The organism is Streptomyces sp. NPDC050211 (assembly GCF_040656035.1).
In the GTDB taxonomy this organism is placed as follows: domain Bacteria; phylum Actinomycetota; class Actinomycetes; order Streptomycetales; family Streptomycetaceae; genus Streptomyces.
On the sequence record NZ_JBFALC010000016.1, the window covers coordinates 1 to 114,380 of the forward strand.

The 114,380-nt window shown below is 70.0% G+C and carries 95 protein-coding genes, 1 tRNA gene and 5 pseudogenes (1 of these 101 running past the window's edge); 38 read left to right on the forward strand and 63 right to left on the reverse strand.

Annotation, left to right across the window (positions count from 1 at the left end; translation table 11 throughout):
- Positions 1–124: 124 nt before the first annotated feature.
- The 3 genes from AB0I98_RS18550 to AB0I98_RS18560 all read right to left on the reverse strand — a co-directional run bounded on the left by AB0I98_RS18550 (position 125) and on the right by AB0I98_RS18560 (position 3,045).
- The gene (locus tag AB0I98_RS18550) at positions 125–1,528 is read right to left on the reverse strand and encodes an ABC transporter ATP-binding protein (protein WP_362942610.1); all 1,404 of its coding nucleotides are present in this window, start codon (positions 1,526–1,528) and stop codon (positions 125–127) included.
- Positions 1,501–1,989 carry a hypothetical protein gene (locus AB0I98_RS18555; RefSeq protein ID WP_362942613.1) on the reverse strand — a complete coding sequence of 163 codons (489 nt, stop codon included), beginning with the start codon at positions 1,987–1,989 and terminating at the stop codon, positions 1,501–1,503. Before AB0I98_RS18555 ends, AB0I98_RS18550 begins: the two co-directional genes overlap by 28 nt.
- A gap of 303 nt (positions 1,990–2,292) precedes the next feature.
- Positions 2,293–3,045: a DUF1775 domain-containing protein gene (locus tag AB0I98_RS18560; protein ID WP_362942615.1), complete on the reverse strand. Its 753-nt coding sequence runs from the start codon at positions 3,043–3,045 to the stop codon at positions 2,293–2,295.
- Between the two features lie 116 nt (positions 3,046–3,161).
- Here AB0I98_RS18560 and AB0I98_RS18565 point away from each other — a divergent pair.
- Together AB0I98_RS18565 and AB0I98_RS18570 are read left to right on the forward strand one after the other, a co-directional pair.
- Positions 3,162–3,417 (forward strand): annotated as a pseudogene (locus tag AB0I98_RS18565) (heavy metal translocating P-type ATPase); the annotation flags it as partial.
- A 9-nt stretch (positions 3,418–3,426) separates the two neighbouring features.
- Positions 3,427–3,846, forward strand: coding sequence for a (2Fe-2S) ferredoxin domain-containing protein (locus tag AB0I98_RS18570; RefSeq protein WP_362942959.1), 420 nt, complete (start codon positions 3,427–3,429; stop codon positions 3,844–3,846).
- A 398-nt stretch (positions 3,847–4,244) separates the two neighbouring features.
- Here AB0I98_RS18570 and AB0I98_RS18575 read toward each other — a convergent pair whose 3' ends face one another.
- The 6 genes from AB0I98_RS18575 to aztB form a co-directional block, all read right to left on the reverse strand.
- A complete protein-coding gene (locus AB0I98_RS18575) occupies positions 4,245–4,367 on the reverse strand; it encodes a hypothetical protein (protein WP_362942618.1) in 123 nt (40 codons plus the stop codon).
- Positions 4,368–4,425: 58 nt separating this feature from the next.
- Positions 4,426–4,644 carry an ATP-binding cassette domain-containing protein gene (locus AB0I98_RS18580; RefSeq protein WP_362942620.1) on the reverse strand — a complete coding sequence of 73 codons (219 nt, stop codon included), beginning with the start codon at positions 4,642–4,644 and terminating at the stop codon, positions 4,426–4,428.
- A gap of 229 nt (positions 4,645–4,873) precedes the next feature.
- Entirely contained in the window at positions 4,874–6,073 is a 1,200-nt protein-coding gene (aztD, locus tag AB0I98_RS18585; RefSeq protein WP_362942624.1) for a zinc metallochaperone AztD, read from the reverse strand.
- Positions 6,074–6,166: 93 nt separating this feature from the next.
- The gene (aztC, locus tag AB0I98_RS18590) at positions 6,167–7,126 is read right to left on the reverse strand and encodes a zinc ABC transporter substrate-binding protein AztC (protein WP_362942627.1); all 960 of its coding nucleotides are present in this window, start codon (positions 7,124–7,126) and stop codon (positions 6,167–6,169) included.
- Entirely contained in the window at positions 7,123–8,352 is a 1,230-nt protein-coding gene (locus AB0I98_RS18595) for a hypothetical protein (protein ID WP_362942630.1), read from the reverse strand. The genes aztC and AB0I98_RS18595 overlap by 4 nt, the downstream gene beginning before the upstream one ends.
- Before the next feature lie 17 nt (positions 8,353–8,369).
- Positions 8,370–9,227 (reverse strand): zinc ABC transporter permease AztB, encoded by an 858-nt coding sequence (gene aztB / locus AB0I98_RS18600; protein ID WP_362942633.1) that lies wholly within the window; start codon positions 9,225–9,227, stop codon positions 8,370–8,372.
- Between the two features lie 16 nt (positions 9,228–9,243).
- On the opposite strand from aztB, the gene aztA reads away from it, so the two are divergent.
- Positions 9,244–9,987: a zinc ABC transporter ATP-binding protein AztA gene (gene aztA, locus AB0I98_RS18605; protein WP_362942636.1), complete on the forward strand. Its 744-nt coding sequence runs from the start codon at positions 9,244–9,246 to the stop codon at positions 9,985–9,987.
- On the opposite strand, the gene AB0I98_RS18610 is transcribed toward aztA, so the two are convergent.
- On the reverse strand, positions 9,880–10,587 hold the full coding sequence (locus tag AB0I98_RS18610) for a cytochrome P450 (protein WP_362942639.1): 708 nt from the start codon (positions 10,585–10,587) through the stop codon (positions 9,880–9,882). The two genes, aztA and AB0I98_RS18610, sit on opposite strands and share 108 nt — an antisense overlap.
- A gap of 79 nt (positions 10,588–10,666) precedes the next feature.
- Here AB0I98_RS18610 and AB0I98_RS18615 point away from each other — a divergent pair, with 79 nt between their 5' ends.
- Entirely contained in the window at positions 10,667–11,425 is a 759-nt protein-coding gene (locus AB0I98_RS18615; RefSeq protein ID WP_362942642.1) for a class I SAM-dependent methyltransferase, read from the forward strand.
- A gap of 452 nt (positions 11,426–11,877) precedes the next feature.
- On the opposite strand, the gene AB0I98_RS18620 is transcribed toward AB0I98_RS18615, so the two are convergent.
- The 11 genes from AB0I98_RS18620 to AB0I98_RS18670 form a co-directional block, all read right to left on the reverse strand.
- On the reverse strand, positions 11,878–13,083 hold the full coding sequence (locus AB0I98_RS18620; protein ID WP_362942645.1) for a vanadium-dependent haloperoxidase: 1,206 nt from the start codon (positions 13,081–13,083) through the stop codon (positions 11,878–11,880).
- A gap of 883 nt (positions 13,084–13,966) precedes the next feature.
- Positions 13,967–17,095, reverse strand: coding sequence for an alpha-N-acetylglucosaminidase TIM-barrel domain-containing protein (locus AB0I98_RS18625; RefSeq protein ID WP_362942648.1), 3,129 nt, complete (start codon positions 17,093–17,095; stop codon positions 13,967–13,969).
- A 27-nt stretch (positions 17,096–17,122) separates the two neighbouring features.
- Positions 17,123–18,031 (reverse strand): beta-glucosidase, encoded by a 909-nt coding sequence (locus AB0I98_RS18630; RefSeq protein ID WP_362942651.1) that lies wholly within the window; start codon positions 18,029–18,031, stop codon positions 17,123–17,125.
- Positions 18,028–18,990: a hypothetical protein gene (locus AB0I98_RS18635; RefSeq protein ID WP_362942654.1), complete on the reverse strand. Its 963-nt coding sequence runs from the start codon at positions 18,988–18,990 to the stop codon at positions 18,028–18,030. Before AB0I98_RS18635 ends, AB0I98_RS18630 begins: the two co-directional genes overlap by 4 nt.
- 5 nt (positions 18,991–18,995) lie before the next feature.
- Entirely contained in the window at positions 18,996–20,447 is a 1,452-nt protein-coding gene (locus AB0I98_RS18640) for an alpha-L-fucosidase (RefSeq protein ID WP_362942657.1), read from the reverse strand.
- 40 nt (positions 20,448–20,487) lie between these two features.
- Complete coding sequence (locus AB0I98_RS18645; RefSeq protein ID WP_362942660.1) at positions 20,488–22,638, reverse strand: GDSL-type esterase/lipase family protein; 2,151 nt, start codon at positions 22,636–22,638, stop codon at positions 20,488–20,490.
- Between the two features lie 9 nt (positions 22,639–22,647).
- Complete coding sequence (locus tag AB0I98_RS18650) at positions 22,648–23,868, reverse strand: SGNH/GDSL hydrolase family protein (protein WP_362942663.1); 1,221 nt, start codon at positions 23,866–23,868, stop codon at positions 22,648–22,650.
- A gap of 11 nt (positions 23,869–23,879) precedes the next feature.
- Entirely contained in the window at positions 23,880–25,883 is a 2,004-nt protein-coding gene (locus AB0I98_RS18655; RefSeq protein WP_362942666.1) for a TIM-barrel domain-containing protein, read from the reverse strand.
- Complete coding sequence (locus AB0I98_RS18660) at positions 25,883–29,407, reverse strand: beta-galactosidase (RefSeq protein WP_362942669.1); 3,525 nt, start codon at positions 29,405–29,407, stop codon at positions 25,883–25,885. The genes AB0I98_RS18655 and AB0I98_RS18660 overlap by 1 nt, the downstream gene beginning before the upstream one ends.
- A gap of 110 nt (positions 29,408–29,517) precedes the next feature.
- The gene (locus AB0I98_RS18665; RefSeq protein WP_362942672.1) at positions 29,518–31,392 is read right to left on the reverse strand and encodes a glycoside hydrolase domain-containing protein; all 1,875 of its coding nucleotides are present in this window, start codon (positions 31,390–31,392) and stop codon (positions 29,518–29,520) included.
- A gap of 112 nt (positions 31,393–31,504) precedes the next feature.
- The gene (locus tag AB0I98_RS18670) at positions 31,505–34,531 is read right to left on the reverse strand and encodes a TIM-barrel domain-containing protein (RefSeq protein ID WP_362942675.1); all 3,027 of its coding nucleotides are present in this window, start codon (positions 34,529–34,531) and stop codon (positions 31,505–31,507) included.
- Positions 34,532–35,201: 670 nt separating this feature from the next.
- Here AB0I98_RS18670 and AB0I98_RS18675 point away from each other — a divergent pair.
- The 3 genes from AB0I98_RS18675 (at position 35,202) to AB0I98_RS18685 (ending at position 38,306) form a co-directional block, all read left to right on the forward strand.
- A complete protein-coding gene (locus AB0I98_RS18675) occupies positions 35,202–36,452 on the forward strand; it encodes an extracellular solute-binding protein (protein ID WP_362942678.1) in 1,251 nt (416 codons plus the stop codon).
- A 67-nt stretch (positions 36,453–36,519) separates the two neighbouring features.
- Positions 36,520–37,407 carry a sugar ABC transporter permease gene (locus tag AB0I98_RS18680; protein WP_362942681.1) on the forward strand — a complete coding sequence of 296 codons (888 nt, stop codon included), beginning with the start codon at positions 36,520–36,522 and terminating at the stop codon, positions 37,405–37,407.
- Positions 37,407–38,306, forward strand: a complete 900-nt coding sequence (locus AB0I98_RS18685) for a carbohydrate ABC transporter permease (RefSeq protein WP_362942684.1) — start codon at positions 37,407–37,409, stop codon at positions 38,304–38,306. The genes AB0I98_RS18680 and AB0I98_RS18685 overlap by 1 nt, the downstream gene beginning before the upstream one ends.
- A 49-nt stretch (positions 38,307–38,355) precedes the next feature.
- Here the strand turns inward: AB0I98_RS18685 and AB0I98_RS18690 are convergent, their stop codons facing one another.
- The 9 genes and pseudogenes from AB0I98_RS18690 to AB0I98_RS18730 form a co-directional block, all read right to left on the reverse strand.
- Positions 38,356–39,144 (reverse strand): DeoR/GlpR family DNA-binding transcription regulator, encoded by a 789-nt coding sequence (locus AB0I98_RS18690; RefSeq protein ID WP_362942687.1) that lies wholly within the window; start codon positions 39,142–39,144, stop codon positions 38,356–38,358.
- Positions 39,145–39,596: 452 nt separating this feature from the next.
- Positions 39,597–40,403 (reverse strand): SGNH/GDSL hydrolase family protein, encoded by an 807-nt coding sequence (locus tag AB0I98_RS18695; protein WP_362942690.1) that lies wholly within the window; start codon positions 40,401–40,403, stop codon positions 39,597–39,599.
- 217 nt (positions 40,404–40,620) lie between these two features.
- Positions 40,621–40,872, reverse strand: coding sequence for a hypothetical protein (locus AB0I98_RS18700; protein WP_362942693.1), 252 nt, complete (start codon positions 40,870–40,872; stop codon positions 40,621–40,623).
- A gap of 26 nt (positions 40,873–40,898) precedes the next feature.
- A pseudogene (locus AB0I98_RS18705) lies at positions 40,899–41,018 on the reverse strand (IS5/IS1182 family transposase); the annotation flags it as partial.
- Between the two features lie 56 nt (positions 41,019–41,074).
- The gene (locus AB0I98_RS18710) at positions 41,075–42,691 is read right to left on the reverse strand and encodes a tripartite tricarboxylate transporter permease (protein ID WP_362942696.1); all 1,617 of its coding nucleotides are present in this window, start codon (positions 42,689–42,691) and stop codon (positions 41,075–41,077) included.
- 24 nt (positions 42,692–42,715) lie between these two features.
- Complete coding sequence (locus AB0I98_RS18715; RefSeq protein WP_362942699.1) at positions 42,716–43,153, reverse strand: tripartite tricarboxylate transporter TctB family protein; 438 nt, start codon at positions 43,151–43,153, stop codon at positions 42,716–42,718.
- 3 nt (positions 43,154–43,156) lie between these two features.
- Positions 43,157–44,173, reverse strand: a complete 1,017-nt coding sequence (locus tag AB0I98_RS18720) for a tripartite tricarboxylate transporter substrate binding protein (RefSeq protein WP_362942702.1) — start codon at positions 44,171–44,173, stop codon at positions 43,157–43,159.
- Positions 44,098–44,562, reverse strand: a complete 465-nt coding sequence (locus AB0I98_RS18725) for a hypothetical protein (RefSeq protein ID WP_362942705.1) — start codon at positions 44,560–44,562, stop codon at positions 44,098–44,100. Before AB0I98_RS18725 ends, AB0I98_RS18720 begins: the two co-directional genes overlap by 76 nt.
- A 17-nt stretch (positions 44,563–44,579) precedes the next feature.
- A complete protein-coding gene (locus AB0I98_RS18730; protein ID WP_362942708.1) occupies positions 44,580–45,533 on the reverse strand; it encodes a 5-dehydro-4-deoxyglucarate dehydratase in 954 nt (317 codons plus the stop codon).
- A gap of 118 nt (positions 45,534–45,651) precedes the next feature.
- On the opposite strand from AB0I98_RS18730, the gene AB0I98_RS18735 reads away from it, so the two are divergent.
- Positions 45,652–46,443, forward strand: coding sequence for an IclR family transcriptional regulator (locus AB0I98_RS18735; RefSeq protein WP_362942711.1), 792 nt, complete (start codon positions 45,652–45,654; stop codon positions 46,441–46,443).
- A gap of 439 nt (positions 46,444–46,882) precedes the next feature.
- Here the strand turns inward: AB0I98_RS18735 and AB0I98_RS18740 are convergent, their stop codons facing one another.
- The 3 genes from AB0I98_RS18740 to AB0I98_RS18750 form a co-directional block, all read right to left on the reverse strand.
- Positions 46,883–47,380 (reverse strand): enoyl-CoA hydratase/isomerase family protein, encoded by a 498-nt coding sequence (locus AB0I98_RS18740; protein WP_362942714.1) that lies wholly within the window; start codon positions 47,378–47,380, stop codon positions 46,883–46,885.
- A 497-nt stretch (positions 47,381–47,877) separates the two neighbouring features.
- On the reverse strand, positions 47,878–49,554 hold the full coding sequence (locus AB0I98_RS18745; RefSeq protein ID WP_362942717.1) for a CocE/NonD family hydrolase: 1,677 nt from the start codon (positions 49,552–49,554) through the stop codon (positions 47,878–47,880).
- Positions 49,555–49,656: 102 nt separating this feature from the next.
- The gene (locus AB0I98_RS18750) at positions 49,657–50,535 is read right to left on the reverse strand and encodes an alpha/beta hydrolase (protein WP_362942720.1); all 879 of its coding nucleotides are present in this window, start codon (positions 50,533–50,535) and stop codon (positions 49,657–49,659) included.
- Between the two features lie 67 nt (positions 50,536–50,602).
- On the opposite strand from AB0I98_RS18750, the gene AB0I98_RS18755 reads away from it, so the two are divergent.
- Positions 50,603–50,806, forward strand: a complete 204-nt coding sequence (locus AB0I98_RS18755) for a hypothetical protein (RefSeq protein WP_362942723.1) — start codon at positions 50,603–50,605, stop codon at positions 50,804–50,806.
- Between the two features lie 203 nt (positions 50,807–51,009).
- On the opposite strand, the gene AB0I98_RS18760 is transcribed toward AB0I98_RS18755, so the two are convergent.
- Entirely contained in the window at positions 51,010–51,579 is a 570-nt protein-coding gene (locus tag AB0I98_RS18760; RefSeq protein ID WP_362942727.1) for a TetR/AcrR family transcriptional regulator, read from the reverse strand.
- A gap of 1,123 nt (positions 51,580–52,702) precedes the next feature.
- On the opposite strand from AB0I98_RS18760, the gene AB0I98_RS18765 reads away from it, so the two are divergent.
- A complete protein-coding gene (locus AB0I98_RS18765) occupies positions 52,703–52,918 on the forward strand; it encodes a hypothetical protein (protein WP_362942730.1) in 216 nt (71 codons plus the stop codon).
- Between the two features lie 11 nt (positions 52,919–52,929).
- On the opposite strand, the gene AB0I98_RS18770 is transcribed toward AB0I98_RS18765, so the two are convergent.
- Positions 52,930–53,166: a hypothetical protein gene (locus AB0I98_RS18770; RefSeq protein WP_362942733.1), complete on the reverse strand. Its 237-nt coding sequence runs from the start codon at positions 53,164–53,166 to the stop codon at positions 52,930–52,932.
- A gap of 247 nt (positions 53,167–53,413) precedes the next feature.
- Here AB0I98_RS18770 and AB0I98_RS18775 point away from each other — a divergent pair, with 247 nt between their 5' ends.
- A complete protein-coding gene (locus AB0I98_RS18775) occupies positions 53,414–55,147 on the forward strand; it encodes a serine/threonine-protein kinase (RefSeq protein WP_362942736.1) in 1,734 nt (577 codons plus the stop codon).
- Positions 55,148–55,246: 99 nt separating this feature from the next.
- Positions 55,247–55,922: pseudogene (locus AB0I98_RS18780) on the forward strand (response regulator transcription factor).
- A gap of 13 nt (positions 55,923–55,935) precedes the next feature.
- Here AB0I98_RS18780 and AB0I98_RS18785 read toward each other — a convergent pair.
- Together AB0I98_RS18785 and AB0I98_RS18790 are read right to left on the reverse strand one after the other, a co-directional pair.
- The gene (locus AB0I98_RS18785) at positions 55,936–56,271 is read right to left on the reverse strand and encodes an ABC transporter permease subunit (RefSeq protein ID WP_362942739.1); all 336 of its coding nucleotides are present in this window, start codon (positions 56,269–56,271) and stop codon (positions 55,936–55,938) included.
- A gap of 3 nt (positions 56,272–56,274) precedes the next feature.
- Positions 56,275–56,475 carry a hypothetical protein gene (locus AB0I98_RS18790; RefSeq protein WP_362942742.1) on the reverse strand — a complete coding sequence of 67 codons (201 nt, stop codon included), beginning with the start codon at positions 56,473–56,475 and terminating at the stop codon, positions 56,275–56,277.
- Positions 56,476–56,575: 100 nt separating this feature from the next.
- Between AB0I98_RS18790 and AB0I98_RS18795 the strand changes: the two are divergent.
- Positions 56,576–56,989, forward strand: a pseudogene (locus AB0I98_RS18795) (transposase); the annotation flags it as partial.
- A gap of 128 nt (positions 56,990–57,117) precedes the next feature.
- Positions 57,118–57,489: pseudogene (locus AB0I98_RS18800) on the forward strand (tyrosine-type recombinase/integrase); the annotation flags it as partial.
- Positions 57,490–57,786: 297 nt separating this feature from the next.
- Here the strand turns inward: AB0I98_RS18800 and AB0I98_RS18805 are convergent.
- A tRNA-Pro gene (locus AB0I98_RS18805) sits at positions 57,787–57,863 on the reverse strand.
- A 43-nt stretch (positions 57,864–57,906) separates the two neighbouring features.
- Positions 57,907–59,340: an MFS transporter gene (locus AB0I98_RS18810; protein ID WP_362942745.1), complete on the reverse strand. Its 1,434-nt coding sequence runs from the start codon at positions 59,338–59,340 to the stop codon at positions 57,907–57,909.
- Between the two features lie 215 nt (positions 59,341–59,555).
- Here AB0I98_RS18810 and AB0I98_RS18815 point away from each other — a divergent pair, with 215 nt between their 5' ends.
- Positions 59,556–60,134: a helix-turn-helix domain-containing protein gene (locus AB0I98_RS18815; RefSeq protein WP_362942748.1), complete on the forward strand. Its 579-nt coding sequence runs from the start codon at positions 59,556–59,558 to the stop codon at positions 60,132–60,134.
- Positions 60,135–60,199: 65 nt separating this feature from the next.
- Here AB0I98_RS18815 and AB0I98_RS18820 read toward each other — a convergent pair whose 3' ends face one another.
- The 7 genes from AB0I98_RS18820 to AB0I98_RS18850 all read right to left on the reverse strand — a co-directional run bounded on the left by AB0I98_RS18820 (position 60,200) and on the right by AB0I98_RS18850 (position 66,812).
- A complete protein-coding gene (locus AB0I98_RS18820; protein WP_362942751.1) occupies positions 60,200–61,531 on the reverse strand; it encodes an aromatic acid/H+ symport family MFS transporter in 1,332 nt (443 codons plus the stop codon).
- A gap of 144 nt (positions 61,532–61,675) precedes the next feature.
- A complete protein-coding gene (locus AB0I98_RS18825) occupies positions 61,676–62,626 on the reverse strand; it encodes a VOC family protein (RefSeq protein WP_362942754.1) in 951 nt (316 codons plus the stop codon).
- Positions 62,607–63,689 carry a 4-oxalomesaconate tautomerase gene (locus AB0I98_RS18830; RefSeq protein ID WP_362942962.1) on the reverse strand — a complete coding sequence of 361 codons (1,083 nt, stop codon included), beginning with the start codon at positions 63,687–63,689 and terminating at the stop codon, positions 62,607–62,609. Before AB0I98_RS18830 ends, AB0I98_RS18825 begins: the two co-directional genes overlap by 20 nt.
- Positions 63,690–63,715: 26 nt before the next feature.
- The gene (locus tag AB0I98_RS18835; RefSeq protein ID WP_362942757.1) at positions 63,716–64,420 is read right to left on the reverse strand and encodes a 4-carboxy-4-hydroxy-2-oxoadipate aldolase/oxaloacetate decarboxylase; all 705 of its coding nucleotides are present in this window, start codon (positions 64,418–64,420) and stop codon (positions 63,716–63,718) included.
- A complete protein-coding gene (locus AB0I98_RS18840) occupies positions 64,417–65,175 on the reverse strand; it encodes a PIG-L deacetylase family protein (protein ID WP_362942760.1) in 759 nt (252 codons plus the stop codon). The genes AB0I98_RS18835 and AB0I98_RS18840 overlap by 4 nt, the downstream gene beginning before the upstream one ends.
- Before the next feature lie 46 nt (positions 65,176–65,221).
- Positions 65,222–65,872 carry a GntR family transcriptional regulator gene (locus tag AB0I98_RS18845; RefSeq protein WP_362942763.1) on the reverse strand — a complete coding sequence of 217 codons (651 nt, stop codon included), beginning with the start codon at positions 65,870–65,872 and terminating at the stop codon, positions 65,222–65,224.
- An 85-nt stretch (positions 65,873–65,957) separates the two neighbouring features.
- Positions 65,958–66,812, reverse strand: coding sequence for a LysR family transcriptional regulator (locus tag AB0I98_RS18850; protein ID WP_362942766.1), 855 nt, complete (start codon positions 66,810–66,812; stop codon positions 65,958–65,960).
- A 68-nt stretch (positions 66,813–66,880) separates the two neighbouring features.
- Between AB0I98_RS18850 and AB0I98_RS18855 the strand changes: the two genes are divergently transcribed.
- Both AB0I98_RS18855 and AB0I98_RS18860 read left to right on the forward strand, forming a co-directional pair.
- Positions 66,881–67,780 carry an EamA family transporter gene (locus tag AB0I98_RS18855; RefSeq protein ID WP_362942768.1) on the forward strand — a complete coding sequence of 300 codons (900 nt, stop codon included), beginning with the start codon at positions 66,881–66,883 and terminating at the stop codon, positions 67,778–67,780.
- Between the two features lie 120 nt (positions 67,781–67,900).
- Positions 67,901–71,002 (forward strand): beta-N-acetylglucosaminidase domain-containing protein, encoded by a 3,102-nt coding sequence (locus AB0I98_RS18860; protein WP_362942770.1) that lies wholly within the window; start codon positions 67,901–67,903, stop codon positions 71,000–71,002.
- A gap of 91 nt (positions 71,003–71,093) precedes the next feature.
- Here the strand turns inward: AB0I98_RS18860 and AB0I98_RS18865 are convergent, their stop codons facing one another.
- Positions 71,094–71,858, reverse strand: coding sequence for an SIS domain-containing protein (locus AB0I98_RS18865; protein WP_362942773.1), 765 nt, complete (start codon positions 71,856–71,858; stop codon positions 71,094–71,096).
- 158 nt (positions 71,859–72,016) lie between these two features.
- Between AB0I98_RS18865 and AB0I98_RS18870 the strand changes: the two genes are divergently transcribed.
- From AB0I98_RS18870 to AB0I98_RS18895, 6 genes are all read left to right on the forward strand, one after another.
- Positions 72,017–72,901, forward strand: a complete 885-nt coding sequence (locus AB0I98_RS18870) for a MurR/RpiR family transcriptional regulator (RefSeq protein WP_362942776.1) — start codon at positions 72,017–72,019, stop codon at positions 72,899–72,901.
- Positions 72,902–73,023: 122 nt separating this feature from the next.
- Positions 73,024–77,253 (forward strand): NEW3 domain-containing protein, encoded by a 4,230-nt coding sequence (locus tag AB0I98_RS18875; protein ID WP_362942779.1) that lies wholly within the window; start codon positions 73,024–73,026, stop codon positions 77,251–77,253.
- Positions 77,250–77,903 (forward strand): peptidyl-prolyl cis-trans isomerase, encoded by a 654-nt coding sequence (locus tag AB0I98_RS18880; RefSeq protein WP_362942782.1) that lies wholly within the window; start codon positions 77,250–77,252, stop codon positions 77,901–77,903. Before AB0I98_RS18875 ends, AB0I98_RS18880 begins: the two co-directional genes overlap by 4 nt.
- Before the next feature lie 139 nt (positions 77,904–78,042).
- A complete protein-coding gene (locus tag AB0I98_RS18885; protein WP_362942786.1) occupies positions 78,043–79,416 on the forward strand; it encodes an extracellular solute-binding protein in 1,374 nt (457 codons plus the stop codon).
- Between the two features lie 131 nt (positions 79,417–79,547).
- Positions 79,548–80,426, forward strand: a complete 879-nt coding sequence (locus AB0I98_RS18890; RefSeq protein ID WP_362942789.1) for a sugar ABC transporter permease — start codon at positions 79,548–79,550, stop codon at positions 80,424–80,426.
- Positions 80,423–81,307 (forward strand): carbohydrate ABC transporter permease, encoded by an 885-nt coding sequence (locus tag AB0I98_RS18895; protein WP_362942792.1) that lies wholly within the window; start codon positions 80,423–80,425, stop codon positions 81,305–81,307. Before AB0I98_RS18890 ends, AB0I98_RS18895 begins: the two co-directional genes overlap by 4 nt.
- Here the strand turns inward: AB0I98_RS18895 and AB0I98_RS18900 are convergent.
- Entirely contained in the window at positions 81,287–83,497 is a 2,211-nt protein-coding gene (locus AB0I98_RS18900; protein ID WP_362942795.1) for a glycoside hydrolase family 3 N-terminal domain-containing protein, read from the reverse strand. The genes AB0I98_RS18895 and AB0I98_RS18900 overlap by 21 nt on opposite strands.
- The gene (locus AB0I98_RS18905; RefSeq protein ID WP_362942798.1) at positions 83,494–84,471 is read right to left on the reverse strand and encodes a BadF/BadG/BcrA/BcrD ATPase family protein; all 978 of its coding nucleotides are present in this window, start codon (positions 84,469–84,471) and stop codon (positions 83,494–83,496) included. Before AB0I98_RS18905 ends, AB0I98_RS18900 begins: the two co-directional genes overlap by 4 nt.
- Positions 84,472–84,534: 63 nt before the next feature.
- Between AB0I98_RS18905 and AB0I98_RS18910 the strand changes: the two genes are divergently transcribed.
- On the forward strand, positions 84,535–85,785 hold the full coding sequence (locus AB0I98_RS18910; protein ID WP_362942801.1) for a glycosyl hydrolase: 1,251 nt from the start codon (positions 84,535–84,537) through the stop codon (positions 85,783–85,785).
- Here the strand turns inward: AB0I98_RS18910 and AB0I98_RS18915 are convergent.
- The 3 genes from AB0I98_RS18915 to AB0I98_RS18925 form a co-directional block, all read right to left on the reverse strand.
- Positions 85,775–86,683 (reverse strand): endonuclease/exonuclease/phosphatase family protein, encoded by a 909-nt coding sequence (locus AB0I98_RS18915; protein ID WP_362942965.1) that lies wholly within the window; start codon positions 86,681–86,683, stop codon positions 85,775–85,777. The two genes, AB0I98_RS18910 and AB0I98_RS18915, sit on opposite strands and share 11 nt — an antisense overlap.
- A gap of 159 nt (positions 86,684–86,842) precedes the next feature.
- Positions 86,843–87,949 (reverse strand): HAMP domain-containing sensor histidine kinase, encoded by a 1,107-nt coding sequence (locus AB0I98_RS18920; protein WP_362942804.1) that lies wholly within the window; start codon positions 87,947–87,949, stop codon positions 86,843–86,845.
- Entirely contained in the window at positions 87,942–88,637 is a 696-nt protein-coding gene (locus AB0I98_RS18925) for a response regulator transcription factor (protein ID WP_362942807.1), read from the reverse strand. Before AB0I98_RS18925 ends, AB0I98_RS18920 begins: the two co-directional genes overlap by 8 nt.
- A gap of 86 nt (positions 88,638–88,723) precedes the next feature.
- Between AB0I98_RS18925 and AB0I98_RS18930 the strand changes: the two genes are divergently transcribed.
- Entirely contained in the window at positions 88,724–89,389 is a 666-nt protein-coding gene (locus AB0I98_RS18930) for a M15 family metallopeptidase (protein ID WP_362942810.1), read from the forward strand.
- 13 nt (positions 89,390–89,402) lie between these two features.
- On the opposite strand, the gene AB0I98_RS18935 is transcribed toward AB0I98_RS18930, so the two are convergent.
- On the reverse strand, positions 89,403–90,875 hold the full coding sequence (locus AB0I98_RS18935; RefSeq protein ID WP_362942813.1) for a glycoside hydrolase family 3 N-terminal domain-containing protein: 1,473 nt from the start codon (positions 90,873–90,875) through the stop codon (positions 89,403–89,405).
- A 117-nt stretch (positions 90,876–90,992) separates the two neighbouring features.
- On the opposite strand from AB0I98_RS18935, the gene AB0I98_RS18940 reads away from it, so the two are divergent.
- A complete protein-coding gene (locus AB0I98_RS18940; RefSeq protein WP_362942816.1) occupies positions 90,993–91,796 on the forward strand; it encodes a class I SAM-dependent methyltransferase in 804 nt (267 codons plus the stop codon).
- Positions 91,797–91,840: 44 nt separating this feature from the next.
- On the opposite strand, the gene AB0I98_RS18945 is transcribed toward AB0I98_RS18940, so the two are convergent.
- Positions 91,841–92,851: a LacI family DNA-binding transcriptional regulator gene (locus AB0I98_RS18945; RefSeq protein WP_362942819.1), complete on the reverse strand. Its 1,011-nt coding sequence runs from the start codon at positions 92,849–92,851 to the stop codon at positions 91,841–91,843.
- Between the two features lie 129 nt (positions 92,852–92,980).
- Here AB0I98_RS18945 and AB0I98_RS18950 point away from each other — a divergent pair, with 129 nt between their 5' ends.
- The gene (locus AB0I98_RS18950) at positions 92,981–94,132 is read left to right on the forward strand and encodes a Gfo/Idh/MocA family oxidoreductase (protein ID WP_362942822.1); all 1,152 of its coding nucleotides are present in this window, start codon (positions 92,981–92,983) and stop codon (positions 94,130–94,132) included.
- Here AB0I98_RS18950 and AB0I98_RS18955 read toward each other — a convergent pair.
- A complete protein-coding gene (locus AB0I98_RS18955) occupies positions 94,122–95,144 on the reverse strand; it encodes a LacI family DNA-binding transcriptional regulator (RefSeq protein WP_362942825.1) in 1,023 nt (340 codons plus the stop codon). The genes AB0I98_RS18950 and AB0I98_RS18955 overlap by 11 nt on opposite strands.
- Positions 95,145–95,262: 118 nt before the next feature.
- On the opposite strand from AB0I98_RS18955, the gene AB0I98_RS18960 reads away from it, so the two are divergent.
- From AB0I98_RS18960 to AB0I98_RS18970, 3 genes are read left to right on the forward strand one after another with little or no spacing between them, the layout of a single operon-like run.
- Complete coding sequence (locus tag AB0I98_RS18960) at positions 95,263–96,405, forward strand: phytanoyl-CoA dioxygenase family protein (RefSeq protein WP_362942828.1); 1,143 nt, start codon at positions 95,263–95,265, stop codon at positions 96,403–96,405.
- A gap of 16 nt (positions 96,406–96,421) precedes the next feature.
- Positions 96,422–97,198 (forward strand): SDR family oxidoreductase, encoded by a 777-nt coding sequence (locus AB0I98_RS18965; protein ID WP_362942831.1) that lies wholly within the window; start codon positions 96,422–96,424, stop codon positions 97,196–97,198.
- A gap of 49 nt (positions 97,199–97,247) precedes the next feature.
- Positions 97,248–98,252, forward strand: a complete 1,005-nt coding sequence (locus AB0I98_RS18970; RefSeq protein WP_362942834.1) for a Gfo/Idh/MocA family oxidoreductase — start codon at positions 97,248–97,250, stop codon at positions 98,250–98,252.
- A gap of 47 nt (positions 98,253–98,299) precedes the next feature.
- Here AB0I98_RS18970 and AB0I98_RS18975 read toward each other — a convergent pair whose 3' ends face one another.
- The 5 genes from AB0I98_RS18975 to AB0I98_RS18995 all read right to left on the reverse strand — a co-directional run bounded on the left by AB0I98_RS18975 (position 98,300) and on the right by AB0I98_RS18995 (position 103,774).
- Entirely contained in the window at positions 98,300–99,625 is a 1,326-nt protein-coding gene (locus AB0I98_RS18975; protein WP_362942837.1) for an alpha/beta fold hydrolase, read from the reverse strand.
- Between the two features lie 232 nt (positions 99,626–99,857).
- Positions 99,858–100,760 (reverse strand): sugar phosphate isomerase/epimerase, encoded by a 903-nt coding sequence (locus AB0I98_RS18980; RefSeq protein ID WP_362942840.1) that lies wholly within the window; start codon positions 100,758–100,760, stop codon positions 99,858–99,860.
- Positions 100,757–101,677 carry an ATP-binding cassette domain-containing protein gene (locus tag AB0I98_RS18985; RefSeq protein ID WP_362942843.1) on the reverse strand — a complete coding sequence of 307 codons (921 nt, stop codon included), beginning with the start codon at positions 101,675–101,677 and terminating at the stop codon, positions 100,757–100,759. The genes AB0I98_RS18980 and AB0I98_RS18985 overlap by 4 nt, the downstream gene beginning before the upstream one ends.
- Positions 101,678–101,681: 4 nt before the next feature.
- A complete protein-coding gene (locus AB0I98_RS18990; RefSeq protein ID WP_362942846.1) occupies positions 101,682–102,761 on the reverse strand; it encodes an ABC transporter permease in 1,080 nt (359 codons plus the stop codon).
- Positions 102,761–103,774 (reverse strand): sugar ABC transporter substrate-binding protein, encoded by a 1,014-nt coding sequence (locus AB0I98_RS18995; protein ID WP_362942849.1) that lies wholly within the window; start codon positions 103,772–103,774, stop codon positions 102,761–102,763. Before AB0I98_RS18995 ends, AB0I98_RS18990 begins: the two co-directional genes overlap by 1 nt.
- Before the next feature lie 298 nt (positions 103,775–104,072).
- Between AB0I98_RS18995 and AB0I98_RS19000 the strand changes: the two genes are divergently transcribed.
- Together AB0I98_RS19000 and AB0I98_RS19005 are read left to right on the forward strand one after the other, a co-directional pair.
- Positions 104,073–104,750 (forward strand): PfkB family carbohydrate kinase, encoded by a 678-nt coding sequence (locus AB0I98_RS19000; protein WP_362942852.1) that lies wholly within the window; start codon positions 104,073–104,075, stop codon positions 104,748–104,750.
- Position 104,751: 1 nt separating this feature from the next.
- Positions 104,752–105,537 (forward strand): GntR family transcriptional regulator, encoded by a 786-nt coding sequence (locus tag AB0I98_RS19005; RefSeq protein WP_362942855.1) that lies wholly within the window; start codon positions 104,752–104,754, stop codon positions 105,535–105,537.
- An 11-nt stretch (positions 105,538–105,548) separates the two neighbouring features.
- On the opposite strand, the gene AB0I98_RS19010 is transcribed toward AB0I98_RS19005, so the two are convergent.
- The 3 genes from AB0I98_RS19010 to AB0I98_RS19020 form a co-directional block, all read right to left on the reverse strand.
- Entirely contained in the window at positions 105,549–106,364 is an 816-nt protein-coding gene (locus tag AB0I98_RS19010; RefSeq protein WP_362942858.1) for a DUF427 domain-containing protein, read from the reverse strand.
- A 58-nt stretch (positions 106,365–106,422) separates the two neighbouring features.
- Positions 106,423–107,406: an aldo/keto reductase gene (locus AB0I98_RS19015; protein WP_362942861.1), complete on the reverse strand. Its 984-nt coding sequence runs from the start codon at positions 107,404–107,406 to the stop codon at positions 106,423–106,425.
- A 92-nt stretch (positions 107,407–107,498) separates the two neighbouring features.
- Positions 107,499–108,161, reverse strand: a complete 663-nt coding sequence (locus tag AB0I98_RS19020) for an NUDIX domain-containing protein (RefSeq protein ID WP_362942864.1) — start codon at positions 108,159–108,161, stop codon at positions 107,499–107,501.
- Positions 108,162–108,302: 141 nt separating this feature from the next.
- Here AB0I98_RS19020 and AB0I98_RS19025 point away from each other — a divergent pair, with 141 nt between their 5' ends.
- The 6 genes from AB0I98_RS19025 to AB0I98_RS19050 all read left to right on the forward strand — a co-directional run.
- Entirely contained in the window at positions 108,303–109,667 is a 1,365-nt protein-coding gene (locus AB0I98_RS19025; RefSeq protein ID WP_362942867.1) for an amidohydrolase, read from the forward strand.
- Positions 109,657–110,685 (forward strand): LacI family DNA-binding transcriptional regulator, encoded by a 1,029-nt coding sequence (locus AB0I98_RS19030; protein WP_362942870.1) that lies wholly within the window; start codon positions 109,657–109,659, stop codon positions 110,683–110,685. Before AB0I98_RS19025 ends, AB0I98_RS19030 begins: the two co-directional genes overlap by 11 nt.
- 91 nt (positions 110,686–110,776) lie before the next feature.
- Positions 110,777–111,526 (forward strand): glutamine amidotransferase, encoded by a 750-nt coding sequence (locus tag AB0I98_RS19035; RefSeq protein ID WP_362942873.1) that lies wholly within the window; start codon positions 110,777–110,779, stop codon positions 111,524–111,526.
- A 119-nt stretch (positions 111,527–111,645) separates the two neighbouring features.
- The gene (locus AB0I98_RS19040; RefSeq protein ID WP_362942881.1) at positions 111,646–112,737 is read left to right on the forward strand and encodes a BMP family ABC transporter substrate-binding protein; all 1,092 of its coding nucleotides are present in this window, start codon (positions 111,646–111,648) and stop codon (positions 112,735–112,737) included.
- 14 nt (positions 112,738–112,751) lie between these two features.
- A complete protein-coding gene (locus AB0I98_RS19045; RefSeq protein ID WP_362942884.1) occupies positions 112,752–114,338 on the forward strand; it encodes an ABC transporter ATP-binding protein in 1,587 nt (528 codons plus the stop codon).
- Positions 114,335–114,380 carry the 5' portion of an ABC transporter permease gene (locus AB0I98_RS19050; RefSeq protein WP_362942887.1) on the forward strand. The gene runs 1,067 nt beyond the window's last position, so 46 of the gene's 1,113 nt are visible here — the first part of the coding sequence; its start codon is at positions 114,335–114,337; its stop codon lies beyond the right edge, outside the window. Before AB0I98_RS19045 ends, AB0I98_RS19050 begins: the two co-directional genes overlap by 4 nt.

Consider the following 114,380-nt stretch of genomic DNA (forward strand, 5'->3'; position numbering starts at 1 on the left):
CCCAGCGCCGGCACCAGCAGGGCGAACGCCACACCCTGGAGGACTGCGTGGGCCAGCAGCGCGGCCAGATGGCGCCGCAGGGGCGCGTGCAGCTCGGGGCCGGCGACACGGGCGAGTCGGCGGATCATCGGATGTCCTCCCTGGAAACCGTGCGCCCGCGGGGTTCGTCATGGGCCCAGTCACGGGTGGTACTGCGTTCCTGGGCCGCCCACATGCGGGCGTACGTGCCGCCCGCGGCGGCGAGTTCCGGGTGACGGCCGCGCTCGACGATCTCGCCGCCGGACAGCACCAGGATCTGATCGGCGTGGACGACGGTGTGCAGCCGGTGCGCGATGACGAGCAGGGTCCGGCCCGCGACCAGGGCGGACAGCGCGTCCTGGATGGCCGCCTCGGACTCGGGGTCGGCGAAGGCGGTGGCCTCGTCCAGGACCAGGATCGGTGTGTCGGCCAGCAGTGCGCGGGCGATGGAGACCCGCTGGGCCTCACCGGCCGACAGGTGGGCGTCCTCGCCCACCACAGAGTCGTAGCCGCGCGGGAGTTGTTCGATCCGCTCGTGGATCTGCGCGGCACCCGCCGCGTGGGCCACCTCGTCGGCGGTCGCGTCCGGGCGGGCCAGCGCGATGTTGTCGTGGATCGATGTCCGCAGCAACTGCACGTCCTGGAAGACGAAGCCGACGTGCCGGTACAGCTCGATCGACCCGATCTCACGCACGTCGACGCCGCCGATACGCACCGCGCCCTCGTCCACGTCCCAGAACCGGGGCAGCAGCCGGGCCAGCGTGGACTTGCCCGAACCCGACGGTCCGACGAGTGCGGTCACCGTCCCCGGTTCCAAGACCGCGTCGATCCCGCGGAGCACCCGCGCCTGACCATCGTAGGAGAAGGCGACACCGTCGAACTCCACCCGGTGGCCCCGCGGTTGCCGCGGCGTGGTCGGTTCGGCCAGCGCCGGGGTGTGCAGCAGCGCGGCGACGCGGCCCGCTGCCGCCGAGGCCAGCTTGAGGTCCATCGAGCCGTACTCCAGCGTGAGCAGCGGGGCGGCCAACGCCAGGCCGAGCAGGGCGAACGGCACGACGTCCACCGGTTCGGCCCAGCCCTGCGCCACGAACACGATGCCGGCGCCCAGCACCACGACCAGCACCGTGGGCGGCGCGACCGCCGCTTGGCTGACCGAGCTGAGGCGCAGCATCGGCCGCACCCACTGCCACCAGAAATCGGCGAAGTCGTCGGAGGCCCGGCGGAACCGGTCGTGCGCCCGGCGGGTCTGGCCGAACGTCTTGACCACCGCGATGCCCTGCACGAATTCCACGACCGCGGCGTTCACGCGCGTCATCGCCTCGTTGTAGCGGTCCATGTGCTCGCCGAACCCGCGCATCATCACCGCGTGGGCGACGACGAACAGCACCACGGGGATCAGCGTCACCAGCGTCAGCCGCCAGTCCACCCAGAGCAGGTAGCCCAGTGCGGCCAGCGGTGTGACGAGTGCCGCGGCCATGTCGGTCAGGGCGTGGCCGACCAGGTGGTGCATCGCACCGCCACATCGTCCTGTACCGCCGTCTTGACCCGGCCCGAGGCCCGGTCGGTGAACCATCCCAGCGGCACACCTCCCAGCCGGTCCGCGAGCCGGCGCCGCACCTGCAACTGCAGGTCGTTGTCGGCCAGATGGGTCGTCAGCCCGGCCAGGCCCATGGTGACCAAACGCAGCACCAGCGCACCGACGGCCACCCACACCAGCGCCCAGACCCGTCCCTCGTCGACCGGGGCCGAGCCCAGTACCTCCCGGGCCAGTTCCACCACGCACACGAACGGCACGAGCGACGCCAACGCCGAGACCACCTGAAGCCCCACCGCCACGACGAGCCGTCCCCGTACCGGGGCCAGCAGTTCACCGAGTGCTCCACGCGCAGCGCCCGGATCGCCCGTCGGCGCCCGCTCCTCCACGACGGGCGGCCGTTCGGCGCCCATAGTGGCGTCCGCAGTCTCGGTCACGGTGGCCTCCCACATATCGCGGCAGGTTCAAGGAAGGAACACGCTTGTTAGGGTCACCTAAGCACAAAGTGAAAATCATTTCCATATGCTGACCGCAACGTGCCACGCCCGACGGATGGCGACCATCCGGCCCCCTCCGGGCACAGGTCGTTTGCACCCTCCCCGCCCCAGGTCACACACGGACTCCGAGAGCGTCCGCCCCCGGCCGCGCCGGGCGCTTCCCGCCCCGGAGCGCACGAGTGGAACGAGCAGCGCGGCGGCTGTGACGGGGGTTGTCGCGGTATGCCCGCCTTCCCGGAAGGCTCAGGCAGCCCTGCTTCGACGGCTCCGAAGCCACCATGCGCCGCCGCCGAGCAGGAGGACAGCTGCCCCGATGCCGATGGGTACGGCGATGGACATGCCGTCGTCCCCGTCCGTGCTGTCCGCCGCGGGCTCCGCCGACGGCGTCGAAGTCCCGGTCGTCGACTCGCCCGAGGTGGTGTCCGGTGAGGGGGCGGCCGTCGTGGGCTCCTCCGTGGGGCTGGGACTGACGAGCTTCGCGCCGGGTGCGGCCGGCTTCAGTGCCAAGCGGGGCGCGGGATGCCCCTCCCCGTGACTGTGACCGTCCTCGGCGGGGTCCTCCAGCTCGATCCAGCGGTCCACCCGGCCGTCGCCGTAGCTCTGCAGGGTCTTGAAGACGAGTTCCTTGGCATCGGGCAACTGCCTGACGGTGACGACGTATTCGGCGTCCTCCCCCACGGCGAGCTTGGGTCCCGCAACGGTGTACCCCCGGCTGGTGGGAGCGAACTTCCACCCCTCGGGGCCTTCCTTGTAGGCGATGTCGCCCGGGGTGATGCCCTTGGGCAGGATCACCTCCAGCTTGGCGATGCCCGCGGAGTTCGACTCCGACGCCGCTGAGAAGGTCAGCTCGACGTTCTGGTCGAGGGCCCGGGCGCCCTCCGCCTCGACCTCCGCGTGGGCAACGGCCGGTCCCGCGACGGCTAGAACGACCGCGAACGCGACCGCGGTGAGGGCGCCGGTGCGGCGCAGGCTTCGTGCCAGAGTCGGGCGATGCACTGAGAACTCCCTAGTTCCGTTGGTGTCGGACTGCATTCAAGCGCAGGGAATGCCCTGCGGCGCACATCAGATGAGGGCACTCGGGCGTCCGGGCGTTCGGCTCAGGCCGCGGCGCCCTCGCCCTGGAGCCCGCAGACGCCGTCGTGGTGCGCGACGAACTCGCCGCCATCCCCGCCGTCGTACGGCTGTCCCGCACCGCCCGGCGCCTGGTGATCCAGAACCTCGTCATCGCTGGGGCGTTCATCACCGTGTTGGTCGCCCTGGGACCTGATCGGTACGCTGCCGCTGCCGCTGCCGCTGCCGCTCGGCGTCGCCGGGCACGAGGGCTCCACCGTCATCGTCGGCCTGAACGGCCTGGGCCAACTCCGGGAAGGACACCGCGTGAGCAAGCGCTCCCGCCGTACTGCCGCTGCCGCCTCCGCCCCGTCGGCGGGGGCGGCGCGGTGCACGGTCACCGTGTGCCGGGGGTGCTGCTGCGGCACGCCGAAGATCCCCGGCTTCGACCACGCGGCTCAACTACGCGGCCTGCGCCAGGCCCTCGACGGCACCGCGACCGTCCGCGTCACCGACTGCCTGGACACCTGCGAGCACGCCAACGTCGTCGTCGTGCAGCCCTCGCCCGCCGGCCGCGCGGTGGGCGGCCGGCCCGTGTGGCTCGGCCTGGTCAACGACACCGATGCCACCGCCGACATCACCGCCTGGATCGAGCGGGGCGGCCCCGGCCTCGCCGATCCGCCCGGCATCCTCGACCTGTACGGCTTCACTCCCTCCCGCCGCGTGCGGGGTCAGGTGGAGGGCTGACGCACGCGACCCTGGGGAAGAGGCTCACCGGGCCTGCGGATGCGGACGCCGCCATGCCGGGATGCCCTCGGGGGCGGCCGGGTGTCGTTCGAGCCCCATCGCCGACAACTCAGCGGCCGGCGTCTCGTCGGAGATGACACGGCAGTCGCGGACCCTGCGGTCTCTTCCCGGATCAGTTCGTCGCCGCGCCAGGTCCGGTAGGTCATCACCCAGCGGATCAAGTCCTCATCCACGACGTCCGCCCGCGCGAGGGTGCCCACCGAGGGCGGGACGGCGGTCATCGTCCGGGGTCGTACGACTCCATGATCAGCACTCCGCCTGGGCGCTGCGCACCGGCCCACTTGTGCCAGAGCCGAGCCGCTGCATGAACGGCAGGCGCCACGGGTCTGTGAGGAAGGTCAGCAGGTCGCCCATGACGCGGTCACCGTGCCGATCGCGCGGTCGAGGCCGAAGGCCCGCAGCATCCGGCCGGGGGCGGCGAGGAGTTCGGGGCCGCCCTCGGCCACGACCGTGCGGTTCATCAGCGCCACCCGGCGGCAGATGCCCTGCCGTCCGCGGCCAGCCGGCCGAACAACTCGTTCAACAACTCCTGGGTGCGGACATCGACTCCGTGAACGGCTTGTCCAGGAGCCGGATACACGAGCCGGCGGCCGGCGCGCGGACCACCAGAACCCGCTGCCGCCGGCCGCCGGAGAGGTCGCCGACGGGGCGTCGCCGCAGCGCGGTGAGCCCGGTCAGCTCCAGTGCCTCGTCCACCGCCACTCGGTCCGTCGCGCCCGGGCCGCGCAGCCGGCCCATCTGCCGGGGACGGGCAGTGAGGACCGCCCCGCGAGCTCGCTGGGGAAGCTCCAGGCGAACTCGTGCCGTTGGGGCACGTACCCGGTGCGCTCACCGGCCGACCGCCCGGTCCGTTCTCGACGGTCGCCTCTCCCTCCGGCCAGCGGCACAAGGTCGGCCAGGCCGTGGCGCGGCGGCAGGGCCGCCGTACGCCTGCGGCCCAGGCGGACGGGCTCGTCGGGTCGGACGATCAGTGGCCGGCGACGATGCCGGACAGTTCGTTGGTGCTCTTCGGCAGGGTCACGGACGTGACCTTCTTGCCCGATTCGATGTCGACGGCGTGCAGCTTGCGCTTGCCCGGCTCGGAGACGTACGCGATGTGGTCGCGGACGAAGAGGGTGGGACGGGCCTGCTGCCAGTCCAGCGGCTCCTGCCACGCGCCCACGACGGGGATCTTCTTGCCCACCTTGCCCGTCTCCGGGTCGATGACGTGGAGGGTGCCGTTCGTGCCGAGGACGAGTGCTTCGCCGCCGGGTCCGCGGCCGAGGGAGCGGAAGGAGTAGCTGGTGCCCAGGTCGACCAGGCGCAGTTTCGCGGTTTCGGTGTTGATGAGGGAGATGCGGGTCGGCCGCTCCAGTTCGGCCTCCGGGTCGGTCTTGTAGTCGCCCAGGAGGATGGGCGATACGTCGCTGCCGCTCTGGTTGCCGATGCGGCCGTAGTCGTCGGGGGCGTCGACCTTGGTGAACTTGCCGTCCTTGTAGATCAGGATGCCGTCCTCGCAGCCGATGCCGATGGCCTCGCCCTTGGCCGCGGCCTCACCGTGGACGCCGGGGCACTTCTCGTTGCGCTGGAGCTCCTTGTTCTTCTTGTCCAGGACGAGGGCGCCGGTGCGCTTCTCCTCGGTGCCGAGGGTGCTGAGGAGTTCGCCGTTGCTCAGTTCGATGGCGACGCCGTGGTGCGGCTCGGCGGAGGTGTAGGTGCGGCCCTGCGGCTTCTTGCCGCCTTCAAGGTCGTCGGGGTCGAAGACGTTGACCTCGCCGGTGCCGTCGGTGAACAGGACCGTCTTGCCGGCGTGCCGTACCACGTGGCCGGGCTTGGCACCCTTGTATTCGACGCCGGTGAAGCTCTGTTCGGCGGCGTTCAGGACGCGGAAACCGGCGTCGGTGGAGACGATGACGTGGGAGTCGTCGCCGGCGGGGTTGAGGCGGTTGAAGCCGGGCAGCTCGACCGTGTTGGCGAGCTTCAGGCTCTCACCGTCCAGGACGTAGAGGCCGCCGTCGAACGTGGCGACGAGCGGGTCCTTGACCGCTACGGCCTTGGTGTTCGGCGCGTTCTTGGCCTTCGTGTCGGTCGAAGAGGTGTCCTCTCCTCCACAGGCGGTCAGGACCGCGGAGGCCGCCAGGATGAGGGCCGCGCCCGTGATTGCTTTGGTGCGTATCGGCTTGTTCACCGGTGTGTTCCTTTCTGTGCCGCGCGGGCGCGGCAGTGGGTGCGGGTGTGCTTGAGCGGCCGGTCGGCCGGTTTCCACGTCAGGGGCGCTGGTTCAGGCGCCGGTCAGGCCGTCGGTCATGGCGGTGGTGTTGGCGCGCATCATCTGCAGGTAGGTGCCGGCGCCCTTCCCCTTCTCGGTCAGGGACTCGGAGTAGAGTTCGACGACGCGCACGCCGCCGCCCATCTCCGTGCGCAGGACCTCGGCCAGCCGTGTGGGCTGGGAGGAGTCGGCGAAGACGGTTCGTACGCCTGCCGTCCGCATGGCCTCGGTGAGTGAGCGCAGGTCGGAGGAGCTGGGCGAGGCCAGCGTCGTACCACTCGGGAGCACCGCGCCGATGACCCGGAATCCGAAGCGGTCGGCGAGGTAGCCGAACACGTGGTGGTTGGTCACCAGCGCGCGCCGCTGCTCGGGTACGCGGTCGAAGGACTTCTCCATCCAGGCGGTGAGGTCGGCGAGTTGCGCGTCGTAGCGGTCGGCGTTGGCGCGGATCACCTTCTCGTCCACGCCGTCCACGTGCTCGACGACCCGGTCGGCGATCAGGCCCACGGCCTTGCGGACGCGGTCGGGGTCGGTCCAGAAGTGCGGATCGGGCTGCCCGGCCTCCTGCTCGGGTCCTCCGTCGTCATGCGCCTGGAAGCTGAGGGGGTCCACCGCTTTGCCGGCCTCGAAGGTGGCCACTCCTGCCTCGCGGGCGGCGTCCACGTGCCGCAGTACGTTCTCCTCGAGGCCCAGCCCGTTGAAGACCACGAGGTCGGCACGCTCCAACTCGGCGGCCTGTACGGCCGAAAGTCCGAAGGAGTGCGGGTCGGCGTTCGGCTTCATCAGTACGGTCACAGCGGCCTCGTCGCCGACGATCTCCTGCGTGATGTCGCCCAGAATGTTGGTCGTCACCACGACCCGGGGGCGCTCGTCGCTGCTCGTACAGCCGGTGCCGGCACCGGCCAGGGCGAGTATGAGCAGGACCAGCAGGAGGGTGGGCAGCCGCCGCGACTCTTGCGTCTGTCTCGTCATCGTCCGGTCTCCACCATCAGCGCCGGCTCGATGTCCAGGTCGAAGGTGCGCGCCACGCGCAGGTTGTCGTTGTAGTCGATCTCGTACACGCGTTTGCCCTTGGGATCGTTGAGGTAGGCGCGGCTGCGGTCGACCTCGATGACCGGTTCCACGTTCCCGTCGGTACCGATGTCGGGGGCGCCCGTCAGAAGCGGCTTCGTCTTGGAGACCTGCTTGCCGGTGGCGATGTCGTAGCCATGGAGTGCCCCGTCGGTCTCGAGGACGATCAGGACAGAGCCCTCTCCCGCGGTGTTGGCGGAGGTGACGGGACCGGTCTTCACCCGTGTCCACGTGCGCTCGGTGACGTCCAGGACCCACACGGCCCGGTCCCCGGCGGGTGCCGTGAGCGTGTCGCTGCCGGGCCGGTGCCGGAAGGCCGTGGCCCGTTCCGCTTCGGGTACGTCGCTGCCGTACGGGATCTTCTCGGCGGTGAAGGTGCCGTCGGCGTCACGGACGAGCAGGGCGCCGTCGGCGCAGCCGAGGACGACTCCGCGCCGGGTGACGGCGTCGCCCCGCGGGGCCTCGCAGCGGGCGTCCGGCGACGCGGCCCGCTTGCCCTGGCGGTCGTACACCGCGACCTTCCCGTTGTCCGTGACGCCGAGCAGGTGCTCCGCGTAGGGCACGACTGCTCCCGCGTGCGTGCCGGGAAGCGTGCGGGCGGAGCCGACCTTGCCCTTCTCCAGTTCGGCCCGGCGGTAGATGCCGGCCCGGCCGCCGTCGTCGGTCACCGCTGTCACGGCGGCATCGCTGCGGACACGGGTGCCCGGGCGTCCGGGCAGCTCGCCCACGTCGCGTATCGCCGCGCGGTAGTAGTGGACATGGTCGCCGTGATCCACCATCCAGGCGCCGCCGTCGAGGACGCGCGTGCCGCCCGCGGTGTGGAAGTAGCCGAACCGGCCGTCCGTGGTCAGTTCCGTGGTGCCCGCGGTCCGGGACACCTCGTGCACCTTGCCGGTGATCAGATCGAGTACTCGGGTGTCCCCCGACCCCGGGTCGTTGAGCACCAGCCGCGACTGCTGCTCGGCCTTCTCCTGTGCCCCTGCGACGTACCCGTGCGGACCGGAGGCCGAGGGAGTCGTCCTCGGGGCGGACGCGGTGCCGTCCTGACCCGCGCAGCTCGTAGTGAGCAGACAGACGGCCACGAGCGCGGTGGGCACCCAAGCAGTGGCGTTTCTGCGGACGAACAAGGGGATCGCCTCTTCCATCAGTGAGGGGCCGCGGCGTGAGCACCGGCGAGGCGCGCACGGCGGTGGTGGCGGAGACCGGATGCCAGGTGCGAGAGGAAGAACAGGCTGACCGCGAGGCCCGAGATGGTCGCGCCGGCCGCGGTGCTCAAGTGCCAGGACAGCAACAGGCCGCCGAAGGTGGCGGTGATGCCGAGCAGCGCCGCCAGGGCCATGACACCCCGCACGCTGCGCGCCCAGGGCAGCGCGGCCGCCGGCGGGGCGATGAGCAGACCCAGGACCAGCAGCGTGCCCACGATGTGGAAGGAGGCGACGATGGCCAGCGCCAGCAGGCCGAGCAGCACCGCATGAGCGAGGCGCGGGCGCAGGCCGAGCGTCTGCGCCTTGCGCGGGTCGAAGGCCAGGGCGAGGAAGGCCCGGTGGCCGAGGACCGAGACGACCAGTGCCAGCAGCAGCGCCACGCCCAGCAGCACCAGGTCCTGCTCCCGGACGGCGAGGACGTCACCGAAGAGGAACCCGGTCAGGTCGACCGCGAAGGACTGCGAGCGCGAGACGATGATGACGCCGAGCGACAGCATCCCCACGAACAGCAGGCCGATCCCGGTGTCCTGGGACAGCCTCGGGGTGCGGCCGAGGGCGGTGACGCCGGCCGTCATGACGGCCGCGCTCAGCAGCGCCCCCACCAGCAGGTTGCCGCCGAACAGTGCGGCGAGCGCGACTCCGGGCAACAGCCCGTGCGACATGGCGTCGCCGAGGAAGGCCATCCCCCTGAGCACCACCCACGTACCGGCCAGGGCGCAGATCGCCGACACCAACATCCCGCCCCACAGCGCCCTTTGCACGAAGGTCACCTCGAAGGGACCTGTCAACCACTCCATGGATCAACACAGTACAATGAAAATCATGTTCAAAAAACAGGGAGTCTCCCGCGCCGTCGCCGAGGGCGGGACGCCCCGCGTCCGCTTCACCGGGCTGTCCGCCGGCTACCCCGGCCGCACCGTCCTCCATCAACTCGACGCCGAGATACCGGCGTTGGCCATCACGGCGCTCGTCGGCCCGAACGGCAGCGGGAAGTCCACCCTGCTCGGAGTGCTGGCCGGAGTGATTCGGCCCACATCAGGCGAGCTCCGTCACGTCGGCGACCGGCCGCCGGCGTTCGTCCCGCAGCGCGGCGCCGTCGGTGACGCGCTGCCGCTGACCGTAAGGCAGACGGTCGAGATGGGGCGCTGGGGCGAACGCGGGCCGTGGCGCCGGCTGACCCGGCAGGACCACGCCACGGTGGACACGGCCATGGAGCGACTGGGCATCACCGACCTCGCCCCTCGCCAACTCGGGGAACTGTCCGGCGGGCAAAGGCAACGCGCGCTGATCGCCCAGGGCCTTGCCCAGGAGTCGGACCTGCTCCTCCTGGACGAGCCGACCACGGGACTCGACCCCGGGGCAAGGGACCGGATCGCCGCGCTGCTGACGGAGCTCGTCGCCGACGGGGTGACCGTCGTCCAGGCCACGCACGACCTCGAAGCGGCGCGCTCAGCCGACACCTGCCTCCTGCTCAGCGACGGCCACGTGGTGCAACAAGGCGACCCCGAGCAACTCCTCTCCCCCTTGACGCTCACCCGGATCTGGCAACCGGCCTGACGCGACGACGACATCATGCCTCGCGGCAAACAGCAGCCGTAGCACGATCTCCAACTCGGCCCGAGCCAGCGGCTGCCCGAGGCACTGGTGCACACCGTGTCCGAAGGCGAGATGGGCGCGCGCGTTCCGGCGGACGTCGAAGCGGCCGGCGTCGGGGAAGACGCTCTCATCGTGATCAGCGGCAAGGAGCGAGCAGATGACGCCGTCGCCCGCGGTCACCGTCAGCTCGCCGATGGTCACGTCACGGGTCGCCACACGCACCGTGCCGTGCTGCACGATCGTCAGGATGCGCAGGAGTTCGTCGACGGCGGACGGGGCGCCGATCGCCTCCGGGCTGTCGACAGTGGAGGCGATGATCGCGCACTTGGAGCCGAAGAAGTCGAGGTCTTCCTCGGGCACGCCGAGGATGCCGTCGATGCCGAGCGCGGGCAGCGGGAGGGCCACGGCCTCGATGAAGTCGACGGGGGGCGTGCGCCGGGCCATTTCGTCGAAGAGCCGCTCGGCCGTGGCGCGGCTGCCGGGACGCAGCTCCTGGATCCTGCGATGGGTGAACTCGGGCGTGACGGCGCACCGGAGGCGTCCGTGGTCGGGATCGTCCATCCGCAGGGACGACACCTGACTGGGCCCGGGGTGCGCCCTGAACTCTGCAATCCTTCAGATGAAAATGACAATTGCATTAATGCACAGCCCGGAGGTAGACGTAGTGGATCCGTACGAACGCTCCGCCGAGTACCTGGACCTGATGATGGCCGGGGCCTGGCAGGCCCTGGCCCCGGCGCTGACCGCGCTGCTCCACGAGGTGAGGGCGGAGGCCGGACCGGCCGTGGACCTCGGCGCCGGGACGGGCCGCGGGGTCGCGGCCATCTGCGCGGCGCTCCCAGGGGACGATCCCGTCCTCGCGGTCGAACCCTCCGCCGCCATGCGCGCGGTGCTCCTCGCCCGGGTCCATGACGACCCTGAACTCCGGGGCCGGGTCACGGTGCTGGCGGAGGATGCCGCACACGCCTCTCTCCCGGAGGGTCTGCGGGCGATCGTCGCGCTGAACATGCTGGGCCACCTGCCGCCGGTCGAGCGGCGCGCCCTGTGGGCCGACGCCACGCAGCGGCTCGCCCCCGGCGGCGCCCTCATCGTCAATGTCAGCCCGCCTGTTCGGCCGGAGCGCGTGCCGCGCACCCGGATGGCTTCGGCGACCGTGGGCGCATTGGACTACGAGGGATGGGCGAGCGCGGAGCCCTCGGGCGATGACGAGGTCACCTGGCGGATGGACTACCGCGTCCTGCGGGACGGTCTTGCGCTGTCCGAGGTCACGGTCAACTACCGCTGGTGGGTGGCGAGCGAGACACAGCTTGCCGAGGAGACCTCCGAAGCCGGGCTCGTCATGCGACCCGCCGGTGATCCCGCGCTCGGGCTTCACGTCCTCACGCGCCAAAGCCAGTAGCGTCCTGCCGTTCCTGACGCCCGTCGCCTGACTGCCGCCATGCCACTGGGAATCCGTGCGTCCCGCCAACTGGGACCGCACCCGCAGCTGCGCGAGCTGAAGGACGTCCGTACGCTGCCTTCCGCTGGTCTCGAGATGAGCTCTCGCGCTTCCACCGTCGCGCTCCGGCCGAGAGCCAGCAAGTCACCGCATGCGCAGGGTCCTTAGCGTGTTACCGCAGGTGGCGGGGGCTGGGGAGCGAGTCTGCAAGGGTGAAAGCCCCACGCGGCAACGGAGTTCCCCATAGGCAGGAGATCGACCAAGATCCTTCTGTCGCACGAGGAACTCCGTTGGATGATCAGTGTCGCAGCCCGCAACAACCACCATTTCCTGGCCGGAGACCAGTCATCCTCGTCCCGGTGTCGGTGCTGTACCGAGCTGTCCTCCCGGCGGTGGTGGAAGGGAAGACCGCGTCAGCGCCGCTGGAAGGCGTGGTTCAGGACGTCGAGGGTGACCGCCAGCCCGAGCCGGTGCCCGTGCTCGGAGGCGAAGCGGTAATGCACGCCGGCCCAGATTCGCGCCTCCAGGAGTTCGGCTGTCGCCACCCGAAGGCTGTCGTAGTGGCGGGTCGTGCCGGAGGCGGGGCTGTACGCGGCGAACGTGAGGTCGTCACGGCCGAAGAACGACCCCAAGACCTTCATGACCGCCGTGGTGAAGCAGGCGTGGCCCGACGGGTACTCCGGCGACGGGGCGGTGACCCGCAGCGGCGTCCAGTCCGGGTCAGGATCGGTGGCCGCGTTGCCGTCGGTGCCGGCGAGCGGAATGGCCGTCACTGGGCGCCAGAAGTTCCAGTGCGCCTTGGCCTTGTAGCAGGCGATCAGGGTGTCGGTGGAGGCCACGTACACCATGGCGAGCAGCCGGGCCGTGCGGAGGCTGCTGAGGCGGTGCGCGTCGGCGAGTTGCCGGGTGATCGACCATTCGACCATGTGGGGGTCGTCCCACCAGATCGCCGCCTCGGTCTGGTCCTCGGTGCGGACGGTGCTGGTGGCCGCGCCGAGGCTCTTGACCTCGTTCAGGTCGCGGGCCCAGGCGGCACCGGTCAGGGCCGGCGGCTGCTTGACCCGGTAGGCGCCGGCGTCGGGGACGACGAACGGCTTCAGGTTCGGCACCCAGGCGCCGACGCCGACGTAGCCGGGCGGGGTGAGCCGGTATTCGCCCGGCTCGGTGCCGACGGTCCACGGCGCGGTGGGGTCGAAGCCGTCGTCACGGCGGCTCTCGGTCATCGCCGCGGCGGCGGCCCTGCCGACGGCCACCCCGCCGTCCTCGGCGCGGCCGTCGGGGATCGCGGCCAGCGCCTCGTCGTACCGGGCCTTCAGCGACTCGGCCTGCCCGGGGAAGAGCCACAGCAGCGTGTCGTGGGCGGCCGCGGCGACCGCCGCGGCGGTGGAGTCCCCGGGGCGACTGCGGGGCGCGCTGACCAGGGGCTCGTACGGACGGCCGGCGACCGCGTTGACCGCGTCGTACACGGCGCCCTGCACGATGGCGAAGCTGCGGGTGCTGGTGGTGGGCGACTGCTTGGCGGTGTCATAGATGGCGGTCTGGGCGTGGATGTTCCAGGCGAGGACGGGATTGCCCGGGGCGGCCTTCACGCCGCTGTGTGCCTCGGCGGTGGTGGCCATCAGTGGGACGGTCAGGGCGAGTACGGAGAGGACCGCGATACGGCGTAACCCTCTGAATGATCCGGCGAGCGGGCGTTGTGTCACGAGACCCCCATGGGCTTGTCGGTGACAGATTGTCCGAGCCTATATAGGCAGGGGTCAGTTTTGTCGTTACATCGACAATCATCGACAATCCGACGGGGTTCACACCCGGATGTCCGTCACCTCGGCGACGCATGCGCGGGCTCCGGGCGGGCCGGTCAGCCGTGGTGGCGAGGTCGGTCGCCGAGACGGAGGGCACGGGCAGGAAGCCCGGGCGCCTCCGGGCGCGGTCGGCGCGAAGCGAACCCCCTGCTCACCGACGGTCGCCACGGGACGTGGACGTTCGCCGTCGGCGTTCCCGCCCCGGACCACCGCCGGACGACCATCCGCCGAGACGGCTTCGCCAGCCGCGCCAGCACACCGGCTCTACGGCGACCGCCCGCGCCCGTGCGCAAGATCTGGACCACCACCGAGGCGGTCCGGTTCCTCCAGCACTGCCACCAGGCCGAGCCGGACCTGGCCGACCTGTTCGAGTTCCTCATTGGCACCGGTCTACTCAAAGGCCCGTCGACAACAACCGGCTTGTCATCACCCCGCCCCCGCCCAAGACCCGCACCAGCAAGAACTGGTCGCCATATCCCCACGAGTCGCCGCTGCCCTCCTGCACCGGGCCCGGTCAGCGCCCCGGGCTCATAGCGATCCCGACGCCCCCTTCACCGTCATCTGCTGCTGCGGACGGCGCCGACCGTGCTCGGCCGGCTCGCCGGAGCGCTGCCCGTCCGGGCCGCCGACGTCCACCTCAGCCTGAACTGCAGTGGCTCCGCGACGCGGATGCGGCCCCGGCCAGGCCCGGCCCGCCCGCTCAGTCGACGGAGAAGTGCTCGAAACCGGCGATCCCGCGAGTACCCGTCCAGCCGTTGGCGGCCGTCATGAAGACGCCGATGTCCTGGGTGTCGGCAACGCCGCCCGGGGTGGCGGTGCCGACCTTGGTCCAGGAGACGCCGTCACGGCTGCACTCACCGGTGTACGTGTCGCCGAAGCGCGTCAGCCGCAGGTGCACCGGGGCGGCGAGGGACCCGGCCAGTGCGATGGAGTCGAACTGGCCGTTGCCGTCGGAGTCCCAGGACAGTGCGCAGCCGTTGGACGGCGTCACCGCCAGATTGACGTAACCGGCCGAGCCGTTGGCGTTCTCGGAGAGGTCGTTGCGGACGATCAGACCGGCGCGGGCCCATCCGCCGGTGGTGTCCTGCGAGGTGACCCGGACCGTGGCGGTCGAGGCGGTCCCGAAGGCGGCGGCACGGTAGACCGTGCCGAACTCGTTGGTACCGCCCCACAGGTCGGCGCCCGCACCCTCGATGGCGAGCGCGTCCCCGGACTGGCCGAAGACCGCGTCGTTGAAGGAGGCGCTCCGGTAGGGGTCGCCCACCCCGGTGCCCGCCATGAGCCGGACACTCGCCAACGCCGAGCCACGCGTACCGCCGCTCCGGTAGGACGCGCCCACCGGCACCCGGGAGATCAGCGCACCGGTGGCCTGGGTGAGGGTCACCGTGAAGGTCGCCGAGAAGGTCTTGCCCGGTGCGACCGACGCCGCGGTGGTCGTGCCGGACGGCTCGGCGGTCATCCCCTCCGGTGCGTCGAGGGACAGCGTCACATCCGTCGCCGGCCCGAAGCCGTTGCGGTTGGTGAACGACACGGTGACCGTCACGGGGTGGCCCTCCGCCACCGCGCCCCGGTCGGCGGACGCGGTCAGTGTCACCTGGTCGGGATCGGCGGCGAGGGTGTCCCGCACCTGCCGGGCCAGCTTGTGGATATCGCCCGACGTCTTCACCGGGTAGCTGTCGTGCTGGTGCGCCCAGCGGTCCTCCAGCGCGAACCAGTCGATCTCGGCCGGCTCCCGGCCGGCCGAGATCGCGGCGGACAACTCGGCGAAGTACGTCTTCCAGCGCGTGTGGTACAGGCCGCCGACCAGCCCTGCCCATTCCCGGTTCGCGTAGTCGTGCAGCCCTTCCTCGCTGCTCGCCCGACCGCCCCAGGTGGTGATGATCGACCGTGCGTCGTACTCCAGTTGGTCCTTCTCGGCCCTGCTTGCGCCCCAGGACCGGGCGTCGGCCAGCCACCGTCCGAGCAGGTGCTGCGGGGACGTGGCCAGGACCTTGTCCATCAGCTTCATCCAGCTGAGCCAGGTCCTGGTGAGCCGGTCGAAGCCGGCGCGGTCCCCGGCCTCGTATGCCGCCTTGATCCGGGGCAGCAGGACCCGGCTGCGGTTGGACAGCACCTGACGGGTCACGTCGGTCAGGTCGTAGGTGTAGGCGGAGCTGTCACGCAGCCGCGGTGCGACCTGGAGGAGTTCGGTGAGGGCCTTGTCGAAGGCCGTCGTGTCGTAGCGGTCGGCCTCCGGACCCCATGCGGCGGCCTTGTTGGCGCCCAGACTCGGCCGGGCGCCGAACAGCCCGTCGGGCGCCTCGCTCCACCCGTCCTTGCGGGACATGTTGTACGCGGTGTCGCGGATCGTCTTCCAGGCCGCGATGGCGTGCGGGTCCTCGCCGCCGTACCGGGACACGGCGTACGAGGCGAACCAGTCGTCGAGGTCGATGGTGCCGGGCGTCCAGGCCAGCTCCGTGAACAGGGCCATCGCGGCGGGGTTGTTGTCGGCGCCCTCCGGCATCATCGCGATCCCGGAGAGCGCGCTGCCTTCCTTGTCGCGCCACTTCGGGTACTGCTCCACCCAGTCGGGGGCGTTGGCGCCGATCGGGGTGTGACCTCCGAAGTTCCAGATGCTGCCGAAGGCGTACGGAGTGCCGTCCCAGTCGCTCTCCCGGTCGGTGACGGTGGCGTAGCGGTCGGACAGGCCGTCGACGACGAGCATCGTGGTCTTGTCGACAGCTCCGAGAATCTCCCGGCTCGGGTTGTTCTGCCAGCCCAGGATGGCCCAGACGGCTCCGGGGTGTGCCTTCTGGAGAGCGGCCTCGACGGCCTTGGCGGCCTCGCTCACCGGCACGTCACCGGGATTGCCGCCCTCGTGCAGCAGGTCCATCTTGTACATGGCGCTGTCGCCGAAGCGTTCCCGTTGGTGCCGGTAGAACGCGGCGGCGACGTCGGCGAACAGCGACGTGCGCGGATCGAGCCAGTCGGGGCGTTTGAAGGCACCCCAGGAGCCCTGGGCCACCAGGGACGCGCCGGGCTGCTTGGCTCGGAAGTCGTCCGGCACGGTGCCGTAGTAGCCGGGCAGCACCGGGGTCATGCCCAGCTCGCGCACCCGCCGGATGATCTTCTTGGCGAGGGCGGCGCGCTGATCGATGAGCCGCTTGGACACCGGACCGCCGAACCCCGACATGTTCTGCAGCAGCCACCAGGGCTGGTGCGCGGGGGCGGGGATCCAGGCCCGTAGTTCGGCGTCCGTGTAGCCGAACTCCCGGAAGGTGTCGTAGTAGACGGCGTCGGCACCGATGTAGACGAGGACCTCGTTGATGCCGTGCAGCGCGAGGACGTCGATCTCGCGTTCCCACGCCGCCCAGCCCCGATAGGGGCCGGTGTAGCCCTCGTTGGTGTCGTTGAAGGCGAATCGGTGGGGCACGTTCGCCGTTCCCGTGATCGCCGCCGCGGGCGCCGGGAGCGTACGCGGGAGGTTCAACTGCCGGCCGTTCCACGAGATGTCGGCCTTGGTGACCTGCGCCAGATAGGTGTTGAAGCCGGTGAGGAGTACGGCGGGGCTGGTGCCCTCGACCGTGATGTGCCCGGCCCGGCCGGTGACCCGGAAGCGGTCCGCGCCGCTGTCCGCGATCGCGCGCAGTGCGACCTGCCGGTGGTGATCGGGCATGAGGCGCCGCAGCGCCGCGGCGGCCGTAGCGGTGTCGAACTCCGCCGTCGTGCTCCCGACGGTCCCGGCGGTTCCTGCCGCCCCGGCGGTCGTCGGCGGTGCCAGCACCGTGCCGCCCAGAGCCACCACGCCCGTCAACACCCGTCTGCGGGTGACACCTTCATTGCTGTGCATGAGCTTCCCTTCTTGCGGAACGCACTGTCAGGCGACCGTCATCGCGAATATGTGCAGCGCCGGAACGCCGGACAGCAGGCCGTCACTGACCTTCGGCAGTACAACCGCTTGCAACTCCCTGTCCTGGAGCGCCACGTCGAACACGAAGAGGCTGACGGGGATGTCGTCCCGGCCGGTGGGGAGGAGGCGGTACGGCACCACCACGGCGGCGGAGCCGTGCGCCCCGTACCAGTCGGGTACGGCGACGGAGAACGCCTGCTCGCTGCCATCGGCGTACAGGACCTTCCCTTCGCCTTTGCCTTCGCCCCAGGTGCTGGTGCCGAGGAAGGCAAGGCGGGAGCCCGAGCCGGACAGCAGCACGGTCTGCCCAGTGGAAACGACGTTGTCCTCGGTTCCGGGTTCGGCGTCCGGCCAGGTGAAGCCCACGCCGTCGTACGTCACCTCCGCACCCGGCTTCAGCCCGACCGAGGCCAGGGCCTGCGCGGACAGGGCGGAACGTGACCCGTCGATGTCGGCGACCGTGAAGAGCTCGTCGGAGGCGATGCCCTTGTTGTCGAACGCGCCGGCCAGCGAGCGGTTCGGCAGCCGCACCGACGACGAGGCGCGGACGCAGTCGGAGCCGTTCCTGTGGACGTCGAAGACCGCGTGGGCGGTGAAGGCGATCTCGCCTTCGGCGTCAGCGTCCAGTGCGGTCCGCCAGCTGCGGGTGGCCTTCGCGCCGGGCGCCAGGCTGCCCAGCCCCGACGGCTTCCCGGCGCCGTCCACGGCCAGGTAGAGGACCGTGTCACGCAGCGCGATCCGGGTGGTGTTGGTGAGGGTGGCGGTCAAGGTCACCTCCTCCCCCGCCTTCGGGGTGGTAGGTGCCACGGTGAGCGTGACGGGAGGTGCGAGGAAATCCTCTTCGGGACGGTAGGGACGGTACGCGCGACTGCTCACGGTGCTTCCTCCATCGCTGCGTTCTCCACCGTGAAGTGGTCGAAGACCGCCTGGACGGTCGTGCCGGGGTAGTTGAAGTTGACCGCGCTGGCGACGACACCGACGTCCGCGGCGCCGGTCGCCGAGGGGACGGTCACGGTGACGATCTCGTCCCACTTGAGTGTGTTGCTCGTGGCGTACGCGGTGTACGTGGTGCCGGAACGCACCAGCCGCAGCCAGGCCGGGTGGTAGGAGTTGCCGGTGCCGGCCCAGGTGTCCACGCGCCCGTCACCGTCGCTGTCCGTCACGAACTCCAGGCCGTACTGCTTCGACATGGTCAGCACGGCGTAGCCGCCCGCCTCCGGCGCGGTCAGGTCGTTGGCGATCGCGAGCCCGTACTTGGCGGACGGGTTGTCACTGCCGGTCAGGCTGACCGCCTTCACCTGCACCACGCAGGACTCGGCAGCGGCTCCGGGGAGATGGAGGCCGCCCTTCTCGTCGGTGCCGCCGGACAGGTCACGGCCCCCCGACCAGATCACCAACTGGGTGCCGTACTGGCCGTACTTGGCGTCATCGGTGGTCGCATGCGTCAGATACGGGTCCTTCACACCGTTGGCCTCATAAGGGATGGTGAACGTCTTGGCGGACCGGGCGCAGTCGGCGCTGTGCCCGTCGACGTCGAAGACCACGTGTGCGGTGAACGACACGGCCCCCGCCACTCCGGAGGGCATCTGGGTCCGCCAACTGCGGGTCAGCTTCACGCCGGGCCGGAGGTCTCCGAGGGGGATGGTCCGCGTGGCCGTCGTCGCTCCCGGGTCGATCAGGTAGAGGACGGCGTTGCGCAGCGGGAACGGGCAGTCGTTGGTGAGGACCGTGGTGGCCGTCACCGCGTCACCGGCGGCCGGGGCTGCCGGTTGCGTGGTGACGGAGAGCGTGGGCCCGAGGGTGTCCAGTGCGGTTCCGGTACGTCGTACGGCCATCGCGCTCATCCCCGGTCCCAGTCGACGGTGAAGGTGTTCGCGATATCGCTGGGCAGGCTGGACGGGACGGTGATGTGGATCTTTCCGTCCCCGCGGGTCCACCGCAGCGGCTCCTTGCGGCCGAGCAGTCGTATCCGTGAGGTGGCGCTGATCGGGATGTCGCCGGGAACCGACAGGGTGCCGCTGGGCGTGCCGAGCACGATGATGTTGAACTTGCCGGGCGAGACCGTGTAGCGGACACCGAGCCCGCCGCCCTCCTCCTCGGCCCGCACCCACGGCGCCGACCCGTAGATCGCGGGGCCGTTGACGTCCAGCCAGGCGCCCATGTCGCGCAGTCGCTTCTGCATGATCTCGGGGATGGTGCCGTCCGGCTTGGGGCCGATGTTGAGGAGCAGGTTGCCGTTCTTGCTGACCACGTCGGCGAGCAGGTGGATGAGGAACTCGGAGGTCTTGTAGTCCTCGTCCAGCTCGTGCTTGTTGTAGCCCCAGGAGTAGCCCATGGTGATGCAGCACTCCCACTTCTGCGGATCCATGGTGGGGTTGGTGCGCTGCTCGTAGGTCGCGAAGTCGAAGTGGGTGTCGAAGCGGTCGTTGACCACGACTCCCTTGGGCCTGCGCCGGTTCTTGGCCTGGTTGTAGTAGTGGGCGAGGGGTTCCTCGCTGCGCCACGGCGGTTCGCCCGTCGGCCGGAACCACTGGCCGTCCGCCCAGAGCAGGTCCGGGTCGTAGCGGTCGACGATCTCGTACAGCTGCTTGAGTTCGTAGTCGCCGATGTAGTCATCGACCGGCTTGTAGCCGACCATCGGGATCTCTTCGTCGGTGTAGAAGTTCCTCATCGGCCGGCCGATCGACGGGTTGAAGAACTCGCCGATCGAGTAGTACAGGCCGGGCCGCACGGTGCCGCGCTTGCGGGCCGCGGTCATCAGTTCGCCGACCAGGTCGCGCTCGGGGCCGTACTTGACCGAGTGCCGGTCGGTGAACTCGCTGGGGTACAGGGCGAATCCGTCGTGGTGTTTGCTGGTCAGCGCGAAGTACTCGGCGCCCGCCTGCTCGAACAGTTTCACCCAGGAGTCCGGGTCGTAGTTCTCCGCCTTGAACTGCGGGATGAAGTCGTCGTAGACGAAGTCCTGGCCGTAGGTGTCGCGGTGGTACTTCCACTCGGCGGTGTCCTTGTAGCTCTGGTACCAGAGGTACCACTCGGCGGCGATGCGCCGTGCGGAGCCGCCGGGCACCGAGTAGACGCCCCAGTGGACGAAGATGCCGAACTTGGCGTCCTTGTACCAGCGAGGCACCGGGTGGGCGTCGAGGGACGCCTTGGTGGGCTCGTAGTCGGGAATGCCCGGGACGCCGGACACGGCACCCTGCGCCAGCGCCTGGGCGGTACCGGGCGGGGCGAGCAGCACCGCGCCGCCGAGGGCGGCCGCGGTGGTCATGAAGTGTCTGCGGTCGACTGCCATGAACGTGCCTCTCACTCTGCGTGGATCACTCGTAGGTGGATCACTCGTGCGTGGAGAAGGAGTCGAAGAGTGCTGTCGTGGTCTGGCCCGGGTAGTTGAGGTTGACGGCGCTCGCGACCATTCCGGCCTCGCCGGTGCCGGTCGCGGACGGCACGGTGGCGGTGGCGACCTGCTGCCATGCGGTGCCGTCTGGGCTGGCGTACGCGGTGTAGGCGGAGCCGTCGCGGACGAGCTTCAGCCAGGCCGGGTGGTACGAACTGCCGCCGCCGGCCCAGGTGTCGAGTCGGCCGTCGCCGTCGCTGTCGGTCAGGAACTCCAGGCCGTATTGCTTCGACATGGTGAGCACCGCGTAGCCGCCCGCTTCGGGCGCGGTGAGGTCGTTGGCGACGGCGATGCCCGCCTTGGCGGACGGGCCGCTGCCGGTCTGACCGACGACGCGAGCGGTCACGGTGCCGGACGGCGGCACGGCGTCGGCGAGGTAGACCGCCGCCTTCTCGTCCTTCCAGCCGGACAGGTCCTGGCCGCCCGCCCAGATGGCGAACTGGTCGCCATTCTGGGCGTATTGGGCCTCTTCGGTGGTGGTGGCGGTCGTCAGATACGGCGGCTTGACGGCGAACGGGACGGGGGTCACCGTGGCGTCCACGCTGTCGGAGTCGCGCCGTGTACGGCCGTCCTGGCGGAAGGAGGTGCGTACGCCGATCTGGTGGGTGCCCCAGGCCGCGTCGGCCGCCGGGGTCACCGTCCAGGTGACGGTGGCGCTGTCGCCCGGCGCGAGGGAGCGGAAGCGTGCGCTGTCGGCCGGTTCGGCGGACCAGCCGTCGGGGACATCGAGGCGCGTACTGACCTGAGTGACCGTTTTGGGACCGGTGTTGGTGACGGTCGACGTGATCTCCGTACCGTCACCGCCGACTTGCAGGGTCGGCAGGTACGGGGTGAGCCGGACGCGGGCCGAGGGGCAGTCCCGGCCCGCCCCGAGGGTGGTGAGGTCGACCGCGTCGGCGAACGCCTTCATCCCGGTGTCGTTCGGGTGCAGATGGTCACCGGAGTCGAACGCGGCGGCGTAGCGGGTGGGGTCGGCCGGATCCCGTACCGCCTTGTCGAAGTCGGCGTAGTCGTCGAAGACGCCGCCGTCGCGTACGAATGTGTTGACCTTCTGCCGGTCGGCCTCCTTCGCCTCGGTCCACCAGTCGCCCCAGCCGCGGTACGGGACGACGGTCGCGCCGATCACACGCAGCCCGCGGGCGTGGGCGCGGTGCGCGATCTCCTTCATGCCGTCGATCACCTGATCGCCGGTGGCGCCGCCCCAGCTGAGGTCGTTGACGCCCTCGAAAAGAATCACCGTCCGAGCGCCCGGCTGTGACAGCACATCGCGTTCCAGCCGGTCCAGCGCCGACGGGTTGCCGTCGACGCCGGCCGTGATCCGGTTGCCGCTGATGCCCTCGTTCAGCACCCCGGCGGTGGACGAGCAGGCCGACAGCCGCCCCGCCAGATAGTCGGGCCAGCGCCGGTTGGCGTTGGCCGTGGAGGACGCCCCGTCGGTGATGGAGTCGCCGAGCGCCACGACGGCGCCCGCCGTGTCACCGCCCCGCACATCGACTCCGGTCAGGAACGGGAACGTGGAGTCGGTCCTGGTGAAGGCGTCCCCGGCGGCGTCCGAGGCGTGGTCACCGCCGCCGTCGGGCGTCCAGTAGACGGTCTGGAGGCCCATCCAGTGCTGGCTGATGTGGGTGAGCCGGCCAGGGAAGTACAGGCTGACGACCAGGTCGCTGCGGGCCGGCACGGGGATCCTGACGGCATCGCTCACCGCCTGTTCCCCGGCAGCGATCGTCACCTCGTCCTTGCCGCCGAACCGCAGCTCGTACGGCTTCGCGACGGCCGAGCCGCCGCCACTGCGGCCCACGGTCGCATGCCCGATCTTCACCGGCTCGGTCGTGAAGCCGTTGGTCAGCCGGATGCGCACGCTCGACCCGCCGGCGCTCACACGCACCGGTATCCGTACGGTCACCTCCGAGGTGCCCGGGTCGTACGAGGCGTGCTGCGCGGTTGCCCAAGTCCCTGTCCACTCCGGCTGCTTGGTCTCGGCCGCGGCCGGAGTCGCCGGGAGCAGGGCCGCCAGGACGGCCGCCACGGCCGTGGTCAGGGCTGCGAATCTTCGGCGTTCACGCAGGTGTCCACGTAGATGTCCGAACACGGGTCCTCCTCAGGAACAGCCGCGGCCGAGCCCGAGCGCGGCGAGGTCGATGGAGTCGGCGAAGGCCTTCATCCCGGCGTCGTTGGGATGCAGATGGTCGCCCGAGTCGTATGCCGCGCCGAGCCGCCGCGGGTCCGCCGGGTCCCGTACCGCCTTGTCGAAGTCCGCGTAGTCGTCGAAGACCTCGCCGGAGTCCCGGACGAACGCGTTGACCTGCTGCCGCCGCGCCTCCGTCTCCTCGCTCCAGCCGCCCCAGGTGAAGTCCTTGTACGGGGTGATCGTGGCGGCGACGACCCGCATCCCGCGCTGGTGCGCCCGGTCCGCGATCTCCGTCATCCCGGCGATGATCTGCTCGGCACTCGCCCCGCCGAGATCGTTGATGCCCTCGAAGAGGACCAGGGTCCTGGCCCCCGGCTGGGAGAGCACGTCCCGTTCGAGGCGGTCCAGGGCCGAGGGGTTGGTCGCGGTCCCGGCGGTGATCCGGTTGCTGGTGATGCCAGCGTTGAGCACCCCGGCGCCGGGCCGGCAGGCGTTCAGCCGGGCGGAGAGCAGGTCGGGCCAGCGCTGGTTGGTGTCGGGCGTCGAGAAGGACCCGTCGGTGATGGAGTCACCGAGCGCCACCACCGATCCAGTCCTCGGCGCGGTCACGTCGACGCCGCTGAGGAAGGGCCAGCTCGTGGTGGTCCAGGTGAAGGCGTCGCCGGCGGTGTCGGCGGCGTGGTCGCCCGCTCCGTAATCCGTCCAGTAGACGGTCTGCTGCGCCCACCAGTGATCGGTGATGTGCGTGACCTCGCGGGGCAGATGGAGACTGACGACCAGGTCGGCCAGGGCCGGCACGGAGAGGCGGAGGGGATCGCTGACCGCCTCTCCGCCCGCCGGGATGGTGACCGCGCGCTTCCCGCCGAACCGTAGGTCGTACGGGCGCGGCACTGCGGAGCCGCCGTCGCGCAGGCCCACGGTCGCGTGCCCGATAGTCACCGGGTCGGTGGCGTAGGCGTTGGTCAGGCGGATGCGTACGGATGAGCCGCCGACGCTGGTGTGCACCGGCATCCGTACCGTCACCTCGGACATACCCGAGACTTCGTAGTGCTCGCTGGCCGCCGTCGCCCAAGTTCCCGTCCAGCCGCGCCGATCGTCCTGCTGACCGGCCTCGGCGGGCGCCATCGTCCCCGCCACGACGGCCGAGACCGCAAGGAGCAACGCTGCGAGCCTGCCGCGTATCGCATGCATGTGCCCGCCCCCTACCGTTCCGCGCCGGTGCGGGCGAGCGCCTGGTACGCCTTGTTGGCACCCTTGGCCTTGAGGTTCACGAACGCCGGGGTCACCCCGAGCGGGGCCGCGTATCCCTTGAGCGTCACGGGGCCGCGGACGACCTTGCCGTTGGTGACGTCGCGCCACGTTCCGGAGGGCAGGAAGATGTCCCGGGTGGTGCCTTCGTCAAGCTGGGGTGCGGCGAGCACGGCCGGGCCGAGCATCCACTCGTCGGTGACCGTGTAACTCGCCCCGTCCTTCGGGAAGTCGAAGAACAGCGGCCGCATGATCGGGTCACCGGCCTTCAACGTCTGCTGCACCTGGTCCCAGATGTACGGGGCCAGCCGCTCGTGCGTCGCGATGGCCGACCGGTAGAGCTCGACCGTCTCCTTGTCATAGCCGACCCACTCGCCGGTCGTCGCGTCCCGTACGCCGGTGGGTGAGGTGGAGGCGTACATCAGCGGCATCAGGGACGCCGCCTGCGCCCAGCGGGCCAGGACCTCCTTGGTGGGCGGCGGATAGCTGAGCGAGCCGCCGATCATGTCGGTCTCGACGAACGGGTAACCGATCGTGGAGACGGCCAGGTTGGCCGAGACCGCGGCGCGCAGCCCGCCGAAGGTGGTCGGCTTGTCGGCCGTGCGGGTGGCGAAGCCCTTGTCCTGCGCGGCGTTCCACGCGACCCGCAGCCCGGCGCCCTGCTGGTCGAACTCGTCGGCCAGCTCGGTGCCGTACTTCACGTAGTCGGCGCGGGTCGCCCCCGGATAGGGGGCGCACCGGTCGTCGAAGAAGGCGGTGTCGAACTTGAACCCGGCGACCCTCAACTCGCTTGTCTGCGCGCGGAGGTCGTCGGTATACCACTGCCGGGCGGCCGGGTTCGCCAGGTCGATCAGCCCGGTCTGCCGACCGTTCCACCAGGTGAAGAGGCACGGCTTGGACGGGTCGGAGGGGTCCTTCAGCAGGTAGCCGTTGTCGACGGCGTGGGAGAAGTTGGCGGCGGTCTCGGGCATGTACAGGCCGGTCCACATGCCGAGGTCGAACCCGAGGCGGCCCAACTCCCGGGAAAGCGTGGGCAGATCGGGGAAGCGTTCGCCGAAGTCGGCCGCGATCACGCTCTCCTCGATCTGCACCGCGTGCCCGCCGAGCCCGGCGCCGGCCAGCGCGCGGGCCCAGGCGAGGACGTTCTCCGGGGTCTGCTCGCCGTAGAGCTGGGCCCAGGAGTTCCAGAGGGGGGTGGCGTACTGCTCGTAGGGGGTGTCGGAGCGTTCGGGCTTGCCGACCAGCGCGATGTGGTCGCGGTACACCTCGGCCGGGGTGTCCTCGACGAACACCGTGGAGGCGGAGGGCCGTTCGCCGGTGACGGTGAACTCGCCGAGCCCGTTGCCACCGGAGTTGATCCGCACGTCCATCGGGTCGCTCGTGTGCGCCCGCAGCCCGGTGGCACTGGAGGTGTACCAGAAGGGGGAAACCACCTGGTACGACGCCGGACTGAACCCGGTGTCCACCAGCTGTCCGGAGTCCAGCGGCCACGGCTGGATGGTCTGGTCGCTGTTCTCGCCGTGCCCGTACCAGTGCCCGGCGCTGCCGAGGTCGTACGCCGTGCTGAGCGCGTCGGCCCGGGCGCCCGACAGGGACCAGTGCATGTCGTACCGGTCGGAGCGCAGGGTGATCCGCAGATCGACGGTGACGCCCGGCAGGTCGGTGGCGGCGGTGACGCGCAAGGTGTTGCCGTCACGCGTGCTGCCGGTGACCTCCCGGACGAGGTGCCAGTCGGCGCCGATCCGGAACCGGAACGCCGCGGGCGCGGTGGCCAGGACGGTCCGACCCGCCCGTACGGTGGTGACGGTCAACCGGTCCGTGGCGACGCGCAGTTCGTAGGCGGATGTCGCGAAGGTGATCGGCCCGGAGTCGGCGGCCGCTGGGGCCGATCCGAGTAGCGGCGCGGCCAGGACCAGCGCCGCCGAGCCGCTGCGGACGGTTCGTCTCAGCCTGGGCATCAGGCACCGCCGCCGCAGGTCAGCTTGGCGTCGGCCCAGTCGGCGTGGTCCGTGGACACATCGCCGTCGCCGTCGACCAACAGGTCCAGCCAGCGGGCGCCGGTCACGTCCGCGTCGATCGCGGTACCGCCGTCCGAGCCGTACAGCACCGGCGTGGTGGCGAGGGTGCGGCCATCGGCGATGACCTGGAAGGAGACGCTGCCGTTGTCGCCGACCTCGTCGTCCACCCCGGCCGTGGCGGTGAAGCGGGTGCAGCCGCCGCCGAGATAGACCCGGACCTGGCTGTTCGCGTGCACGCCGAGGCCCTTGGCGTACGAGGTGCCGCCGACTGAGAGCGTCCGCCCGTCGCCCGCCGCGGACTCGCCGTTGGAGGTGTCCCTTTCCACCGGGCCCCAGCCGTTGACGGCCTTGATCAGGGTCAGGTCGCTCACGTAGGCGTCAGCGGACAGCCCCGGCGGCGGCACCTGCACGGCCCGTTCGCCGGTGACGGTGCCCGGACGGCCGGGCTGTGTGAGCGTGGCGGTCGCGGACAGGACGGCGTAGTGGACCGGGTCGCCGGGCGGGGTCACGGTGTAGGTGGCGGTCACCGTGTCGACGGGCCGGACCCGGGCGAAACGGGTCGTGTCGTCGGTGGTCGCGGTCCAGCCGTCGGGCGTCGTCAGCGTCAGCTGTACGTCCCGAGCCGTGGGCGCGCCCTTCGGCACGGTGAGCGACACAGGAACCTCGGTGGCGGTACCCGTGCCCAGGAACGGCTCGGCGTCGACGGTGACATGGGCGCCCGCGGTCGGCATGGCGTAGGTCTCGGCGTCGTACGAGGGCGCTGCCACCGGACCGACCTTGATCCCGCCCGCCGAGGCGCCGAGGTCGACGAGCTTCGCCGAACCCGGCCCCGCGTCGGCCCCGGTGGACCACACGGCCAGGGCGATGGTGTTGCTGCCCTGCTCTCGCAGGATCCCCTTGGGGATGACGAACCGTGTCTGGGGTCCGGTGTCCGGCAGGTAGCGGCCGATCAGCCAGCCGTTGACGAAGATCTGGGCGCGGTAGCCGGTACCGTCGTCGGCTTCGGCGAGATCGAGTGCGATCGCGTTGTCCTGGCCCTGCGGCAGGTCGAGCCGGGCGGAGGTGCGGTACCAGCGCACGCCGGGCCCGGTCTTCCCAGACTGCCCGGACAGGGTGGTGCTCATCCAGCCGCCGTCCGGGAAGCCCGGCAGCGACCAGCCGGCCCGCTCCCCGTAAAGCCCGCCGTTGTTGTACGGGCCCCGGGCAGTGTCGACCGGGTCCTCGCCACCCCGGCTGCCCTGGATCTTCCAGGTGAGCGTGGAGGCCCCGCCGACCACCTCGGCGCCGAGCAGGCCGCGCGGCTCCTTGGAGTAGTCGTGGCCCCATTCCTCGTTGTGGCCCGCGTTCTCGGCGAGCACGGAAAGGACGTTGTCACCTTCCGCCTTGAGCGTCCCGGACGGGATGTCGAAGGTGTGCGCGCCGTCGCCGGAGCTGCCGAGGTAGCGGCCGTTGAGCCAGACCGCGTACTGGCCGGTCGGGCCGGTGTTGGCGTTCAGCGCGAGCCCGGTCGCCTGGCCCGTGGTCTTGAACCGGCCGCGGTACCAGACGTTGCCGTGGTGATAGCCGTACTCGTCCATCGCGAGGACCGGCAGCGACCCGGCGAGCTCCGGGTTGTTGGCGGTGAGGTGGTCGGCGGTGGTCCAGGAGGAGTCGTCGAAGCCCGGGGCGGACTCCGGTGCCTCCTCCTTGTACTTCCACGTCGTCAGCGCGGGCAGCTCGACCGGGCGCGGGGCCTGGGTGACGGCGACCTTGCGGCCGTTCCAGGTCACCGTCTTGGCGTCCGCGATGACCTCGATCTTCGCGGCCTTGGTGGAGTCGCCGGTCAACTTCAGAGTGCCGTCCGCCTGTTCGGCCGTACGGACGAGGGCGGGGCCTCGTACGAGAACCGGGCCCGCGGCGGTGTCCTGTTGCCACCAGTGGGCGGTCTCGGCGGTGTCGGCGATCAGCAGTTCCATGCCGTTCACCAGCACCCGGGCCAGGCCCTTGTGCGTGTAGTTCAGCCGCAGATCGCCGCGTTCGGCGTCCCAGGTGGTCGTGACATCACCGTCGAGGACGGTGGCCTTTGGCCGCTCGGCGTACCGCAGCACGGTCTCGCCGGCCTCGCCCGCACGCCCGTACAGCAGCGCCACGTCCCGGTCATCGATCCGGGCGTGCGTCATGATCTCCGAGGTGGAGTAGACGAGCCGCTGGTTCTCGCTCAAGTCGTAGCCCGCGACGAGAAGTTTGGCGTCCCGGCCGTCGACGGTGATCGTTCCCTGCTGGGGTACGCGCGGGTAGTCGCCGTCCGCGCCCTTCAGCGACAGGGTGGTCTCGTCCTTGTCCTTCACGCGGGTGTCGGCGTGCCGGACGGTGAAGAACTGGGTGCCGTCGTCGGGGTTGACGCGCCGGTCGATGCGCAGGGCGTCGTCGGACGGGGCAGGGGCTTCGGCCTTGTCGGTGCGCGCCAGTGAGGTGACGGAGTTGACCATGTAACCGAGGCGCTTGAACTCCTGGTACTTGTCAGTCAGTTGGCGGGACTCGTTGATCGGGGCCCCGTAGTCGTACGATGTGTAGACCGCGTTGGGGTCGGCGAGCCAGCCCCAGTTGGTGCCGCCGTACGTCATGTAGAAGGACTGGCCGCTCACCCCGGCGGCGATGTTCATCTTGCTGAACACCCGGGTGAAGTCGGTGCCGGTGAGCTTCGCGCAGTCCTGGTATCCGGTGCCGCCCCAGGGGTCGAAGGCGCCGCCCTGTGCCTCCGGGATGATCAGGGGAGACTCGGGCTTCCACTCATTGACGTACGAGTAGTCGGGCAGGTTCTTCCAGGTGTCGGGGTCCTTGCAGTCGAAGCCCTGCGGGTAGGCGTCGAAGCCGTAGATGTCCGGGGCGCCCTTGCCGCTGACCCAGTTCTTGTTGGCACCGCCGTCATTGACGAAGGTGGGCACGTCGATGCCGTCTTCCTTCGCCCAGTCGATGAGGGTCTGCATGTAGTCGGCGTCCTGGCGACCGCCCTGGTACTCGTTCTCGACCTGATACAGGATCACATTGCCGGTGCCACGGGTGAGTTGGTGCCGAGCGATGATCGGGTTGATCCGGCTCATCCACTCCCGGGCCGCCTTCATGTACTCCGGCTCGGAGGTGCGGTTCACGCCGGCCTGTGTCTTCCGCCAGGCGGGCATGCCGCCGCCGGAGACCTCCGCGTTGATGTACGGGCCCGGGCGGGCGATCACATACAGGCCCGCGCGCTCGGCCTCGTCGAGCAGCCGCTCCACGTCACGGGTACCGGTGAAGTCGTACGAGCCGGGCTTGGCCGAGTGGTAGCCCCAGTCGAAGTAGAGCGAGACAGCGTTGAATCCGCCCGCCTTGATCTTCTGCAGTACATCGCGCCACGCGTCAGGGCTGGGCAGCCGGAAGTAGTGGAACTCGGCGCCCCAGATGTACAGGGGTTTACCGTCGACCCGCACGGAGTACTGGTCGTAGGTCACGGTGTGTGGGGCCGTCAGCTCCGCCTGAACCGGTGCTGCGGCAGCTCCTGTACTAGTCAGGGGCATGACAGAGAGGGCTCCGGCGAGCAGCAGAGATCTCCACTTACCCCTCATGACGTCAGCCCCTTCACGACTGCAGCCCGCGCGGTCTCGATGTCGCCGACGTCCTTCGTCCGGCCGTCGAGGTTCCGGGTCGCGGTGGTGAGGGCCTCGGTCAGGGCGTCGCTGTCGGCGCCGCCGTCCTTCTTCCGCAGCTGGGCGATGAGTTCGTAGTCCTCGATGCCCTCCTTCAGCTGCTCCCAGCGGATGCTGGACATCGGGCCGTCCTTGCCCGGGTAGACCAGATACTCGTCGCCCTGGGTGAAGATGTGCACCGGCTGCTTGAAGGGGTCGCTGGTCCAGCTGTTGTACGACCAGCGCAGGAAACCGTCCAGATTCCGCTGGGCGGAGATCCACGGCAGCATCCGCGACTCGACGGCCGGCGAGTACGACAGCGTGTTGGGGTGGGCCGGCGAACCGTACACATAGAAGGTCGTGGTTTTCCCGGCCTTGCGCCGCTCCGCCACCTTCTCCTTTGTCATCGCGTCGATGCCGCCCCAGTCGACGGACAGGTTGGACGCCACGCCCTCGGTGCTGATCGAACCGGCCACGGAGATACGGTCGTCGAAGACCGGTGCGACCTCGTGGACGAAGTCCTTGACGACCGTCATGGTGTCGATGGGCCGCTCGTCGAAGGACAGCCAGGTGTCCTCCAGCCAGCCCTTGGCCTTCAGGTGCTTCTCGAAGGCCGGAAGGAACGCTCCCCACGCCTCCCGCCAACGGTCCCCGCCCAGAGCGACGTTCTCGTAGACCGTCTTGCCGGTGCGGGTGTCGGTGTAGGTGAGGTGCTCCTGGTCCTGGAACGCCAGCATGGAGAAGGCACCGATGCCGGGCCCGAGACCGGCGCGTCTGGCGGTCTGGACGTACTTGTCCCAGCGGCCGAAGTCGAAGGAGAACGTCTTTCCGTTCCAGGTCCAGCCCACCATGCTGGTGTACGGCGTGGCCGTCTGCGACTCCCGGGTGCCGAGCGACCACTGGTGGTGCCACGGGTTGTCGACGATGGTGGTGTTGATGACCTTCTGGCCGCGCGAAGCCAGGTCGCGGTTGTACTTCTCGATCAGCTTCCAGTGCTGGTCGGACCAGAGCTTGATGCCGTGGTTCTTGGCCATTGTCTCCGGCTGCGCCCATACGTCGAGGAAGAAGTCGTAGTCCTCCGGGTCGGGCACGCTCGCGTCCGCGACCTCGATGGTCAGCGGGTAGCTGGCCTGGGTGCGGCCGTCGGCGTCGACCTTCACCGTGCCGGTGTAGGTGCCGGGCCTGGCCTTCTCGGGGATCTGGAAGGTGAACCACAGCGGCTGCGCCGCGTACGCGGGCACGTCCACGGAGGACCGCTCCTCGAGCGCGTCGCCGACCACATCGGGGTTGCGGTCGCCGGACACCTCTTTGCCGGAGCTGACCTGGTCGATGGTGGCGGACCAGTCGACCTCGCTCTTGGAGCGCTGCACGGGCACGTACTTGACGAACCGGACCTGGGTGTCGTCACCGGACAGCTTCGCGCCGCCGGGCCCGGTGAGGTCGCCGACCACGGCCTTGACGTTGTCGAGGTCCTGGCCGGAGGCGATCGCCAACTGCGCCGAGACCTGCTCGTTGCGCACGGCGGAGAGCTTCAGCTCCTTGGTGTCCTTGCCCTGGATGGCGGTCATCGGGTAGCGCGGGACCCGCTCCTCCGCGGAGCCGGCGAAGGAGCCGGTGGGAACCCAGGTGATGGTGTCCCTGGTGCCCATGGCGTCGGCGACCTTGACGGTCAGCCAGGTGGTGGTGGCCTTGGAATCGAGGTCGGTGCCGGTGGTCGCGCCAGTGGTGCCGGTGACGGCTATCGCGGTGGTGCTCGCGGCCACGACGACGCCCGCGACGAAGCCGGCGACTGCTGAGGACGTACGTGCCATGGGGGTGGGTTCCCTCTCTCATGGACGTGCAGGGACTGGCCCGTCCCCGGCGGGCCCCACGGAAGTGGGAGGCCTGCCGGGAAACGGGGGTGGTGTCAGCGGCAACGGCCCGTCAGGAGGTGACGGAGAATCCGCTGAAGACGGCTTCGATGTTCTCGCCGGGGTAGTTCACGTTGGCCGCGCTGGCGACCATCCCGGCGTCACCGGTACCGGTGGCCGACGGCACCTGGGCGGTGCCGACCTGCGACCAGGTCTCGCCGTCCTTGCTGGCATACGCGGTGTAGGTGGCGCCGTCCCGGGTCAGCTTGAGATGCGCCGGGTGGTAGGTGGAGCCACCGCCCGCCCAGGTGTCGAGCTTCCCGTCACCGTCGCTGTCGGTCATGAACTCCAGGCCGTAGCTCTCGGTCATGACCAGCACCGCGTAACCGCCCTTCTCGGGCGCCGTCAGGTCGTTGGCGAGGGCGATGCCTGCCTTGCCGACCGGTGAGGCGCTGTCCTGGGAGACCAACTGGGCCTGCACGGTGGCCTTTTCCCCGGCCGCGTCGTCGCGGTAGATGACGCCCTTCTCATCCTTCCAGCCGGACAGATCCTGGCCGCTCGCCCAGATGGCGAACTGGTCGCCGCTCTGGGCGTATTGGGCGCCCCCGGAGGTCGTGTCGGCCGTCAGGTACGGCTCCTGCACGCTGCCCGGGGCGGCCTTCACCTGCGCCGGCACGGTGTCGGACACCTTCTGCGACCCGTCGTATCCGGTGTAGATGACAGTGCCAGTGAGGTCGTGGCTGCCCCAGCGGGCGTCGTCGGCCGGGGTCACCGTCCAGGTGGTGGTGAGTGTGGCGCCGTTCTTGAGGGACTGCGCGGTGGTCGGGCCGGTCGCCTTGGCAGTCCAGCCGTCGGGCAGGTCCAGTGCCGCCGTGGCGTTCTTGAGGGTCCGGGTGCCCCAGTTGGTCACCTCGGTGGTCACCTCGAACGGCGTGCCGGCGTCGGTGGACGGGGCGTCCGGGCTGATCAGGACGGAGGCGGCCGGCGCGTCGTCCCGCTTGAGCGCCTTGATGGCCTTGGCGGCGCCCTTGGCCTTGAGGTTGACGAAGGCCGGGGTCACGCCGAGCGGCGCCGCGTACCCCTTGAGGGTCTTGGGGCCGCGGATCACCGTGCCCTGGTTCACGTCGTACCACGTGCCCGGCGGCAAATGGACCGAGCGGGTGGCGCCGGTGCTCAGCTTGGGCGCGGCGAGCACGGCCGGGCCGAGCATCCACTCATCGGTGACCGTGTAACTCGCTTTGTCCTTCGGGAAGTCGAAGAACAGCGGCCGCATGATCGGATCGCCGGTCTTCAGGGTGCTCTGCACCTGGTCCCAGATGTAGGGGGCGAGCTTCTCGTGGGTCTCGATCGCCTCCCGGTAGAGGTCGACCGTCTCCTGGTCGTAGTCCACCTTCTGGCCGGTGGTGGTGTCGTTGGTGTCCACCGGGGATGTCGAGGCGTACATGAGTGGCATCAGCGAGGCGGACTGCGCCCACCGCACCAGTACGTCCTTCGTCGGTGCGGGCTGGCCGCCGGAGCCGCCGATCATGTCGGACTCGACGAACGGGTAGCCGATGGTGGAGATGGCCAGGTTCTGGGTGGCGGAGGCGCGCAGGGAGTCCCAGCCGGTGCCCTTGTCGACCTGGCGGGTGACGAAGCCGGCCTCGTGGGCCGTCTGGTTCCAGTGCACCCGGATTCCGGCGCCCTGGAGGTCGAACTCGTCGGCGAGCTCGGTGCCGAGCTTCTGGTAGTCCGTGGCCTGGTGGCCCTCGCGCGGCGCGCACTTCTCGTCGAAGAAGCGGGTGTCGAACTTCAGCCCGTCGATGTCGTACGTGTCCATCAGCTTCTTGAGGTTGCCCTCGTACCAGGCCTTGGCTTCGGGGTTGGCCAGGTCGATGATCCCTGCCTGGCCGTTCCACCAGGTCACTTCGCACGGCTTGTTCGTGTCCTTGGCGTCCATGAGCAGGTAGCCGTTGTCGACCGCGTACTGGTAGTTGTCGGAGTCCAGGTTGATCCACAGGGTGACCCAGATGCCGAAGTCGAACCCCATGTCGTGGATCTTCTTGGAGAGGCCCTTGGGATCGGGGAAAGTCTTGGGATCCCAGGTGAGATTGCCGTAGTTCGACTCCCACTTGTCGTCGAGCTGGATGGTGTGCCCGTCCAGACCGTTGTCGGAGAGGTCGGTGGCGTAGTCGAGCAGTTTCTCCTGGTCGATCTTGGTGTAGAACTGCGCCCAGGAATTCCACAGCGGCTTGGCGTACTGCTCGTACGTGGCGTCGGACTTGGTCGGCTTGCCGACGATGCCGATGTAGTCGCGGTAGACCTCAAGCGGGGTCGACTCGACGAACACGGTGGCCTTGTAGGTGTCGGGCGACTCGATGGTGAAAGTGCCGAGACCGTCCTTGCCCTTGTTGAGCGCCACGTCCATGACGTCGCCGGTGTCGACGCGTAGACCGGTCGACTTGGAGGTGTACCAGAACGGGTCGATCATGTTGTACGACGCCGGGCCGAAGGTCTCGTGGTCGACCTCACCGGCGTCGAGCGGCCAGGGCTGGTTGACGCCGGGACCGCCCTGCGGGGTCTCCGCCTCGCCGTGGCCGTACCAGTGGCCGGCCGACGACAGGTCGTATGCCAGGCCCAGTTGGTCGGGGTTGCCACCTTCGACGTCCCAGTCCAGCTGGTAGCGGTCGGCTTCGGGTGTGAGCCTGGCCTGGACGGTGGCGCCGTCGAGGGTGGTGTCGGTGGTGAGGGTGAGGACGCCGCTCTGCCAAGTCCAGTCGGTGACCGCGGTGGCGTGCTCCCACTTCTCGTCGGAGCGGAAGCGGAGTCCTCCGGTGTCGCCGCCCGCGGTGTCGAGCACGGTCTTTCCGGAGCGCTCGGTGGTGAGGGCGAGTTCGTCGGTGGCGATGGCGACGGAGTAGCCGGGTGTGTTCTTGGTGCCCGGCACGGACAGGGTGAGGCCGTCCGCGCTCTGGGTCACCTTCGGCCGGTCGGCGGTGTCCGCCTGGGCCTTTGTGGTGAGGGATTCGGTGACGGGCGGTATGAACGTCAGGGCCAGCGAGGCGGCCAACAGCGTTCCGAGACTACGAGTTTTGCGCCGTCTGAGCGGTTGGGTGCGCACTCACGTCCTCCTGCGGGGCGGGGCGGGGCGTTGCTTCGCGGGGCAGCACGGCAAGATCATGCTCATTTCTGCTCATGTTCTGGCTATAAACATCAGCTGTCAACATTCCCTTCCATGATTTCCCGACAGCACCATCGGCCTCTGTGGCCCCTGACCATGGGGCCTGACCGGGTGCGCGCCCTGCCGGGGAAGGGGGCGCACCCGGGGAAGACGGCGGTAAATTCTGTGTGAACCGGTCCCAGTTCGGGGTATCCGGCTTGCCTGCCCGGGGTCCACCACACAGGCGGGGCCAGGATGGTCCGCGGTCAGGGCAGGGTCCTCGAGCGGGCCGGATGACGGGGCGTCACCACGCGCACCGCCGGGACTGGGCACGCGCACCGCCGGGACTGGGGAGGAACGGACGTCGGCTGCACCGGCACGCGGCTCGCACTCCGCCCGAAGGCACTCAAGACCCTCGACGAACAGGGCGCGCAGCAACACCCGTTCGGTGGTAGCGAACCGAGTGCGCTCCACCGCCGCCTCGCCGGCGAAGTCGAGCACGACGGCCGCATCGGCAATCGCCGCTCTTGACATCGCGCCCGCCATGTTGGGCATGATGGATATTAATGCTTGAACTGAGCGACTTTCGAGCAGAAACAATCACTCGGTTCCAGCACGAAGGTGGTCTCTCGTGAAACGGCACCTCATCGGCACCGCAACCGGCGTGGCCCTCGCCCTGGTCCTCACCGGATGCGGCAAGGGAGGTTCGTCCGGTGGCGGCGACTCCGACGGAAAAACGATCAGATTCGTGGCCGCCAAGTACGACGACGACACCCAGCCGTACTGGGCGAACCTCATCAAGGCCTTCGAGGAGGAGAACCCCGGCTACCAGGTCGAGTTGGAGGTTGTCGACTGGGAGCAACTGGACTCCAAGGTCAAAACGTACGTCCAGACCGGGCAGCAACCCGACGTCCTCAACTACAACAAGTTCTCCGACTTCGCCCGCGACGACCTGATCCACCAGGCCAAGGACGTCGTGTCACCGAAGGTGCTCGCCGACTTCCTGCCGCTCTTCGCCGACCAGGCGCAGTACGAAGGCGTCCAGTACGGCCTGCCGTTCATCTCCAGTGCGCGGCTCTTCTTCTACAACAAGGACATCTTCGACAAGGCCAAGATCTCCGAGCCGCCGTCCAGTTGGGCCGAGGTCGAGGAGGCCGCCCGGAAGATCAAGAAGGCCGGCGACATCCCGCTGGGCCTGCCGCTCGGCGCGGAGGAGGCCCAGGCCGAGTTCTACATCTGGGCGATGAACAACGGCGGCGGCTGGACCGACAAGTCGGGTAAGTGGACGGTCGACCAGCGGGCCAACGTCGAAACGCTGGACTACCTGCGGAAGCTCACGAAGGCCGGGCTGACCCAGCCCAACCCCGAGGCCACCAACCGCAAGGACGTCTTCAACCAGTTCGCGCAAGGGAAGATCGGCATGCTCAACGGCGCCGTCTTCATGCGCAAGGGCTTCATCGACACGGTCGACAAGAACCTGAACTACGGCGTCGCGCCGCTGCCGAGCAAGGACGGCACGACCCACAACACGCTCGGTGTCCAGGACTACTTGGTGGCCTTCAAGAAGGACGAGGGCAAGAACCGCGAAGCCGTCAACAAGTTCCTCGACTTCTTCTACCAGAAGGAGAACGCCTCGAAGTTCCTGTCCACAGAGGGCTTCCTGTCGGTCACCAAGTCGGCCGGTGACGCGCTGAGTTCGGACTCCGCCTATTACAAGCCGTTCGTCGACGCGCTGTCGGGCGCGCGGTTCGCACCCACCGACAACCCGAACTGGGCGACCGTCGAGGGCGCCGTGAAGCAGCGCATCGGCACCGCCGTGTCGGGCGCCGAGCCCAAGGAGGTCCTGGGCGACATCCAGGAGACCGCCGAGAAGGACGGCTGACGGGGTGGCCGTACAGGACGTCACCACGCGCACGGAGGAACGGACACCTGAGGCACCGCCAAGTCGCGTGCGAAACGGCCGCCGCCTGCGGGCACTTGAACCGCTGCTGTGGCTCGGCCCCGCGCTCGCGCTGATCCTGGCCGTGGTCATCTGGCCCGTCGTCGAGATGGTCCGTACGTCCCTGATGGACATCAGCTCCACCGGACTGACCCGCGGCTTCGCGGGTGGCGCCAACTACGCCGATCTGTTCGCCGAGCCGGACCTGCCCGGCGTGGTGCTGCGCACCCTGGTCTGGGTCGTGGGCGTGGTCACGGTCACCATCACCGTCTCGCTGGCACTGGCGCAGTTGCTCAACTCCCGTTTCCCCGGGCGCCGGATGGTCCGCTGGGCGCTGATCGTGCCCTGGGCGGCATCGGTTCTGATGACGGCGCTGACCTGGCGCTGGATGCTCAGCAACTTCTACGGCGTCGTCAACCGCGTACTCATGGACGTAGGAATCCTGGACAAACCGGTGAACTGGCTGGCCCACCCGGTCCAGGCGTTCGTCTGGATGATGGCCGTGGCGGTCTTCGTCTCGCTGCCGTTCACCGCGTTCGTCATCCTCTCCGGCCTGGGAACCATCCCGGCCGAGGTGTACGAGGCGGCCCGCCTGGACGGCGCGGGACCGGCCCGCACCTATCTGTCCGTCACGCTGCCGCTGCTGCGCCCGTCCCTGCTGGTCGCCGCCGTCATCAACGTCATCAACGTGTTCAACTCCTTCCCGATCATCTGGGCCATGACCCGCGGCGGTCCCGGCTTCGCCACCGACACGACCACCACCTACATGTACAAGCTGGCGTTCGACAACCAGGCCGTCGGCGAGTCGGCGGCCATGGCCGTCGTGAACTTCGCGCTGATCCTCCTGGTCGTGCTGGTGTACCTGCACGTCGTCCGCAGGCGAGAGGAGATCGGCTGATGTCCGCCGCCACGGCCCGGCCCACAACAGTCCAATCCGCAACGGCCCGATCCGCAAAGGCCCGGCGGCGTCCGCTGCGGCTGCGCACCGTCGTGCTCACCGGGGTGGGCTGGCTGGTGGCCCTGATGTTCCTTGCGCCGTACCTGCAGATGCTGCTGACGGCCCTGAAGCCGACGCCGGAACTGATGAAGTCGCCGCCGTCCTATCTGCCGCATCAGTGGGAGTGGTCCAACTTCGCCGACGTCTGGTCGCTGACGGATCCGCCGGTCTCCGACGCGCTCTTGTTCTCGCTGTACGTCGCCGGGATGTCCACGCTCCTCGCGCTTGCCGTGGGGCTGCCCGCCGCCTACTACACCGCCCGCCACCGCTTCCGTGGGCGCGGCGCCTTCCTGCTGCTGGTGCTGGTCACCCAGATGTTCGCGCCGACCGCACTACTGGTCGGCATCTACCGGGAGATGGTCAGCCTCGATCTGACCGACACCGCGGAGGGGCTGATCCTGGTCAACGCGGCGTTCAACCTGCCGTTCTGCATCTGGATCCTCAACGCGTACTTCGCGAGCATCCCCAAGGAGCTTGAGGAGGCGGCGTACGTGGACGGGGCCGGCCGGCTGGGTGCGATGGTCAGGGTCACCCTTCCGCTGGCGCTGCCCGGCGTGGTGACCGCGCTCGTCTACACGTTCATCGGGGCGTGGAACGAGTACGTCGTCGCCCTCACCATCACCTCGTCCGGCGACCGGACGACGCTGACCAAGGCCATCCCCGGATTCGTCACGGCCTACCAGGAGCAATGGCAGTATCTCTTCGCCACGTCACTGATCGCGATCGTGCCGGTCGTCGTCCTGTTCGTCTTCGTGGAACGCTATCTGATCAGCGGTCTGACGGCCGGCGGCGTCAAGTGATCTGCGGGCGCACACATGTCGCGCCCCCTTCCTGAGCGGGCTCCGACGCTCAAGCCCGAATGATCTTCACGCCAGCGGCGGCGAACGGCTCGGTCAGCTCCGGGCCCGCCGCCTTGTCGGTCACCAGTATGTGGACGTCTTCCACCGGGCAGATCCGCGCGAAAGCCCGCCGACCCAGCTTGGAGGAGTCCGCGACCACGATCACCTGTTGGGCACGTCCGGCCAACGCCCAGTTTATGCCGGCCTCGCCCTCGTCCTGGGCCGTCGCCCCGTGCCGGACGTCGATCGCGTCGACGCCGATGAAGGCATGGTCGAGCGTGATCTGCGCGAGCATCCCGGTGGCAAGCGGTCCGGTGAGCTCGTACGAGGCCGGGCGGGCCACTCCCCCGGTGACGACGAGCTTCACATGGCGGCGTACGACCAGTTCGTTGGCGATGTTCAGCGCGTTGGTGACGACCGTCAGCGAGGGCCCGGCGCCCTCCGCGCTCAGCTCGGGTCTGATGGCCAGCGCCCGGGCGACCGCGGTGGTCGTGGTGCCGCCGTTCAAACCCACCACGGCACCCGCTTTCACCAGGCCCGCCGCCGCGTTGGCGATCCGTTCCTTCTCCGGAGCGTTGCGCGCAGCCTTGTAGCGGAGCGGCAGGTCGTACGCGATGGCGTTGATCACGGCGCCGCCATGGGTACGGGTGACCATTTGCTGGCGCGCCAGCTCATCCAGATCGCGTCGGATCGTGGCGGTGGAGACGCGCAGTGCTTCCGCGGCGGCCTCGACCTCGATCCGTCCGTCGCGCGTCAGCAGGTCCAGCAAGGCGCTCCATCTTTCCTGCGGTGCCGCCATGCGTCGTCCCCTGTCCGTGATGTGCGGGCCCGTGAAAGCACGAGCCATATCCGATTCTCTGCAACACGATGTGTGTTTCCGCAGCTTAGACGGCCGTAGCCAGCACTTCTGCGCACAACCGATGAGACGGTGCCGCGCATCGGGACGGCCGAGGCGTTTACCGTCCCCGGAGCGGCAACAGCATCTTCCGGGAAGATCAGCGGCAACCTGCGGCGCCCTCAGGGCTACAACCGCGCCTGTCAACGTCCTACGACTGCTGTCACGCCGCCGTCACGTGTCACACGAACGCACCCAGTAGCAGTGCCACGAAGCCCACGATCACGCCGTTGACGGTCCACAGACGCTTCGCGCGCAGGACGCGGAAGGGGTGGGCATTACTCATTTCCGGCTCCGGTCCGAGGAAGAGAGAAGTGCAGCAGGAGGAGCCGCCGGCGTCGTCGCGGGCGGGAGCCTCATACGGCTGAGGAGGTGTCGCCGGTGGACGCGGCCACCGGAAGCAGGGCCGGCCGCTTGGCCTGGCGGCCGTCGCCAGAGGAGCGGCCACGCAGGCGGCGGCCGACCCAAGGGCCGAGGAAGGTGCCGGCCCAGCGCAGTTCGGTACCCACGGTCCTCCAGACAGAGATGTCTGTCCCCTCGGCCGGAAGGGGAAGGGTCCACTTGTCGTCGCTGCCCGGCAGACCGAGCGCCTGGGCCACGGCAGCCGCGATGCGCGCGTGTCCCAGCGGGCCGGCGTGCAGCCGGTCAGCACTCCACAACCGCGGATCGGCCGCCGCCGCGTGCGCGGCCGTCTCCGCCACCACCACGCCGTGGCGGTCGGCGGCCTCCCGGATGCGCGCGTTGAGTGCGAGAACACGGTGACCGATCGGGCGGGCCAACGGCGTGATACGCCCGACATCGGGAAACATGAGGGTCGCGACGGTGGCGCCCTGCGCCGTGAGGGCGGCGAACATCGCCTCGACATGGCCCGCCACCTCGTCGAGGTCGCAGCCCGGGCGCAACGCATCGTTGACCCCAGCCACCACGGTGGCGAGGTCGGGCCGCATTGCGAGAGCCGGAGCCAGCTGCTCGGCGCGCACCTGACCGGCCTTACGGCCGCGCACCGCGAGGTTGGCGTAGAGCAGGCCGCGGCTGTGGCGGGCGACCTGCTCGGCGAGCCGGTCCGCCCAGCCCCGAAGACCACGGACGTCGTCGCCGTCCCCGAGCCCTTCGGTGTGACTGTCACCCAGGGCGACATAGCGCAGATACCCACTGCTCGACACGGGGCCGACCGCCTCTCGTCAACGCTGCTGATGGAAGTGGCACACGGCCATCGCTAAACAACTAGGCACCTAGTCGCATTGTTGAATATGAGGATAGCTGCGGGCTCACCTTCCTGCAAAGTGACGCCGCTCAGGCAGGTGCTGAGGCCGTCGAGGGCGGTCCACCGCCGCAGTCCACCGCCTTGGTCCCGCGCCGACCTCACCGCCCATTCCCTCTTCAGACCTGAGCACCGACCACGGTCTGCGCCGGCACCTGAGCGCCCGGGTCGTCAACGTCATGCACAACGAGGACGCGGTCGGCTTCGCCATCGCCCGCCGTTTCGCGCCGAACCGCCCGTACCGGGTCACCTTCAACGGTGGCGTCCACGGCCCGGGTGACAACGCCTGCGGAAAGCTCCGCGATCCGCTCCTTGGCCGCGTCGGCCTGCGCGGTGATCTCCCGCTCCCGTTCCTCCAGTCGTGCCAGCACCACGCCGAGGGTGAGCTGATCGCCCCTCATGCGGTGTGCCAGGACGACGCGGTCGCTCCGGTCAGCCGACGCAGTATCACCGCGGTCATCGCCCAGTACACCCGCGACTCGGAGGTGCGGGGCTGGTGTTCGTAGTCGCGTGCCAGCGGCTCGTTGCCCACGGCCACCCGGTGCCCTACAGCGGCCTGGCCCGGTCCCGGGCTCAGCCCGGTTGCTGTCGCTCCTCGCTGGGGCCGCCGGGTTCGGCCGCCATGCGGGGGTGGTCCGGGGTTCGCTCCGGGGCGGTCGTGGTGTCGGGGTGGGGGACGGGCGCGGGGGTGTCGGGAGGTCCAGGCTGTCGGCGCTTCTTGCGGAGGCTGAGGAGGGGCACGGCGACCGCGAAGACGACCACGAAGGCGAGCAGCGTGGCGGAGACGGGGCGGCCCAGGAAGCCGGTCACGTCGCCGTCGAACATCCGCATCGAGCGCCGGAAGTCCGTCTCCAGCAGGTTGCCGAGCACGAAGGCGAGGACGAGCGGGCCGGGCGGCAGTCCGACCTTCTTCATCAGGTAGCCGACGACGCCGAGCACGACCACGGCGAGCATGTCGAACATGCTGGAGCGGATCGTGTAGACGCCGATCATGGTGATGAGCACGGTCAGCGGCGCCAGGATGCTGGCCCGGACGCGCAGCACGCGGACGAACAGCCCGATCAGCGGCATGCTGAGGATGATCAGGAACAGGTTCCCGAGGTACATGGAGTCGATGACGCCCCAGAACACCTCGGGATGTTCGTCGATCATCTGCGGGCCCGGGGTCACGCCCGCCAGCAGCAGGGCGCCGAACATGACGGCCATGGTCGCGTTGGCCGGGATGCCGAGGGTGAGCAGCGGGATGAACGAGGAGGTGGCGGCGGTGTTGTTGGCCGCTTCTGGGCCCGCGACCCCCTCGATCGCGCCCTTGCCGAACCGCTCGGGCGTCCTGGAGGAGCGCTTCTCGACCGTGTACGCGACCATCGAGGCCATCGTGGCGCCGCCACCGGGAAGGATGCCGAGGAAGAAGCCCACCACCGTCCCCCGGGCGATCGCCCACCTCGACTGCAGGAACTCCGCCCGGCTGGGCCGGGCCCGGCCGACGCGGGGCTTCGGCGGGGCGCCTTGGCGGAGGCGTTCGAGGCTGTGCAGGATCTCCCCGATGCCGAACAGGCCCATGGCGAGGATGACGAAGTCGAGCCCGTCGGCGAGTTGGTCGCTGCCGAAGGTGTAGCGAGCGCTGCCCAGGAGCGGGTCGCGACCCAGGGTGGCGAGCAGCAGCCCGATGCTGCCAGCAAGGAGGCTGCGGCGCAGGGATCCGGTGCTCAGGGTGGAGATCATCAGGATGCCGAGCAGCGCGAGCGCGGCGTACTCCGGCGGGCCGAAGGCCAGAGCCCAGCCCGCCACCAGCGGGGCCGCCACGGTCAGTGCGACGATGCCTACGGTGCCGCCGATGAAGGAGGCGATCGCGGCGATGCCGAGCGCGGATCCGGCGCGGCCCGTGCGGGCCATCTCGTAGCCGTCGATGGCGGTCACCACCGTCGAGGCCTCTCCGGGCAGGCGGAGCAGCACCGAGGTGACCGTGCCGCCGTACTGGGCGCCGTAGAAGATGCCGGCGAGCAGGATGATCGCCGAGGCCGGTTCGAGGGTGTACGTGACCGGCAGCAGGATGGCGATGGTGGCGGCCGGGCCGAGGCCGGGCAGCACGCCGACCAGCATGCCGAGTGTCACCCCGATCAGGCAGTACAGCAGGTTCTGCGGCTCGAAGACCACGCCGAAGCCGTCCAGTGCGGGAGTGAGGAAGTCCATCGGATTCTCACAGGTGTTGAGGGATCAGAACGCGACGAGACGAGGCAGCGAGACGCCCAGCGCGACGATGAAGAGCAGATACGACGCTGCACACGCGGCCACGGCCACGGCCAGGCTGAGCCGCCAGCTGTCCCGGCCGAAGCCGCGCATCCACAGCACCAGCAGGAGCACCGTCATGACCTCGAAGCCCACCCGCTCGATGAGCAGGGTGTACGCGACCAGCGACAGGGCGCCCAGGGCCACCACGGCGGTTTGCCTGCTGAACGGTTCCTGTTCGGTGTCCGCGCCGGGATTGAGGAGCAGCGAGGCGGACAGCGTCACCATGGTGAGGCTCACGATCAGGGGCCACAGCCCGGGGCCGGGGTCGGCGGGCGATCCCAGGCCCATCGATACGGCCGCCAGGGCGGCGAGGGCGCCGATGCCGAGCGGCACCAGCGCCCCCAGTCGTGCCTGGGTCCTCATGCCTCAGCCCTCGGTCTTCAGGTCGAGACCGAACTTGTCGATGAGCTCGCCGTAGCGCTTCTTGGCGGTCTCGACCTGCTTGACGGCGGCGTCCGGCGAGGCCTCCCAGCGGCCGATGTAGTTGTTCTCCAGGAACTTGCCGTATTCCGGGTCTTGGAAGGCCTTCTTCAGCGCCGCTCGCAGCTCGGAGACGACGTTGTCCGGCAGTCCTGCCGGGCCGGCGACCCAGCGGCGCTGGTCCACGACGACATCGTGGCCGGACTCGACAGCGGTGGGCACGTCGGGCAGGAAGTCGATGCGCTCCTTGGCGAAAACCGCCAGTGGACGCAGCTTTTCGGACGTGAGATGGGGAGCGGCCTCGGCCACGTGGACGGCGCCGACGTCCACCTGGCTGCCCAGCAGCGCGGTCACCGTGGGCGCGCCGCCGTCGAACGGGATGCCGTCGGCTTTGACGCCAGCGTCGCCGAAGAGGAGGGCCTGGGCCAGCTCGCTGCCGGTGCCGGCGCCTGTGGTGCCGTACTTGACCGACTTCTTCGCGAGCAGGTCGTCGAGGGTCTCGATGTCCGACTTCGCCGGGACGACGAGGACGTAGTCCTCCACGGTCAGCCCGGAGATGACGTCCATGTCGGACATCTCGATGGGATCATCGTCGACGACGGTGTGCGGGCCGATCGACATGAGCGACTGGAAGAGCATGACCAGGCTGTAGCCGTCGGGCTCGCGGCCGAGGACCTCCTTGCCGCCCACGGCGCCGTTGGCGCCGGGCTTGTTCTCCACCACAACGGACTGTCCCAGGGGGTCCTCCATCGCCTTGGCTGCGGCGCGCGATATCAGGTCGGTGCTGCCGCCCGGGTCGGAAGGCGCGGTCCACTCCACGGTCTTGGTGGGATAGTTCTCGGCGTCTTCGCCGCTGCCCCCGCCGCCCTGGACCCCTCCGCACGAGGTCAGGGTGAGAAGCGCAGCGGCGCAGACGGCCGCGCCGGCGAGGTGCCGGCCCTGGCGCAGTCGGGCCTGGAACATGATTGTTCTCCTTCATGCGTGGGTTCTGGCCAGCCGGGGTCACCACCGCGGGAGCGGTGGTTGCGTCCGGTCAGGGTGCTTGCGCCGCATGGCCGCGACGTCGTCGCGGTCGTGGCACTGCGGCGTCCGGTCGAACCGTTCGTGCGGGCGGGCTGGTCGTGCAGGCGGGCTGGCACCAGGGCGTGGACGGCGGCGATCTCCTCGTCGGGGTGGTCGTGGCTGCCGTAGGTCTCACCGATGCCGACGCCGCTGTCGGAGGGCTCTGTCTCGACGATGCTGCCGGGTGTGTACGGCTGATGCGCGCCAAGGAAGTTGGACAGCGGCCGGTCACTGATGAGGAGGTGGGTGACGGTCACCTTGATGGCGGTGCGAGGCGCGCTGCTGAGCACGACGTTCCCTCACTTCCTCACCTGTCCGTTGCGAGCGCCAGGCCGGTGTGCAGGAGGGCCTCGAGTTGCCCCAGGTGGTCAGGGGCCGGTTCCACAAGGGGCGCGCGGACCGGGCCGACCGGGGCTCCGCGGAGCCGGGCCGCGGCCTTGACCAGGGACACCGCATAACCCGTGCCCTGGTCGCGCAGTTCGACGAGGGGCAGGTAGAACTCCCTCAGCAGGTGCTCCATTCTTGGGTGGTCTCCGGCCCGGTGCGCCGCGTAGAAGGCGCCCGCGATCTCGGGTGCGAAGGCGTGGACCGCCGAGGAGTAAGCGGGGATGCCGATGCTCGCGTACGCCCGTACCTGCATCTCGGCGGTGGCCACGCCGTTGAAGAACAGCCAGTCGCCGGGCGCCACCAGCCGCAGCCGCTGCATCTGGTCGAGGTCGCCGTGCCCGTCCTTGAGGCCGACGACGCCGTCGACCGTGGCCAGTTCCCTGGCCGCGGCGGTGCTCAGCTTGACCTGCCCGCGCTGGTAGACGATCAGGGGAAGGGGCGAGCCGCCCGCCACCGCGCGGACATGGTCCACATATCCGCGCTGCGGGGCGGAGATGAGGTAGTGCGGCATGAGCAGCCCGGCGTCCGCGCCGGCCCCCTCCGCGAGCCGGGCGAACTGCAGCCCGAGCGACCAGCCGTACCCGACGCCGGCCACCACCGGGACCTGTCCCGCCACGACCTCGACGGCGGCGCGTACGACGGCGTGGTACTCCTCGGCGGACAGCGAGAAGAACTCACCGGTTCCGCAGGCGACGAAGACGGCGCCCGGGCCGGCGGCGAGCTGCGCAGCCAGGTGGGTGCGGAAGCCGTCGAGGTCGAGGCCGCCCTCGGCGTCGAAGGATGTCAGCGGGAAGGACAGGACACCCTGCGCCATCCCTTTGCGCAGCCGATCCGCCGTCTCACGGTCACGCTCGATATCCCGCGTCGTCTCCATGTGCGCCACCTGTCTCCGTATGTAGACAGTTGTCTCGTGTGGGAGAGCATGGCTACATGGCTGATAACCGTCAAGCATCGGTGCAAGAATTCTTCGAGTGCGTACGGAAGGGGTGGCGATGAGTGAGCCTGAGGCGGTCAGCGGCGTACGGGGCGTGAAGTCGGCAGCCCGTACGGTCGAGTTGCTCGAGCTCCTGGCCGCGCGGCAGAACCGGCCCGCCCGGCTGCGAGAACTCAGCGAGGCCCTCGGCGCCCCACGCAGCAGCGTCTACGCTCTGCTGCGGACCTTGACGGAGCACGGCTGGGTCCGCACCGATCCCTCCGGCACGCTCTACAGCGTCGGCATCCGAGCCCTCCTCGCGGGGACGACCTACCTGGACGCGGACCCTTATCTGCGCATCGTCCAGCCGCTGATCAACGACCTGAGCGCCAAGCTCGACGAGACCATCCACTACGGGCGACTGGACCGCACGGACATCGTCTATCTGGCGACGCACGAATCCAGCCAGTACCTCCGCCCCTTCAGCCGGGTCGGCCGCCGGCTCCCGGCCTTCAGCACGGCACTGGGCAAGGCGCTGCTCGCCGAGCGGCTGGACACCGACCTGTCCGACCATGTCCCCGACACGCTGAAGCCCCTCACACCGAACACCCACACCGAACACGACACTCTGATCAAGGACCTGCGGGCCACCGCCGAGCGCGGATACGCCATCGACAACGAGGAGAACTTCGCCGGCGTCGTCTGCTACGGATTCTCACTCCGGTTCACCACACCCCCGATCGACGCGATCAGCTGCTCGATCCCCATCGACCGGCTCACCCCCGCGAGGACCGAGGAACTCATCGAGGCCATGCGGCTCACCCGGCTGTCGATCGAGCGGATGGCGCCGATCGACCACACGATGCCGTAGGGCGTCCGCCCGACGGGACAGCCACGAGTCGCCCCATGAACCGCCGCGACGGCCGGGGCGAGCCGGGTCGGGGTCAGCCTTCGGTGGACCACCTCGGCGCGGACGACCCCACCGCTTCGAACGGCCGCTCCCAGAACAGCGGGTTCTCCTCGAGGGCGACGGGGAACCGGAGCCGTTTCACCGGGCTGCCGTCACCGCTGACGAAGACACCGTCCTCGTACGGCCCGTCGTGGGGCAGACGGACCTAGGGTTCCTCCGCGGCGTGGCCCTCGCCGATCAGCAATGCCGCGGTCCGGGCGAGCGAGAGCCGGGAGACCGAGCCCTGACCGGCTGGCCGAACGCCGTGCTGCTGGCGGCCAGCCACTGAACTGCCGTGGGATCACTGCCTCGTTGAGGGTGGAGGTGGTTCCGGCGAAGACCCAGGGCGTGCGGTGCAAGCTCACGCGGCTCGTCGCGCGGGGATGGGCACACGAGCCGGTTCGGGGCCGGTTCGTCTGCGGCGACGGCCGAGACGGCGGGTCATGACCATGGTCATCGGGTCGGGCGCTTGATCCGCGGGCGGTACCAGCCGCCGGTTGAGGTGACCGTCGCCGATGAGGTGGGTGTCGGCGGCGACGACATCGCAGGCCAGCGCCAGTTCGAGGCCCCCGGCGACAGCGCGACCATGCACCACGTCGCCCCATGGTTTCGGGCTGGCCGCGATGCGGCTGAAGCGGGCCGACACGTCGGCCAGGAAGTCGACCGGGTTGTCGCCCCGCTCGTGCAGCTCCAGGAACTGGTGGAAGTCCCCGCCGGCACAGAAGCTCGGTCCCCGGCCTGCCACGGCGATGACCGCGGTGCCGGGGTCGGCCTCAGCGCTGGTCATCTGTTTGTCCAGGGCTGCGATGAGGGTGATGTCGAGGGCGTTGCGCCGCTCGGGCGGTTGAGCAGCAGCCACCGGACGGTGCCGCGTTGCTCGACGAGCAGAGGTTCCATGCCGGTCAACGTGGCTCCGGGGCGGCGAGTTCGGCCGGCGGTTGCGCAGCAGGTAGCGCTGGGTCTTGCTGCTGGGTGTCTTGGGCAGGGCGTCGAAGAAGTGGATCGTGGGCGGCGTAGCGGGCCTTGACCAGCAGCTGGAGTTCGGTGGCCAACTCTGGCATCAGATCGAGCAGGCGGACCACTCGTGCCCCCTTGGCCCAGGCCCTCGGTGCCGTACTCGACCGGATGGCAGCCGCCTCCGGATCCGGCCGCGTCATCGCAGGCCGGTCGAGCGGAACCTGGTCGGTCTGCTGACAGAGGAATCTTCACCGCGGCGTTTGCCGAGGGGCAGGCGCCCGTGGGAGGTCATCGCCCCCGCCGCAGGATGCCTGCCGCCCTTCGACCGAGCCGACATGACTACTTCGGCGCCCTTGCCCACCGGAGCAACCGATCGGTCGGCTTTCCCGTCGCTTGCGGTCAGGCCGGAAGCACCACGGGCAGGATGATGCGGGACGGCCGGTCCGAGTCGTGGAAGACCTGCTGCCGGGCGACTCGGGCCGTGGTCGCGTTCTCCTCGGGTTCGCCCGTGTTGAGGTTGCGGTCCCAACGGGGGAAGTTGCTGGAGGTGACCTGGAGCCGTATCCGGTGCCCCGCCCGGAAGACGATGCTGGTCGACCACAGGTCCACGACGTGCTCGGCCGCCTCGCCCGGCACCGACGCGCGCACCCGCACGATGCCGTCGGCCACATTGCGGGAGACACCCGTCTCGTCGACGTCGCACAGGCGTGCCACCCAGTCGGTCGAGGGCCCGTCCGTGGCGATGAAGAGCACCGCCCGGACGCGGCCGGTCACCTCGACGTCCTCGGTGAGCGGTTCGGTGGTGAAGACCAGGACGTCCTCACGCGCCTCCACGGCCGTCTGGTCGAGCGGCCCGGGACGGAACTCGTCAGACAGCAGGAGCGCTCCGCCGGTGGTGGGTACCGGGTTCATGGGGTCGTAGGTGAACTCGTCGGGCTGCTCGGCGGTGGGCGGCGGCTCAGGGGTCAGGCGTCCGTCCGCGCGCAGGTGGAAGTCCGTGTCCACGGCCCGCGACAGGGGCCATTCCGTCTCCTCGCGCCACTGGTTGATGCCCATGACGAACAACAGCACCTTGCCGGTGTCCGGCTCCAGAGCCTCGCCGTCGCCGATCGTGCGCTGGTACCAGTCGAGTTGCAGGTCGTGCAGGCGTCCGCGCATGCCCATGAAGGCGGAGTTCGCGGCGAACCCGAAGTTGACGTCGCCGACCGCGTGCTGCTGGTTGGCGTGGCTCCACGGGCCCATGATCAGCGTGGCGGACCGGCCGGCGCTGCGCATGGCGGCGAAGTTGTCGAGCGTGCCCTGGGCGAAGATGTCGTACCAGCCGCCGACCTGGAAGGTGGGCAGGTCCACCTCGTCGTGTCGGCCTGCGACCCGGCAGGACGTCGCCCAGCCGGGCTCCCGCCGGGACCGCTCGTAACCCAGCTCGGGCAGGTCGTGCCGGGCGAACGCGGGGAACTGCCCGGCGGGCAGCTCCCCGTAGCCGCCGTCTGCCAGGCCGTCGAGATCCTGCACAAGCCTGCCGAGACTGCCCACGAGCGCGGCGGGGTCGGTGCCGTGCCGGCGCATCAGCGCGTCGGCACCCATCATGAGAGTCCAGGGCGCGGTGATCCCGAGCTCGATCGCACCGCCGCGCGTCCACAGCCCGTCGTCCGGATCGGACCACGTGACCATCGGCGCGATCGCCTTCAGCTCCGGCGGCTTCGACAACGCCGCCATCCACTGCGTGTTGCCGAAATAGCTGGCGCCGATCATGCCGACCGAGCCGCTCGCGCCGGGCAGAGCAGCGGCCCACCGCACGGTGTCGTACCCGTCGCTCTCCTCATACGTCCACGGCTCCCACTCCCCCTCCGAAGCGAACCGGCCACGCGTGTCCTGGACGACCACCATGAAGCCCCGCCGAGCCGCCGCCAGCGGATCGAGCACGACACCCATCATGGGCGTCTGCTTGCCGTACGGCAGCCGGCTCAACAGCACGGGCCACGGCCCCGTACCCCCGGGCCGGTAGACATCGGCGCGCAGCACCGTGCCGTCGCGCATCTGAGCCGGAACATCGAACTCGACCTGGATCTCCGCCATGTACTGCTCCTTCGCACCACGACACTCTCACGTGACATAGTCGAACCCGGCCCTCTCGCGCACTACCCCCGAACGAGGGTGTCCACGGCGCTCTCGGGGCGGTCACGCCACCGCGTTCAGCAGGTCGGCCAGCAGGTCGGGCCGTTCCAGGGCGATGAAGTGGCCTGCGTTGGGGACCTGGGTGAAGTCGGCGGCCGGCAGCAGTTGCTTGTTGGCTTGCCGGTCCGAGGGCCGGGACCAGTCCTTCTCCCCGTAGACGAGGTGGACGGGCGCCTTGACCTCTCGGTAGCGCGAGCGGGCGGCGATGAGGCTGGGCAGGCTCTGGTACACGGCCCGGGCGACCGTCGAGTAGCCGGGGCGGCGGCCCACCTGGAGGAGTTCGTCGAGGTAGTCCGCCCGCAGCGCGGTCTTGTCGACCAGCCCGCCCTGCAGGATCCTGCGGAAGACGACCTTGGGCTCCACCCCGGCGACCACCGTGCCCACCCCCGGAGTGAGGACACCGCTGACCACCACACGGGCGAGAAGGCTGGACCGGGCGATACCGCCGCGGAAGTCGTACGTGTTCACCGCGACGACGCGCCGGACCCACTCGGGCAGATCGGCCGCGGTGGTCAGGGCGAGCACCGCCCCCATGGACTCCCCGACCAGGGTCACGTCGTGGAGGTCGAGTTCGGTGAGAAGCCGCTCGACGCCCGCGCGCATGGCCGGCTCGTCGTACGACGCACCGGGCACGATCTCGGAGTAGCCCATCCCCGGCAGGTCGAGGGCGTACACGGTGTACCGGTCCGCGATCAGCGGGATGAGGTGGCGGAAGTGCTCGGCCTGGGTGCGCACGGTGTGCAGAAGGACCAGCGGGGCGCCGGTCCCCGCCTTGAGGTAACGCAGCGTTCCCTCACGGCTGTGGCGTCCTGTCCGCGGGGCGATGGTGTGGCTGGTGGTCCCCGGGATGTGAATCGTGGGATGTGTCTCTGGGCTGGGCATCTCGTCAGTTTCCCTTTGTGTGAACTGCTGCGGACGGGCGATCGGATAGGGCCCGCCCGAAGGCGGCGTGACCACGGACCAGCCCTTGGATTCATTGAGAAACCGACCGGTTTCCATCATCGTAAACCGATCGGTTTCCAAGCGCAAGACTGAGGTTGCCATCCGCAGTAACAGGGTCAGCGCACAGGACAGACGCGAGAGTGCCATCCGCACGGCGGTCGCCGATTTCGCGTCGCCGGCCGCCGAGGCCAAGGGCGATGCGGCCAAGTAGTCCGGGCCGACTGGATGAGGCCCCAGGAAACCGCGTACCTGCCGTTGGGCGCTGATCTCGACGAGACGACGGTTCCTGGCGCGAGGCACGCCCGTCAACACCCCTACGGCCACCGGGCTCCCCTCCGATTGCGGGGAATCAGGGGCGGGGAGCCATCAGCCCGGGGAGCGCACGGTCACAGCGCCTGCTCGGACGGGGATGCGTCAGCGCATGCCCACCGCATCGAGCAAGGTGATCACCGTGGGCGTGACGAGCCCGGTCAGCTTGTCGGCTCCGATCCCCGCGCGGGCACTGGCGCCGTCGAAGACAAGGCTGAGCTGCCGGGCCAGCAGGTCGGGATGGCTTGCCCCGCCCCGTTCGGCCTCGGAACGGAAGAAGGCTGTCAGATTCTCTTTGACCCGGTGGGCCACCTGACTTGCAGGGTGACTCTGATCCTTCAACTCGATCTGAGCAGCCAGGTACCGACAGCCTTGGAAGTCGGGCGCACCCGCCTGCTCCTCCAGCTGGTCGAAGACGTGCAGGATCCGCTCGCGGGGAGAACGGCCGTCGTCCGCCGCCGGCAGGAGCCCGGCCGCGAAGGCAGAGGCGCGTTCCCCCAGGCTCGCCACCAGCAGTTCGTCCTTGCTCTCGAACAGCTGGTACAGGGAACGCTTCGACACCCCCGCCGCCTTGCACAGCGCCTCGACGCCGATGCCGACACCGTCTCGGTAGGAGAGCGTGGCCGCCGCCTCCAGCAGCCGCTCTCTGGCGCTTGACTTCACTACGGTGGTCATACCGCGAGGTTAACTCGATGCGGACAAAATGAAAACCGATCGGTTTACGGCGCTTTACCGGGCGGGGACGCGGCGCAGCCCCTGGCGGCCGCCCGTCACCCCCGAAGCCGGAGAGTGCGGCCGCGATGAGGCCGACGGTCATCCTCACCCAGCCCCTGGCCAGGCCCGCGCCCACTGGGCGCCATCATAGAGGCTCTCTGCCGCAGCGGTTTTGAACTCTGGGAGGACGCGCGCGAAGGGTCGTGGCCGACCTACCCGTGCCGGACCTCGCAGAGCGGCGTGCTCAACCTCGAAGATCGGAAACGACCCATACGAAATGGGCCCCCACAGGCTCTCGCCTGCGAAGACCCTTCGCACCGTCGGGACGACAGGATTTGAACCTGCGCCCCCTTGACCCCCAGTTGCGGAGCCCCTGAGCGGCGTGCGACGGGTCGTTCTTCGAGGTCAGTGTCCAGCGTACTCGGCCGAGTAAAGGAGTCTGTATTTTCAAGCCCCCGGCCGGGCAGCCTCGTCGCTTCCCGAACCGTCTTCCACTGATCGAGGAAGCCACTTCGAACTCCGACGCTTCCATCGTCACGCCTCAGCCGAGAGCAGGCAAGTCAGCAGAGGGGAAAGGCCCTTGCGCTCCGAGCCGTCCGTGGTCGACATGCCTCCTTGGGGCCTGATACAGCTCCCCCACACCCGCCCGCAAGGAACTGATGGGTTATCAGGTGTACCGAAGCATGCAGGTGACGAGGCCTGCGGGGCGTAGCACTCACAACATGGCTCGGCTCCTGCTCAAGGGCCATGGGGCCCGGCAGCCTTCGGTAGGCACCGCGAGCGGAGAACCCGCGCCTGATCAGCCCGTGCAGTCGGCGGCCATCTCGGCGCCAATCCGCGGTGGGCGCTGGGGAGTCGGTACGCGCTATCAGGCGGCACGCCGGCCCTTGGAGCGGGAGGGACGACCGTCGTGGCTCAGGCTGGAGCGGCCGGCGGTCGACCTAGCGAGGGGAACCGCGGGCTCCGCCGATACCGTGTTCCCGGTGGACGGACATCTGAGTGACGCGGAACTCGATGAACTGGTCGAGCAGGCCACCGTGGACGCCTACGACGACGAGGAGCAGCTCACGCGGGCCTCTACACGATGCCCGCAGAGCATCTGGCCGTCCCGTTCAAGACGGTCGTTCTCGGGGTCGAGGTCACCGTGAAAAAGGTGGACCTGCTGCCCGGCAGCCAGATCGTGGCGGTCTGTACGCGAGGCTGGCACCGGCAGGCCATCGGCATTCTCGACCTTCCGTTGCCGGATCCGGCACCCGAGGGGGCCGAGTTGATCGAGGCCTACCGGCACTGGGGACCGTAAGCGCGCCCGGGTCAGTGGCCGGTCGGCAGCGCCGGCCGGTAGCCCTGATCGGCGAGCCAGGCTCGGGCCCGGCCGTACTGCCGTTCCGCGCCGAACAACCAGTACCGCTGCAACTGCGCCGGTGAGGTGGCCAGCATGACCTTGAAGCGGCGGAACGCTCCTGGGCCCTGGATCGCGATGCCGAGGTAGCGGGCGAGGTCCCGGTCGTCGAGGGGCGGTGATGAAGTCCTCCATGTCGCGGTAGGCATCACGTGATCCCTCGCACGGGACATGGAGCCACTGCTCGGTGCCCTCCGGTTCGTCCTCGTCCCATGACTCATCCGTGTCCGCAAGGGCGGGCCGGCACTCGCCGGTGTCCAGGTCGATGCGGCCACCGCAATACTGATCGAAACCGCTGTCTGCAGGGCGCTGCTGCGTTAGCCTCGTCTTTCCCTCATGGGCGAACTGGCATGCGACGAACATCACTTCGGGGGACACGTGTCAGAACACCGACCGGTGCCATCGGACTCGGCGCCGGACGACGCCGCGGCGCTGCGGCAGACCGGCGCCGCACCCCTGCACTCGGGTGACCCGCGCCGCATCGGCCCCTATGTGCCGCTGGCGCTGCTGGGCAGCGGCGGCATGGGGCGGGTCTATCTCGGCCGCCCCGCGGGCGGTGGCCCGGGCCTGGTCGCAGTGAAGGTGATCAGGCCCGAGTACGCGGACGCCCCGGGCTTTCGGCGCCGGTTCGAGCGCGAGGCGTCTGTGCACGACCTGGTCCGCACCGCGCGCACGCCCCGCCTGTGCGGCACGGGCTTCCAGGAGCGGCTGCTGTGGATGGCCACCGAGTATCTGCCGGGCCTCGACCTGGCGGACGCGGTACGCGAGGACGGCGCCCTGGCGACCGCCGCGGTGTGGCGGCTGGTGGCCGAGCTGGGGCGGGCGCTGGCCGACCTCGCCACCGTCGGGATCGTGCACCGGGACCTGAAGCCGTCCAACGTGCTGCTGTCCGTCCACGGCGCCCACGTGATCGACTTCGGCCTGTCGAAGGCCGTCGATGCGAGCGCGCTGACCGGCACGGGCAACCGGGTGGGCACCCCGGCCTACATGTCGCCGGAACACCTGCGAACGGGCACGTGTGAGCCGCCCTCGGACGTGTTCTCGCTCGGCGCGACGCTGGTCTACGCGACGACCGGAAGCGCCCCCTTCGGCGACGGCACGGGCGTCGACGTGATGCACCGGGTGGCCTTCGAGGAGCCGAACGCAGAGCTGCTGGGCAAGGTCGCGGCGGCGGACGCGGACCTGGCCGCCTTGCTGTCCGCCTGCCTGGCCAAGGAACCCGAGCGGCGGCCCACCCCGCAGCATCTGATCGACACCGCCTCGGTCCGCGCCGAGACGGCCGACTGGCCCGAGCCGCTCGCGGGCAGGGTGCTGGCCCAGCAGCGGGCGTACGAGGCGCTCGATGGTCTGCCGGGCGACGGGACGACTCGCCTGCGCTCCCCCGAGGACATACCAGTGGCCGTCGCCGCCGGGCCCGTGGAGCAGGTCGCCACGCCCGAAGCCGAAGCCCCCGCTGCTCCGTCGGATCCGCCGGAGCGCTTACGTCCCGCCGAGACCCGCATCCGGGGCCACAGAAAGCCGCTGCTCGTCGTCGCCGCGGGCGTCATGCTGTGTGCGACGGCCGCGGGAATCCTGGCCCTCGATGGCCAAAGCCCGCGCACTTCCGACGCCTCCCCCGGCTCCGGCACGGCAAGCGGCGGCTCCCTGCCCGGCGGCGGCGCACCGACGGCGTCCGCGTCCTCCACGTACACGTCCGCCTCCGGCAGGAGGGTCGACGGCGGGTCAAGAAGTGCTGCCTCCGCCACGGCGTCTGCCGCCTCGGGCTCGCCAGGCACCGGGCGGCACGACTCCTCCTCGGCTCCCGCCGCCGGGCCGACCGTGACCGGCGAGCCGACCGGCCTCGCCACCACGACCAGCACGCCCTCCGAGCCCGCGACCCCACCCTGGATCTCCGGCTGCACCTACTACGCCGGCAAGGGCCGCACGCGCGAGGGCGACAGCGGCAAGCGGGTGCTGCAGGCGCAGTGCATGCTGACCAAGCGCGGCTATGACGTGGGCAGTTCGGGGGTCGACGGCGAGTTCGGTCCCGGGACGACGGCCGCCGTAGAGAGCTTCCAGAACACCAAAGGGCTCGACGCCGACGGCATCGTGGGGCACGACACGTGGGCCGCTTTGCGCGAAACCGTCTGAGCGCGTGATCGACACCACAATCGAGACGGTGTCGTTCGGTAGCGGACTACGCCGATCCTCATATGAACGAAACGGTTTCGTTCACGATGGAGGCCCGCCATGACCTCCGTACTCGTCGTCCATGACCAGTCCCTGCAACGCCTCGGCCTCCGTATGCTCCTCGCGGCCGAACCCGATCTGACCGTCGCCGGCGAGGCGATGAACGCCCTGGATGCCGCCGACATGAGCGACGCCCTGCGGCCCGACGTCGTCGCCAAGGGCAACGGCGCCTCCGACGCCGACGGCATCCAGGCCATCCGCCGCATCACCCGCCCCGTCCTGCCGGGCGAGCGCCACCCGCGGGTCCTGGCCCTGACGCCGACCAGCAACGAGGCGTACGCCTCCGCAGCCCTGCGCGCCGGAGGGCGGCGGCTTCCTCGCCCAGGACGCCACACCCGAGGAACTGACCGCCGCCGTCCGCATCGTGGCCGCCGGGGACGCCGTCATCACCCCCGCCCTGACCCGCGCGCTCATCGAGCCCGTCCGCCAGGAGCAGCCGGTCCCTCGCAGCACCCGCCAGGCCGGACTCGCCACGCTCACCCAACGCGAACGCGACATCCTCACCGCCGTGGCCTCCGGCTGGTCGAACGCCGAGATCGGCGAGCGGCTGTCCATCACACTGACGACCGTGAAGTCCCACGTCAGCCACATCCTCGCGAAGATCGGCGCGCGGGCCCAGGTGCAGGCGGTGGTCTTCGCCCACGAGACGAGTCTGGTGCGCCCGGCCGCCGCCTGACAGCGCGTCCCGCTCACCCCTTCACGGCTCCGGAGAGCATGCCGCAGACGAAGTGCCGTTGCAGGAAGACGTACAGGGCGACGACCGGCAGGGCGACGATGATGGAGGCGGCCGCCAGCAGGGAGTACTGCGTGGTGTGCTCGCTCTGGAAGAACGCCAGGCCCAGGGGCGCCGCGCGCTTGTTCCCGTCGGTGATCACGACCAGCAGGAACTCGTTCCAGGTCCACATCAACACCGGCATGGCCATCGTCAGCAGCGCCGGACGGCTCGTGGGCACCAGGATCCGCCACAGCAGCCGCCAGTCCGAGGCCCCGTCCAGAGGCGCCGCCTCGATGATGCTGATGGGCACGGATCAGAAGGAGTCGCGCATCCAGAAGATGCTGACGGCGAGGGACTGCGCGGTCTGCGGCAGGATCAACGCCCAGTAGGAGTCGGTGAGTCCGGCGCTGCGCAGGTGGAAGTACAGCGGGATGACCAATGCCTCGGGCGGCACCATCAGCCCGACGAGGGTGAACGAAGGGAGTGTCTGATCGACGGCGGATCTGATGATCAAGGAGACGCCTCTGATGACAGAGACCGCCGTGGAGAACGAGCAGACCGAACCGGCGGGCCAGGCACCATCGAGTGCGGTGTCGGACGAGCAGCTCGTTGCGATGCTGGTTGGCCGGGCCCGCAACGAGGGGTGCGGGTGCTGGAGTCCGCCCTTGAGGGCGAGATCACCGACCACGTCGGCTACGAGAAGCACGACCCGGCCGGGAAGAACAACGGCAACAGCCGCAACCCACAGACCGTCAAGAAACGGCAGCGCCGCCTGGCCGGCGTCGACGAAATGGTGCTGTCGCTCTCGGCGAAGTGCCTCACTGAACCGGCCGCTCGATCGCGTCTACCCGGTCCTGTTCGTCGATCCATCAAGTCAAGATCAGGGACGGGCAGGTCGCGAACCGTCCGGTCTACGTGGTGATGGCCGTGGCCGTGGAGGCACCCGCGACATCCTCGGCATCTGGGCCGACGACGGCGGCGAGGACGCGAAGTACTGGCTGCATGTGTTCACCGAGCTGAAACCAAGACGGTATAAGCGCCCACACATTACCCAGCTCTCCCGGAGTCGGGCAACGCGTCCACTGACGCCTCCTGCCTTCGGCTGCGGCAGGCGGTATAAGCCAGGGACGGATACCCCGGCCCCGTCTTCCAGACGGTGCTGTTCGCCCTCAGCACGGGCGACGCCAGCAGACGACGAACCTATTGGCAGGCTCCTGCCCTGCCTGCGGCAGCCACTCAACGTGCCTACGGCCGCGCCGCATGGCGGTCAGCGCTCCGGACCCACAGCGATCCCCGCGCCCCTTTCACAGGACTGGTCTTCTGCCGACCCGACGGCCGACCGCTGCAGCCGCGCGCCGTCCTCGACCGGCTCCGGCAACTGTCCCAAGAGGCAGGCGTCCCCCAGGTGACCGTTCACGACCTGCGCCACCTGGCCGCTACCCTCACCATCACCGCCGGCGTCCCCCTCAGCGTGGTCTCGAAGACTCTGCGCCACTCCACCCTGTCAACCACGGCCAACATCTACAGCCACCTCACCCAGCAAGCCGCCCGCGAAGCAGTCGACACCATCGAACACACCCTCACCCGGGCCGAACAGAGAGCCGACCGGCAGGCCCGGCCGAAGCGGCCGCGCTCACCACGCGACCACATCCAGCGGCTGCGCGAAGCCCTCAACCGGCTCCGCTCCCCCGCCCCGCCCGGGTTCTGCTCCCCGCGAGCCGACCCCAGATCCGGCCTGCGACCACAGTGCGACCACCAGCCCTCCGGGAACGCGAAAGGCCGCCCTCCCGTAAACGAGAGAACGGCCTCCGACCTGCATCAAAGCTGGTCGGGACGACAGGATTTGAACCTGCGACCCCTTGACCCCCAGTCAAGTGCGCTACCAAGCTGCGCCACGTCCCGGTGCGCTGTCTCGCGGTGTTCCGCGAGAACGCGCAGGTCAACCCTAACGCACGCGTACGGGTGCTGACGCCGTGTCCTCGGCGGCGCGGGCACGCGCGGTCAGGCCGGAGGCTCGTCCGACCGGGACCAGCAGGGCCGCCAGTGCCGCGGCCAGGCAGAGCAGGGCCAGCAGGGTGAAGCCGTGGGTGTAGCCGGATTCGTAGGGTAGGCCGGAGGGTTGGAGGTGGCCGGTGACCAGGACGCTGGTGACCGCGGCGCCGATGGAGCCGCCGATGGTGCGGATGTTGGCGTTCATTCCGGTCGCAGCGCCGGTCTGGTCGGCCGGGACGCTGCCCACGATCAGGTTGGCCATCGAGGCGAAGGCCAGTCCGATGCCGAGGCCGAACACGCCTGCCACGAAGGCGACTTGCCACTGCTCGTCGTGCCAGAGGGCGAGGAAGCCGCAGGCGAGCGCGCCGAGCGACGCACCTGCTGTGAGCAGGGTCTTGGCGCCCAGGACCGGTTCCAGGCGGCCGCTCAGCACGCCGGAGAAGAACATCGCGACGAGCATCGGCAGCATGAGCAGTCCGGCGGCGGTGACGCTGGAGCCGAAGCCGTATCCGGCGGAGCTGGGCGTCTGTACGAAACCGGGGAGGAAGGACCAGATCGCGTACATGCCCGCGCCGAACAGCAGCGCGGCGGTGTTGGTGGTCCACACGGCGGGCAGCCGCATCACGCGCAGGTCGATCAGCGGCGTGCGCGAGCGGGCCTCGGCCAGGAGCCACAGCGCGAAGAGCACTACGGCGGCCGCGAACAGGCCGATCACCCGGGCCGAGCCCCAGCCCCAGACGCTCGCCTGGCTGAGCGGCAGCAGCAGAGCCACCAGCCAGGCCGACAGCAGCCCGGCGCCGAGCCAATTGACGTTGCCTGCCGCTCGGTTGGGCGACTCGGGTACGTAGCGCAGGGCGATCAGCGTGGTGACGGCGACGATCGCCACGGGGATCCAGAACAGCCAGCGGTAGTCGAGCGCGGACACGATGGGTCCGGCCGCGACCATGCCGACGCCGCCGCCCGCTGCGATCACCGCGGACAGGTTGCTGATGCTGCCGCTCACCTGGGACGGGGCGAACTCGTCCCGGATGATGCCGAAGGAGAGCGGGAACAGCGCGCCGCCGACGCCCTGGACGACCCGGGCGACGATCAGTACGCCGATGGTCGGCGCGAGTGCGGCGAGCAGACAGCCGACGGCCACGACGGACAGGACGGCGACGAGGGTGCGCTTCTTGCCGATCAGGTCGCCGACGCGGCCGAGGATCGGCGTGAAGATCGAGGCGGACAGCAGATACGCCGTCATCACCCAGGTCGCGGTGGACTGCGAGGTGTCGAGCGCGTGCTGGACGGTCGGCAGGGCCGGCGCGATCAGTGACTGCAGCATGGCGAACACGCCGGCACCGCTCGCGAGGACCGCGAAGGTGAGACGGGTGGACTTGCGGGGCATGGAAAGCCTCTCCGAATCCGAACAGGGTGCGGCCGAGAGCGTCCGGTCGCGGACGAATGTGAGCGGACGAGTGTGAGCGGAAGGGGTGAGGGGTCTTCGCGTCTCAGACGTCACGCGTCCACGGCGAACGGACCCCGCACTGCTAAAGTGGAGGTACCCCTCCACTGTAGCGGAGGCGCACCTCCGCTTCAACCCGTCCACCCCGGGAGGCAGCAGTGACGGCCCAGCCGTACCCCGTCAGCGAGATCGTCGCGTCGCGCCGGCCGCACCGTAAGGACGCCGCGCGCAACTACGACGCGCTGCTGGTGGCCGCCCGTGAGGCGTTCGCCGAGCACGGCGCGGAGGCCTCGCTGGAGGACATCGCACGGCGGGCGGGCGTCGGCATCGGCACGCTGTACCGGAACTTCCCGACCCGCCGCCATCTCTTCGAGAGCGTGTACGCGACCGAGGTGAACGACCTGTGCCAGGTCGCCGAGGAGGTCGCCGACCAAGGGCCGTGGGAGGCGCTGACCTCGTGGCTGCGGCGGTTCGTCGACTACACCGTCACCAAGCGGGCCATCCGCGAGGCCCTCAACAACGAGTCGGAGATCTTCCTGGCCTGCCGGGAGTCGATGTACGCGGCGGGCGGCCCGCTCTTCCAGCGGGCGCAGGAGGCGGGCGAGGCACGCAAGGACATGGACTTCGACGACCTGCTGCGGATGGTCTCGGGCATCACCGCGACGAACTTCCTCGACGAGGCCCAGCGCGACCGCGTACTGACCGTCGCGCTCGACGGCGTACGGGCCAGGGACTGAGCACTCCCCCGGCCGGGGCAGGCCACGGCGGACGACCTCTGAACCCCTAGCCCTGCGCGACAACGTCAGTGCGTGGCCGCCAGTTCCTGCTGCGCACCACCGGCCCCCGTGGACCGCTTCGGGCCGCGCAGTGAGGCGATGCCGATGAAGACCATGGAGGAGAGGCCGGCGATGGCGAAGGCGGTGAAGCCCCAGTCGCCGTGGTTCGCGGCGAGGAGCTGGCCGCCGAGCCAGGGGCCGAAGACGGCGCCGAAGCGGCCCATGCCGGAGGTCCAGCCGACGGCGGTGGCACGGCTGTCCGGGGTGGAGCGGATGGAGACGGTCGCGTAGATCATCGTCTGGGCGCTGTTGAGGAAGACGCCGGTGAGGAAGACGACGATCATCGTCACGCTCATCGGCATATGGACGCTGAGCAGGAAGACCCCGGCGGCGGTCAGCGCGAACCAGATCGCCGAGATGCGCGGGGCGCCGAAGCGGTCGGCGGCCCGGCCCGCGACGAGCATGCCCACGATGCCGCCGAGGTTGAAGACGACCACGAAGGACAGGGCGGAGCCCAGCTCGTAGCCCTCGGCGCGCATCAGGGTGGGCAGCCAGGTGGCGACGCCGTAGACGAGCAGCAGTCCGCCGAAGGAGGCCAGCCAGTAGAGCAGGGTCTGGGTCCACTCGCCGCCGCGGAAGAGGGTGACCAGGTTGGTCCAGCGGCCGGCCGCACCCTGCTTGCCGGACTTGGCGGCGGGCACCTCGACGTCGTACCGGGCGGCCAGCTCCCGGGCCTCCTCTCTGCGGCCCTTGGCGACGAGGAAGCTCAGCGACTCGGGCAGGAAGCGCGCAAGCACCGGGGCGAAGAGCAGCGGGAGCACGCAGACCCAGAACGCGGCGCGCCAACCGACCGGTTCCACGAGCCACTTGGCGACGTAGGCCGACAGGACGCCGCCCGCGTGGTGGGCGGTCATCAGCAGGCCGATGATGATGGCGCCGCGACCGCGCGGGGCGTAGTCGGAGACCATGCTGATCGCGGTCGGCAGCAGTCCGCCGAGGCCGAGGCCCGCCAGGGTCCGGCCGAGGCCGAAGACGGCGACGCTGTCCGCGATGGCGCACACACCGGAGGCCAGCGAGAAGAGGATCACGCAGGAGACCATGAGCTTCTTGCGCCCGATCCGGTCCGCGACGGTTCCCGCGGCCAAGGCACCGATCAGCATGCCGAAGGTGGCGTAGCTGCCGAGGTCGCCGGCCTGGTCCGGGGTGAGGCCGAAGGTCTTCGTCTCCAGCAGGTGCGGGAGCACCGAGCCGTAGATGAACATGTCGAGGCCGTCGAAGAGCACGGCCAGCCAGCACAGTCCGACGACCAGGATGGCCAGTCTGCCGCCGCGGGCGGAGAGCGAGGGGGAGGAAGACATCGTTGGTTACCTCTCGTACGTGGTGCGCCAGACGCTAAGGAGTCGATCGGCGAACGGTCAACGTTTTTGTCAACAATCTCATCGACAGTTCGCCGAACTCGTGCGGACTCTTGCGGGGCTCCTGTGGGCCGACTGTGTCCCGGCTCAGCCGACCGGCGGCGCCCCGTGCGTGTGGAACGACTCGATGGTCTTCAGGCCCCAGGCCTGGCCCTTCTTCCGCTCCTCCTCGGTCCAGGTGATCAGCGGCCAGTCGGGAGCCAGGACCAGCCGCGTGAGCGGGTTGCACAGCTCGATGCGGTTGCCGCCCGGCTCGTAGACGTAGAGGAAGAACGTCTGCTGGATGGCGTGCTTGTGCGGGCCGGTCTCGATGAACACGCCGGTGTCGATGGCGAGATCGGCGGCGCGCAGGATCTCCTCGCGGGTGTCCGTCGCGAAGGCGATGTGGTGCAGTCGGCCGGTGGAGCCGGTCCAGTCCGAGGTGTAGACGACGTCGTACGACTTGTTGGTGAAGGTCAGCCAGCGGGCCGCGATCTTCCCCGTGTCGAGCCGGATCTGCTCCGTGGGTCGTGCGCCGAGGAGCTGTTCCTGGAACTCCGCGTTGGCGAGTACGTCGGCGGCGAGGAAGTTGATGTGGTCGAGCCGGCGTACGCCCACGCCCCGGTTGGGCTTGGCCTGGGGCTGGTTCTTCAGCGCGGGCCGCAACTCCTCGGGGGCTTCGTAGTGTTGGCTCTCCCAGTACAACGCGTGCTCGTGCCCGTCCGGGTCGGTGGTGACATAGAGCTTGCCGAGGCCGGGCTCGTCCTCGACCCAGGTGCCGGTGCCGCCGGCGTCCTCGATCGCGCCGACGCGCCGCTGAAGGGCCTCCTCGCTGGAGGCGCGCAGGGCGAGCCGGCCGAGGCCCGGCTGTTCGCGGGCGGTGAGGACGAGGCTGTGGTGCTCGTAGTCGTCGAAGGTCCGCAGGTAAACGGTGTCTCCCTGCTGCCCGTTGACGGTCAGGCCCAGGTAGTCGGTGAAGAAGGCGACACTGGCGTCCAGGTCCGGGGTGAACAGCTGGGCGTGGCCGACATGGGCGATGTCACCGAGCGGCGGGGTCATGGTGTGCCTCCAAGGGTGGTACGGCAGCGCGGGGGAAGACGGTGCCGTCGAAGATCTTCCGTGCGGTGCACACGACGGCGGTGCGGCGGACCACGGGAGCGGTCTGAGCGGATCCGGGCTCCACGCTGGTTTCGATGTCGAGGAATCCGGTGAGGTGCTCGATGCGTACGCGGTCGCCCTGCCCGCGGGGCTCCGCGATCCCCTCCGCCACGCCGCCGGGCACGAGCAGCCCCGCCGCCACGCTCGCGGCGCCCAGGACGCCGATGGAGGTGTGGCAGCGGACGGGGATGAAGGTGCGGGTCGTCACCGCGCCGCCGTCCCGGGGCGGCGCGAGCAGGCTGAGCTTGGGCACGGTGGCGCCGTCCACATCGCCGAGGCCCATCAACTTCCCTGCGTCCAACCGGATTTCGCGCAGCCGGCCGGCGAGGGCGACGTCCTCCTCGAGGTCCTTGGGCGCCTCGTAGCCGGTGACTCCCATGGCGGATGCGGGGATCAGCACGGTCGGCATTCCGTTGTCCACGCAGGTGACCTCGGTACCGGCGACGATGTCGCGGACGTGACCGGTGGGCAGCAGCGGGCCGGCGCCCGGCGGGAACTCGATCACGACGCCAGCGGCGGTGCCCGGCACCCCAGAGATCTCCGAGGAACCGGTGTAGTCGACCCGGCCACCGGGAGTGGGGAAGGTCGCGACGGCCAGCTCTCCGGTGTTGAGCATCCGGATGCGTACGGTCGTCTCGGCGTCGTCCGCGTCGACCAGGCCGCGTTCCACGGCGAAGGGGCCGACCCCGGCGAGGATGTTGCCGCAGTTCTGCCGGTCCGTCACTTCTGGGCGGTCGACGGCGACTTGGAGGAACAGGTAGTCGACGTCCGCCTCGGGGCCGGCCGAGCGGGAGATGACGGCCACCTTGCTGGTGAGCGGGTGCGCGCCGCCCAGGCCGTCGATCTGGCGCGGGTCGGGGCTGCCCATGACCCGCAGCAGCAGGTCGTCGCGGTCACCGGGATCGGCGGGCAGGTCATCGGCGAGGAAGTAGGAGCCTTTGGAGGTGCCGCCGCGCATCAGCATGCATGGCACCTCCTCGGGCCCGCGGCTCACGACCGCTCCCCCGTGTATTCCTCGTACGTCCGGTACTCGACGCCGAGCCGCCGCAACGTCTCCCGCAACCCGTAGCGGTCCAGGCCCAGTTGACCGTCAAGGAAGGCGGCGCGGGCCTTTGCCTCCTTGGCCTCGCGGGCCTCGGACGCCTCGACGGTGGCGTGGGCACGCTCGCGCGGGACGACCACCACGCCGTCGTCGTCGGCGAGGATCACGTCGCCGGGGCGGATCACCTGGCCGTCGATCGCGACCGGTACGTTGACCGAGCCGCCGGTGGCCTTGACCGTGCCCTGCGCGGAGACCGCCCGGGACCAGGCCGGGAAGTCCATCTCGCGCAGCTCCTGGGTGTCGCGGACACCGGCGTTGATGACCAGGCCACGCACGCCCCGCCGCTGCAGCGCGGTGGCGAACAGTTCGCCGAACATGCCGTCGGTGGACGGGGAGGTGGTGGTGACGACGAGGATGTCTCCCTCGCCGCACTGCTCGACGGCCGCGTGGATCACGAGGTTGTCGCCGGGCCAGCTGAGCGCGGTGACGGCCGTACCGGCGACGCGCACGCCCTGCTGGATGGGGCGGATGCCGGGGCCGAGCAGACCGGTGCGCCCCAGCGCCTCGCTCACGGTGGCCACGCCGAATGCGGCGAGCGCCTCGACGTCCTTGGCGTCGGCCTTCGGGGGGTCGGTGACGATCACGCCGCTCATGCCAGCTCCTTCGCGATCTGCGGGTAGGGACGCATGAACGCCTCGGCCATGGTCTTGTGGGCGAGGCCCAGGTTGGGTCCGGCGTTGCGCTTGAGCTGGACGCCGCGGCGCACGGCGAGGTCGGTGTAGTAGTCCCACAGGTGCTGCTGCGCGCCGAGGCACTCCATCGCCTTGCGCTTGGTGTCCCACACCTCGGTGATGTCGAGCAGGACCTCGGGCTTGAAGCCGCTCATCTCGGGCTGGTGCGGCTCGAAGTAGAAGACCGGCGGGGCGCCGATGATGTCGCCCTGGCCCGGGTAGCCGATGGCCTGGGCGAGGATCCGGGCTTCCAGGGCCATGCGGTTGGCGGCCGGGTGGTCGCCGTTGTACGGGTCCTGTGTCGGGTGGGTGAGGACGGCATCGGGCTGCGTCTCGCGGTAGACCTCGACGAGTCGGTCGGTCAACTCCGCTGTGGGGACCAGCGGATAGTCGCCGGCGTCGAAGAAGCGGACCTCGGCGCCAAGGGTTTCGGCGGCACGCTCGGCCTCGTCCCGGCGCATCGCCTTGATCTCCTCCAGCTGCTTGCCCTCGCGCCACGCCTTGGCGGACTCGCCGCGCTCGCCGAAGGTCAGGCAGGCGATCGTGACCTTCTCCCCCCGCGAGGCGGCCAGGGCGATGGCTCCACCGGCCCGCCACACGAAGTCCCCGGCATGCGCGGTGACGACGAGGGTCGACCGTGGTGGTGGGGAGGTGGCGGGCGCTTCGGCATGCGTCATTGCGGAAATCTCCTTGGTGGACAGAGGGGCGCCCGCCCCGCGTGCGTCAGTCGCGCAACGCGTCGATCACACTGGTGAGGTGGGCGCGGACGGCCGCTTCGGCCGCCTGGGGGTCCCTGGACCTGATCGCTTCGATCATCGCCAGATGCTCGTTCAGGGAGTGCTGCGGACGACCGGGCCGCAGCGCCAACTGGAAGCGATGGCGCACCAGTTGGGCGTTGAGCCGCTCCAGCAGTGCCACGGCCGTGCGCTGGCCGGAGAACTCCTGGATCCTGGCGTGCAGTTCCTGGTTCAGCTCGGAGTACGTCATCGGCTCGCCGTCGGCCACGGCCTTGCTCATGGCCGTGCCGAGGTCCGTCAGTTCCGTCAGCTGCTCGTCGCTGGCCGCGACGGCCGCCTTCGCCGCGCAGAGCCCTTCGAGGACCATGCGGCACTCGGTGATGGCGACCGCTTCCTCCACGGTCACCACCCGCACCCGCGAGCCGCGGTTGCGGATCCGCTCCACGAGGCCCTGGGCCTCCAGATCGATGAGTGCCGCACGGATGCTCGCCCGTGTCACATCGAACTGCTCGGCGAGTTCGTTCTCCACCAGTCGCTGTGCCGGTGCCATCTCGCCGTGCAGGATCGCCTGCCGCAGCTGCGCGAGCGCATGCTGCTTGGCCTGCTCTCCGGTGCTCGGACGGGCTTGTTTCGGCATCGTGTGCCCTCTCTGAGTGAGTGCCTGTCGAACGTAAATCTAGCAAACAGAATTGTCAACAATTTTGTCGGTACCGGTCGGAGTCTCAGCCCTCGCGGTACAGCTCGGTGACCAGTTCCATCACGGCCTGTGCGGCGGGATGCGGGTCGTCCCGCCACCAGGCGAGGCGTACGGCGATCGGCTCGGCGTCCCGCACCGGGCGGTAGACGACGCCGGGCCGCGGATACTGGTTGGCGGTGGACTCGGCCGTGATGCCGATGCCACGGCCCGCCGAGATCACGGTGAGCCAGTCGTCGATGTCGTGCGTCTCCTCGACGGCCGGGCGGGAGTCCGGCGGCCACAGGTCGGCGGTCGTGGTGCCGGTGCGGCGGTCGACGAGGAGCGTACGCCCGGCGAGGTCGGCCAGCCGGACCGAGCGGCGGCGGGCCAGCGGATCGTCGCCGGCCACCGCGCACAGCCGCCGCTCCAGACCGACGATGGCCGACTCGAACCGCCGGTCGTCCACGGGCCGCCGTACGACGGCCAGATCGCAGGCGCCCTCCGCGAGTCCGGCCGTGCCCGAGTTGACGCGGACGAGGTGCAGATCGGTCTCCGGACGCAGCTCGGCCCAGCGGCGCTGGAAGGCGACGGTGTGCCGGCCGAGAGCGGACCAGGCGTAGCCGATCCGCAGCTGGGCATGGCCGGACGCGGCCTCCCGCACCAGGTCGTCCACCTCGGCGAGCACACGCCGGGCGTGCGCCACCACCCGCACCCCGGCCCCAGTCGGGGTCACCTCGCGCGAGGTCCGCCGCAACAGCCGTACGCCCAGGGCCTTTTCCAGCGAGGCCAGGGTGCGGGAGACGGCGGCCTGGGAGACGTCGAGGGCGAGGGCGGCGTCGGTGAAGGTGCCCTCGTCGACGATCGCGACGAGACAGCGCAACTGCCGCAGTTCCACATCCATGCGTCCAGCGTATAGATGCCGCTCCGGATGCATTTTGCGCAAGTACGGAACGGGCGCACGATCGGAGCATGCCAGGAGCACCCGCACGCCCCGCCGCATCCCTGTCCTCCTCCGCGCCGGTCCCAGCCCCGGAGCGGCCCCCGCTCGCCGGGGTGGCCACGATGGCGGGCAGCGGGCTGTCCAACCAGGTCGGAGCCGCGGTCGGCTCGCTCGCGTTTCCCGTGATCGGTCCCGTCGGTGTCGTCGCGGTGCGTCAGTACGTCGCCGCGGCCGTCCTGCTGGCCGTGGGCAGGCCGCGGCTGCGGTCGTTCACCTGGCGGCAGTGGTGGCCGGTGCTGTTGCTTGCCTTGGTGTTCGGGACGATGAACCTGTCCCTGTACAGCGCCGTCGACCGCATCGGCCTCGGGCTGGCGGTGACGCTGGAGTTCCTGGGTCCGCTGAGCATCGCGCTCGCGGCGACCCGGCGGCGCCTGGACGCCTGCTGGGCGCTGCTCGCGGCGGCGGGTGTCGTCGTCCTGATGCGACCGCAGCCGTCGGCCGACTATCTCGGTATGGGGCTGGCCCTGCTCGCGGCCCTGTGCTGGGCGTCGTACATCCTGCTCAACCGGACCGTCGGACGGCGTATCCCGGGAGCGCAGGGTTCGGCAGCCGCCGCCGGGCTGTCCGCGCTGATGTTTCTGCCGGTCGGGATCGTCGTGGTGGTCCGGCATCCGCCGACCCTGATGGCCGCCGGGTGTGCCGTGGCCGCGGGGGTGCTGTCCTCGGCGGTGCCGTATCTCGCCGACCTGTTCACGCTGCGACGGGTGACGGCGGCGGCGTTCGGCCTGTTCATGAGTGTCAACCCGGTGCTTGCCGCGGTGGTCGGATGGGTCGTCCTTGGTGAGGGGCTGGGGTGGATGGAGTGGGCGGGTATCACGGCGGTTGTCTCCGCGAATGCGCTCAGCGTGCTCGCTCGGTCGGGGCGGTAGCCGCGCCCGGGGGCGCATTGGTCAGGCCAGGCGCACTCTTGAATGTTTGATTCAGCGAATCTAACATCGCGCGGTGGATCCATTCATCCACTGATCATGGTTACGGAAGGGGATTCCCCCGTGTTCCCAGCCATTCGCCTCAGACACCCGGCCGCCGCCCTGGCACTCACGCTCGCCCTGAGCCTCCCCACGACCGCGACGGCCACACCCCCAAGAGATGTGCCGCAGGTATGGCCCACCCCGCAGCACCTCAGCGTGGGACGCGGCCAACTCACCGTCCCTGAACGGGTCGTCGAGGTCGTCGGCCCGGGAACCGACCCTTCGGCCCGCCGCCTCGTCGAATCCGTCCTGCGGGACGCCGGAGCCGACGAGATCGTCACGACCGACAAGCCTCCCGCGTCGGCCGCGCTCACCATCTACGTCGGCGGCCCCGACGAGAGCGGCGCCACCGGCCGGGTCCTCAAAGCTCTCGGCGCCAAGCCCCCGGCCGGTCTGCCGTCCGGCGGCTATGTCCTCGCGTCCGGCCGGAAGGACGGGCGGGCCCTCGTCGCCCTGTCCGGCGTCGACACCACGGGCACGTTCTATGCCGCCCAGACTCTGCGCCAACTCGTCGTCAAGGCGGGCGGATCCCGTTCCGCCCTCCCCGAGGTCACCGTGCGGGACTGGCCGACGGCGCCCCTGCGCGGGGTCATCGAGGGCTTCTACGGCGCTCCCTGGTCGCACGCCGAGCGCCTTGCCCAACTCGACTTCTACGGCCGTACGAAGCAGAACGTCTACGTCTACTCCCCCAAGGACGACGCCTACTTGCGCGCCCGCTGGCGCGACGCGTACCCGCCCGCCGAACTGGCCCGGCTCGCGGAGCTGGTCGACCGGGCCGACGCCAACCACGTCCGCTTCACCTACGCCCTCTCCCCCGGACTGTCGGTCTGCTACTCCTCGGACGCCGACGTCAAGGCGCTCACCGCCAAGTTCGACTCGCTGTACGCCATCGGCGTCCGTTCCTTCGCGATCCCGCTGGACGACATCAGCTACACCAAGTGGAACTGCGCCGCCGACGAGGAGGAGTTCGGCACCGGAGGCGGCGCGGCCGGCACCGCCCAGGCCGAGTTGCTCAACCGGGTCTGGCAGGAGTTCTCCGCCACGCACTCCGGGCTCGAACCACTGGAGATGGTCCCCACCGAGTGCTCGGACCTGGCCGACTCCCCCTACAAGACCGCCCTGCGGGAGAAGCTGGACCCCTCGGTGGTCGTCGAGTGGACCGGCGTCGGCGTGATCGCCCCGACCATCACCGCCGACCAGGTACGCAACGCTCGCAAGGTGTACGGCCACCCGATCCTGGTCTGGGACAACTACCCCGTCAACGACTACGTCACGAGCCGTCTGCTGCTCGGCCCGTACACCGGCCGTGAGCCCGGCGTCGCCGAGGAGGCGGTCGGCGTGACGGCCAACCCGATGGTGCAGGGCGAGGCGAGCCGGATCGCGCTGTTCACCTCGGCCGCGTATCTGTGGAACCCGCAGGGCTACGACCCACGGGCCGCGTTCCTTGCCTCCGTCCGTGACCTGGCGGGGCCCGAGGCGGCGAAATGGCTGCGGATCTTCGCGGAGAACAACTACTCGTCCGAGCTCGACCCGACCGAGTCGCCGACACTGAGCCGACTGATCGCGGCCTTCCACAAGGCCTACGACCAGGACAGCGGTCTCGACCGGGCCGCCGCCGCGCTCCGGGCCTACTACACGGACATGGCCGCCACACCGGCACAGTTGCGCGCCCACCTCGCCAACCCCGGCTTCCTCGAAGAGACTTCGGCCTGGCTGGACAAGCTCGGCCGGTACGGCTCCGCGGGACAGACGGCCGTGGACCTGCTGCTGGCGAGCAAGCGCGGCGACCCCGACGCGGTCACCACGCACTGGAACCGGCTCAGGGCCGAGCGCAAGGCACTGGACACCGTCCCCCAGCAGGTCTCGCCGGGCGTGATGGACCAGTTCCTCTACACGACGATGCTTCGGACCGCGCCCGATCCCGGCGTCGACCTCTCCTTCGAGCCCGGTTCCCTCACCCTGAAGCCGGGTGCGTCCGAGACGGTCACGCTGGCCCTGTCCGACGAGCGCTCGACCACCGCCAAGACGGTCTCCTGGAAGCTCGACGTTCCCGAGGGCGTCACGGCCTCCCCCGCCGAGGGCACCGCCACCGTCCCGGCGGGCGGCACCACTTCCGTCACGGTCACGTTCTCTGCGCAGGAGGGCGCTGGGGAAGGCGTACGGTCCATCGTCGCCACCGGCACCGGCGCTCTCGAACGGGCGATCCCGGTCCAAGTCACCGACGGATCGGGCTCGTCCAGAGCGCTGACGGCCAACTTCAGTGGCGCTTCGGTCAGTTCGATCGATCTCTCCTCCGGCAAGAGCACGGAGATCGCCGTCGGGAACAACCCCGGTGAGGTGGTCGTGAGTGCCGACGGGCGCACCGCCTACGCCGCCAACCAGGGCTCCAACACCGTCAGCGTGATCGATGTGGCGGATGGCAAAGTCACCGCCACCGTCGCTGTGGGCCGCGTCCCCGCCGGGCTCGCGCTCACGCCGGACGGCGGCACACTCTGGGTCGCGAACTACTCCGAGAGCACGGTGCAGCCCGTGGACACCGCAACGCTGCGGGCGGGTACGGCCGTTCCCGTGGGCTCCGGTCCCGAGAACATGGCGATCACACCTGACGGGCGGACCCTGTATGTGGCCAACATCCACGACAACACGGTCAGTCCGGTCGACCTGGCGACCCGGAAGAGCGGCGCCGCGATCCCGGTCGGTCCCAGGCCCTTCAATGTCGTGGCCGCTCCCGACGGGCAGACGGTGTACGTGTCCAACTCCGGTGGCTCCACCGTCACTCCGATCGACACCGCCACGAACGACACCGAGCCGACACTGCTGGTCACCGGCCAGGCCTACGGGCTCGGTCTGTCGCCGGACGGGCGGACTCTGTGGGTCAGCCCCAGCACCGGCGACAGCGTCACGCCCGTGGACACGGCGACGGGGGCGCCCGGCGAGACGGTGACGGTCGGGAGGTCCGCCTTCGACGTCGGTCTGGACTGGGAAGGCGGGACGGCGTACGTCACCACGGCGGACGGGAACGCACTGGTGCCGGTCGACACCGCTTCGGGGGCGGCGGGGGCGGCGTTTACCACGGGCGCCTATCCGCTGGCTGTGGCGCTGACGCCGGTACCCGTGCGGTAGCGCTCCGCGGGGTGCCGCGCCAGGCCGTTCAGCGTCTGCGGGTTCGTCGTGGCTGGTCGCGCAGTTCCCCGCGCCCCTATCGGGGCGCTGCTCAGCTGGCGGTGCGGCGGATGCGGCCTGCGTAGCGCTTCTCCAGGTCCAGGTTGCTTTCGAAGCCGCCGGGCACGTTCGCCGAGACGTATACCGGGGGGCGGTCGCCGGAGGCGAGGAGGAGGGAGGCGGCTTCGGCGACTGCCATCTGGACCAGCATCACGCCGGTGAGTGTGGAGAGGGCGCAGACGGCGCCGCCGCCCGGGAGTTCGAGGAGGGCGTCGCCGCGTGGGGCCGCGTTGTCGAGGACCACGTCGGCGATGTCGGCGAGCTTCTTGCCGCTCGGGTGGGCGGCGGGGACGGCCCGGGTGTGGGGGAGGGAGGTGATGGCCAGGAGCCGGTGGCCTTCTTCCTTGGCGTGCAGGGCCATCTCGACGATGACCTTGTTGACGCCGGAGTTGGAGATGATGACGAAGAGGTCCTCCGGTCGGGGGGCGGCGAGGTCGTAGATCCGCTGGGCGACTCCCGCCTGGCGCTCCAGGAGCGGGTCGTCGAGGACGCTGGGCGGGTCACCGCCGTAGAGGACGAGGTCGGCGATGCTGAGCCGGTTCGTGGGGACCAATCCCCCGGCGCGGCCCGCTAGTTCGAGAACCATTGCCTGGGAGTGGCCGGTGCCGAAGGCCTGGATGACGCCGTCCGAGCGCACACACTGGGCGATCAGTTCGGCGGCGCGCGTCACCTCGCCGCCGGCGGACTCGGTGATGCGGTGGAGGGCGGCCATGCCCTCGCGGGCGAAGCCCTGTGCGCTCACGGACTCGACGGACACGGGATACTCCCCACTGGTGGATTGAACCACCTCACACAACATCACAGGTGAATCAATAAATCACATGCCGTGGGCCACGGGCAACGAGGAGATGCGCCCATGTCGATGGGTCCTGGAATTCAATCAGTGACGTGAACGGTGGCTGTTACCTTCGTCGTATGCCTGCCACGGACGTCACCACACTGATCCGCACCGAGCTGCCCCGGCTCGCCGGCTCGTTGCGGAAGGTCGGCGAGCTGATCCTGGAGGATCCGGCAGCCGTCACCCACTGCTCGGCCGCCGAGCTGGGCCGCCGTACCGGTACCTCCCAGGCGACGGTGACCCGGTTCTGCCGGGCCATCGGGCTCGACTCCTACCAGCATCTGCTGATCGAACTGGCCCAGGAGCGCGGCCGCGGCGAGGTCTCGGACTGGGGCACCGCCGAGATCGGCCCGGACATCGCCCCCGACGACAGCCTGGAACGGGTCGTGCAAGTCGTCGGCACCGCGGATCTGCGCGCGGTCCAGCAGACCATCGACCGGATGGATCTCGACGCCGTCGAGCGCGCGGCCCAGGCCACGGCCCGTGCGCGCCGTATCGACGTGTACGGCGTCGGCGGCAGCGGGGCCCTGGCGCAGGAGACCGAGACCCGGCTGTTCCGCATCGGCTGCGCGGTGCGAGGTTGGACCGAGGTGCATGGCGCGGCCACTTCCGCCGCCCTGCTCACCCCCGCGGACGTCGCCATCGGCATCTCGCACTCCGGAGCGACCCGGGAGACCATCGAGCCGTTCGAGATGGCCAAGGAGCGCGGTGCCACCACCGTGGCGATCACGTCCGACCACCGTTCCCCGCTCGCCAAGGCCGCCGACATCCGGCTCATCATCTCCTCCTCGGAGACCAGCTTCCGCGCCGAGAGCATCGGCAGCCGGCACTCCTCCCTGCTCCTCATCGACTGCCTGTACGTCCGCGTCGCCCAGCTCTCCTACCAACGAGCCAGCGCCTCCCTGGCGTTGACCGACCACATCACTCCGCGGCATGCGGTGAAGTCCCGGCGCACCCGCTGAGCGTGACCGGTCAGCGTGACCGCTTTGCATGGATGAACCACCGAGGAAACGTCAAGATGGTTGTTTGAATCATCCCCTCGGTGCCAGGATGGGGCTCCCCGCCGAGCACTCGTAGGAGCCCCATGCGCGTCCTCTCTGTCGAGTCCACCGATCTTTTCGTCGGTACCGCCGAGCAGCCGCACCAGATCGTGATCGCCGGGATCGAGCACGTCCCGGACAGGCCGGTCCGCCTCGCCGTGGCGGGCGCGGAGGTGAGCGGGGAGGCGCTCGCCACCGTCGGTGAGGACGGCACGGTACGCGTCGAGATACCCGTGACCGTCGAGGGCCTCGCGCCCGGCGACCGCCGCGAGGTCACGGTCACCGTCACCGACGGGGACCAAGTGGCGCGGCACACCGCCGAGTTCACGGCGGCGGAGCCCGGCTGGACCATGTTCATGGTCAGCCACTTCCACTACGACCCCGTCTGGTGGAACACCCAGGGCGCCTACACCGAGACCTGGGACGTGGCCGACGACCCGGCGACGACCGGTCTTCCGGCCCGCACCTTCGACTCGCGCGGCCAGTCCGGGATGAGCCTCGTCCGGGCCCACTGCGATCTGGCGCGGCGCGATCCGGCGTACACCTTCGTGCTCGCCGAGGTCGACTACCTCAAGCCCTACTGGGACACCTTCCCCGAAGAGCGCGCGTTTCTACGGCAGTTGCTGCGCACCGGGCGGATCGAGATCATGGGCGGCACCTACAACGAGCCCAACACCAACCTCACCGGGGCGGAAGCGACCATCCGCAACGCCGTCTACGGTGACGGCTTCCAGCGCGGGATCCTCGGCGCCTCCCCCGAGACGGCGTGGCAGCTCGACGCATTCGGGCACGATCCGCAGTTCCCGGGGCTGATGGCGGACGCCGGGATCTCCTCCAGTTCGTGGGCGCGCGGGCCGTTCCATCAGTGGGGACCGACCCTCTCCGTGTTCGGCGAGGAGCCCCGGGACCCCGGACGGATGCAGTTCCCGGCGGAGTTCAACTGGATCGCCCCGTCCGGGCGCGGACTGCTCACGGCGTACATGGTCAACCACTACGGCGCCGGCTGGGCGATCGACAACGCGCCCACGCTGCCGGAGGCGGAAGCAGCCGCGCACAAGCTCTTCCAGGGGCTCAAGAAGGTCGCGCTCACCCGCAACGTCCTGCTCCCGGTCGGCGGCGACTACGCCCCGCCGTGCCGCTGGGTCATGGACATCCACCGGGACTGGAACGCCCGTTACGTCTGGCCGCGCTTCATCAGCGCCGTGCCCCGCGACTTCTTCGCCGCCGTACGGGACGAGCTGGAAGCCGAGGGGCGGAAGGCCTCGCCGCAGACCAGGGACATGAACCCCATCTACACCGGCAAGGACGTCTCCTACATCGACACCAAGCAGGCCCAGCGGTACGGCGAGACGCTCCTCGCCGACGCGGAGGCCTGGGCGACTCTCGCCTCGCTCGTCACCGGGCATCCCTATCCGGACGCCGCGCTCGACAAGGCGTGGCGGCAGCTGATCTACGGCGCCCATCACGACGCCGTCACCGGCTCGGAGTCGGACCAGGTCTACATCGATCTGCTCACCGGCTGGCGGGAGTTGTGCGACCTCGCCGAGACGGTGCACGCCGACGCGACACAGGCGCTCGCCGACGCCGTGACGCCCGCCGAGGGGACGGCGGACCTGGTCGTCTTCAACCCGGCGACGTGGGAGCGGCGGGACGTCCTGACGGTCGCGGATCCCGGACAGGTCCCGCTGGACGACACCGGCCACCCCCTGCCCGCCGTGGCCGAGGACGGACAACTGCACGTCGTCGTACCGGAGTTGCCCGGCATGGGCCTCAAGGCACTCCCCCTCGCCGAGGGCACCGTGCCCGAGTGGACGAGCGGCGAGGGCACCACCATTCGCAACGAGTTCTACGAGGTGACGGTCGACCCCGCGCGTGGCGGCGCCGTCAGCAGCCTGCGCCTACTGACCGAGGGCGGCCGGGAGTTGCTGCGCCCCGGCGACATCGGCAACGAACTCGTCGTCCAGGAGGAGTACTCGAGGCATCCCCGCTTCGGTGAAGGCCCCTGGCATCTCACCCCGACCGGCACCACCGCCGCCCGCAGCGGGGACGTACGCGCGGACATCGAGGTCGAGCAGTCCGCCGCCGGATCGCGGATCACCGTCAGCGCGGACCTCGGTCTCTTCCGGTACACGCAGCGGCTGTGTCTGTGGCAGGGCGTCGACCGGCTGGACGTGTCCACCACCATCGACGGGTACGACGGCGCCGACCGGCTCATCCGGGTCCGCTGGCCGTCGAACGTCCAGGGCGGGCTGCCGGTGCACGAGGTGGCGGATGCCGTGATCGGGCGGGGGTTCGGGTTCGTGGAGGTGGACAGCGAGCGGTTCCCGTGGACGCTGGACAACCCGGCGAACACCTGGTTCGCCCTGGGGTCCACGGCCCGCGTGGCGCTGAGCGGCGACACGGGCAGGTTCCTCGGGCACCGCTCGATCGGAGTCGCCGAACTCGTCTACCCGGACTGGGACGAGGCCGGGGAACTCGGCACCCCGCTCGCGGCCGCCCTGGTACGCGTGGGAGTCACCGCGACCTCGACGATCGCGGACGGGCCCCGGTACGGGGACCTGGAGGTGGACTCCAACCTGCCCGACATCCGCATCGCCGTCGGCGGCCCCGACCGCAACTCCCTGGTCGCCGAGGCCCTCGGCTGGGATCCCGCCGCCGGACGCGAGCTGCGGCGGCAGCTGGCCGAGGAAGGTGTCGCCGCCGTGTGGGTGGCGCCGCGTGCCGGGCTGCGCGAGGAGTGGGTGCCCGGAGCGGACCTCCGCGACCTCGAACGGCTGCCGCTGCTCGTGGTGGCGGGCGCCCGCCCCGAGGACGATGCCAAGGCGGTCGACGCGCTGATCGCCGACCTGGACGACGCCGTCGTACACGCCACGGCGGCGGGCGGCGGTGAGGCGCTGCCGCCGGGCGACGCCTGGGACGGGCACGGCTTCGCCGTCCTCAACCGGGGCACACCTGGCTGTGTGGTCACCGCCTCCGGCGACCTCTACATGTCCCTGATGCGCTCCTGCACCGGCTGGCCCTCCGGCATCTGGATCGACCCGCCGCGTCGCACCACCCCCGACGGCTCGGGGTTCCAACTCCAGCGCTGGTCCCACACGTTCGAGTACGCCGTCGTCGCGGGCGAGGGCGACTGGCGGGACCTGGGACTGCCCCGGGCCGGTCATGAGTTCAACCACCCGCTCACCGCACGGATCCGGCGGTCCTCCGACGAACCCGGGATACCGAGAACGGCGACGTTGCTCTCCCTCGAACCCGCGGGCGAGGTACTGCTCGACGCCCTCAAGCCGCTCGGCTCCCCACTCGCCCGCGGCAGCGCGGCACCCGCGGACCCGGGCCGCGGAGTCGTCGTACGGATGCACGAGGTCAACGGACGGCCGGTGCACGCGCGCGTGCAGGGACCGCGGGACTGGGCGGAGGGCGCGCGGGCGGACGTACTCGAGACACCGGGCGAACCACTGGCACCGAATGCCGACGGCGGTCTCGATCTGGGCCTGACCGGCTTCGAGGTCGCCACGGTCCTGGCCAACGCCACCGCCGCCCGCACGTCCGACGGTCCCGCCGTCGCCGCCCACGAACCCGCCCAGCCCATCCACACCCGCTACTGGCTCCACAACTCCGGCCCCGCCCCCCGCGGCAACATGCCGGTCTCGGTCTTCCTCTCCCCCACCGCACTCACCGCCACCGACCCGGTCACGGCCACCGTCCGCATCGGCTCGGAACTCACCGACGCCCCGACGTGGGGCACCGTGACCCTGCACGCACCACCAGGCTGGTCCACCACCCCCGCCGAACTGCCCTACGCCCTGGGCCCCGGCGGCTTCACCCTCACCGAGATCACGGTGACCCCACCACCTGACCCCGAGCCGGGCCGACACTGGCTCGCGGCCCGGCTGTCGTACGGCGGGCAGGTGTACGAGGATGTCGTGGCCCTCGATGTGCCAGGCGCCCCGCCAGGTCCAACTCTCCTGCCAGAGCTGGGGGTTGAGCGCATCGCCGTACCCCGCGGTGAGCGCGTCCTAGTCCCGGTCACCGTGCACAACACCACCCGCGGCCCCATCAACGGAACCCTGTGGGCCGTGTCCTCCTGGGGAACCTGGACCGGGGTCACCCCCGCCTGCCAGGGCTTCACGGTGGCCGCCGGGGACCACCTGGAGTGCGTGATCGAGGTGGACGGCGGCTCGGTGCCGCCGGGCTCGTACTGGCTGATGGCAAAGCTCGCCTGGCACGGCCGCGTCGCCTACACGAAGGCCGTGGAGCTGGAGGTGAGCCCATGACGGAACACGCGGCGCTCGTGCAGGGCGAGGCGATCCCGAGGGAGCGTGTGAACGCCTTCTTGGAAGCGCCCCGCAGGGGCGCGGGCGGTGTCGATATGCGGCTCCGCCGCGTGGGCGCGACCAGCCACAACGAACCCGCACACGAACGACAAAGGCGCCGCTGGGCAACACAGGTAGTCGTCGCCGACGAACTCGCCCGACGGGCATGCAGGGAACGGGGTTTGACGCTCCCTGGCGAGATGTCACCCGCACGCATGCTCGCCGTGGTCGAAACCGACGTAGCCGACCTCGGCAGCATCATCGCGGCAACCCTCGCCCACTCCCCGGCCGCACGCACCCTCCTCGCCGAACTGGCGGGCGAGCAACACGTCCCGGAGACCGTCGTACAGGACTACTACCAGCGCAACCGGGACCGCTTCCTCACCCCGGAGGCACTGCGGCGTGGCATCGACCCGTTCGGCGTGACCGCACCGGAGGACTTCGTGCCGTACAGGCACGCCCGCGACGGCATCGTGAGCGAACTGCGCCGCGCCGCAGCGCACCGCGCCTTCTTCGACTGGTTCGACCGCGCACGCGCCGACGTGGAGTACGCCGTCGGCCATGAACACCCCGGCGATCCCTCCCATCCGGACCACGAGCACCGGCACTGACCGCCCGACTGATCACCGGCGGAACCTAAAAGCAACATGGCAACCCATTGACCTCCGATGAATTCTGGTCCACCTTTTCATCAATCGGAGTCGAAGTTGGTTAATTGAACCAGCAGCTGGCTGGTCGCAGGAGGCAGCAATGCGCGCTACAAGACTGACCGGATCCGTTGCGGGGCTCGTCGCCCTGATCCTGACCGCCGCCGGCTGCGGCCTGTCGAGCGGCTCCGAGGGAGGGGACGCCACGGCGGGCGGCTGCAAGGTCGACAAGGGAAACGTCGGGTCGGGGAAGCTCTCCGGCGAGATCGACGGTGACATCACCTTCCAGACCACCAACCTGAAGAAGGACTTCGGGGACTTCTTCAACGGCGTCATCAAGGCGTTCGAGAAGGCCAACCCCGGCACCAAGGTCAAGTGGATCGACGACCCAGGCGACAACACCTTCACCAGCCGCACGGTCGCCGACGCCCAGGCCTGCACGCTGGCGGACGTCATCAACGTCAACGCGCCGACGGCGACGGCCCTCACCAAGGCCGGCTACCTGCTCGACGTCGGTACCAAGGACCCTGACGCATCGAAGCCCTTCGTCCCGTCGTTCTGGGAGTCCAGCACCTTCAAGGACGCCACCGGCAAGGCCATCCACACGACGCTGCCCTGGTACACCGGCGGTGTCCTCCTGACGTACAACACCGACCTGCTGAAGAAGGCCGGCATCGACCCGGCGAAGCCGCCGACGACCATGTTCGGCCTGTTCGCCGACTACGAGAAGATCGCCAAGGCCGCCGACGGCAAGTTCTACGCGACCATGGCCAACCCGATCTGGCGCATCCCGGCCGACTTCGACCAGATGGGCATCAAGATCCTCTCCGCCGACGGCAAGTCCGCTGTCCTCGCCGACGACCCTCGCACCGTCCAGTGGGTCGAGTGGATGGCGAAGCTGTACAAGCAGGGCGCGATGCCGAAGGACTCGCTGTCCTCCAGCAACGACCCGTCCACGCTCTACAGCCAGGGCAAGGTGGCCTACGGTTCGACGAACCCGAGCTTCGTGCGGTTCGTGAAGGACAACAGCCCGTCGGTCTACGCCAAGACGGCCGTCGGCCAGCAGCCCTACGACGCGCTCGGCCGCGCCTCCGCCGGTGCCCCGCAGTACATCTCGGTCGCCGCGACCAGCAAGAACGCCCCCACGGCGCTGGCGTTCGCGAAGTTCCTGACCAACGCCGAGAACCAGACGGCCTGGTGCAAAGACCCGAGCGTGGTGATCTTCCCGACCACCACGGCCTCGCTGGACGATCCGTTCTTCCAGAACGTCACCGGCGACGACCCGTTCTCCCAGGCCCGCAAGCTCGTCGCCGACCAGCTCAAGACGGCCGACACCAACCAGACCAACCTCTCCCCGGCCGTGCAGAACGCCATCGTGTCCCAGGTGCAGCTGGCCATGCAGGGCAAGAAGAGCCCGGCGGACGCCGTCAAGGACGCCCAGGACAAGGCCAACCAGCTGCTGAAGCAGGCAGGCTGACGGTGACGGCTCAGATCACGAAGCCGGTGTCCGTGCCCGGTGCGGAGCGCACGGACTCCGCACCGGGCGCGAGCCCCTCTCGACTCCGGGCACTGTTGCCGGGACCGGCTGCTGGTGCCAACGGAGCGGCGATGTACCGTCGTTGGTGGCTCCCCTGGCTGTGGACCGCTCCCGCGATCGCCTGCGCGGTGATCTTCGGGGTGTTCCCGTTCCTCAACACCCTGCTGCTGTCGTTCACCGACGCCAAGCCGCTCGGCGGCGCCTCGGGCTTCGTCGGGCTGGACAACTACACGCGCATGCTGGACGACTCCGACTTCTGGCTGGCGACCCGCAACAGCGTCCTGTACGCGCTGATCGTCGTACCGCTGATGGTGCTGCTGCCGCTGATGCTGGCCGTCCTGGTGGAGAAGAACCTGCCCGGCATCGGCTTCTTCCGCTCCGCCTTCTACACCCCCGTCCTCGCCTCCAGCGTGGTCGTGGGCCTGAGCTGGCAGTGGCTGCTGGCCGACGACGGACTGGTCAACACCTGGCTGGAGAAGGCCCATTTGATCAGGGACGCCATCCCGTTCCTGTCCGACCCGTGGCTGATCCTGCTGTCCGCGATGGGCCTGACGCTGTGGAAGGGGCTCGGCTGGTACATGGTCTTCTACCTGGCCGCCCTCGGGAACGTGCCCAAGGAACTGCACGAGGCGGCGGCCATGGACGGCGCCGGCGCGATCCGCCGTTTCTGGCACATCACGATGCCGGGCGTCCGGAACGCCATGATGCTCGTCGGCACGCTCACCGGCATCGGCTCGCTCAGGGTGTTCACCGAGATCTACATGCTCGGCAGCTCCACCGGCGGCCCCGGCGGCGCCGACCGCACCCTGCCCTTCTACATCCGGGACGTCGGTCTGGACCCGATCACCGGCAACGCCGGTTACGGCTCGGCCGTCAGCGTGGCCCTGTTCCTGCTGACGCTGGGGCTGACCCTGCTGGCGCAGCGCCTGACGAAGGAGGACGACGCATGACCACGGCCGCTGTCCCGGCCAAGCGCCGCCGTCTGATGCCCCGTTGGCGGGACTACGGCCGCCCCCGCGAACTGCTCGTCCGCTACCTGCTGTTGTTCCTCGTCCTTGGCCTCACCGTAGGACCGCTGCTCTGGCAGCTCCTGGCTTCCCTGAAGAGCACCGGCGAGGACGTCTTCGGCGCGAACGCCACCCTGCTGCCGCACGACCCGACCCTGCGGGCCTACCGGACGATCTTCGAGCAGGTGCCGGTGGCGACGTACATCCGCAACAGCATGATCGTGGTCGTCCTGTCGGTCACCAGCCAGCTCGTCTTCTCCACCACCGCCGGCTACATGCTCTCCAAGCCCGGCTGGAAGGGCCGCAAGGCGGTCTGGGTCGTGCTGGTCGCCTCGATGATGTTCCCCTTCGAGTCGATCATGGTGTCCCTGTTCCTGAGCATCCGCGACCTCGGGCTCGTCGACAGCCTGGCGGGCGTCTGGCTGCCCGGATTCGTCGGCGCGATCAACGTCCTGCTGATGCGCGCCGCGTTCCTGGCCGTGCCGCGCGAGATAGAGGACTCGGCCATGCTCGACGGCGCGAACGAGTGGCAGCGCTTCCGCCATCTGTATCTGCCGTCCGCGTGGGGCGCGATCATGGTGGTGATCATCAACACCTTCATCAGCGCCTGGGACGACTTCCTCTGGCCGCTGATCGTGCTGCGCTCGGAGAGCAACATGACCCTGACGCTGGGTCTTTCGCGGCTGCAGAGTTCGTCGTTCGGCTACGACCAGCGGATGGTCATGGCCGGGTCGGTGATCTCCGTGATCCCGGTGCTCATCCTGTTCGTCATCACCCAACGGTGGTTCTACAAGGGCGTGTCGTCAGGAGCGGTGAAGCTGTAGGGGTACGGCTTTCAGCGCGGCCCGCGACGACTCGGCGACGCGGATCTCGACCACGCCGGTCAGATCGGCATCGAGATCCAGAGTGACCGTGACCGTACGGCGCTCGCCCGGCGCGAGGCCCGCACCCTTGAACGCACACAGTTCGAGGGTGCGCGGCCAGACGGTCGTGATCAGGCGTCTGAGATAGACCTGCACGACCGTACGCCCGTACCGGTCCCCCGTGTTGGTGACATCGACCTCGACCGTGTGCCCCGACAGGCGTGGCGTGCCGTACTCGAAGCTCGTGTACGACAGCCCGTGCCCGAAGGAGTAGAGCGGCTCGGCACTTTCGTCGACGTAGCCGCCGTACTCGGTGTCCTTGTGGTTGTAGTAGACGGGGAGTTGGGCCGCCGAGCGCGGGACGGAGACGGGGAGCCGGCCGCTCGGCTCGGCCAGCCCGAGCAGCACCTCGGCGATCGCGTCGCCGCCCCACGGGCCCGGATACCAGGCGGTGAGCAGAGCCGCCGCGCGTCCGGCCTCGGGCACGGCGTGCGGGCGGCCCTGGATCATGACGATCACCGTGGGGGTGCCGGTCGCGACGACGGCGTCCAGGAGCGCGTGTTGCGCGGCGCCGAGCCGTAGTCCGGCGAGGTCCACGCCTTCGCCGCAGGTCATCTCGGATACGGCCGTCACGGCGGCGCCGTTGGCGGCGAACTCGGTGTCGGGGGTGCGGGCGCTGCTGCCGCCCAGCACCAGCACGGCCAGGTCGGACGCGGCCGCGGTGGCGACCGCCTCGGGGATGCCGGACAGGCCGTCGCCGGTCAGGGCGCAGCCGCGGGTGTGGCGGAGTTCGATGCCGGGCGGGGCCAGTCGGCGTAGGCCGTCGAGCACGCTCGTTCCCGTGCCGGGGCGCTGCGGGGCGGTGTAGTCGCCGAGTTGGTGGGCGCTGGTGGCGGCGTGCGGGCCCAGGACGGCGATACGGGAGACCGTGGGGCGTATGGGCAGTACGCCGGCGTCGTTGTGGAGGAGGGCGACGGCGGAGCGGGCGAGGGCGGTGCTCAGCTCGCGACCGTTCGGCGGCATCAACTGGCTTGATCTGTACGGCTGTTCAAAGAGGCCGAGCCGGAACTTCAGGCTCAGGACACGCGCCACGGCGGCGTCCAGGGCCGCAACGGTCACCAGCCCTTGCTCGACCGCTTCCTCAAGGTGCGTGAAGCCCTCGTCCCACAGGCTCAGGTCGACGCCGGCGTTGAGGGCGAGGGCCCCTGCGGACACCTTGTCGCCGGTGATCCGGGCCAGCCGGTCCACGGCCAGCCCGTCCGCCATGACCAGGCCCTCGAAACCCCAGCGCTCACGCAGGAGTTCATGGAGCAGGGCGCGATTGCCGGCGCAGGGCAGGCCGTCGACCTCGTTGTACGCGGCCATGACGGCGGCGGCTCCGGCACGGACTCCGGCGCGGGCGGCGGGGAGGTGGATCTCGTGGAGTTCGCGCGGCCCGAGTTCGGACTCGGCCGAGTTGCGTCCGCCGACGGTGGCTCCCTGTCCGGCGAAGTGCTTGAGGACGACGGGGGCCTTGTCGGCGGCGAAGAGTTCTCCTTGGCCCTGCATGCCGCGGACGAGTGCCTCGGTGAGACGGCCAGCGAGGTACGGGTCCTCGCCGTAGCACTCCTCGGTGCGGCCCCAGCGTGGGTCGCGGGCGATGTCCAGTGCGGAGACGAGGGCGACATGGCCGCCGCGGGCGCGCAGTTCGGCGGCGGCGTGGGCGGCGGCTCGCTCGTACAGTGCGGGGTCCCAGGTGGCGCCGACAGCCAGGTTGACGGGGAAGACCGTGCCGTCCAGGGCCATGTGGCCGTGGGGGACCTCCTCGACGAAGAGGGCGGGGATGCCGAGGCGGCTCGTTTGTACGATGTGACATTGCACTAGTTCGGCGAGTCCCGCGCTGTCGTCCGCACCGGCTCCCGTCGTGTGATCGACGCCGGACCAGGCGTCGGCGCGCAACAACCCGTAGAGGGCACCGAGTCCGGCGAAGCGCTCGGTCTCGGCACGCAGGGCGTCGGTCAGTTCGAAGGCGCCGTCGGGGGTGCGGCGGTAGGCGTCCCAGCCGTACATGCGCTGGTTGAGCTGACCGACCTTCTCCCGCAGGGTCATACGGGCGAGCAGATCGCGGACGCGGGCGTCGACGGGGGCGGCCGGGTCCCGGTACGTCGTCACCGTCCGAGCCCCGGTCGGGCGAGGGCGACGGCTCCGGGACAGCCGTCGGCCACCTGGTCGATCGTGAACTCGGGCAGCCGATCGGTGAGGGGGGTCAGCAGCGGGTCGATCAGCCCTCCGGTGACGACGATCCTCTCCCCCGGGTGGGGGTCCAACGCGCAGAGGGTGTCGGTCAGTTGGTCGGCCGCTTCCTGGAGGATCGCCTCCGCGACGGCGTCCTTATGGCCGGCGGCCTCGACCACGAGGGGTGCGAGACCTGCGAGCTGGACCGGCGGGCGGGCCATCACGGCGGGCAGCACATGCATGCGGTAGAGCTCGCGCTGCTCGCGGGTCCACGCCTGAGCGCCATACGGCAGCACCTCGGCAGGAAGGCCGAGCTCCCGTCCGACCGAGGCGGCCAGCAGGGTCGGCCCGCCGCGTCCGTCGGCCATGCGCAGGGCGGCCCGGACGGCGCTGCGGCCGATCCAGAAGCCGCTGCCGTCGTCGCCGAGCAGCCAGCCGTCGCCGCCCGCGGTCGCGGTGCAGCGGCGTCCGGTGATCCGGGCGGCGACCGCGCCGGTGCCGGCGACCAGGGCGAGGCCGTCGGCGGGGAAGCCCGGCGCGGAGGCGAACGCGGCCTCGATGTCGCTGTAGATCTCGACCGACACGGCGTGGATGCCCAGCCTTTCCAGCGCGGCGGAGAGGGCGGACTGTGCCCTGAGCCGCCCGGGCTCGTCGGCGGCGGTCCGCGAGGCGCCCGCGAAGCCGCCCGCGACGGCCCCGACCCGGGCGCGCAGCGGCTCCGGCACGGCCTGGGCGAGGGCCTCGGCCAGGTGGTCGGTGAGTTCCGGCACCGGGACGGTCAGGGCGTTGCCCGGTCCGCCGGTGCCCTCGCACTGCGGCAGGCCGTCGTGGGCGGAGGCCAGGACGGCACGCGTCCGGGTGCCGCCGGCGTCCAGGCCGACCACGAGATCCTGGTTCAAATTATTGTTCATCGGCAACCATGGTGGTTGATACATTCGCCGCAGACAAGGCCCGACGCCGTCCGAGGAGGACCCTTGAGCGCATCCACACCCCGCTTCGGCGTCAACTACACGCCCCGCCGCGGCTGGTTCCACTCCTGGCACGACTTCGAACCGGAGCACGCCCGCGAGGATCTCGCCCAGATCGCAGCGCTGGGCCTCGATCACATCCGCGTCTTCCACCTGTGGCCCCTGCTCCAGCCCAACCGCACCCTCATCCGCACCGCCGCCGTGGACCAGCTGGTGCACCTCGTCGATCTCGCGGCGGAGGCCGGGCTCGACGTCCTCGTGGACGGCGTCCAGGGCCATCTGTCCAGCTTCGACTTCTATCCGGAGTGGACCCGCAGCTGGCATCACCGCAACGTGTTCACCGACCCCGAAGCCATCGAGGCCCAGGCGCGACTCCTGCGCACCCTCGGCCGAGCCCTCGCCGACCGCCCCAACCTCCTGGGCCTCCAGCTCGGCAACGAGCTCAACAACCTGGTCGAACACAACCCGGTGACGGCCGCCGAGGTGGACCACTACCTCGACACGCTCCTGGCCGCCGCCAGGGACGGCCTGCCCGCCGCGGAGCATCTGGTCACGCACTCGGCCTACGACGCCGCCTGGTACGGCGACGACCATCCCTTCACCCCCGAGGCCTCCGCCCGCAAGGGCGATCTCACCACCGTCCACCCCTGGGTCTTCTCCGGCGACTGCGCCCGCCGCTACGGCCCCCGCTCCCCCGAGGTCCTGCACCTCGCCGAGTACGGCACGGAGCTCGCCAAGGCGTACGCCGACGACCCCACGAGGCCGGTCTGGGTCCAGGAGACCGGCGCCCCCGAGCCCCACATCCCCGCCGCCGACGCCCCGGACTTCGCCCGCGCGACCTTGCTGAACGCGGCCGACTGCACAGACCTGTGGGGCGTCACCTGGTGGTCCTCCCACGACGTGGACCGCGCCCTGGCCGACTACCCCGAACTGGAGTACACCCTGGGCCTGTTCGACGCGATGGGCCGGGCGAAGCCGATCGCGCGGGCACTCGCCGACGCGGTCGCCGAACTTCGTACCGCCCCGCGTTCAGCACCGGCGCGCGAAACGGCCCTGGTGCTGGAGTGCACTCCGGCGACACGCTCTGTTTCCGGTCCGGGAGGCGCGTACTTCGAGGCGTGGATGCAGATGCGCGGGGAGGGCGTGCGTCCGGCGGTCGTGCTGGCGGAACGGGCGGAGGACGGTGACTACTTGAGGGCGCGGGGAATCAAGGAGGCCGTATGGCCCCATCCCTTTCCAACCGTGGTCACCAGCTGATTCCGGCCGCCACCGGCAGGTGGTCGCTGCCGGTGGCCGGCAGCACCCACGAGCTCTGCGGCTCCACGCCACGGACGAGGATCTGGTCGATCCGCGCCACCGGGAAGGACGCCGGCCAGCTGAAGCCGAAGCCGTCCCCGGCCTCGTCCTGGGCCGAGTGCAGCTGCGAGGTGATGCCGTCGAGCGCGCGGTCGTCCATGGTGCCGTTGAGGTCGCCGAGCAGTACCACTCGCTCGTTGCGCTCGGCGGCGAGGACCTCGGCGAGCGCCTGCGCGTTTCTGTCCCGGCTGTCCGTCCAAAAGCCCGTCCTGGGAGTCACCCGTACGGACCCCAGGTGGGCCACGTACACCGCCAGCGGCCCCTGGTCCGTGGCCACCGTGGTGCGCAGCGCCCGGTTGTAGGCCAGCTTGACCTCGGCCGGCTTGGCGTCCCCCAGCGGCCCGGCGTCCTGCTCGATGTCGACCGGCCGGGTGTCCGACAGCGGCAGCTTGCTCCACAACCCGACCGTGCCCAGCACCGTGTGGTGGGGGTACGTCTTCGCCAGTTCCTCCTCGTACAGCGGCTTCGCCTCCGCGGTGATCTCCTCCAGGGCCAGCACGTCCGCATCGGAGGCGGCCAGGTCGCGCGCGGTGCCGGCCGGGTCGGGGTTGTCGGCGCCGACGTTGTGGCTGGCCACGGTGAGGTCGCTGCCCGCGTGTGACTTGTCGCCGAGCAGCCCGCCGAAGAGGTTCAGCCACACGGTGACCGGCAGCAGCAGCGCGACGACCGCGGAGGCGGAGCGGCGCCACAGCGCGCCGGCCAGCAGCACCGGAATGAACAGGCCGAACCATGGCAGGAACGTCTCCACCAGGCTGCCGAGGCCCCCGATCCCGTTCGGGATCTCCGCGTGCAGCAGCATGAACAGGCCGAGCAGCAGCGCCAGCGCCACGAGCACCGGGCCCCGCTTCCACGGCTCCGGGCGGGAGAGGAGGCGGATCACGTTCCGGGTCTCGGCACGCCCCTCGCCTTCGTCCTGCTGCCGCGCATCCGCGAGGTCTTGCACTGTTTCACTCACTGATCAGATGTCCTCGTTGTCAGCTGTATGGGGTGGTGGGGCGGGCAGTTGAACTGCGATACGGAGTCCGCCCTCGGGGCGCGGGGTGATGGTGAGGGATCCGTCGTGCACTTCGGCGATCCGCTTGACGATGGCCAGGCCGAGGCCGACGCCCGCGTGGTCCGTGTGAACGCGCTCGGTGCCGCGCTGGAACGGTTCGGTGAGGGTGGAGACCAGCTGAGGGGTGAGCTTCTCGCCGGTGTTCTCGACGGTGAGCACCGCGGTCCTGGGGCGGACGCCGGTGGTCACCCATACCGTCCCCTTACCGGGCAGGTTGTGGACGATCGCGTTGTGCACGAGGTTCGTGGTCAGCTGCAGCAGCAGCGCTTGGGATCCGACGGTGGGGGTGATGTCACCGGAGGTCTCGATGGTGACGCCGTGCCGTTCCGCGAGAGGGAGGAGCGTTTCGGTGGCTTCTTCCGCGAGGAGGGACAGGTCGACCGGTTCGCGGGTGAAGGACCGCTGGTCGGCGCGGCTGAGCAGGAGCAGTGCCTCGGTGAGGTCGATCGCCCGGGTGTTGACGGCGTCGAGGCGGGCGATGACCTCGCCGGGGTCATGGTTCGGGTCGGTGCGGGCCACCTCGAGCAGGGTCTTCGAGATCGCCAGCGGGGTGCGCAGCTCGTGTGAGGCGTTGGCGGCGAATCTCTGCTGTTCCGCGACCTGGGCTTCGAGCCGCGCGAGCATCGTGTCGAAGGCGTCGGCGAGTTCGCGGAACTCGTCTCTGCGGCCCGGCAGCCGGATCCGGTGGGAGAGCGATCCGTTCGTGGCCATGCGGGTGGCTTCGGTGATGCGCGTCAGGGGAGCGAGCATACGGCCGGCGAGGATCCATCCCCCCAGGAGGCCGAACACCAGGAGGAACACCATGACCGCGGCTGCCATGGGGGCGAAACCGCGCACGAAGTGGGTGCCCGGAGTCGATCTCCATGCCCCCTGTTCGTTGGTCTGCAACCACCCCTCCCGCAGGAGAAACACTCCGATGGCGGCGAGCAGCAAGGCACCGGCGAGCATGAGGAATCCGGCGTAGCTGAGGGTGAGTTTGACGCGAACGCTCAACCCGGGCTGCCTATCCACGGTCTCGTCCCTCACGTCCGGCACCGGGTGCCGTGTCGATGCGGTAGCCGACGCCCGGCACGGTGGCGATGATCCAGGGTTCGCCCAGACGCTTGCGCAGTGCCGAGACGGTGATCCGCACGGCGTTGGTGAACGGGTCGGCGTTCTCGTCCCACGCCCGCTCCAGCAGATCTTCGGCGCTGACGACACCGCCCTCGGCGCCGACAAGGACTTCGAGCACCGCGAACTGCTTCCTGGTCAGCGCGACGTAGCGGCCGTCGCGGTGGACCTCCCGGCGGAACGGATCAAGGCGCAGCCCCGCGATCTCCCGCACCGGCGGCCTCCTGTGTGCCCGCCTGCGGTCGAGCGCTCTGAGCCTGAGCACGAGTTCCCGCAGGTCGAACGGTTTCGTGAGGTAGTCGTCGGCGCCGAGCTCGAACCCGGTGGCCTTGTCGTCCAGCCGGTCGGCGGCGGTGAGCATGAGGATCGGCATGCCGCTGCCGGAGTCGACGATGCTCTTGGCGATCTCGTCACCGCTGGGTCCGGGGATGTCCCGGTCGAGGACGGCGATGTCGTAGGCGTTGACGCTCAGCAGCTCCAGAGCGGTGTCGCCGTCACCCGCGATGTCCGCCGCGATCGCTTCCAGGCGCAGGCCATCGCGGATGGCCTCGGCCAGATAGGGCTCGTCCTCGACGATCAGCACACGCATACTCCGAGGCTACGAGTCGGCACATATCGTCGTCGTATCGAAAACCGCATACGGGCCGGCAACACCGCGCTGCCTTGACTGCGGGCATGACATACAGCGAATCAGCACGAAAAGCGGCCCGCCGTACCCGATCGGCCTTCCTCGCCGCCTTTGTGGCCATCAGCGCGACCCTCGTCGGCGTCCTCGTCTGGCAGTCGCTGGCGTCCTCGCCCTCCTCGCAGGCGTCCCTGCCCTCCTTAACGGCATCACCCACCGACACCCCTCAGGGAGACCACAGGCGTGCGGCCCCCAAGGGTGTCCTTGGCGAGGATGACGGCGCTCTCCCTGACGGCGTGACCGTGTTCGACGACGGGTATCCGGGCGTGACCAAGCTCGGCCCCGAGCTGCTCCGGGCCGTGCGCGAGGCGGCGACGGATGCCGCCGGCGACGGCGTCAAGTTCTACGTCAACAGCGGCTGGCGTTCCGCGGAGCTGCAGAATCAGCTGCTGCGTGAGGCGGTCGCGAAGTACGGCTCGGAGGAAGAAGCCGCGCGATGGGTGGCCACAGCGGACACGTCACCTCATGTGTCGGGGGACGCGATCGACATAGGGCAGGACAACGCCACGACGTGGCTGTCCGAGCACGGCGCCGAGTACGGCCTGTGCCAGATCTACGGCAACGAGCCCTGGCACTACGAACTGCGCCCCGAAGCCGTCGATGAGGGTTGCCCCGCCATGTATGCCGACCCCACGCACGACCCGAGGATGCAGTGATGAGGGGCCATGTCTATGCGCTCAGCACCTCTGCCACGGCACGCAGATTGACCCGCCCCCGCCCGAACGAACACAACGCACCACCCTCCGGCAGCCCGGTGTCCACCCGCACCACGTCCGGCCGCCGCCCCACCACCGCATCCCGCATCCGCTCCTGCCAGGGATACAGCCCGGCATCACACGTGGCGACGACCAACGGCGACTCACCGGCCAACCGCGATATCTCGTCCACCAGCGCACCGGCGTCTGCCGGCTCCCCCGTGACCGCCACGCCTGAAGCCGTACCGTCGACCTCCCGCACCTCGCTCAACAGATCCTCTCCACCCCAGTTGAGCGCCGGATGCGGCGGCGGAAACAGATCGACGAGGAACGCTCCACGCAACCCCATCGGCTCGCTCCGCCCCCGCACCGCCCGCCGCGCGGCCTCCAGCCCCGCCTCCGCGTCCCACCCGGAAACCACCGCGGCGGGAGTCGCGTACTTCCGGGCCAGCTCCCGAACCCGCCCTGCGGCCTCCCGCACCCGCCCTTCCGACAACGCACCGGTCCGCAACGCATCGATCACCGCGTCCCGGCAGGCCAGCGTCACCCCCAAGTCCGCTACCGCCACGATCACTTGGTCCGCCCCGGCCCCCAGCGCGAGCCGCGCCCCCGCAGCCTCGCCGTACCGCTCGGCGATCGCCTTCATCTCCAACGCGTCGCTCACCAGCACGCCCTCGAAGCCGAGTTCGTCCCGGAGCAGCCCGCTGAGGATGCGCGGGCTGAGCGTGGCGGGCCGGTCGGGATCCAGCGCCGGAAAGACGACGTGCGCGCTCATCAGCATCGGCACACCCGCGGCGACGGCGGCCCGGAACGGCGCGAGGTCGAGTGCGTCGTACGACCGCGGATCGACGGCCGTCTCGTGGTGGCTGTCGGTGACCGTGCCGCCGTGCCCCGGGAAGTGCTTGGCGCACGAGGCGATCCCGCGCGCCTCGGTTGCGGCGGTCCAGGCGCTCAGATGGCGGGAGGCCACATCGGGGTCCGCGCCGAAGGAACGCGTCCGCACGATCGGGTTGAGGGGGTGGTGCTGCAGGTCGGCGACGGGGGCGTACGAGGCGGTGATGCCCAGCGAGGCGAGGTGTCCGGCGAGCGCGTCGGCGCAGCGGGCGGTCAGCTCGGGGTCGTCGACGACCCCGAGGGCGTAGGAGCCGGGCACATCCGGGGCACCCGCACGCACCAGGTGTCCGATGCCGCCACCCTCGTTGTCGATGGCCACCAGCAGGTCGGGCCGCAACGCCCGTAGCGTGTCGGTGAGTTCGCGGACCTGCGCCGCGTCCCGCACATTGCGGGTGAACAGAATGACCCCGCCGAGGCCACGGTCGATCAGTCGCTTGAGCGTGTCGGGGACGGACGTGGTGCCGTCGAAGCCCGCGACGAGACAGCGGTGGACCGCCTCGTCCAGGTCGGAGGGCAGAGCCGGACTGAGGGGCGCGCGCTCGATGTGGGTCACCCCTGGAATCCTCTGGATCGCTCAGCCAAAAGTCAACCAATTCATGGATGACTCATTCATCCTGGAAACTTGGAGCCTTGTCGTGCTCGCGGCCAGGATTCCCGGGATGGTGGCCCCATGGAGAACGAGCGGCGGTTCGACGTATGGGCGGCGGGGCCCGCCTATGAGCGATTCATGGGCCGCTGGAGCCGACGGGTGGCGGAGGAGTTCGTCGCAGGGCTCGACTGCGCGGATGCTCTGCGCTGGCTCGACGTGGGCTGCGGCACGGGCGCACTGTCGGCAGTCGTGTCCGCCCGACAACGCCCTCGCCTACTGGTGTCCTGCGACCGGTCGGAGGAGTTCGTACGCTCGGCCCGCGCGACGGTTCCCGGCCCCGTGCACTTCGTCGTGGCGGACGCGATGTCGCTCCCGGTGCGCGGTGGGGCGTACGACGTGGCGGTCAGCGGTCTGACGCTGAACTTCCTGCCGGTGCCCGCAGGGGCGCTCGCCGAGATGGTACGAGCGCTGCGCCCCGGCGGCCTGGCCGCGGCCTACGTGTGGGACTACGGCGAAGGCATGCAATTCCTGCGCCGGTTCTGGGACACGGCCGTCGCACTGGACCCGGCAGCGGCCGTGCTCGACGAGGGCCGCCGATTCCCCGTCTGCCGGCCCGAACCGCTCCGCGCGCTGTGGACAGGCGCGGGCCTCGTGGACGTATCCGTCGCACCCCTCGAAATACCCACTGTCTTCGCCGACTTCACCGACCTGTGGCAGCCCTTCCTCGCCGGCCAGGGCCCCGCCCCGGGCTACGTGGCCACCCTCACCCCGGCCGCCCGGGACCGCCTGCGGGACAGATTCCGAGCCGCCGTCCCCAGCTCACCGGACGGCTCCATCCGGCTCACGGCCCGCGCGTGGGCGGTGTACGGCCGCAAGACCGAATGAACGCCGGGCGGTTCGGGCAGGGACGCCGGTCTGGCCGCCGTGGCCTACGCCGTCAACCTGTTCGGCGGTCCCGTCGTCCCCCGGATCTCCAGCGTCGGCACGGCGAGGTGGACGTCGCCCTGCCCGCCGCGTCCCTCGAACCGGTCGAGCAGACGGCGGGCTGCCCGGCGGCCGACCTCGTGGCCGGCGTTGTCGACGGTGGTGAGCCAGACGTGGCGGAGGCGGGAGATGCTGGTGTTGTCGTAGCCGACGACGGACACATCGCGAGGGACGCGCAGGCCCAGTTCGTCGGCCGCCGACAGGGCGCCGGCGGACGCGATGTCGTTGACGGCGAAGACGGCGGTGGGGCGGTCGGGGCGGCTCAGGAGGCGGACGGTGGTGCGGTAGCCGCCCTCCTCGGTCATGTCGCTGGGTTCGACCACGGCGCCGTCCGCGAGGCCGTGTGCCCGCATCGTCTCCTCGAAGCTGCGTCGCCGCAGTTCGCCGACCGCGCCGAAGCCCGCGATGTGCGCGATCCGTCGGTGGCCGAGCCCGATGAGGTGCTCGGTGACCAGCCGCGCGCCCTTCTCGTCGTCGCCCGCGACCACGTCGACGCCGACCGGCACCGCCTCGCGCGCGCCCGCGACGACGACGGGGATCCGCTCGGCGACCGCACCGAGTGCCGCCGGATCGGGCAGCGTGCCGACCACGACCAGGCCGTCGACCTGGAGGTCCAGGAAGGGACGGGCGAGGTCCTGGCCTATGCGGCGGTTGAGGCGGGCGTCGGCCAGCAGCATGTGCAGGCCGTTGTCGTGCAGGAGGGAGTTGAGACCGTCCAGAAGCTCCACGAACCACGGGTTGCGCAGGTCGTTCAGGAGGACGCCTACCGTGCGGGAGCGCTGCTCGCTGAGGCTGCGCGCGGCGGCGTTGGGGCGGTAGCCGAGCTCGCGTACCGCCAGCAGCACGGCGTCCCGTTTCTCGGGCCGTACCTGGGCGGAGCCGCGCAGCACCAGGGAGACCAGCGACTTGGAGACACCGGCGCGTTCGGCCACGTCTCGGATGGTCGGCGCTCTCATGAAGTGGACCGTTCCACGAGGTGGACGTGTTGTCAAAGCCCTTGACACCATGCGGAAACCCCGCTCAGGGTGGCCTGGACAAGGAATGGACCGGTCCAAAAGGGCCCGAGTGGCCGAAGAGGGGCTCTCATGGTGGATACGCTCGGTGTCGCCGTCGTCGGATTCGGCTGGATGGGCCGGGTGCACACCCAGGCGTACGCCCGAGTCCCGCACCACTACCCCCGACTGCCCCTGCGGCCCGAACTCGTGACCGTCGCCGAGGAGGTGCCCGGCCGGGCCGAGGAGGCCGCCGCGCAGTTCGGCTTCGCCTCGACCACCCGCGACTGGCGCGAGGTGGCCGCCGATCCCCGCGTCCAGGCGGTCAGCATCACCGCCCCGAACTTCCTGCACCGCGAGATCGGCGTCGCGATGGCGGAGGCCGGCAAGCACATCTGGATCGAGAAGCCGGTCGGCCTGACCGCCGACGACGCCCGGTCGGTCGCCGACGCCGTGGCCAAAGCGGGCGTGCAGAGCGCGGTCGGCTTCAACTACCGCAACGCGCCCGCCGTCGCGACCGCCCGCGAGCTGATCGCGGCCGGCGACATCGGCACGGTCACCCATGTCCGCATCCGACTCTTCAGCGACTACGCGGCGCATCCCGAAGGCGCGCTGACCTGGCGGTACGAGCGGGAACGCGGCGGCAGCGGAGTGCTGGGCGACCTCGCCTCGCACGGCGCCGACCTGGCCCGCTTCCTGCTGGGCGACATCGCGTCCCTCACCGCCGACACGGCGATCTTCGTCCCCGAGCGGGCCCGCCCCCTCGGCGCCACCGCCGGTCACACCCGTGCCACGGGCGGCGCACTCGGCCCGGTCGAGAACGAGGACTACGTCAGCTGCCTGCTGCGCTTCACTTCGGGCGCCCGCGGTGTCCTGGAGGCCAGCAGGGTCGCGGTCGGCGAGCAGAACAACTACGGCTTCGAGGTGCACGGCACCGAGGGCGCCGTCTTCTGGGACTTCCGCCGCATGAATGAGCTTGGCGTCAGCCGCGGCACGACGTACCAGGACCAGCCAGTCAGCACGGTCTACGTCGGCCCGGGCGACGGCGAGTACGCCGCTTTCCAGCCGGGCGCGGCCAACAGCATGGGCTACGACGACCTCAAGGTCATCGAGGCCCACCGCTTCCTGCGCTCGATCGCAGAGGGCACGCCGTACGGGGCGACGCTCGCGGACGCCGTGCACAGTGCGGCCGTACTCGACGCGATGGCGCGGTCCGCGGAGAGCGGTGCCTGGGTCACGCCGTAGGCATGTTGTAGGGCGTCACGACCTGGATCGCGGACGGCAGGGTCGGTCCCGCGGGCGGCAGGGCTCCGTGGGCCCGCATCACGAGGTGGCAGGCCTCGCGCATGTCCTGGCGCAGGTCGTGGTGGAGGACGGCGGACAGCCGGTGTTCGCGCAGCAGCCGGGTGTTGTCGTGGTCGAGGTCGTGCGCGACGAACACCACGCACTCCCGGCCCAGGTCCTCGAAGGCGCGCAGGGTGGCGATGTTGCCGCCGCCGATCGAGTAGACCGCCCGGATGTCGGGGTCGCGTTTGAGGGCGGCGCGGACGAGGTCGTACTGCGTGGCGTCGAGGCCCTGTCCCTCGGCGATCTCGACCAGCGTGCGGTCCGGATGCCGGGCGCGCATGGCACTGCGGAAGCCCATCTCGCGCTCCTCCTCGTTGCGGAAGAACCCGCTGCTGAGGCTGGTGAGCACATTGCCGGGGCGGTCCCCGAGCCACTGGCCCATGAGGTACGCGGCGGTCGCCCCGGCGGCCCGGTTGTCTATGCCGACGTAGGCGAGGCGCGGGGTTGCGGGCAGGTCCGTCACCAGGGTCACCACCGGGATGCCCGCCTCCGCGAGCCTGGTGACGGCGGCCGTGACCTCGGGGACGTCCGGCGCCTTGAGGATCACGCCCTGCGAGCCGCGCCGGGCGATCCGGTCCAGCGTCGTGGTCAGCTCCCGCACCGGGCCGGTCTCCCGGAAGTGGAACCGGGAGCGTACGACGGCCGGGTGCAGGGACGGCAGCTCGGCCTCGAGTGCGGCACGGACGGCGGTGGAGAACCGCTCCGGCGTCTGCATCACGATGTCGATCATGAAGGTGCGGCCGACCAGCCTGACCTGGGTGCGCTGCCGGTCCAGGTCGGCGATGGCCTGCCGGACCTCGCGCTCGGTGCTCTCGCGCACGCCTCCCCGCCCGTTGAGCACGCGGTCGACGGTGGCCTCGCTCAGACCTGCCTGACGTGCGATCTCCCGGATCGGGAAGGGGTGGCCCATAGGGACGGCTCCTTCGGTTGCCCTGAGGGGTTTTTGATGGCTGCCTGCTGGTTGTTCGAAGGGTTTGTACTGACAAGAATGACAGCGCTGAGTCGCCGCTGTCACCGAAGGGACGACGATGTCCTCCACCTCCTGGCCGACCGAGCAAGACTGCGACCTCGACGCCTTCCGCGCGCTGGTCGAGCGGACGACCGAGGCCGCCGACTACCCCTACGCCGCGGCCGTGGAGCAGAACGTCCTGGTGTACGACAGCGACCGGCTGCGCGACGCGAACCGCCGGGATGTCCAGACCGAGCTGGTCCGCGCACTGACCGACGGACCCGGCATCGTCGTCTTCCAGGGGGCCTTTCCCGACCTGGACGCCGTCGACCGGCTCACCGCCGTCTTCGACGCCCTGATCGCCGAGCAGCGCGCCTCGGGCGCGAGCGCCGGTGACCACTTCGCGAAGCCCGGGGCCAACGACCGGGTGTGGAACGCGCTGGAGAAGGCGGCTCTCTACGACCCCGAGGCGTTCGCCGACTACTACGCCAACGGCATCCTGGCTCTGGTCTCGCAGGCCTGGCTCGGCCCCGGCTACCAGGTCACCTCACAGGTCAACGTGGTCAACCCGGGCGGCGCGGCCCAGACCGCACACCGGGACTACCACCTCGGGTTCCTCTCCAACGAGACGGCCGCCGCCTACCCGGCGCACGTCCACCGCCTCTCCCCCGTGCTCACCCTTCAGGGCGCGGTCGCGCACTGCGACATGCCGGTGGAATCCGGCCCGACGATGTACCTGCCGTACTCGCAGTCGTACGAGCCCGGCTATCTGGCGTGGCGACTGCCGGAGTTCCAGGACTGTTTCGAGGACCGGCACGTCCAGCTCCCGCTCGCCAAGGGCGACGCCGTCTTCTTCAACCCGGCTCTGTTCCACGCCGCCGGAACCAACCGCTCCGCGGACATCCGGCGGATGGCCAATCTCCTCCAGGTGTCCTCCGCGTTCGGGCGGGCCATGGAAACGGTGGACCGGGAGGCGATCGCGAACGCCCTCTACCCCGTGCTGCTCAAGCGCAGGTCCGAAGGCGAGCGCTGGCTGGACAACGTCATCGCCGCGAGCGCCGAGGGCTACCCCTTCCCCACCAACCTCGACAGCGATCCACCGGTCGACGGTCTGGCCCCGCCCTCACAGGCCGACGTCGTACGACGGGCCGTGCGTGAGGCATGGACATCCGAGGCTCTGCGTGACGAGCTCCGGGCCGGCGCCGAGCGGCGCGAGAGCTGAAGGGACCTGACCAGACATGGGACTTCTCGACGACAAGGTCGTCCTCGTGGGCGGCGGCAGCCAGGGCGTCGGCGCCGCCGTCGCGCGGGCAGCGTCCCGCGAGGGAGCGATTGTGGCCGTCACCGGCCGGCGCACGGCCCCCGGCGAGGCGCTGGTGACCGAACTGACGGCCGCCGGCGGCAAAGCCATGTTCATCCGGGTCGACCTGGCGGACGCCGAGCAGGCGAAGACGGCCGTAGGCGACGTCGTCTCCACCTACGGCCGGATCGACTGCCTGGTCAACTCGGCGGGGCTGACCTCGCGGGGCACGCTCCTTGACACCACGCCCGCGCTGTTCGACCAGCACATCGCGATCAACCTCAGAGCGCCCTTCTTCACCATGCAGGCCGCCGTCGAGGACATGGTGGCGCGCAAGGCGCCCGGCACGATCGTCAACATCATCACGTCCTCGGCCCACGGCGGGCAGCCGTTCCTGGCGCCGTACGTCGCCGCCAAGGCCGGACTCATCGGCCTGACCCGCAACGCCGCGCACGCGCACCGCTGGGACCGGATCCGGATCAACGGCCTCAACATCGGCTGGACCGCGACCGAGGGCGAGGACGCGACCCAGAAGACCTTCCACGGCGCGGGGGACGACTGGCGTGAGGAAGCTGCCGCCAAGCTGCCGATGGGCAAGCTGGGCCAGCCGGACGAGATCGCGGACTTCGTGGTCTTCCTGCTGTCGGACCGGTCGGGCGTGGTCACCGGTTCGGTGATCGACTGGGACCAGAACGTACTCGGCGGACTCGACTGAGACCTCTCCGCAAGGCAAGAAACCCGCACCCTCCAAGGAGCAACACCCCATGCGTATCGGCATCCTCGGCCTCGGCCGCATCGGCGCCTTCCACGCCGAGACTCTTTCCGGACTCGACGCGGTCGACTCCCTCGTCGTCACCGACCCGTTCGCGGAGGCCGCCAAGGCCGCCGCGGAGCGGTTCGGGGCCGAGGTCGTGGACTCGCCCGAGGCCCTGCTGGCCGCCGGCGTGGACGGCATCGTCGTCGCCGCGGCGACGGACGCCCACCCCGCGCTGATCCTGGCCGGGGTCGAGGCCGGTATCCCCGTCTTCTGCGAGAAGCCCGTCGCCAAGACGATGAGCGAGGGCGTCGAGGTACTGAAGGCCGTCGAGGGCAGCGGCGTGCCGATCCAGATCGGCTACAACCGCCGCTTCGACGCCGGGTTCGTCGCCGCGCGGGCCGCCGTGCAGGCCGGTGAGCTGGGCAAGCTGCACACCGTACGGTCGACCACGCTCGACCCGGCGCCGCCGCCGGCCGCGTACATCGCCGCCTCCGGTGGCATCTTCCGGGACTGCTCGGTGCACGACTTCGACATCATCCGCTGGGTGACCGGCCGCGAGGTGACGGAGGTGTACGCCGTCGGCGGCAACCGGGGTGCCGACTACATCAAGGAGGCGGGCGACGCCGACACCACCGGCGCGATCCTGACCCTGGACGACGGCACGATCGCCGTGGTCTCCAACTCCCGCCACAACGCCCGGGGTTACGACGTCCGCATGGAGATCCACGGCTTCACGGACTCCATCGCCGTCGGCCTGGAGGACAAGCTGCCGCTGCGCTCGGTCGAGCCCGGCGTGACCTTCCCGGCGGGCACCCCGCACGACTTCTTCATGGACCGCTTCACCGCGGCCTACCGCGCCGAACTCACCGCGTTCACCGAGGTCGTGGCCGGCACCCGGCCCTCGCCGTGCACGATCGCGGACGCGCTGGAGGCGGGCTGGATCGCGGACGCGTGCACGCTGTCGCTGCACGAGCACCGGCCGGTGACGATCGAGGAAGTGCGCGCGGTCTGACGTAGGAGAAAGGGGGCTCGGCGGTCGAACCGCCGGGCCCCCTCTTCTCACGGCTGGACGGGCATGCTCCAGCAGTTGGACTTCGCCGGCTTGCCCGCCAGACGGTCCGTCAGCCACGAGATCGCCGCACCCTGATCGGTGAGCAGGGGGGCGAAGTGGTTGAGCAGCGCGTCGCCGAGGCTGGGCAGGATCACCGCCTTGTAGGTGAGGTCGACGCCCTTCTTGCACCACGTGGCGGCGAGGTCGCGGGACTGTCCGTGCGGTACGAGGTTGTCCGCGGTGCCGGTGGCGAGACGGACCGGGCTCTTCGGCAGATGCGTGCCGATGCGCTGTTCGTCGAGGAACGCCCGGACCTTGGGCTCGGAGCGGATGATCTCGCTGATGGACCGGCCGTCCTTGGTCCACTTGGTGCTGCTCGCGAAGCCGTATCCGAAGAGCGCGTCGCCGACGCACATCGTCGACAGGTCCTTCAGCGCGGCCTTGCCCTTCTCGTTGAGGTGGGCCTCGGCGATCGGCCGCAGCTCCGGGTCGGACTGCAGGAACCCGTTGAGCGACCAGCCCAGGGCCCCGGCCAGGTCGCTGCCGTCGATGGCCTCGGTGACCGTGTCCAGGTCGGCCGGCGGAGCGCCCGCGTAGGTGCCCGCGAGCGTCAACTCCGGGGCATACGAGGGCTGTAGCTCGGCTGCCGCGGCCGCGGCTCCGCCGCCCTGGCTGTAGCCGTACAGCCCCACCTTCGACCCGGAGGTGACGGACGCTCCGGCGAGGGCACGGGCCGCGCGGACGGCGTCCAGCACCGCGTGCGCCTCGTCGACCCGGTTGACGTACGTGTGCAGTCGGTCCGTCGCGCCGAGACCGGCGTAGTCGGTGACGACGACCGCGACGCCCTTGGCCAGCAGCCGGTAGACCGCCAGATTCTCGTAACCGACGGACACCGTCTGTCCGTTGAGCCGCAGCGGGTGCTCCAGGCCCATGGAGGCCGCGCACTGGTCGCCCTGCCCCATGGTGCCGGGTGCCACCGCGACCAGCGGGCGTGGGCCGGAGCCCTTCCAGGCGGCGGAGGGTTCGATGTACGCGCCGGTGACGGCCACCGGTCTGCCGTTGGAATCGGTGGACTTGTACATCAGACGGGTCGCCTCGCCCGGCAGCGTTCCGTTCAGGCCGGGCAGGCTCAGGGCGAGGTGCAGCGGCTCACTGCGGATCAACGCGCCATTGGCCGCCGGGAGGGAGGTCGGCGGGTTGTAGAACGCAGGGATCGTGACACCACGGGACACCACCTCGGTGTCCGAGTCCGTCGCCGCGGCGGCCGGCAGGGCCTGGGCACCGAGGCAGGCGGCGGTGGACACCGCTATGAGCAGGCATCTTCCGAGAGACATGCGGCTCCTCCTGGGGAGAGGCATGCGGAGCGGCCTGCCCGGCCTCGTGGGGTCAGGCCGGGCAGGGTGGGGTCGAGGACGCACGTCGTCCCACGGCGTCCTCGGACCACTCCACAATGGATTGCCGCGACCCTACTCACGCGTAAGTTACTCGCGGTATCCCTCGGATTATTACGCTTCAGTAATATGACGCTGTGTCTAACAACGATCATTTCACGTGGTCAGGCAGTAGTCAGGCGCCGCAGGACCGCAGGAACTTCCGTGTACGCACAGCGATGGGCAGGGGCTTGTCGGGCTCACAGGGGTACATGTCCTGCTCGACGATCGCGAACAGTTCCACGCCCAGCCTCTGCGCCGCGACCAGAACCGGCTCCAACTCCGGCACCCCGGACGGGGGTTCGCACATCACCCCGCGCTGCACCGCGGGCCCGAACGGCACCTCGTTCGCCACCACGTCGGCGAGGATCTCCGGGTCGACCTGCTTGAGATGCAGATAACCGATGCGTTCGCCGTACGTCTCGATCAGCTTGACGCTGTCGCCGCCGCAGTAGGCGTAGTGCCCGGTGTCCAGGCAGAGGTTGACCAGTTCGGAGTCGGTCGAGTCGAGGAACCGCTCGACATGGTCCTCGGTGTCGATGTGGGTGTCGGCGTGCGGGTGGACGACGATGTCGAGGCCGTACGCCTCCTTGACCTCGTGTCCGAGCCGTTCCATACCCTTGGTGAGGTGCGCCCACTGCTCGCCGGTCAGCTCCGGCGGTTCGAGGATCTCGGCGGTCTTGTCGTCGCGCCAGAAGGACGGGATGACGACGAGATGCCGGGCGCCCATGGCCTGGGTGAGCGCGGCGACCTGGCTGACGTGCTCCCAGGTGGACTCCCAGACGGAGGGGCCGCGGTGCATGCCGGTGAAGACCGTGCCCGCGGACACCTTCAGGTCACGCCTGGCGATCTCGTCGGTGAGCCGCGCCGGGTCGGTCGGGAGATAGCCGTACGGGCCCAGCTCGATCCAGGGGTAGCCGGCCTCCGCGACCTCGTCCAGAAAGCGTTCCCAGGGCACCTGCTGGGGGTCGTCGGGGAACCAGACGCCCCAGGAGTCGGGGGCCGAGCCGACCCGGATGCGGTCCAGCGCAGGGGTCATTTCAGGGTCTTCCCTTCGGCGGAGGTCGCCACGGGGGCGGTGAGGTCCCCCTCTTCCGGAAGCTCCTCGACGTCGACGCCGCGCACCTGGGCCAACTCGTGCTTGAGCGCGGCGAGTTCGGTGCCGCCGGCCATGTGGTTGGTGAGTTCCTCGAGGCTGACGTCGTCGCGGGAGGCGTTCAGTTCCATGGTGCCGAGGCGCAGGACGCTGAAGTGGTCGCCGACCATGTAGGCGTGGTGGGGGTTGTGGGTGATGAAGATGACGCCGAGGCCGCGGTCGCGGGCGGCGGCGATGTACTTCAGGACCACGCCGGACTGCTTGACGCCGAGGGCGGCGGTGGGCTCGTCCAGGATGAGGACGCGGGCGCCGAAGTAGACGGCGCGGGCGATCGCCACGCACTGGCGCTGGCCGCCGGAGAGCGTGCCGATGGGCTGCTCGAGGTCGTCGAGGATGATGCCCATGTTGCGCAGCTCTTCGTCGGCCGTCTTCTTCATCCGCTCGATGTCGAGGCGGCGGATGGGCCAGGGGCCCTTGGTCATCTCGGAGCCGAGGAAGAAGTTCCGCCAGACCGGCATCAGCGGGACCACGGCAAGGTCCTGGTAGACGGTGGCGATGCCCTTGTCGAGGGCCTCGCGCGGGGTGGAGAAGCGCACCGGCTCGCCGTCGACGAGGAACTGGCCCTCGGTGTGCTGGTGCAGCCCCGAGATGATCTTGATGAGGGTGGACTTGCCGGCGCCGTTGTCGCCGAGGACGCAGGTCACCTGCTGGGGAAAGACCTTCAGGTCGACGCTGTGCAGGGCGCGGATGTTGCCGTACGACTTGCCCGCGTTGCGCAGTTCGACGATCGGTGAATCCTTGTCGGCGACGGCGTCCGCGAGGACCGCACCGTGCGTGCCGGTTCCGTTGCTGGATGTCATCGGGTCACCTCCTGGTCGCCGTACGGCTGACCCACAGATTGATCAGGACGGCGCCGAGCAGCATCACGCCGAGGAACGCCTTGAACCAGTCGGGGTTCCAGCCGGCGTAGACGATGCCCTGCTGCACCATGCCGAACATGAAGGCGCCGAAGACCGGGCCGATCGCGCTGCCGGCGCCGCCGGTCAGCAGACAGCCGCCGATCACCGCGGCGGAGATGTAGATCAGCTCGATGCCGACACCCTCGCCGGACTGCACCGTGTTGAAGGAGAACAGCTGGTGCATGCCGAGGAACCAGGCGCCGAGGCCGACCAGCATGAACAGCGAGATCTTGGTGAAGGTGACCGGGACACCGACGGCCCGCGCGCTGTCCTTGTTGCCGCCGACGGCGAAGATCCAGTTGCCGTACTTGGTGCGCAGCAGGACCCAGGTGGCGATCGCCGCGAAGACCAGCCAGTACACGATGGTGATCTTCACATTGACGCCGCCGACCTCGAAGGACGAGGCGAAGATGGCCTTGGCCTGGTCGAAGCCGTCCATGTCGCTGATGTTGTCGGTCGCGACATTGCCGGTGACCAGCTTCGTCACGGCCAGGTTGATGCCCTGGAGCATCAGGAAGGTGCCCAGGGTGACCAGGAAGCTCGGCAGTCCGGTCTTGACCACCATCCAGCCGTTGAAGAACCCGACCGCCAGCGAGACCAGCAGCGCCGCGATCACGCCGACCCAGACGTTCATGCTCAGCTGGTAGGCGAGCATGCTCGCGGTCAGTGCCGAGGTGATCACCGCGACACCGGACGACAGGTCGAACTCCCCGCCGATCATCAGCAGCGCCACCGGGATCGTCACGATCCCGATCGTCGACGACTGGTACAGGACGTTCGCCATCGAGCTGCCGTCGCGCACCGGCGGCGCCGCGACGAGGAAGAAGATGTACACCGCGACGGCGCCGAGGAAGACACCGACCTCGGGGCGGGCGAGCAGCCGTAGTGCCAGTGAGCGCTGCGCGGTCCTGCCGTCCTTGTCCGTGCCGGGGCCGGGGGCCGGCGGTGTGGTCACCGCCGGCTCAGCCTGTTGGGCCATGCTCATCACCGGGTGCCCTTCGCGGCGAACGCGGCGACGGCGTCGACGTTGGACTTGTCGACGAACGCCGGGCCGGTCAGCACCGGCTGCTCACCGCCGCCCATGTAGTTGCCGTTGTTCTTGTAGAGCCACAGCGAGTCGATCGCCAGGTAGCCCTGGAGGTAGGGCTGCTGGTCGACGGCGAACTCGATGCTGCCTTCGCTGATCGCGCTGGTCAGCTCCTTGTTGAGGTCGAAGGTGGCCACCTTGGCCTTGCTGCCCGTCTCCTCGACCACCTGCGCGGCCGTCAGCGCGAACGGGGCACCGAGCGTGACGACGTGGTCGATCGCCTTGTCCTCGGTGAGCTTGGCGGTGATCGTCGACTTCACGGACGGCATGTCGGTGCCGTTGACGTTCAGGGGCTCGATGTCGCCGTTGAAGGTCTTGGCCACACCGTCACAGCGCTGGGTGAGGCCGATGTTGCCCTGCTCCTGGATGACACAGACGGCCTTCTTGGCGCCGGCCTCGTTCAGCCGCTTGCCAAGTGCCTCGCCCGCGACCGTCTCGTCCTGGCCGAAGAACTCCATCAGGCCGAGCTTCTGCCATTCGCTCACACCGGAGTTGAGGCCGACGACGGGTATGTTCGCCGACTTCGCCTTGCTCACGACGTCCTTCAGGGCGTCCGGCTTGGCGAGGGTGATCGCGATGCCGTCGACCTTCTGGTCGATGGCGTTCTGCACCAGGTTGGCCTGGTTGCCCGCGTTGGGGTCTGCGGAGTAGATCAGCTTGATGTTGTCCTTGGCCGCGGCGGCCTCGGCGCCCTTGCGGACGATGTCCCAGAAGGTGTCACCGGGCGCCTGGTGCGTGACCAGGGCGACCGTCATCCGGGGAGTGCTGGCCTTGCCCGCCGAGGCGCCTTCCGCGCTCTCCTCGGCCTTCTTGCCGCCGGAGCTGCTGGAGCAGCCTGCGAGGGTCAGGGCAGCTGCTGCCGCCACGGCCACTACGGGGGCGAATCTGCGGGAGCGAGCGGAGCGGTCCATCTTTCCTGCACCTCACTGTGCGACGGGGAACGACGGCGCAGGAGGCGGCGGATCGGAGGATCCGGGGTCCGGGCCCTCGCGGGTCCGGGTCTTGCGCCGCCGAACGTGGCTTGTCTGCTGGGACGGGATCAAATCCCTTGGCGGGGCCGCTGTCAATACTTTGTTAAGACATCATTTCACAAACAGGTCCGAATGTTAGAACAAACCATTGACAGCATCGGTCTGCGCGCCCTACAACCTGAGAGTCGGCAGGCCCCATGGGTGGGACCACCTTCCCCCAGCTCGACGAGGAGCGCGCATGGCCGAGTCAGCCCAGCCATATGATCTCATCACGATGGGCCGCACAGGAATCGGGGACGCGGCCGCGGACGTGGCGGTCGCCGCCGCCGGCCTGGGCCGTTCCACGACCGTGCTGACCTCCACCGGCGACGATCCCTACGAGATGGACTGCTTCGCCATCCGCGCGGCCCGCGTCTTCTGGATCACCGGTACCGGTCTGAGCCACGAGCCCAGACGGTCCGCCGTGCTCGCCGCGCTCAAGGCCCGCGGCCGGGCGGGCATCACCGTCTTCGACCTCGACTGGCGCCCGCAGTCCTGGTCGGACCCCGACGAGGCCCGCCCTTATTACGCCGAGGCGCTGCGGCACGCCACTGTCGCGGTCGGCACCCTCGACGCATGCGAGATCATGTCCGGCGTGCGCGAACCGCACGCGTGCGCACGGGCGTTGCTCGACGCGGGTGTCGAGACGGCGGTGGTCAGGCTGGGCACCGCGGGCGTACTCGCCATGCGCCACGACGGCAGCACGGCCGAAGCCCCTCCCGCCGCCGTCGGGCCGGTCAACGGCAACGGCATGGGCGGGGCGTTCGGCGGGGCGCTGTGTCACGGGCTGCTGTCCGGCTGGGATCTGGCGACGACCGTACAGTACGCGGCCGGATCTCCCGCCTCAACCGACCGTCCTGCACAGGGAGTTGGCTAGCATGGCGAAGACCGGTGGCGCCGCGCGTGCCGTGCCCTCCCCCGGGCTCGACGCGGTGGACTTCGCCCTGGACCGGGGCAGTCCGGTGCCGCTGTACTACCAACTCGCCCAGCAGCTGGAGGCGGCGATCGAGCACGGTGTGCTCGCCCCGGGCAATCTCCTCGGCAACGAGATCGACCTGTCCATCCGCCTCGGCCTGTCCCGGCCCACCGTCCGCCAGGCCATCCAGTCCCTCGTCGACAAGGGCCTGCTGGTCCGCCGCCGCGGCGTCGGCACCCAGGTCGTGCACAGCCAGGTCAAACGCCCGCTCGAACTGAGCAGTCTCTACGACGACTTGGAGACGGCCGGGCAGGGCCCCACCACGGAAGTGCTGCGCAACGAGCGGATGGCGGCCACCGCCGACGTCGCCGCCGCCCTCGGTCTCGCGGAGGGCGCCGAGGTCGTCGTCCTGGAGCGGCTGCGCCGCACGCACGGCCAGCCGGTGGCGTTCCTCTGCAACTACCTGCCAGCCGGCCTGCTCGCCCTGGACACCCCCCGGCTCGAGTCGACCGGCCTGTACCGGCTGCTGCGCTCCGCCGGCATCACCCTGCACAGCGCCCGCCAGACCATCGGCGCCCGCTCCGCCACCCCCGACGAGGCCGCCCGCCTCGACGAGAAGGAGGGCGCGGCCCTGCTCACCATGCAGCGCACGGCCTACGACGACACCGGCCGGCCGATCGAGTACGGCACGCACATCTACCGCGCGTCCCGGTACGCCTTCGACTTCCGTCTGCTGGTCAGACCCTGACCGGCCCCGCGCTACGGGCGCGGCCGGGTGCCGAGCGACGCGCTGAACGGGGTGACCGGACGTTCGAGGCGCTCGCCGTCCACGGTGATGTCGATCGCCTCGTTGTAGAAGGCGAGGCGTCCCCTGATCGCGGCCACCGCGGGCAGCGGGTCCGGATAGCTCCAGAGCAGGTTCGGCGGTACGTCGGCCTCGCCCCGCCACGACCAGTAGTCGGCGGTGCCCTTGTACGGGCATGCCGTGTGGTGGTCGGTGGGGACGAACAGATCGCGGCGGACGTCCTCGGGCGGGATGTAGTACCGCGTCGGCAGCGAGGTCTCGAAGAGCAGCACCGGGCGAACGGTGTCGGCGACCAGCGTCCCGTCGATCTCCACCTGGACATGGCGGCTGCTGGGCAGCGCGTCCACCCGCTTGTGCGGGTCGCGCGGGTGGACGAAGATCTCCTCTTCCTCCTCGTACCAGTGGTCGAGACCCCTGTCCCAGCGCAGGAACCACGCGAAGGCGATGTGCCCGGCCAGATCCTCGGCAGGGAAGGTCCACGCCGCGTTCTCCACCACCTCGCCGTCGACCTCGAGGTCGTAGAAGACCTGCGAGCCGGCGTGCGTGCCGGTCGGCGGGTTCTTGGCCGGGCGGAGGAGGTCGGTGCGGACCTCCTCGCGCGGGAAGGCGTACTGCGGAACGGGCAGTTCGGGCTCCCAGACGAGGACGGGATGCCGGCTGTCCACGACGGTGACGTCCCCCTTGACGCCGCGCACCCAGCGTTCGCCGGGCTCCCAGAGGAGGCCTTCGGGGGTGGTCCGGATGGATCGCTCGGTGGGCAGCATGGACATGACCCGCTCTCCTTCGGCTCTCTCAGCAGCCTACTGCGGAGCCGAACGACCGTCGCGGTCAGTGAGCGGCGTCCAGCCGGGCCCGCTGCTCCGCGGTCAGCTCCAGGTCGACGGCGGCCAGGTTCTCGTCCAACTGCGCCACCGACGACGCCCCGGCCAGCGGTACGATCGGCAGCTCGCCGCCGATCTGCCAGGCCAGCACCACCTGGTTGACGGTCGCGCCGGTCTCCCGGGCGACCTCGCGCAGCACCTTCAGACGGGCCGGGGCCCCAGGGTGGTCGAAGTCCGCGGGCAGCCGGTCCGGGTGGGTGTAGGCGCCCTTCAGCAGCGGCGAGTAGGCGACCAGGGTCAGTCCGGGCTCAGCCCGCAGATAGCTGAGCAGCTCCGCACCGGCGTGGCCGAGGGTGCCGTCGGGGAAGAGGTCACTCGGTACGTCGCTACGGGGCCGCAGATGGCTGTGCGCGTACTGGAGCACCTCGTAGCCGGGAAGTCCGGCCGCGGCGGCGAGGGCGCGGGCGCGCTCCACCCGCCACATGGCGTGGTTGCTGACTCCGAGCAGGCCGACCGTGCCCTCGGCCACCAGCTCGGCGAAGGCCTCGATGGTCTCCTGGAGCGGCACCTTGTGGTCCTCGATGTGCGCGTACAGCAGATCCAGCTTGGCCACACCCAGCCGTTCCCGGCTGCGCTCGGCCGACTCCCGGATCACCTTCGCCGACAGGCCCTCCGGGTTGTCGACATAGCTGGTGCCGGGGGCAAGGGGGCGGGCGCCGAGCTTGGTCGCGATGACGATCTCGTCGCCGACACCGCGGCTGCGCCGCCACCGGCCGAGCAGTTCCTCGCTCTGCCCGCCCTGGCTTCCGTCCTCCCAGAAGGCGTAGTTGTCGGACGTGTCGATGAACGTGCCGCCGGCCTCGACATAGCGGTCGAGCACCGCGAAGGAGGTCGCCTCGTCCGTGCGTGAGCCGAACAGCATGGCGCCGAGGGCGAGCACGCTCACCTCGCGGCGAGTCTTCGGGTCGGTGCCGATCGTGCGGTACTTCATGGTGGATGCCTCCCGTTCCGCGCCCGCGTTCGGGGCACGTGAACGGGAGTCTTCAGCTTGAAGTGCTCTTCAAGTCAAGGGCGTACGCAGCTTCAGCCCGCGAACGGCCCCTCCAGCGCCGCCCATTGGAGCAACATGATCGTCTTGGCGTCGGCGATCTCCCCGGTACGGATCATCTCCAGGGCTCGGCGGAAGGGCACTTCGAGGATCTCGATGTCCTCGCCCTCCTCGTCCAGTCCCCCGCCCTCATGGGTGCGGGTCGACGGCCCGTACTCGGCGGCGTAGAAGCTGACGCGTTCGGTGACCGAGCCCGGGCTCATATAGACGTCGAAGACATGCCGGACGGCACCGATGGTGTGGCCGGTCTCCTCCACGACCTCACGCCGTACGGCGATCTCCGGGTGCTCGTCATCGTCGTCGAGCAGTCCACCGGGCGTCTCGATCAGCATCCCGTCCGGGTGGTTGTTGACGTAGACGGGGTAGCGGAACTGACGGGTGAGCAGCACCGTTTCGCGTTCCGTGTCGTACAGCAGCATGGTGGCCCCGTTGCCGCGGTCGTGCGTCTCGCGCTGCTGGGTGGTCCACGTGCCGTCGGCATGCTGGAAGTCGAAGGTCGTCGCGCGCTCGACGTACCAGTGACTGGAGAGCAGGGTCACCTCCCGCACCTTCACACGCGGGTTGCCGGTCAGGTCCAGGCCGGTCCGGTCGAGTCCGGTGCGGCCGCGGCGGTCGGGGGTGTCGATACCGGCGGTCATCGGGTGGCGCCACGAGGGTGGAGTGAAGTGGTCATGCCCGTCTTCTACCAGTTCGGAGCGAACGGCGGGCCGAAGCATCGACTTGTCGTCATCTGCCGTCGCCTGTTGTGCAAAACGTTTTGGATATCTAGCTTGTGCCGCATGAGCGACAGAACGCCTCCGTCCGCGGGCCGTCTCCTGGTGAGGGGCTGCGATGTGCTGCGGGTTCCGCCGGAGGGCGCGTGTGAGGTCCTCCCGGCGCGGGACATCGTGGTCGCGGACGGTGTCATCGAGGAGGTGCGGCCGACCGGCGCCGCCCCCGACGACGGCACCGCGGAGGTCGTCGACGGGCGCGGGCTGCTCGCCGTACCGGGCCTGGTGAACGCGCACACGCACATCCCCATGGTGCTGATGCGCGGTGCGGCCGAGGACGTGACGGTCGAGGCGTGGTTCAACGAGCGCGTCTGGCCGATGGAGTCCAACCTCACCGCGGCGGACGTGCGGGCCGGGGCGCGGCTGGCCTGCGCGGAGATGATCCGTTCCGGCGTCACGGCCTTCGCCGACCACTATTTCTTCCCCGAGCAGATCGCCGAGGCGGTCGCCGAGACCGGCCTGCGGGCCGACATCGCTCCCACGTACTTCAGCAGCGGGGGCCAGGAATCCCTTGAGGCCGGCGTGAGGTTCGCCGAGACCTGGCACGGGCGGGCGGCGGGCCGGGTGACCGTCTCGCTCGGGCCGCATGCCCCGTACACGGTGAACGACGCGGACCTGCGGACCCTGGCCGGGCACGCCCGGGAGCTCGGCCTGCGGATACACATCCACGCCGCCGAGCATGCGGAGCAGACGCAGTCCAGTCTGGAGCGGCGCGGCATCACCCCGATCCGGGTGCTGTACGAGACCGGGGTGCTTCAGGCGGGTGCGCTGATCGCGCACGGCTGCGGCATCGTCGAACAGGACCTGCCGCTGCTGGCCGAGTACGCGAGCACGACCGCCGTGGCCTGCTGCCCCAAGGTGTATCTCAAGCACGCACTGTCCCCGCTCACCCCGGTCCGCGAGCTGCTCGGCGCGGGGGTCACGGTGGCGGTCGGCACGGACGGCGCCGCCGGTCACAACACCCTCGACGTGTGGGAGGCGCTGCGGCTGCTCGCGCTCACCCAGAAGCAGGCGGTGCGCGACGCCACCTGGATGACCGTCTCCGACACCCTGCGACTGGCCATGCGGGGCGGCGCCCGCGCCCTGGGCCTGGCTAACCGGATCGGCGCTCTGGAGCCGGGTATGCGGGCCGACATCGTCCTCACCGACCTGTCCGGAGCGCACTGCCGTCCGCTGCACGACCCGCGCGCCGCCCTGGTCTACAGCGCCCGCGCCAGTGACGTACGTACGGTGATCGTCGACGGCCGCGTCCTGATGCGCGACGGGCGGCTGCTCACCGTGGACGAGCCCGCGCTCCTCGCGGAGGCCGAGGCCCGGGTGGCGCGGATTCTCGACACCTCCCACGGAAGGGCGGTGCAGCACTATGACCCGTGAGCACTCCCCCGTCCGTGGTGCGGCGTCCATCAAGGACGTGGCCGCGGCGGCCGGGGTCAGCCCGACCACGGTCTCGCACGTGCTCAGCGGCAACCGGCCGGTCAACGAGGAGACCGCCACCCGGGTGCGCAGTGTCGTCAACCGGCTCGGCTACGTCCCCGCGTCGCTGGCGCGCAGCCTGCAGGCCGGTTCCACCTCGGTGATCGGCCTGCTGATCCCCGACATCAGCAACACCTTCTTCGCCGAGCTCGCCAAGGGCGCCGAGGACGCCGCCCACGACCTCGGCTACGGCCTGATCCTGTGCAACACCGAGTTCGACGCCGATCGCGAGGACCGCTATCTCGGCATGATCCGCAGCCGGTTCATCGACGGGATGGTGTACGCCTCGGGGTCCCCGCCGTCCCGGCGCCGACTGGAGTCCCTCATGGGCAAGTTCCCCATCGCGCTCGCCGATGAGGAGGTCGAGGGCCTGGAGGGCGCCCTCATCGCCACGGCCGACCACGAGGCGGGCGGGCGGCTGGTCGGTGCACACCTGCGGGCGCTCGGTCACCGCCGGGTCCTGATGCTGACCGGACCCGGCGCCCTGCCGAGCAGCGTCGCCCGTGCGAACGGCTTCGTCCAGGCCTTCCGGGGCGAAGTCGTGGAGCGCGTCGGTGACTTCAAGGAAGCATCCGGCTACGTCCTGGTCGACAAGCTCCTCCAGGACGGCGGCCTCGACTGCACCGCCGTGTTCGCGGCCAACGACCTGATGGCGTTCGGCGCCCTCACGGCCCTCAGGGACGCGGGTCTCTCGGTGCCGGAGGACGTCTCGGTGGTCGGCTTCGACGACATCCGGGCGGCCTCGCTGTCCCATCCGTCCCTGACCACCGTCCACCAGCCCGCCTACGACGTGGGCCGCACCGCCACCGCCCAGCTTCTCCAGTACGTCTCCCGCGGCGAGATCCCGCCCGCCTCACGCCACACCCTCCCCGTCCAACTGAAGGTGCGGGGCAGCACGGCGCCTCCCACCACCCGCTGACCCGCGCATCCCCCTGCCCGACCACCGCGCCACGCGGCCATGTCCCCGTGCCCGGCCGTCTCAACTCGCCCTCCCCGAAAGGCGGTTCGCCATGCCCAGAGTGCTCGTCATCGGCGAGTCCTGGTTCACGTACACGGTGCATCAGAAGGGCTTCGACGCCTTCCACACCGCGGAGTACACCGAGGGCGGAGGCGTCTTCCTCGACGCCCTCCGCTCCCGGGGCCACGACGTGACCTACGTTCCCGCGCACGAGATCCCCATCCGGGTGCCCCACTCGGCGGCGGGCTTCGACGCGTACGACGCCGTGGTCATCAGCGATGTCGGCGCCAACAGTTTCCAACTGCCGCCGGAGACCTTCGGCCGGTCCGTCGCCGCGCCCGACCGCTCGGAGCTGGTGCGCGACTTCGTCGAGCGTGGCGGTGGGGTGCTGATGATCGGCGGCTACCTGAGCTTCAGCGGTATCGACGCCCGCGCGAGGTGGGGACGTACGCCGCTGGCCGCCGCGTTGCCGGTGGTCATGGTCGACCGGGACGACCGGGTGGAGCTGCCTGCCGGGGCCGCGCCCGAGGTAGTGGGCGAGCACCCGCTCGTACTGGGACTGGACCGGTCCTGGCCGGCGCTGCTCGGCCTCAACGAGGTCACGGTACGTCCGGACGCGTCGCTGCTGGCCGAGTGCGCCGGGCATCCGCTGCTGGTCGTCGGCGCACACGGCACGGGCAGATCGGCCGCGTTCACCTCCGACGTGGCACCGCACTGGGCGCCGCCGGCGTTCCTGGACTGGGACGGATACGCGGAGTTGTGGGACCGGCTGGTGCGCTGGCTGGCCGGGGCGGAGCTGTGATGTCTGAAATTGCCACACCGGAAATCAGACAGAAACCGGCCGACGTAGCCAAAGCGTTTTGCACTTCCTACTGTCAACGCAGCCGCTCACTCAGCAACACAATGATCAGGAGGTCCATGATGCGATACGGAAGAAGCGCCGCCCTCGCGGTGACCGGCATGCTCGCGCTCACCGCGTGCGGCGGATCGGGCGGGGACGATTCCGGAGCGGCCGCCTCCGACAAGCCGCGCATCAAATTGGTGATCAATGGCGGGCTGGGCGACAAGTCGTTCTTCGACTCCGCCTACGAGGGGCTGAAGAGGGCTCAGAAGGACCTCGGTTACGAGCTCAAGGTGGTCGAGCTGGGTGCCGACCGCACCAAGTGGGAGCCCGGATTCGAGGACGCCGCCTCGGCCGACGACTACGACATCCTGGCGGCCGGGACCTTCGAGGTCACCGACTACATCGGCGAACTCGCCCCGCAATTCCCGGACAAGAAGTTCTGGCTCTTCGACGCCCCGGTCGACTACAGCGGCAAGAACGGCACCTGTTCCAACAAGTGCGAGAACGTCTACTCCGTGACCTTCAAGCAGAACGAGGGCGGTTATCTCGCCGGATTCCTCGCCGAGAAGCTGGTGGCCGGGAAATCACTCAAGGGTGGCGAATCCCTGAAGAAGGTCGGCGTCATGCCCGGAGTGAAGATCCCGGTGATCGAGGACTTCGTCGTCGGTTTCAAGGCAGGATTCAAGGACGCGGGTGGACAGAACTCCGACGTGCTCGTGCAGTACGTGGGCGGCGACAAGCCGTTCAGTGATCCCGCGAAGGGCAAGGAGATCTCCACCGCCATGTATGGCCAGGGCGCCGCGCTGGTGTGGCCGGTCGCCGGGCTCTCCGGCCTCGGCACCTTCGAGTCGGCGGTCGCGGCCGGGCGGTACACCTTCGGCGTCGACTCCGACCAGTACCAGACCCTCACCGACCAGGCGCAGAAGAACACGGTCGTCACCTCCATCCTCAAGAATGTCGGCACGGCCCTCTACAAGGCCGCGCAGGCGGACCAGAAGGACTCCCTCAAGTACGGCGCCGTCGACACCGTCGGTCTCGCCGAGGACGCCGTCGGCTATGTGAACGACGACCACTTCGCGGAGCTGGTCCCCGAGAAGATCCGTACCGAGGTCCAGGAAGCCGCCGACCAGGTGAAGTCCGGCTCCGTCACGGTCCCCAGCGCCTTCTAGTCGGACGGCCTTCGATGATGAACGAGCCATGGGGCAAGGACGGTCCTGCCGTCGCCGCCCGTGCGGTCACCAAGACGTACGCCAACGGAGTCCGCGCGGTGCGCGGTGTGGACCTGGAGGTCCCGCCGGGCGAGATCCGGGCGGTCGTGGGCGAGAACGGCGCGGGCAAGTCCACGCTGATGAAGCTGTTCTACGGCCTGGAGCAGCCCACTTCCGGCGAGCTCCTGGTCGGCGGCCGGCCCCGCGTGCTGCGCGGCCCGGCCTCGGCGATCGCCCTGGGCGTGGGCATGGTGCACCAGAACCTCATGCTGGTGCCCTCCTTCACCATCGCGCAGAACGTCGTCCTCGGCGTAGAGCCGGGCCGACGCGGTCTGGTCGACCCGAAGGCGGCCGTGGAGACGACCGCCCGGCTCGCTCAGGAGTCCGGACTCGCCGTCGACCCGAAGGCGCGCGTCGACGAGGTGTCGGTCGGCATGCGGCAGCGCGCCGAGATCCTCAAGGCCCTCCACCGCCGAGCGCGCGTCTTGATCCTCGACGAGCCGACCGCCGTGCTCACCCCGCAGGAGACCGAGGACCTGTTCGCCGCCGTACGACGGCTGCGCGACGACGGAATGACCGTGCTGTTCATCTCGCACAAGCTGCGCGAGGTGCGGGAGATCAGCGACAAGGTGAGTGTGATGCGCGCCGGTTCGCTGGTGGGGACGGTCGCCACGGCCGACGCCACCGAGCGGTCGCTCGCCTCGATGATGGTCGGCCGCGAGGTCTCCCTGGACGTGGACCGCGCCCCCGCGAGCCCGGCAGGGGTCACCCTGCGGGTACGGGGCCTCGGCTACGAGGCGCCGACCGGGCAGTCCCTGCACGGCCTGGACTTCGACGTGGCCGCCGGGGAGATCGTCGGTGTGGCCGGCATCGAGGGCAACGGCCAGAGCGAACTCGCCGAGATCCTCGCCGGGTTGCGCCGGCCGACCGCGGGCACGGTTCACGTCGGCGGCACCGACACGGCCGGTCTGGACGTGGCCGCGCACCGCGGGGCCGGCATCGGCTACGTACCGGAGGACCGGCTGTCCAACGGCGCCGCGCTCGACGAGTCGATCGCCGACAACCTCGTCGTAGACCGCCACGACCGCCCGCCCCTCGCCCGCCGCGGCATGCTCAGCCCGAAGGCCGTGCGTGCCCACGCCGAGCGGCTGATCTCCGACTACGCCATCCGCACCCCCGACCCGTCGGTCCCGGTGCGCGCGCTGTCCGGGGGCAACCTGCAGAAGGTGATCGTCGCCCGTGAACTGTCCGCCGGGCCACGGCTGCTGATCGCCTCTCAGGTCACCCGCGGGGTGGACGTCGGCGCGATGCGGTTCATGTACGAGCAACTGGTCGCCGCACGCGACGCGGGCACCGCCGTGCTTCTGGTCTCGGCCGACCTCACCGAACTGCTCGCCCTCTCCGACCGGTTGCTCGTCCTCAAGGACGGCCTCCTGACCGCCCGGTTCGACGACACGACCGGCCTCACCGAGAAGCGCGTCGGGCTCTACATGCTCGGCGTCGAGCACCACGACCGCGACCACCTCACCGCCGGTCTGACGGACCTGGGGGACGCCCCGTGACCGGCACCCTGATCGAGACCGAGGACCGCCGCGAGTACCGGG

What these genes read in the sequence shown, in the direction of transcription:
- AB0I98_RS18550 (WP_362942610.1), bottom strand. Translation starts at nt 1,528, where the DNA reads ATGCACCACCTGGTCGGCCACGCCCTGACCGACATGGCCGCGGCACTC.
- AB0I98_RS18575 (WP_362942618.1), bottom strand. Translation starts at nt 4,367, where the DNA reads ATGAACCGCACGGTCGTGGCCGAGGGCGGCCCCGAACTCCTCGCCGCC.
- AB0I98_RS18580 (WP_362942620.1), bottom strand. Translation starts at nt 4,644, where the DNA reads ATGGGCCGGCTGCGCGGCCCGGGCGCGACGGACCGAGTGGCGGTGGAC.
- aztC (WP_362942627.1), bottom strand. Translation starts at nt 7,126, where the DNA reads ATGACGAGACAGACGCAAGAGTCGCGGCGGCTGCCCACCCTCCTGCTG.
- aztB (WP_362942633.1), bottom strand. Translation starts at nt 9,227, where the DNA reads ATGGAGTGGTTGACAGGTCCCTTCGAGGTGACCTTCGTGCAAAGGGCG.
- aztA (WP_362942636.1), top strand. Translation starts at nt 9,244, where the DNA reads ATGAAAATCATGTTCAAAAAACAGGGAGTCTCCCGCGCCGTCGCCGAG.
- AB0I98_RS18610 (WP_362942639.1), bottom strand. Translation starts at nt 10,587, where the DNA reads ATGGACGATCCCGACCACGGACGCCTCCGGTGCGCCGTCACGCCCGAG.
- AB0I98_RS18615 (WP_362942642.1), top strand. Translation starts at nt 10,667, where the DNA reads ATGCACAGCCCGGAGGTAGACGTAGTGGATCCGTACGAACGCTCCGCC.
- AB0I98_RS18620 (WP_362942645.1), bottom strand. Translation starts at nt 13,083, where the DNA reads ATGGCCACCACCGCCGAGGCACACAGCGGCGTGAAGGCCGCCCCGGGC.
- AB0I98_RS18625 (WP_362942648.1), bottom strand. Translation starts at nt 17,095, where the DNA reads ATGCACAGCAATGAAGGTGTCACCCGCAGACGGGTGTTGACGGGCGTG.
- AB0I98_RS18635 (WP_362942654.1), bottom strand. Translation starts at nt 18,990, where the DNA reads ATGGCCGTACGACGTACCGGAACCGCACTGGACACCCTCGGGCCCACG.
- AB0I98_RS18640 (WP_362942657.1), bottom strand. Translation starts at nt 20,447, where the DNA reads ATGGCAGTCGACCGCAGACACTTCATGACCACCGCGGCCGCCCTCGGC.
- AB0I98_RS18650 (WP_362942663.1), bottom strand. Translation starts at nt 23,868, where the DNA reads ATGCATGCGATACGCGGCAGGCTCGCAGCGTTGCTCCTTGCGGTCTCG.
- AB0I98_RS18655 (WP_362942666.1), bottom strand. Translation starts at nt 25,883, where the DNA reads ATGCCCAGGCTGAGACGAACCGTCCGCAGCGGCTCGGCGGCGCTGGTC.
- AB0I98_RS18665 (WP_362942672.1), bottom strand. Translation starts at nt 31,392, where the DNA reads ATGGCACGTACGTCCTCAGCAGTCGCCGGCTTCGTCGCGGGCGTCGTC.
- AB0I98_RS18685 (WP_362942684.1), top strand. Translation starts at nt 37,407, where the DNA reads ATGTCCGCCGCCACGGCCCGGCCCACAACAGTCCAATCCGCAACGGCC.
- AB0I98_RS18690 (WP_362942687.1), bottom strand. Translation starts at nt 39,144, where the DNA reads ATGGCGGCACCGCAGGAAAGATGGAGCGCCTTGCTGGACCTGCTGACG.
- AB0I98_RS18710 (WP_362942696.1), bottom strand. Translation starts at nt 42,691, where the DNA reads ATGGACTTCCTCACTCCCGCACTGGACGGCTTCGGCGTGGTCTTCGAG.
- AB0I98_RS18715 (WP_362942699.1), bottom strand. Translation starts at nt 43,153, where the DNA reads ATGAGGACCCAGGCACGACTGGGGGCGCTGGTGCCGCTCGGCATCGGC.
- AB0I98_RS18720 (WP_362942702.1), bottom strand. Translation starts at nt 44,173, where the DNA reads ATGTTCCAGGCCCGACTGCGCCAGGGCCGGCACCTCGCCGGCGCGGCC.
- AB0I98_RS18730 (WP_362942708.1), bottom strand. Translation starts at nt 45,533, where the DNA reads ATGGAGACGACGCGGGATATCGAGCGTGACCGTGAGACGGCGGATCGG.
- AB0I98_RS18735 (WP_362942711.1), top strand. Translation starts at nt 45,652, where the DNA reads ATGAGTGAGCCTGAGGCGGTCAGCGGCGTACGGGGCGTGAAGTCGGCA.
- AB0I98_RS18745 (WP_362942717.1), bottom strand. Translation starts at nt 49,554, where the DNA reads ATGGCGGAGATCCAGGTCGAGTTCGATGTTCCGGCTCAGATGCGCGAC.
- AB0I98_RS18750 (WP_362942720.1), bottom strand. Translation starts at nt 50,535, where the DNA reads ATGCCCAGCCCAGAGACACATCCCACGATTCACATCCCGGGGACCACC.
- AB0I98_RS18760 (WP_362942727.1), bottom strand. Translation starts at nt 51,579, where the DNA reads ATGACCACCGTAGTGAAGTCAAGCGCCAGAGAGCGGCTGCTGGAGGCG.
- AB0I98_RS18765 (WP_362942730.1), top strand. Translation starts at nt 52,703, where the DNA reads ATGCCCGCAGAGCATCTGGCCGTCCCGTTCAAGACGGTCGTTCTCGGG.
- AB0I98_RS18770 (WP_362942733.1), bottom strand. Translation starts at nt 53,166, where the DNA reads ATGCCTACCGCGACATGGAGGACTTCATCACCGCCCCTCGACGACCGG.
- AB0I98_RS18810 (WP_362942745.1), bottom strand. Translation starts at nt 59,340, where the DNA reads ATGCCCCGCAAGTCCACCCGTCTCACCTTCGCGGTCCTCGCGAGCGGT.
- AB0I98_RS18820 (WP_362942751.1), bottom strand. Translation starts at nt 61,531, where the DNA reads ATGTCTTCCTCCCCCTCGCTCTCCGCCCGCGGCGGCAGACTGGCCATC.
- AB0I98_RS18825 (WP_362942754.1), bottom strand. Translation starts at nt 62,626, where the DNA reads ATGACCCCGCCGCTCGGTGACATCGCCCATGTCGGCCACGCCCAGCTG.
- AB0I98_RS18830 (WP_362942962.1), bottom strand. Translation starts at nt 63,689, where the DNA reads ATGCTGATGCGCGGCGGCACCTCCAAAGGCTCCTACTTCCTCGCCGAT.
- AB0I98_RS18835 (WP_362942757.1), bottom strand. Translation starts at nt 64,420, where the DNA reads ATGAGCGGCGTGATCGTCACCGACCCCCCGAAGGCCGACGCCAAGGAC.
- AB0I98_RS18840 (WP_362942760.1), bottom strand. Translation starts at nt 65,175, where the DNA reads ATGACGCATGCCGAAGCGCCCGCCACCTCCCCACCACCACGGTCGACC.
- AB0I98_RS18845 (WP_362942763.1), bottom strand. Translation starts at nt 65,872, where the DNA reads ATGCCGAAACAAGCCCGTCCGAGCACCGGAGAGCAGGCCAAGCAGCAT.
- AB0I98_RS18850 (WP_362942766.1), bottom strand. Translation starts at nt 66,812, where the DNA reads ATGGATGTGGAACTGCGGCAGTTGCGCTGTCTCGTCGCGATCGTCGAC.
- AB0I98_RS18855 (WP_362942768.1), top strand. Translation starts at nt 66,881, where the DNA reads ATGCCAGGAGCACCCGCACGCCCCGCCGCATCCCTGTCCTCCTCCGCG.
- AB0I98_RS18870 (WP_362942776.1), top strand. Translation starts at nt 72,017, where the DNA reads ATGCCTGCCACGGACGTCACCACACTGATCCGCACCGAGCTGCCCCGG.
- AB0I98_RS18875 (WP_362942779.1), top strand. Translation starts at nt 73,024, where the DNA reads ATGCGCGTCCTCTCTGTCGAGTCCACCGATCTTTTCGTCGGTACCGCC.
- AB0I98_RS18880 (WP_362942782.1), top strand. Translation starts at nt 77,250, where the DNA reads ATGACGGAACACGCGGCGCTCGTGCAGGGCGAGGCGATCCCGAGGGAG.
- AB0I98_RS18885 (WP_362942786.1), top strand. Translation starts at nt 78,043, where the DNA reads ATGCGCGCTACAAGACTGACCGGATCCGTTGCGGGGCTCGTCGCCCTG.
- AB0I98_RS18890 (WP_362942789.1), top strand. Translation starts at nt 79,548, where the DNA reads ATGTACCGTCGTTGGTGGCTCCCCTGGCTGTGGACCGCTCCCGCGATC.
- AB0I98_RS18895 (WP_362942792.1), top strand. Translation starts at nt 80,423, where the DNA reads ATGACCACGGCCGCTGTCCCGGCCAAGCGCCGCCGTCTGATGCCCCGT.
- AB0I98_RS18905 (WP_362942798.1), bottom strand. Translation starts at nt 84,471, where the DNA reads ATGAACAATAATTTGAACCAGGATCTCGTGGTCGGCCTGGACGCCGGC.
- AB0I98_RS18915 (WP_362942965.1), bottom strand. Translation starts at nt 86,683, where the DNA reads ATGCTGCTGCACGCGGAGATCCCGAACGGGATCGGGGGCCTCGGCAGC.
- AB0I98_RS18925 (WP_362942807.1), bottom strand. Translation starts at nt 88,637, where the DNA reads ATGCGTGTGCTGATCGTCGAGGACGAGCCCTATCTGGCCGAGGCCATC.
- AB0I98_RS18930 (WP_362942810.1), top strand. Translation starts at nt 88,724, where the DNA reads ATGACATACAGCGAATCAGCACGAAAAGCGGCCCGCCGTACCCGATCG.
- AB0I98_RS18940 (WP_362942816.1), top strand. Translation starts at nt 90,993, where the DNA reads ATGGAGAACGAGCGGCGGTTCGACGTATGGGCGGCGGGGCCCGCCTAT.
- AB0I98_RS18945 (WP_362942819.1), bottom strand. Translation starts at nt 92,851, where the DNA reads ATGAGAGCGCCGACCATCCGAGACGTGGCCGAACGCGCCGGTGTCTCC.
- AB0I98_RS18950 (WP_362942822.1), top strand. Translation starts at nt 92,981, where the DNA reads ATGGTGGATACGCTCGGTGTCGCCGTCGTCGGATTCGGCTGGATGGGC.
- AB0I98_RS18955 (WP_362942825.1), bottom strand. Translation starts at nt 95,144, where the DNA reads ATGGGCCACCCCTTCCCGATCCGGGAGATCGCACGTCAGGCAGGTCTG.
- AB0I98_RS18960 (WP_362942828.1), top strand. Translation starts at nt 95,263, where the DNA reads ATGTCCTCCACCTCCTGGCCGACCGAGCAAGACTGCGACCTCGACGCC.
- AB0I98_RS18965 (WP_362942831.1), top strand. Translation starts at nt 96,422, where the DNA reads ATGGGACTTCTCGACGACAAGGTCGTCCTCGTGGGCGGCGGCAGCCAG.
- AB0I98_RS18970 (WP_362942834.1), top strand. Translation starts at nt 97,248, where the DNA reads ATGCGTATCGGCATCCTCGGCCTCGGCCGCATCGGCGCCTTCCACGCC.
- AB0I98_RS18975 (WP_362942837.1), bottom strand. Translation starts at nt 99,625, where the DNA reads ATGTCTCTCGGAAGATGCCTGCTCATAGCGGTGTCCACCGCCGCCTGC.
- AB0I98_RS18980 (WP_362942840.1), bottom strand. Translation starts at nt 100,760, where the DNA reads ATGACCCCTGCGCTGGACCGCATCCGGGTCGGCTCGGCCCCCGACTCC.
- AB0I98_RS18985 (WP_362942843.1), bottom strand. Translation starts at nt 101,677, where the DNA reads ATGACATCCAGCAACGGAACCGGCACGCACGGTGCGGTCCTCGCGGAC.
- AB0I98_RS18990 (WP_362942846.1), bottom strand. Translation starts at nt 102,761, where the DNA reads ATGAGCATGGCCCAACAGGCTGAGCCGGCGGTGACCACACCGCCGGCC.
- AB0I98_RS18995 (WP_362942849.1), bottom strand. Translation starts at nt 103,774, where the DNA reads ATGGACCGCTCCGCTCGCTCCCGCAGATTCGCCCCCGTAGTGGCCGTG.
- AB0I98_RS19000 (WP_362942852.1), top strand. Translation starts at nt 104,073, where the DNA reads ATGGCCGAGTCAGCCCAGCCATATGATCTCATCACGATGGGCCGCACA.
- AB0I98_RS19005 (WP_362942855.1), top strand. Translation starts at nt 104,752, where the DNA reads ATGGCGAAGACCGGTGGCGCCGCGCGTGCCGTGCCCTCCCCCGGGCTC.
- AB0I98_RS19010 (WP_362942858.1), bottom strand. Translation starts at nt 106,364, where the DNA reads ATGTCCATGCTGCCCACCGAGCGATCCATCCGGACCACCCCCGAAGGC.
- AB0I98_RS19015 (WP_362942861.1), bottom strand. Translation starts at nt 107,406, where the DNA reads ATGAAGTACCGCACGATCGGCACCGACCCGAAGACTCGCCGCGAGGTG.
- AB0I98_RS19020 (WP_362942864.1), bottom strand. Translation starts at nt 108,161, where the DNA reads ATGACCGCCGGTATCGACACCCCCGACCGCCGCGGCCGCACCGGACTC.
- AB0I98_RS19025 (WP_362942867.1), top strand. Translation starts at nt 108,303, where the DNA reads ATGAGCGACAGAACGCCTCCGTCCGCGGGCCGTCTCCTGGTGAGGGGC.
- AB0I98_RS19030 (WP_362942870.1), top strand. Translation starts at nt 109,657, where the DNA reads ATGACCCGTGAGCACTCCCCCGTCCGTGGTGCGGCGTCCATCAAGGAC.
- AB0I98_RS19035 (WP_362942873.1), top strand. Translation starts at nt 110,777, where the DNA reads ATGCCCAGAGTGCTCGTCATCGGCGAGTCCTGGTTCACGTACACGGTG.
- AB0I98_RS19040 (WP_362942881.1), top strand. Translation starts at nt 111,646, where the DNA reads ATGCGATACGGAAGAAGCGCCGCCCTCGCGGTGACCGGCATGCTCGCG.
- AB0I98_RS19045 (WP_362942884.1), top strand. Translation starts at nt 112,752, where the DNA reads ATGATGAACGAGCCATGGGGCAAGGACGGTCCTGCCGTCGCCGCCCGT.